Origin of the sequence: Variovorax frigidus (assembly GCF_051216515.1) — a bacterium.
Taxonomy (GTDB): Bacteria; Pseudomonadota; Gammaproteobacteria; order Burkholderiales; family Burkholderiaceae_C; genus Variovorax.
In genome coordinates this window covers 1-115,343 of the sequence record NZ_JBPJZF010000004.1, presented here as the reverse complement: position 1 = coordinate 115,343, position 115,343 = coordinate 1, and the positions used below count along the sequence as shown (strand labels likewise).

At 67.8% G+C, this 115,343-nt stretch carries 90 protein-coding genes and 1 pseudogene (1 of these 91 running past the window's edge); 57 read left to right on the top strand and 34 right to left on the bottom strand.

Annotated features, from left to right (window positions below; translation table 11 throughout):
- The 7 genes from ACSFBC_RS12890 to ACSFBC_RS12860 form a co-directional block, all read left to right on the top strand.
- Positions 1–4,675 carry the end of a filamentous haemagglutinin family protein gene (locus tag ACSFBC_RS12890; RefSeq protein ID WP_435510732.1) on the top strand. 7,766 nt of this gene lie to the left of the window's left edge, so the window shows 4,675 of its 12,441 coding nt (coding positions 7,767–12,441); its start codon lies off the left edge, out of view; it ends in the stop codon at positions 4,673–4,675.
- A 201-nt stretch (positions 4,676–4,876) separates the two neighbouring features.
- The gene (locus ACSFBC_RS12885) at positions 4,877–5,548 is read left to right on the top strand and encodes an RNA polymerase sigma factor (RefSeq protein WP_435510731.1); all 672 of its coding nucleotides are present in this window, start codon (positions 4,877–4,879) and stop codon (positions 5,546–5,548) included.
- Between the two features lie 391 nt (positions 5,549–5,939).
- Positions 5,940–6,689 (top strand): TonB family protein, encoded by a 750-nt coding sequence (locus ACSFBC_RS12880; RefSeq protein WP_435510730.1) that lies wholly within the window; start codon positions 5,940–5,942, stop codon positions 6,687–6,689.
- Positions 6,682–7,194, top strand: a complete 513-nt coding sequence (locus ACSFBC_RS12875; protein ID WP_435510729.1) for an RNA polymerase sigma factor — start codon at positions 6,682–6,684, stop codon at positions 7,192–7,194. Before ACSFBC_RS12880 ends, ACSFBC_RS12875 begins: the two co-directional genes overlap by 8 nt.
- Before the next feature lie 114 nt (positions 7,195–7,308).
- A complete protein-coding gene (locus ACSFBC_RS12870) occupies positions 7,309–8,313 on the top strand; it encodes a FecR family protein (RefSeq protein ID WP_435510728.1) in 1,005 nt (334 codons plus the stop codon).
- Positions 8,314–9,007: 694 nt separating this feature from the next.
- Positions 9,008–23,143 carry a filamentous haemagglutinin family protein gene (locus tag ACSFBC_RS12865; RefSeq protein ID WP_435510727.1) on the top strand — a complete coding sequence of 4,712 codons (14,136 nt, stop codon included), beginning with the start codon at positions 9,008–9,010 and terminating at the stop codon, positions 23,141–23,143.
- Between the two features lie 124 nt (positions 23,144–23,267).
- Positions 23,268–23,987 carry an RNA polymerase sigma factor gene (locus ACSFBC_RS12860; RefSeq protein WP_435510726.1) on the top strand — a complete coding sequence of 240 codons (720 nt, stop codon included), beginning with the start codon at positions 23,268–23,270 and terminating at the stop codon, positions 23,985–23,987.
- A gap of 258 nt (positions 23,988–24,245) precedes the next feature.
- Here the strand turns inward: ACSFBC_RS12860 and ACSFBC_RS12855 are convergent, their stop codons facing one another.
- On the bottom strand, positions 24,246–26,405 hold the full coding sequence (locus tag ACSFBC_RS12855; protein ID WP_435510725.1) for a sensor histidine kinase: 2,160 nt from the start codon (positions 26,403–26,405) through the stop codon (positions 24,246–24,248).
- Here ACSFBC_RS12855 and ACSFBC_RS12850 point away from each other — a divergent pair.
- The 4 genes from ACSFBC_RS12850 (at position 26,404) to ACSFBC_RS12835 (ending at position 32,106) form a co-directional block, all read left to right on the top strand.
- Positions 26,404–26,664, top strand: a complete 261-nt coding sequence (locus ACSFBC_RS12850; RefSeq protein ID WP_435510724.1) for a response regulator — start codon at positions 26,404–26,406, stop codon at positions 26,662–26,664. The two genes, ACSFBC_RS12855 and ACSFBC_RS12850, sit on opposite strands and share 2 nt — an antisense overlap.
- A 361-nt stretch (positions 26,665–27,025) precedes the next feature.
- Complete coding sequence (locus ACSFBC_RS12845; RefSeq protein WP_435510723.1) at positions 27,026–29,923, top strand: ESPR-type extended signal peptide-containing protein; 2,898 nt, start codon at positions 27,026–27,028, stop codon at positions 29,921–29,923.
- A 19-nt stretch (positions 29,924–29,942) separates the two neighbouring features.
- Positions 29,943–30,821 carry an OmpA family protein gene (locus ACSFBC_RS12840; protein WP_435510722.1) on the top strand — a complete coding sequence of 293 codons (879 nt, stop codon included), beginning with the start codon at positions 29,943–29,945 and terminating at the stop codon, positions 30,819–30,821.
- A 646-nt stretch (positions 30,822–31,467) separates the two neighbouring features.
- Complete coding sequence (locus tag ACSFBC_RS12835; protein ID WP_435510721.1) at positions 31,468–32,106, top strand: DUF6806 family protein; 639 nt, start codon at positions 31,468–31,470, stop codon at positions 32,104–32,106.
- Positions 32,107–32,195: 89 nt separating this feature from the next.
- On the opposite strand, the gene ACSFBC_RS12830 is transcribed toward ACSFBC_RS12835, so the two are convergent.
- From ACSFBC_RS12830 to ACSFBC_RS12815, 4 genes are all read right to left on the bottom strand, one after another.
- Entirely contained in the window at positions 32,196–34,409 is a 2,214-nt protein-coding gene (locus ACSFBC_RS12830; protein WP_435510720.1) for an Ig-like domain-containing domain, read from the bottom strand.
- Positions 34,410–34,519: 110 nt separating this feature from the next.
- Positions 34,520–35,296: a PA3715 family protein gene (locus ACSFBC_RS12825; RefSeq protein WP_435510719.1), complete on the bottom strand. Its 777-nt coding sequence runs from the start codon at positions 35,294–35,296 to the stop codon at positions 34,520–34,522.
- Between the two features lie 7 nt (positions 35,297–35,303).
- A complete protein-coding gene (gene murI, locus ACSFBC_RS12820) occupies positions 35,304–36,095 on the bottom strand; it encodes a glutamate racemase (RefSeq protein WP_435511168.1) in 792 nt (263 codons plus the stop codon).
- A 2-nt stretch (positions 36,096–36,097) separates the two neighbouring features.
- Positions 36,098–37,651 (bottom strand): fumarate hydratase, encoded by a 1,554-nt coding sequence (locus tag ACSFBC_RS12815; RefSeq protein WP_435510718.1) that lies wholly within the window; start codon positions 37,649–37,651, stop codon positions 36,098–36,100.
- Positions 37,652–37,980: 329 nt separating this feature from the next.
- Between ACSFBC_RS12815 and ACSFBC_RS12810 the strand changes: the two genes are divergently transcribed.
- A complete protein-coding gene (locus tag ACSFBC_RS12810; protein WP_435510717.1) occupies positions 37,981–38,340 on the top strand; it encodes a hypothetical protein in 360 nt (119 codons plus the stop codon).
- A 6-nt stretch (positions 38,341–38,346) separates the two neighbouring features.
- Here ACSFBC_RS12810 and proX read toward each other — a convergent pair whose 3' ends face one another.
- From proX to proV, 3 genes are read right to left on the bottom strand one after another with little or no spacing between them, the layout of a single operon-like run.
- A complete protein-coding gene (proX, locus tag ACSFBC_RS12805; protein ID WP_435510716.1) occupies positions 38,347–39,360 on the bottom strand; it encodes a glycine betaine/L-proline ABC transporter substrate-binding protein ProX in 1,014 nt (337 codons plus the stop codon).
- A gap of 23 nt (positions 39,361–39,383) precedes the next feature.
- Complete coding sequence (proW, locus tag ACSFBC_RS12800; RefSeq protein ID WP_435510715.1) at positions 39,384–40,559, bottom strand: glycine betaine/L-proline ABC transporter permease ProW; 1,176 nt, start codon at positions 40,557–40,559, stop codon at positions 39,384–39,386.
- Positions 40,560–40,582: 23 nt separating this feature from the next.
- Positions 40,583–41,836: a glycine betaine/L-proline ABC transporter ATP-binding protein ProV gene (gene proV, locus ACSFBC_RS12795; protein WP_435510714.1), complete on the bottom strand. Its 1,254-nt coding sequence runs from the start codon at positions 41,834–41,836 to the stop codon at positions 40,583–40,585.
- Between the two features lie 546 nt (positions 41,837–42,382).
- On the opposite strand from proV, the gene fumC reads away from it, so the two are divergent.
- Entirely contained in the window at positions 42,383–43,780 is a 1,398-nt protein-coding gene (fumC, locus tag ACSFBC_RS12790) for a class II fumarate hydratase (RefSeq protein ID WP_435510713.1), read from the top strand.
- 192 nt (positions 43,781–43,972) lie between these two features.
- Here the strand turns inward: fumC and ACSFBC_RS12785 are convergent, their stop codons facing one another.
- Complete coding sequence (locus tag ACSFBC_RS12785; protein WP_435510712.1) at positions 43,973–44,590, bottom strand: NAD(P)-dependent oxidoreductase; 618 nt, start codon at positions 44,588–44,590, stop codon at positions 43,973–43,975.
- A gap of 104 nt (positions 44,591–44,694) precedes the next feature.
- Here ACSFBC_RS12785 and ACSFBC_RS12780 point away from each other — a divergent pair, with 104 nt between their 5' ends.
- Positions 44,695–45,612 carry a LysR family transcriptional regulator gene (locus ACSFBC_RS12780; protein WP_435510711.1) on the top strand — a complete coding sequence of 306 codons (918 nt, stop codon included), beginning with the start codon at positions 44,695–44,697 and terminating at the stop codon, positions 45,610–45,612.
- A gap of 24 nt (positions 45,613–45,636) precedes the next feature.
- On the opposite strand, the gene ACSFBC_RS12775 is transcribed toward ACSFBC_RS12780, so the two are convergent.
- Positions 45,637–46,263, bottom strand: coding sequence for a YqhA family protein (locus ACSFBC_RS12775; protein WP_435510710.1), 627 nt, complete (start codon positions 46,261–46,263; stop codon positions 45,637–45,639).
- A 152-nt stretch (positions 46,264–46,415) separates the two neighbouring features.
- Here ACSFBC_RS12775 and acs point away from each other — a divergent pair, with 152 nt between their 5' ends.
- Both acs and ACSFBC_RS12765 read left to right on the top strand, forming a co-directional pair.
- Complete coding sequence (gene acs, locus ACSFBC_RS12770) at positions 46,416–48,422, top strand: acetate--CoA ligase (RefSeq protein WP_435510709.1); 2,007 nt, start codon at positions 46,416–46,418, stop codon at positions 48,420–48,422.
- 98 nt (positions 48,423–48,520) lie between these two features.
- Positions 48,521–49,015, top strand: a complete 495-nt coding sequence (locus tag ACSFBC_RS12765; RefSeq protein WP_435510708.1) for a LapA family protein — start codon at positions 48,521–48,523, stop codon at positions 49,013–49,015.
- A 12-nt stretch (positions 49,016–49,027) separates the two neighbouring features.
- Here the strand turns inward: ACSFBC_RS12765 and ACSFBC_RS12760 are convergent, their stop codons facing one another.
- Positions 49,028–49,333: a c-type cytochrome gene (locus ACSFBC_RS12760; RefSeq protein WP_435510707.1), complete on the bottom strand. Its 306-nt coding sequence runs from the start codon at positions 49,331–49,333 to the stop codon at positions 49,028–49,030.
- 104 nt (positions 49,334–49,437) lie between these two features.
- On the opposite strand from ACSFBC_RS12760, the gene ACSFBC_RS12755 reads away from it, so the two are divergent.
- Positions 49,438–49,692 carry a TIGR04438 family Trp-rich protein gene (locus ACSFBC_RS12755; RefSeq protein ID WP_435510706.1) on the top strand — a complete coding sequence of 85 codons (255 nt, stop codon included), beginning with the start codon at positions 49,438–49,440 and terminating at the stop codon, positions 49,690–49,692.
- 9 nt (positions 49,693–49,701) lie between these two features.
- On the opposite strand, the gene ACSFBC_RS12750 is transcribed toward ACSFBC_RS12755, so the two are convergent.
- A complete protein-coding gene (locus ACSFBC_RS12750; RefSeq protein WP_435510705.1) occupies positions 49,702–50,478 on the bottom strand; it encodes a PP2C family protein-serine/threonine phosphatase in 777 nt (258 codons plus the stop codon).
- Between the two features lie 137 nt (positions 50,479–50,615).
- Between ACSFBC_RS12750 and ACSFBC_RS12745 the strand changes: the two genes are divergently transcribed.
- Together ACSFBC_RS12745 and ACSFBC_RS12740 are read left to right on the top strand one after the other, a co-directional pair.
- Positions 50,616–50,819: a DUF465 domain-containing protein gene (locus ACSFBC_RS12745; protein ID WP_435511167.1), complete on the top strand. Its 204-nt coding sequence runs from the start codon at positions 50,616–50,618 to the stop codon at positions 50,817–50,819.
- A 116-nt stretch (positions 50,820–50,935) separates the two neighbouring features.
- Entirely contained in the window at positions 50,936–52,933 is a 1,998-nt protein-coding gene (locus tag ACSFBC_RS12740; RefSeq protein ID WP_435511166.1) for a DNA repair helicase YoaA, read from the top strand.
- A gap of 34 nt (positions 52,934–52,967) precedes the next feature.
- Here the strand turns inward: ACSFBC_RS12740 and ACSFBC_RS12735 are convergent, their stop codons facing one another.
- Positions 52,968–53,777 (bottom strand): outer membrane protein assembly factor BamD, encoded by an 810-nt coding sequence (locus ACSFBC_RS12735; RefSeq protein ID WP_435510704.1) that lies wholly within the window; start codon positions 53,775–53,777, stop codon positions 52,968–52,970.
- Positions 53,778–53,800: 23 nt separating this feature from the next.
- Here ACSFBC_RS12735 and ACSFBC_RS12730 point away from each other — a divergent pair, with 23 nt between their 5' ends.
- The 20 genes from ACSFBC_RS12730 to ACSFBC_RS12635 all read left to right on the top strand — a co-directional run bounded on the left by ACSFBC_RS12730 (position 53,801) and on the right by ACSFBC_RS12635 (position 74,506).
- On the top strand, positions 53,801–54,826 hold the full coding sequence (locus tag ACSFBC_RS12730; protein WP_435511165.1) for an RluA family pseudouridine synthase: 1,026 nt from the start codon (positions 53,801–53,803) through the stop codon (positions 54,824–54,826).
- A 138-nt stretch (positions 54,827–54,964) separates the two neighbouring features.
- Positions 54,965–55,765, top strand: a complete 801-nt coding sequence (gene scpB / locus ACSFBC_RS12725) for an SMC-Scp complex subunit ScpB (RefSeq protein WP_435510703.1) — start codon at positions 54,965–54,967, stop codon at positions 55,763–55,765.
- A complete protein-coding gene (locus ACSFBC_RS12720) occupies positions 55,762–57,501 on the top strand; it encodes a pseudouridine synthase (RefSeq protein WP_435510702.1) in 1,740 nt (579 codons plus the stop codon). The genes scpB and ACSFBC_RS12720 overlap by 4 nt, the downstream gene beginning before the upstream one ends.
- 153 nt (positions 57,502–57,654) lie before the next feature.
- Positions 57,655–58,080, top strand: coding sequence for a nucleoside-diphosphate kinase (ndk, locus tag ACSFBC_RS12715; protein ID WP_435510701.1), 426 nt, complete (start codon positions 57,655–57,657; stop codon positions 58,078–58,080).
- A 127-nt stretch (positions 58,081–58,207) separates the two neighbouring features.
- Positions 58,208–59,371, top strand: a complete 1,164-nt coding sequence (gene rlmN / locus ACSFBC_RS12710) for a dual-specificity RNA methyltransferase RlmN (protein WP_435510700.1) — start codon at positions 58,208–58,210, stop codon at positions 59,369–59,371.
- A 4-nt stretch (positions 59,372–59,375) separates the two neighbouring features.
- Positions 59,376–60,227 carry a type IV pilus biogenesis/stability protein PilW gene (pilW, locus tag ACSFBC_RS12705; protein ID WP_435510699.1) on the top strand — a complete coding sequence of 284 codons (852 nt, stop codon included), beginning with the start codon at positions 59,376–59,378 and terminating at the stop codon, positions 60,225–60,227.
- Positions 60,220–61,122, top strand: a complete 903-nt coding sequence (locus ACSFBC_RS12700; protein ID WP_435510698.1) for a helix-turn-helix domain-containing protein — start codon at positions 60,220–60,222, stop codon at positions 61,120–61,122. Before pilW ends, ACSFBC_RS12700 begins: the two co-directional genes overlap by 8 nt.
- Complete coding sequence (gene ispG, locus ACSFBC_RS12695; RefSeq protein WP_435510697.1) at positions 61,119–62,432, top strand: flavodoxin-dependent (E)-4-hydroxy-3-methylbut-2-enyl-diphosphate synthase; 1,314 nt, start codon at positions 61,119–61,121, stop codon at positions 62,430–62,432. Before ACSFBC_RS12700 ends, ispG begins: the two co-directional genes overlap by 4 nt.
- A 17-nt stretch (positions 62,433–62,449) precedes the next feature.
- Positions 62,450–63,754 carry a histidine--tRNA ligase gene (gene hisS / locus ACSFBC_RS12690; protein WP_435510696.1) on the top strand — a complete coding sequence of 435 codons (1,305 nt, stop codon included), beginning with the start codon at positions 62,450–62,452 and terminating at the stop codon, positions 63,752–63,754.
- Positions 63,755–63,845: 91 nt separating this feature from the next.
- Complete coding sequence (locus ACSFBC_RS12685; protein ID WP_435510695.1) at positions 63,846–64,532, top strand: YfgM family protein; 687 nt, start codon at positions 63,846–63,848, stop codon at positions 64,530–64,532.
- A 10-nt stretch (positions 64,533–64,542) separates the two neighbouring features.
- The gene (bamB, locus tag ACSFBC_RS12680; protein ID WP_435510694.1) at positions 64,543–65,685 is read left to right on the top strand and encodes an outer membrane protein assembly factor BamB; all 1,143 of its coding nucleotides are present in this window, start codon (positions 64,543–64,545) and stop codon (positions 65,683–65,685) included.
- Positions 65,686–65,704: 19 nt separating this feature from the next.
- Positions 65,705–67,045 (top strand): ribosome biogenesis GTPase Der, encoded by a 1,341-nt coding sequence (gene der / locus ACSFBC_RS12675; RefSeq protein WP_435510693.1) that lies wholly within the window; start codon positions 65,705–65,707, stop codon positions 67,043–67,045.
- Between the two features lie 176 nt (positions 67,046–67,221).
- Complete coding sequence (gene hfq / locus ACSFBC_RS12670; RefSeq protein WP_412556346.1) at positions 67,222–67,467, top strand: RNA chaperone Hfq; 246 nt, start codon at positions 67,222–67,224, stop codon at positions 67,465–67,467.
- A 61-nt stretch (positions 67,468–67,528) separates the two neighbouring features.
- Complete coding sequence (gene hflX, locus ACSFBC_RS12665; protein WP_435510692.1) at positions 67,529–68,698, top strand: GTPase HflX; 1,170 nt, start codon at positions 67,529–67,531, stop codon at positions 68,696–68,698.
- Between the two features lie 74 nt (positions 68,699–68,772).
- A complete protein-coding gene (gene hflK / locus ACSFBC_RS12660; protein WP_435511164.1) occupies positions 68,773–70,110 on the top strand; it encodes an FtsH protease activity modulator HflK in 1,338 nt (445 codons plus the stop codon).
- Between the two features lie 16 nt (positions 70,111–70,126).
- Positions 70,127–71,020, top strand: a complete 894-nt coding sequence (gene hflC / locus ACSFBC_RS12655) for a protease modulator HflC (RefSeq protein ID WP_435510691.1) — start codon at positions 70,127–70,129, stop codon at positions 71,018–71,020.
- Positions 71,021–71,031: 11 nt separating this feature from the next.
- Positions 71,032–71,220, top strand: a complete 189-nt coding sequence (locus ACSFBC_RS12650) for a DUF2065 domain-containing protein (RefSeq protein WP_435510690.1) — start codon at positions 71,032–71,034, stop codon at positions 71,218–71,220.
- Positions 71,221–71,315: 95 nt separating this feature from the next.
- Entirely contained in the window at positions 71,316–72,467 is a 1,152-nt protein-coding gene (locus tag ACSFBC_RS12645; protein WP_435510689.1) for an ATP phosphoribosyltransferase regulatory subunit, read from the top strand.
- A gap of 20 nt (positions 72,468–72,487) precedes the next feature.
- Positions 72,488–73,819, top strand: coding sequence for an adenylosuccinate synthase (locus tag ACSFBC_RS12640; RefSeq protein ID WP_435510688.1), 1,332 nt, complete (start codon positions 72,488–72,490; stop codon positions 73,817–73,819).
- Positions 73,820–73,981: 162 nt separating this feature from the next.
- Positions 73,982–74,506, top strand: a complete 525-nt coding sequence (locus ACSFBC_RS12635; RefSeq protein WP_435510687.1) for a phosphoribosyltransferase — start codon at positions 73,982–73,984, stop codon at positions 74,504–74,506.
- A gap of 15 nt (positions 74,507–74,521) precedes the next feature.
- On the opposite strand, the gene ACSFBC_RS12630 is transcribed toward ACSFBC_RS12635, so the two are convergent.
- Together ACSFBC_RS12630 and ACSFBC_RS12625 are read right to left on the bottom strand one after the other, a co-directional pair.
- Complete coding sequence (locus tag ACSFBC_RS12630) at positions 74,522–74,977, bottom strand: VOC family protein (protein WP_435510686.1); 456 nt, start codon at positions 74,975–74,977, stop codon at positions 74,522–74,524.
- 60 nt (positions 74,978–75,037) lie between these two features.
- Complete coding sequence (locus tag ACSFBC_RS12625; RefSeq protein ID WP_435510685.1) at positions 75,038–75,889, bottom strand: helix-turn-helix domain-containing protein; 852 nt, start codon at positions 75,887–75,889, stop codon at positions 75,038–75,040.
- Positions 75,890–75,960: 71 nt separating this feature from the next.
- Between ACSFBC_RS12625 and ACSFBC_RS12620 the strand changes: the two genes are divergently transcribed.
- Entirely contained in the window at positions 75,961–77,154 is a 1,194-nt protein-coding gene (locus ACSFBC_RS12620) for a cystathionine beta-lyase (protein WP_435510684.1), read from the top strand.
- Between the two features lie 69 nt (positions 77,155–77,223).
- Positions 77,224–77,427 (top strand): hypothetical protein, encoded by a 204-nt coding sequence (locus ACSFBC_RS12615; RefSeq protein ID WP_435510683.1) that lies wholly within the window; start codon positions 77,224–77,226, stop codon positions 77,425–77,427.
- Between the two features lie 77 nt (positions 77,428–77,504).
- On the opposite strand, the gene ACSFBC_RS12610 is transcribed toward ACSFBC_RS12615, so the two are convergent.
- Complete coding sequence (locus ACSFBC_RS12610) at positions 77,505–78,125, bottom strand: arylesterase (RefSeq protein ID WP_435511163.1); 621 nt, start codon at positions 78,123–78,125, stop codon at positions 77,505–77,507.
- A gap of 46 nt (positions 78,126–78,171) precedes the next feature.
- Here ACSFBC_RS12610 and ACSFBC_RS12605 point away from each other — a divergent pair, with 46 nt between their 5' ends.
- The 3 genes from ACSFBC_RS12605 to rlmB are packed head-to-tail and all read left to right on the top strand — an operon-like array spanning position 78,172 to position 80,687.
- Positions 78,172–78,876 carry an ABC transporter ATP-binding protein gene (locus tag ACSFBC_RS12605; RefSeq protein ID WP_435510682.1) on the top strand — a complete coding sequence of 235 codons (705 nt, stop codon included), beginning with the start codon at positions 78,172–78,174 and terminating at the stop codon, positions 78,874–78,876.
- The gene (locus ACSFBC_RS12600; protein WP_435510681.1) at positions 78,873–79,889 is read left to right on the top strand and encodes a hypothetical protein; all 1,017 of its coding nucleotides are present in this window, start codon (positions 78,873–78,875) and stop codon (positions 79,887–79,889) included. The genes ACSFBC_RS12605 and ACSFBC_RS12600 overlap by 4 nt, the downstream gene beginning before the upstream one ends.
- Positions 79,890–79,934: 45 nt before the next feature.
- Positions 79,935–80,687 (top strand): 23S rRNA (guanosine(2251)-2'-O)-methyltransferase RlmB, encoded by a 753-nt coding sequence (rlmB, locus tag ACSFBC_RS12595; protein ID WP_435510680.1) that lies wholly within the window; start codon positions 79,935–79,937, stop codon positions 80,685–80,687.
- 30 nt (positions 80,688–80,717) lie between these two features.
- On the opposite strand, the gene ACSFBC_RS12590 is transcribed toward rlmB, so the two are convergent.
- The 7 genes from ACSFBC_RS12590 to ACSFBC_RS12560 form a co-directional block, all read right to left on the bottom strand.
- Positions 80,718–81,494 carry an MBL fold metallo-hydrolase gene (locus tag ACSFBC_RS12590; protein ID WP_435510679.1) on the bottom strand — a complete coding sequence of 259 codons (777 nt, stop codon included), beginning with the start codon at positions 81,492–81,494 and terminating at the stop codon, positions 80,718–80,720.
- 113 nt (positions 81,495–81,607) lie between these two features.
- Positions 81,608–82,696: an outer membrane protein assembly factor BamC gene (gene bamC, locus ACSFBC_RS12585; protein ID WP_435510678.1), complete on the bottom strand. Its 1,089-nt coding sequence runs from the start codon at positions 82,694–82,696 to the stop codon at positions 81,608–81,610.
- 101 nt (positions 82,697–82,797) lie between these two features.
- Positions 82,798–83,724, bottom strand: a complete 927-nt coding sequence (gene dapA, locus ACSFBC_RS12580; protein WP_435511162.1) for a 4-hydroxy-tetrahydrodipicolinate synthase — start codon at positions 83,722–83,724, stop codon at positions 82,798–82,800.
- Position 83,725: 1 nt separating this feature from the next.
- Entirely contained in the window at positions 83,726–84,226 is a 501-nt protein-coding gene (locus ACSFBC_RS12575; protein ID WP_435510677.1) for a class I SAM-dependent methyltransferase, read from the bottom strand.
- 56 nt (positions 84,227–84,282) lie between these two features.
- Positions 84,283–84,423, bottom strand: coding sequence for a hypothetical protein (locus ACSFBC_RS12570; protein WP_435510676.1), 141 nt, complete (start codon positions 84,421–84,423; stop codon positions 84,283–84,285).
- A gap of 5 nt (positions 84,424–84,428) precedes the next feature.
- Positions 84,429–85,652: an MFS transporter gene (locus ACSFBC_RS12565; protein WP_435510675.1), complete on the bottom strand. Its 1,224-nt coding sequence runs from the start codon at positions 85,650–85,652 to the stop codon at positions 84,429–84,431.
- Positions 85,653–85,745: 93 nt separating this feature from the next.
- A complete protein-coding gene (locus ACSFBC_RS12560) occupies positions 85,746–86,927 on the bottom strand; it encodes an MFS transporter (protein ID WP_435510674.1) in 1,182 nt (393 codons plus the stop codon).
- A 93-nt stretch (positions 86,928–87,020) separates the two neighbouring features.
- Here ACSFBC_RS12560 and ACSFBC_RS12555 point away from each other — a divergent pair, with 93 nt between their 5' ends.
- From ACSFBC_RS12555 to ACSFBC_RS12525, 7 genes are all read left to right on the top strand, one after another.
- On the top strand, positions 87,021–87,926 hold the full coding sequence (locus ACSFBC_RS12555) for a LysR family transcriptional regulator (protein ID WP_435510673.1): 906 nt from the start codon (positions 87,021–87,023) through the stop codon (positions 87,924–87,926).
- A 41-nt stretch (positions 87,927–87,967) separates the two neighbouring features.
- A complete protein-coding gene (locus ACSFBC_RS12550; protein ID WP_435510672.1) occupies positions 87,968–89,944 on the top strand; it encodes a DNA topoisomerase IV subunit B in 1,977 nt (658 codons plus the stop codon).
- 58 nt (positions 89,945–90,002) lie between these two features.
- Positions 90,003–90,896 carry a lytic transglycosylase domain-containing protein gene (locus ACSFBC_RS12545; protein ID WP_435510671.1) on the top strand — a complete coding sequence of 298 codons (894 nt, stop codon included), beginning with the start codon at positions 90,003–90,005 and terminating at the stop codon, positions 90,894–90,896.
- A 39-nt stretch (positions 90,897–90,935) separates the two neighbouring features.
- On the top strand, positions 90,936–93,320 hold the full coding sequence (parC, locus tag ACSFBC_RS12540) for a DNA topoisomerase IV subunit A (RefSeq protein WP_435510670.1): 2,385 nt from the start codon (positions 90,936–90,938) through the stop codon (positions 93,318–93,320).
- A gap of 2 nt (positions 93,321–93,322) precedes the next feature.
- Positions 93,323–93,511, top strand: a complete 189-nt coding sequence (locus tag ACSFBC_RS12535) for a hypothetical protein (RefSeq protein ID WP_435510669.1) — start codon at positions 93,323–93,325, stop codon at positions 93,509–93,511.
- A gap of 111 nt (positions 93,512–93,622) precedes the next feature.
- Positions 93,623–93,940 carry a hypothetical protein gene (locus ACSFBC_RS12530; protein ID WP_435510668.1) on the top strand — a complete coding sequence of 106 codons (318 nt, stop codon included), beginning with the start codon at positions 93,623–93,625 and terminating at the stop codon, positions 93,938–93,940.
- Positions 93,941–94,544: 604 nt separating this feature from the next.
- Positions 94,545–95,660 carry an acyltransferase family protein gene (locus tag ACSFBC_RS12525; protein ID WP_435510667.1) on the top strand — a complete coding sequence of 372 codons (1,116 nt, stop codon included), beginning with the start codon at positions 94,545–94,547 and terminating at the stop codon, positions 95,658–95,660.
- A 31-nt stretch (positions 95,661–95,691) separates the two neighbouring features.
- Here the strand turns inward: ACSFBC_RS12525 and ACSFBC_RS12520 are convergent, their stop codons facing one another.
- Complete coding sequence (locus tag ACSFBC_RS12520) at positions 95,692–96,789, bottom strand: MBL fold metallo-hydrolase (RefSeq protein ID WP_435510666.1); 1,098 nt, start codon at positions 96,787–96,789, stop codon at positions 95,692–95,694.
- A 200-nt stretch (positions 96,790–96,989) separates the two neighbouring features.
- Here ACSFBC_RS12520 and imuA point away from each other — a divergent pair, with 200 nt between their 5' ends.
- The 4 genes from imuA to ACSFBC_RS12500 are packed head-to-tail and all read left to right on the top strand — an operon-like array spanning position 96,990 to position 103,016.
- Positions 96,990–97,781, top strand: coding sequence for a translesion DNA synthesis-associated protein ImuA (imuA, locus tag ACSFBC_RS12515; RefSeq protein WP_435510665.1), 792 nt, complete (start codon positions 96,990–96,992; stop codon positions 97,779–97,781).
- Positions 97,750–99,111 (top strand): DNA polymerase Y subunit UmuC family protein, encoded by a 1,362-nt coding sequence (locus ACSFBC_RS12510; RefSeq protein ID WP_435510664.1) that lies wholly within the window; start codon positions 97,750–97,752, stop codon positions 99,109–99,111. The genes imuA and ACSFBC_RS12510 overlap by 32 nt, the downstream gene beginning before the upstream one ends.
- Entirely contained in the window at positions 99,104–102,469 is a 3,366-nt protein-coding gene (locus tag ACSFBC_RS12505) for an error-prone DNA polymerase (protein ID WP_435510663.1), read from the top strand. The genes ACSFBC_RS12510 and ACSFBC_RS12505 overlap by 8 nt, the downstream gene beginning before the upstream one ends.
- A gap of 10 nt (positions 102,470–102,479) precedes the next feature.
- Entirely contained in the window at positions 102,480–103,016 is a 537-nt protein-coding gene (locus tag ACSFBC_RS12500; protein WP_435510662.1) for a 2'-5' RNA ligase family protein, read from the top strand.
- Here ACSFBC_RS12500 and ACSFBC_RS12495 read toward each other — a convergent pair.
- The 9 genes and pseudogenes from ACSFBC_RS12495 to ACSFBC_RS12455 all read right to left on the bottom strand — a co-directional run.
- Complete coding sequence (locus ACSFBC_RS12495; protein WP_435510661.1) at positions 102,998–103,363, bottom strand: RidA family protein; 366 nt, start codon at positions 103,361–103,363, stop codon at positions 102,998–103,000. The genes ACSFBC_RS12500 and ACSFBC_RS12495 overlap by 19 nt on opposite strands.
- Entirely contained in the window at positions 103,360–104,823 is a 1,464-nt protein-coding gene (locus ACSFBC_RS12490; RefSeq protein ID WP_435510660.1) for an N-acyl-D-amino-acid deacylase family protein, read from the bottom strand. The genes ACSFBC_RS12495 and ACSFBC_RS12490 overlap by 4 nt, the downstream gene beginning before the upstream one ends.
- Positions 104,824–104,845: 22 nt before the next feature.
- On the bottom strand, positions 104,846–105,841 hold the full coding sequence (locus tag ACSFBC_RS12485; protein WP_435510659.1) for an ABC transporter ATP-binding protein: 996 nt from the start codon (positions 105,839–105,841) through the stop codon (positions 104,846–104,848).
- Entirely contained in the window at positions 105,838–106,869 is a 1,032-nt protein-coding gene (locus ACSFBC_RS12480) for an ABC transporter ATP-binding protein (protein ID WP_435511161.1), read from the bottom strand. The genes ACSFBC_RS12485 and ACSFBC_RS12480 overlap by 4 nt, the downstream gene beginning before the upstream one ends.
- Positions 106,870–106,894: 25 nt before the next feature.
- On the bottom strand, positions 106,895–107,785 hold the full coding sequence (locus ACSFBC_RS12475) for an ABC transporter permease (RefSeq protein WP_435510658.1): 891 nt from the start codon (positions 107,783–107,785) through the stop codon (positions 106,895–106,897).
- Positions 107,786–107,787: 2 nt separating this feature from the next.
- Positions 107,788–108,723 carry an ABC transporter permease gene (locus ACSFBC_RS12470; RefSeq protein ID WP_435510657.1) on the bottom strand — a complete coding sequence of 312 codons (936 nt, stop codon included), beginning with the start codon at positions 108,721–108,723 and terminating at the stop codon, positions 107,788–107,790.
- Between the two features lie 24 nt (positions 108,724–108,747).
- Positions 108,748–110,325 (bottom strand): ABC transporter substrate-binding protein, encoded by a 1,578-nt coding sequence (locus ACSFBC_RS12465; protein WP_435510656.1) that lies wholly within the window; start codon positions 110,323–110,325, stop codon positions 108,748–108,750.
- Between the two features lie 35 nt (positions 110,326–110,360).
- On the bottom strand, positions 110,361–111,824 hold the full coding sequence (locus ACSFBC_RS12460) for a M81 family metallopeptidase (RefSeq protein ID WP_435510655.1): 1,464 nt from the start codon (positions 111,822–111,824) through the stop codon (positions 110,361–110,363).
- Positions 111,825–111,846: 22 nt separating this feature from the next.
- A pseudogene (locus tag ACSFBC_RS12455) lies at positions 111,847–112,098 on the bottom strand (FAD-dependent oxidoreductase); the annotation flags it as partial.
- A gap of 360 nt (positions 112,099–112,458) precedes the next feature.
- Here ACSFBC_RS12455 and ACSFBC_RS12450 point away from each other — a divergent pair.
- Positions 112,459–113,397 (top strand): hypothetical protein, encoded by a 939-nt coding sequence (locus ACSFBC_RS12450; protein WP_435510654.1) that lies wholly within the window; start codon positions 112,459–112,461, stop codon positions 113,395–113,397.
- Between the two features lie 110 nt (positions 113,398–113,507).
- A complete protein-coding gene (locus ACSFBC_RS12445) occupies positions 113,508–113,870 on the top strand; it encodes a hypothetical protein (protein ID WP_435510653.1) in 363 nt (120 codons plus the stop codon).
- A gap of 24 nt (positions 113,871–113,894) precedes the next feature.
- Here the strand turns inward: ACSFBC_RS12445 and ACSFBC_RS12440 are convergent, their stop codons facing one another.
- Positions 113,895–114,824, bottom strand: coding sequence for an alpha/beta fold hydrolase (locus tag ACSFBC_RS12440; RefSeq protein WP_435510652.1), 930 nt, complete (start codon positions 114,822–114,824; stop codon positions 113,895–113,897).
- Positions 114,825–115,343 lie beyond the last annotated feature (519 nt).

Genomic DNA, 115,343 nt, shown 5'->3' with positions numbered 1-115,343 from the left:
CGGCTTCCGTCGCTACCTCGATGCGCCGCTGGCCACCGAGGACGACGTGCAGGGCAACCGCCCTACGCAGGTCACCCAAGGCTGGCTGGACACCGTGGTGGACCCGGACAACCGCGCCTGGTTCGATGCGGCGCTGGGCAATGCCGGCCTGCAGCAGCGCGCGGCTGCGCTGGGAACCTACCGCCTGCGGCCCGGCGTGGAGATCGTCGCCACTGCCGGCGCGGCCAATACCCGTGGCGACCTGGTGGTCTCCGGTGACATTGATCTCTCCGGCTACCGTTACGGTCCGCAGGCAGACCGGCTGGATCCGGCGCGACGCGGCTTCGGCGAGTCGGCGGCGCTGGTGCTGCGTGCCGAGGGTGACATCCGCCTGTACGGCAGCATCAACGATGGCTTCGCACCGCCACCGGCAAACCCGGATGAAGCGGGCTGGACCTTGCTGCCGAGCAACAGTGGTGACGCGCGCACGCCCTACGGTGCCGACATCATCGTGCCGATCGGCGGCATACAACTGCAGGCCGGCACGCGCTTCGTCGCCGGCACGACGCTGAACTACCCGATCCCGTTCCGTGCCATGACCTTGCCGGCCGGCACCGAAGTGCCGATGGACACGCGCATTGCCGGTGCCCTGCTGCTGACCGCCGGCACGGTATTGCGTGCGCCGGTGACCACCGCCGAGGGCCAGCTGCTGGCGGCCGGTACTGTGTTGTCCGCAGCGCTCGAGCTGGGGACTGGCGCGGTGCTCGGCGCCGGCTTCCGCCTGGACACCGCGCTGGCGGTGCAGGCGCAGGTCTGGCCGGCGGGCGTTGCGTTGCCGGCTGCGATGCGACTGAACGCTGCGGTGGAGCTGAAGGCCGGCTCGCTGATTCCGTCCATGACCGAGGTGCAGCTGGCTGGCAACCAACCGGTCAACCTGCGGCCGGCGGATGCCAGCGGCAGCCAGGGGCGCAATTGGGCGCTGGCGCCGATGCTGCCCGAAGGCACCACGTCATGGGACCTCACTGCCGTGGCCGGTGCCGATACCAGCGCGGCCGACATGCGCGCGCGCCGTTTTGGCGCCAGCGGTGACCTGGTGCTGGCGGATACGCACTATTCGACCCTCCGTACCGTACAGACCACCAACGTGTTCGTCGGCGAACGCGTCATCACCCTGCAGGGTTCGCTGGATACATGGGGCGATGAAAGCTTTGCCGGCAAGCCGGTCAAGGAACTGGCCGATATCTTCGCCATGTCCGAGGACAACTTCTGCTTGGCCTTCGCGGGCGCCTGTGCCAATGCACCGCGCCTGGTCACCCGCGAGGGTTCACTGGCGTGGGTAGGCGATGAGAGCTTCACCGGGAAACCGGCCAGCGAACTGGCCGCATGGTTTGGCTGGTCCGAAGAGGAGTTCTGCGCGCAAGGCGCGGAGGTGTGCTACGGCGGCGGCGAGTGGGTCAACGAAACCCACTACCCCAGCCGGGTTGGCAGCCCAGCATGGAGCGTGCTGCGCACCGGTGCAGGCGATATCAACCTGCTGGCCGCAGGGGATGTGGCGATGCGCTCGGGCTTCGGCGTCTACACAGCGGGCACGCCCAGCTGGCTCGGAGAAGGGCGCGACGCGGCCTTCAATCCGGCCCGCGCAGCCGCGCCCTTGGCAGGACAGAGCCCGCTGCTGGGGCCGGTGCAGGCCGGCGGTGCCTATGACGCGGCACTGAGCGCTCACCAGGCGTGGTACCCGGACGCGGGCGGCAATCTGCGCGTTGCTGCCGGCGGCAACATCGGGGGCGACGTGTGGGCTGAAACCGCCATGCCGGGCGGGGCAGCGGGCGCCAATCCGGCAGACAGTGCCAGCAGTGCGATCGGTAACTGGCTGTGGCGCCAGGGCAGCGGCAGCACCGACGGTGTGGTGCCGACCGCGACCAGCTGGTGGATCAACTTCGGCACCTACGCCAACGTGCGCAACCGCGGCGGCGCCACCCCGCGCATGATCGGCTTCACCGGCTTCGGCACGTTGGGCGGCGGAAACCTGAGCCTGGAGGCGGGCGGACACGCCGGTGTCGTGCAGGGCCAGGGCAGCGCGCTCACGCCCGCGTCCGGCGCGGAGCACGCCACGGCGATCGTCGCCGCTGTGGGCTCCACCGGCAGGGTGGTGGACGGCGAGATGATGCTCACCGGGGGCGGCGACCTGTCCGTGCGCAGTGCAGGTGCCCTCAATCCCAACCTGGAGGCCACCTCGCAAGTGCCCAATGGCAATGTTCAGAGCCTTGAGTTGAATGGCACGCTGGTCAACCTGCGCGGGGCGCTGACGCTGCAGGCATCGCGGATAGGTGGTGTCGCCACCAATGCGTTCAGTTACCGGACGCTGGACAGTTCGCTCGCGGTGTCTGACCCGTCCGTTGCACTGCGCGGTGACGCGCTGGGGGGGCCGGTGCTGGTGCTGGGCGACGCCAGCGCGTTGCTGCAGGCGCGCGGTGATGCGGTGCTGGGTGCGGTGACCGATGCCGGACGTTCGGCGGTCCTCAACTACAACGCGGTGACCCTGGCTGACGGCAAGACGGCGGCGGGCACCAGCTGGTTCTCGCTGTGGACCGACCGCACCACGCTTGATGTGGTGTCTGCCGGAGGGGACCTGGCGCCGAGCCTGGTCGGTAATCGGCATACGATGGGCCGCGATGTGGCGGGCGAAATCTTCGGCTCCTCTCTGCGTTACTGGACGCTGCCCTCGGCGGTCCGCCTGCTTGCCGCCAGCGGCAACATCAAGCTGGACCAGGCGTCGGGCGGGGGCAATGACATCCTGTTGACGCGACCCTCGTCGAGCGGGGTGCTTGAGGTACTGGCCAGCGGTTCCATCCTGGCGACCGCGGGCTCGGTGGGGATCAGCGGCGGCGGCGCCGACACCCGGTTGCCGACGCCCTTCGATCCGGCGTTCGTGGCCAGCCAGGGTCTTGCCCGCGTCGCCAGCAACCTGTCGCTGGACGCGCCGGCCGTGGAGCCGCAGCTCGGGCTCCCGCTGTATGCCTTCGGCGCACCCACCCTGCAGTTCAACGACCTGCGCGATGGTGGCAGCACCCCGAACCGCTTCTACGCGGTGCAGGGCGACATCATCGGGCTGCGCACCGGTCAGCAGTGGCAATTGCCCCCCGACGCCAACGATGGCCGAACGGTGTTCACCTTCAACGACGTCGCCGCGCCGGTCAACGTCCGCGCCGGTCGCGACATCCTGCTCAGTGACATCGGCGGGCTCAACAACACCGCAACCGACATCAGCATCGTTGAAGCCGGCCGCGATATTGTCCATACCCAGATACGCGTCGCCGGCCCGGGTAACCTGGAGGTCAGCGCTGGCCGCCAGATCCGCCAGGAAGACAAGGCCAGCATCACCACCACCGGGGGACTGGTCCAAGGCGACACCCGCCCGGGTGCCAGCATTGCGGTAACGGCCGGCAACCAGCAGCTGGACTACACCGCGCTGCGTGCCCGCTACCTGGATTGGGCAAACCTTGCCGACCCGGACCTGACCCTGGCCGAGCAGCCGGGCAAGGCAGTCACGCTGTACGCCACCGAGCTGGAAACGTGGCTGCAGGAACGCTTCGGCGTGCCGGCCAAGGGCGATGCGGCACTGGCGCTGTTCGATACGCTGCCCGCCGCGCAGCAGCGCATCTTCCTGCGCCAGGTCTACCACGCCGAACTGCGCGCCGGCGGCCGCGAGTACAACGATCCGGACAGCCCGCGCTTCGGCTCCTACCTGCGCGGCCGCGAGGCGATCGCCACGCTGCTGCCGGAGAAGGATGCCGCAGGCAAGGCGATAGACCGCAGCGGCGACATCGTCATGTTCGGTGGCTCCGGTATACGCACCCAGGCCGGTGGCGACATCGACCTGATGGCACCGGGCGGACAGATCGTGGTCGGCGTGCAGGGTGAGGTACCGCCGGCCTCGGCGGGTCTGGTCACGCAAGGGCAGGGCGATATCCGCGTGTTCAGTGACGGCAGCCTGCTGTTGGGCCTCTCGCGGGTGATGACCACCTTCGGTGGCGACATTCAGGCGTGGTCGGCACGGGGCGACATCAACGCCGGCCGCGGCGCGAAGACCTCGGTGCAGTACACCCCGGCACTGCGCGTCTACGACCAGTGGGGCAACGTGGACCTTTCGCCGCAGGCGCCGGCCACCGGCGCGGGTATCGCCACGCTGGCGCCGATCGCCGAAGTGCCGGCCGGTGACGTCGACCTGATCGCGCCGCTGGGTACCATCGATGCGGGCGAAGCGGGTATCCGCGTGTCGGGCAACGTCAACCTGGCCGCGTTGCAGGTGGTGAACGCGGCGAACATCCAGGTGAAGGGCGAGTCCAAGGGGATCCCATTGATCGCCGCGGTCAATGTCGGAGCGTTGACCAATGCCAGTGCGGCGGCTTCGCAGGCCACTGCTGCGGCGCAGGACGTGTTGCAGCGCGAGCGTGCATCGGCCCGGCAGAACCTGCCCTCGGTCTTCACAGTGCGGGTGCTCGGTTTTGGCAGTGAGCGGCTCGAACCAGTGGAATCGGAAAAGCCGTCGTCACCCCCGTCGGGGTTGCAATCCAGAGTGGTTCCCTACGACCCGATCAACTTCGTGCAACTCATTGGTAACGGACAGAACATCCAACCCGGGATGCTGTCTCGCCTGACCGAGGCCGAGCGGCGGCAGTTGCAACAAAGCCGCTAGACCCAGGCCCGGAGTCGTGTTTCTCACCTGTTCCCTGCACTGGCGGGGAACAGGCTGGGGAACCTTTGCCCAGGATCCGCCATGACTTCACTTCAACCTGTTTCCACACCTGGTGGCATCGCACCGCGCTTGCGGCCGCGTCGATCTCGCGCTGCCGCGCCGGCCGGACGTGCCGCACACAGTCACCGAGGTCACTGCGCCATGGACGTCGGTGTTTGGCATATCCGAGATTCGCTCGAGTCGATCGACGCCCGCGTCGTGGTTGACGACGAATGCGCCGAGAAGAACAGCGGCATCGCACTGCGCGAGGTCCTGGCGTCGAACTACCAACGGCTGCACCAACGCCTGCTGCGCCATCTGGGCTGCGCCGACCGGGCCAGCGACTGTCTGCACGATGCCTGGCTTCGTCTGGGTGAGATGCACGTATCCGAGCCCGTGCAAAGCCCCGAGGCCTACGTCTACCGCGTGGCCTGCAACCTGGCGATGGACCGCCTGCGCAGCAACCGCCCCATGCAGTACGCGAGCGGCGTGGAATCCGAGCTGGACGCACTGGCCGACCATTCGCCCGGCCCCGACGTCATTGCCGAAGCCCGCTCCGAGCTGGAAGCGGTGGAGCGCGCGCTGCAGCGCCTGCCGCGTCGCCACCGTTCGGTGCTGGTCGCACTTCGCCTGGAAGACAAGACCCGCCAGGAGGTCGCAGCCTGGCTTCGCATCTCCCTGCGCAGCGTGGACACCGCGCTGCGCCAGGCCCTGGACCACTGCGCCGAAGCCTCCGGCCAGACGGTGATGGTGGGCGTCGGCTCACCTCGACGCGACCTGTCCCCACGCTGGCGGACCCCGTCCGCCGCAGAAGGCGCCGCGAACCCTGTGTGAGTCGTCAAGACGAAGACATCGAATGCGGACGGAACCGAGACACATGAAGGCCTGCGGAGAACTTGAATCGCAGTCGACTTCAGTCGGGTGCCGTGGAAGCCTGTCCGTCCGAGCCCTTCGAATCTGACCGGTTCAGGGACGGCGCTCAATGCGAGACCGATCCAACCGATGGGCGTCTTGCGCATGGCAGCAGCGGCAACCACGTAACTCCTTCGCGGACGCGATGAATCACGGGTTTTAACGAATTCGTCACAAGGCGCTCTCACCATGTCGGGTTCCAGAATCAGGGCCATCCCTTGCCGCCTCAAGAAATTTTCTTCCTTTTCCACTCGCTTTCGTGCCGTGGGCGGGCTGTCGATCGCGGTAACGGCGGCCTCAAGTAGCAGCCAGCATGCGTCTGCGCGTCTACCATTTGAAGCGGTGCGCCATTGGTGTCGGAGTGCTGGGGGCGTGCTCGCTGGCAGCGGTCCATGCCGCAGAGAGTGCGGCGACAGCAATGCGGGCAATTGCCGCGAGTGGCGCGAGCCCCGGCGTGCAACGCGAGGAATTGCAGTTCGATATCCCGGCGCAGCCATTGGCCGACGCTCTAAGCCGATACGCCGTGGCATCCCGCCGGACAACCCTGTTTCCGAGCGTCTCCGTGGCCGGGCGGACTTCGTCTGCGTTACGCGGTCTTTATTCTCCTGAGATGGCGCTACGCAAGCTCCTGGAAGGTACCGGCCTCGTTGCCGAAAAAACGCCGGGAGGTCCCAGTGACGCATTTGTATTGAGAGCGGTAGGCCCGTCGGCATCGATGACTGACACCGTGCCTCTGGCTGCAGTGGACGATGACGATGGATACGACGGTCTGGTTCAGACCCGCATATGGCGAGCGCTTTGCGCAAATCCAAGGACCGCGCCTGGCGGCTACCGATCGATTCTTCGGTTCGAGGTGAACGCTGAGGGCGCCGTGCATCGAGTCCGCCTCCTTCGTACGACAGGCGACCCGCGCCGCGACGCGCTGTTGCTGGACATCGTGCAACGCGTGCGGATCGACGCTCCACCTCCCGCTGGCATGGCCCAGCCGTTGACGATGGTCGTACTGCCTCGCTCCGCGAAAGCTGCGCCTTACTGTGGCAGCGGGAGCTCCGAGCATGGCTGATGAGGCGCAGCCGGCGCTGCTGGACCATCTGGTCAAGCGCTATCGCAATCTCAAGCTGCGGCTGACCCGGGTGTTGCGCAACGGCGACTTGGCAAGCGATGCGCTTCAAGACACCTGGCTACGGGTGCAAAGCCAGCAGGATCACGGGCCGATCGGCAGCCCGACCGCGTATTTGATGCGCATGGCGGTCAATATCGCCATCGATATCCAACGCAAGCAAGGTCCGCGACTGCCCACCGATGATGTAGACGCGTTGCTGGAATTGTCGGATCCTGCACCCGGCCCGGCCCAGACGGCGGAAGCTCGTTCGGAACTGGAGGCGCTTTTGCGGATCATGCGTGGCCTTCCCCAGCGACGCAGAGAAATACTGATCCTGGTTCGGTGGGAAGGCATGCCGCAGCAAGAGGTGGCTGAGCTGCTTGGCGTCTCGCTGCGCGTTGTCGAGCATGAACTCAAGCGTGCGCACGACTACTGTGAAGCTCGCATGCGAAATGCGGAAAATTAATTGGGGGATTTGCTGCTTGTCAAACGTCATAGCGTGTGAAGAACACCATCACCCCGACCGCGAGCGAGAGAGCACAGCTGCCTCGTGGCAAGCTTGCGCGTGTGGCATGACACCATGAAGACACCTGCGGAAGACATCGTTCCAATTTCGGATGAGCTGCAATTGCAAGCGGCGGCATGGTTGCGCCGGCTCACCTCCGGAGACGTACGCCCGCGTGACGCCCAAGCTTTCCAGCAGTGGAAACGGATCAGTCCTGCGCATCAGGCCGCATTCGAAGAAGTGAAACGAAGATGGCAAGTCATGAAGCCGGCGCTTGGCGAGTTGCTGCGCACCGATCCTTCATCCGCGGCGCTTCATCGGCGCACACTCGCGAGAGCGGGAATGAATGCAGGCGCGGGGCGTCGGGCTTTCGTCGGCGCGGCAGTCGGCGCAGCCGCGGTGGCAGGCGTTGCCGTGATGCGTCCCCCCTTGGGGCTTTGGCCGTCAGCAGGCGAATGGGCGGCAGACTATCGCACGGCCACCGGAGAGCAACAGACGCTCGCTTTCACTGAGCATGTCAGCGTGATGCTGAATACGCGAACGAGCATTCGGCGCGAGCTGAAGGAGCACAGAACCACTGGCCTGCAACTTGTCGCCGGGGAAGTGGCAATCGACCTGCAGAACAGCGACCTGGCATTTGTGGTTGCGGCCGGCGCAGGCCGCAGTACCTTCGGATCCGGTCGCCTGGAAGTGCGTGATATCGAGGGCAATGTATGCGTGACATGCATCGACGGCGTGGTTCGTGTCGAACATCCCTCGGGAACGCGTGCACTCCACTCGGGGCAGCAGGTCATCTATGACGCGGCCGGAATAGGCCGCGTCACGCAGACCGATCCGGACAACGTTTCTGCATGGCGCAAGGGCGAGCTGGTTTTCAAGGATGTTCCCCTGGGGCGTGTGATCGACGAGATCAACCGCTACAGAAGCGGGCGCGTCATGCTGGCAAATTCGTCGGCGGGCAAGAGCGCGGTGAGCGGGCGCTTCTATGTCGAATCTCTCGACACTGCGCTCTCGCAACTTCAACACTCCTTCAATCTCAAGGCCAGATGGTTGCCTGCGGGCGTTGTCATCCTGAGCTGACCCCTTGACGGTGGCGCCCTGAGGCTTGCAAGTGACGCACCGATGACGAGCTGCGTCGGATACAGCTGCGTCTGCACCGCTCCAGCGGAGGTCACTTCCCGAAAGACCTCAGAACAAAAATACTTGGGGGATTTGGCGGATATCGCACGTCATAGCGCATCGAGGTCGTTCTTGATGCGGGCGCGAGCTTGGCAAGTTTGACCTTCGCAATGCGGCTGGCCGATCGGTTCGGCCGGTCGAATGATGGCTCACTAATCGGCGGATATCCATGAACCCACGCGCACGTTTCACGAATCGGAACTCGGCAAACAACGACGACGCAGTATTCCGGCTCGCGCCTCTGGCCAGTGTCATCGCGATCACGATCGCCTCAGGCAGTTTTGGTTTCGCTGGATCCGCTCACGCGCAACGCGCATTCAGCGGCAGTTGGTTCGCAAACAAGGGCGCTGTGCAAAGCACCGCTGCTGCAACCGGCATGCTCCCGAATGGAACACCGGCATCGCTGCTCACCAACCCGATTGCACAGCAGCAAAAGGCAAATGCGCAACTTCAGAAATCCATCGGAAATTTGAATCTCGCAGCGCAGGCGATTGCAGCGCAGCAGTCGGCGCAAGCCGCTGCAAGAGCGGCTGCACTCGCCGCCGGATCTGCGATTCCCGACGGTCTTTCCGAGGGAGGTCTCAAGGTCGATTCGTTGACGGCGAGCTGGCTCAATGCGAATCCTGCGACGCAGGTGGTTGCCAACGGCAGAACCACCGTCAACATCCAGCAGACTGCCGACAAGGCGATTCTCAACTGGGAAACTTTCAACGTCGGCAAGAACACGACGGTGAGTTTTCAGCAGCTGAAGAACTGGTCTGTGCTCAATCGTGTCACCGATCCGCTGGCGAGGCCCAGCCAGATCGCCGGGCAAATCCAAGCGCCAGGCAGCGTCTATATCCTCAATCGCAACGGCATCCTGTTCCACGGTAGCAGCCAGGTCAACGTCGGCAGCCTGGTGGCGAGCGCGGTCAACATCACAAACGACAAGTTCAAGACCAACTTTCTCTCGACAGCGTGGGACGCCACCGGACCCACGTTCGCGGCCGAGCTGGGGCTTGGAGCCGCCGGGTTGGTGGCAGTCGAGGCCGGCGCAAGACTGCAGTCGGCGTCAGGCGGCCGGCTTGCGCTGTTCGGCGGCGATGTTCGCAACGAAGGCACGCTGAGCGCACCCGACGGCCAGGTGCTGCTGGCCGCCGGCCAGCAGATCTACCTGCGTGCCAGCGACGACAACGGCATGCGCGGCTTGCACGTCCGACTGGGTGAAGGTGGGCTGGCCTATACGGCCGGCCTGATCGACACGCCGCGCGGCAACGTGACGTTGACCGGCGCCGAAGTCGTGGTGGACGCTCTGGCTGGCCAAGCCGACAAGCCCGCATCCGCCGTGCTCGCCGCCTCCACCAGCCTCATTGCCAACGGCTCCATCACGCTGGCCGCCGCGGACCGCGCGCAGGCTGCCACGGTCAGCAGCGAGGACGGCACTTTCAAGAGCTGGGAAGCGAGTTCGCTCGGCAGCGTCACAGTCGCCCCTGGCGCGGTGCTGCAGATCCTGCCCGAGTTGTCCGACACGACGCGGGCGGCCTCGGACAAGCTCGATGACCCGTCGGCCATCAGCCTTCGCGGCAGCCGGGTCGGCATCGGCGCGCGAGCCTTGCTGCAGGCCTCCGGCGGGCGCATCAGCATCGATTCCGAAGCGGTCCCCGGCCGCAGCACCCAGGGCGTGGCCGACCAGAGCCTGGTGCGCATCGACAGCGGCGCGGTGCTCGACGTCTCGGGAACGCTGGGTGTGCGCAAGTCCGTGCTGGACAACTTCGTGACCGTCGAACTGCGCGGCGCCGAGTTGGCAGACAGTCCGCAGTACCACGGCGCCTTCTACGGCAAGAAACTCTGGGTCGACATCCGGGACAGCGGGCGCTTCGAAGATCCGCTGCTGCAAGGCGTCGAATGGATCACTGGCAAGCCCGGGCAGTGGCAGGGTACTTCGCTGTTCAACGCCAGTGGGTACATCGGGGCCATCCAGCGCGGTATCGGCGAACTCACCAGCCGGGGCGGCAGCATCGACATTCGCGGAAGCGGCAGCCTGGTGCTGCGCGAAGGCTCGGTGCTGGACGTGAGCGGTGGAAGCCTGAATTTCAGCGGTGCCGACGTGCCTGTTTCCTACGTGATCGATGAGGGGGGCCGCTACGTGCCGGTAGGCAGGGCAGCGTTCGGAAACCTCTATCGCGGACTGGGCGGGCAGTTCACCAGCAGCCATCCTCGCTGGGGCGTCAGCGAGACCTTCGCCAGCATGGTGTTGGGGCGCACCTGGCGCCGGGAGGCGGGCTATACCGAAGGCCAGGCTGCCGGAACCATCACGCTCATAGCGCCGCGCATGGCCGTCGAAGGCGACCTGCTCGCCATCAACCAAGGCACCACCCGCCGGGTCGAGCAGTCGCCCGTGGGCGGCAAGCTGGTCATTGGTGACGCGGCGGCACCTGAGCGTACCAAGGTGACGATGCGCGACTACGGCGTCAACGAAGTGGCTGTGAGCGGCGCCAAGTCCGCCCTCTCTGACGACGCCTATCTGCCAGATGGCCTGCTGCCCGAAAACCATGTGACCGTTCTCTCGGCCGATTCGCTGCAGGCTGGCGGCGTCGGCAAGCTCGAGATCTACGCGAACGACACCATTTCCGTGCGTGAAGATGCCCGTGTGCAACTGGGCGATGGCGGTTCTGCACTGCTACGCGCGGCCGATATCCACGTGGATGGGGCGATTCGCGCCCCGGGCGGCCGCATCGTGCTCGAGTCCATGCACGACACTTACATTGCCGGTACCGAGCGCGGCGTGCACCTGGGCGGTACGGCGGTGCTGGACGTGGCCGGCCGCTGGACCAATTGGCTGGCCGACGGGACGCCTCCCGCGCCGGTGCATGGCGGCAGCATCCGCGTGGGCGGTGCCGGCCGTTCGGCAGATTCGCTGGCGGCTGTTGACGGTGAAATCCGTTTCCATGGCAACAAGGCGACCATCGTCATCGACGATGGTGCCTTGCTCGATGTCTCGGGCGGTGCGCGCGTGGGCCTCAACGGCAAGATCTCCGCCCTGGGTGATGCGGGCAGTATCGAAGTCGCCGGGCTCGACCTGCAGATCGGGAAGGGCGCACAACTGCGCGGTTACGCCCTGGCCACCTCTGGCAAAGCAGGACGGGCCGGCCGGTTGAGCATCAGCGGTGGTCGCGACAACATCGCCATCGGGGCTGCATTGGGCGAACTCGAAGCGCTCGTGGACGGTGTGCTCGAAGCCGGCACTCCCGCTCCCAAGGAAATCCGGCTGATCGCTCCCTTGGTCGTACCGGCAGGCGAGCCGCTGCCGATCGACGGCGGCGTGGTTGCCAAACACGTGCCGCCGGACACGCCGGTTGCCAAGGCCAGCAGCTTCAATTTCTACAACGCAGCGAGTCCTGTCACGCTGCAGGCCGACTGGAAGTTGCCCGACGGCATGTATGCCTACAACACGAGCGGTGGCTACCTCGGAGGCGGCACGTCCATTCCGGCCGGCACCGTCATCCGCCAGATCGGAGGCACTCTGCAAGCCGGCGACAAGTTACCCCGCGCGGTATTCCCTGACGGCATCACCAACAACAACGACATTGCCTTGCTGGTGCCCGCCGGTGCCGTGCTGGCCACTGATTTCACCATTCCCGTCGGCACCGTGTTCGCCGCCGGTACCGTGCTGCGGCAAAACGTCGAAGTCAAACCTGCGCAGATGTTCTCGCCCGAGTTCTTCCAGCAGGGCGGCTTCGGGTCCTATGCCCTCACCGTCGGCGGCGACATCAATGTCGTGCCCGGTACCCAGATCGCGCTGCGACCTCAGCACCGACAACTGCCGGGCGTCGTGGCCGGCATCCGCACCGACACGGCGCTCGCCGATCTTGGTCCTGTGACGGTGCTCGACCCGGCCTTGCGCGGTACGGCCAGCCTGCGGTTGCAAAGCAGCTACGCCGCCTGGAAGTACGACACCTTGGGCAATCCCACCATCGACTACACCACCGGCAGCCTGCATCTGGGTACCGGCTCGGTGATCGACGTAGGCGTTGGCGGCAGCATCGCGCTTCAGGCGGCCCGCTCGCTCTATGCGGACGGCACGCTCAACGCCCCCGGCGGCAGCATCGCGTTGCTCGGGCGCTCGGGGTTCTGGATCGGCAGCAATGCGCGCCTGCTCGTTCCCGGCGCCCTGCTGCCCAGCTACAGCGCCCGGCGGCTGACGACCGGGACCTTGCTGCCTGGCGGCACGGTCACGCTGGAAACCGGCTCGGGCGGCCTGCACGGGATCGGGGTCGGTCTCGGCGGGCCCGCCCAGATCGTGACCGAGGCGGGGTCGCTGATCGATGTCTCCGGTGCCCTGGCGACGCTGGACTTGCCCAGTGCGCTGTCGGGCAGCGGCTTCCTTCACCGCTTGGGTACCGCGCCGGGCGCCATGCGGGGCACCTCGACCGAGGTCTGGAGCGATGGCGGCTCCGTCCTCATCCGTGCTGACGAAGGCGCCTGGCTCGACGGCAGTTACGCCGCCGGCGTGCAGCATTCGAAGGCGCGCGCGGGCAGTTTCCTCCTGGACATTGGCGCGTGGCTGCCGGCGTCCGTCAACATGAACGGGAGCTGGGGCGCGGCCCTGGAGCCCTTCAACGACCGATCCATCGTCCTGCGCCAGGCCGGCAAGGCCTTGCCGGCGGGCTTCACCACGGCCAGCATCGCCCGGACCGGCTCCAGCAAACGTGCGTTGCTCGCCGCCGATGCCTTGCACGATGCCGGTTTCGCCGACATCGATCTGATCGCCAAGACCCACATCCTGTTCGACGGGGATGTGGACCTGCACGCTGGCAGCACGCTGCGCTTGGATGCCGCCGTGCTCGGTACGCTCGACCCGGCCCAGGCCAGCAGGGTCCGGGTGGCAGCCCCCTACCTCGCGCTGGGCGATACCCAGAACCGCTTCAGTACCTACAAGGCCCAGGCCTGGACCCGCTTCGTCACTCCGCAGCTGGGTGCCGGCACGCTGAGCGCGGTGGGCGGGCAACTGCTGGGCCTCAACGGCGACGCTGTGCTGCGTGGCTTCGGCAGCAGCAGCCTGGCGAGCGAGGGCGATCTCGTGCTTGGCGGCATCTGGGGCGATGACGTCGGCAAGCTCGGCGCCTACCGCGGCCGTGCGGCGAACGGCCAAACCGTCCCGAACGGCGGCTCGCTGGCCGCTGCCGGCGAGCTGGCGCTGCGCGGCGCGCAGATCTATCCCGTCACTGCCACCACCTTTGCCGTTTCAGCCGCCGCCGGCCTGGACGCGGCGGGCAACGCCGTGGCCGGCCGTCTCACGCTGCTGCCCGGCGATGCCCGTGTCGCACCGCCGCTGGAAGTCCACGGCAGTGCGATCTTCCAGGCCGACGAGATCGTCCAGGGCGGCGTGGTGCGTGCCCCGCTCGGGCAGATCACCTTCGATGCCGGCGCCAACGGCAGCGTCACGTTCGCGCCCGGCAGCGTCACGGACGTGTCGCTGCACGGCCGGCTGCTGCCCTACGGCACGCTCATCAACGGCATCTGGTATCTGGCCGGCGGCACCGAGTACCAACCTTTGGGCGCCGAGACCGGCATGCCCGCGCCCATGACGCTGGTCGACACGCCTCCGGCAAAATACGTGACGGTCCAGGGCCGCAGCGTGGACATCCAGGCCGGCGCGCAGATCGATTTGTCCGGCGGCGGTGATTTGGTCAGCGCCGAATTTCTCCCGGGAACGGGCGGGTCGCGCAACATCTTGCTGGGCAGCAACGTGTGGGCCGTGGTTCCCGGGGCGCAACCCGCAGCCGCACCGGCGGCCACCAGCGAAAGCCGCGGGCCCGGCGTGGGCAGCCGCGTCTGGCTCGATGCGGTGCCAGGTCTCGCGGCCGGCTGGTACACCCTGCGGCCTGCAGACCATGCGCTGCTGTCGGGCGCCTTCCGCGTGCAATTGTCCGAGGCGGCGAGCGACCGAAGCGGTGCCGCCGGCCAGCGCGCCGACGGTACCTGGGCCGTGAGCGGCCGCTTCGGCTCCAGCTTCGACGGGGGCGAAGAGGCTCGTGCCTCCACCTTCCTGGTCATGTCCGGCGAGACCGTGCGTCGCTACAGCGAGTTCAAGGAAGCCACCATCAGCGCGACCTTCGCCGCCAAGGCCGCCGCTGCCGGTACTGTCGTGCCTCCGTTGCCCGCCGACGCTGGCCAGCTCGCACTCACGGCCCATCAGGCCCTGCGTCTGGACGGCAGCTTCGACCTTCGCGCGGGCCCCGGCGGCCGCGGCGGCATCGCCGACATCGCATCGCAATCGATCGCTGTTGTCGCCGACGGCTCCGCTGCGGTGGCTGGCTACGCTCTGACCATTGGCGCGGGCGCTCTCAATCGGATCGGGGCCGAAAGCCTGCTGCTAGGGGGCACGCGTGGCGCGCAAGTGGACGCCGACCGGGACGGCACAGCCGACAGCACCGCGCTGACCGGCATTGCCGAGCGCATCCTGATCGCCAACGACGCCGACTCCGCCTTGGTCGGCCCCGAAATCCTGCTGCTCACCGGCTCGGGCCAAACCACTGGCACGGCTGACATCACCGTGACCGAAGGGGCGGTGATCCGGGCCGAAGGCCGCCACAGCGGCGCGGCGCAGCCTTGGGCGATCGGCGTCATGCCCGCCAACGCCACCGAAGCGCCCAAAAATCTGGGCACCGGTCAGGGCGCGCTGCTCGTGCTGAGCAACGCTGCAGGCGAACTGGGCGTACGCCGTTTCGATCTCGCCAACGCGGCCGGCACCTTCGCCGGCATGATCGACGTGGCAACCGGTGCGCAACTGCGGGCGGAAAACAGCATCCTTTTCGATGCCGCTGCCGGCTCGCGCATCGCCGCGGGAGCCGATCTGGCTGCCCGTTCGCTCGAACTCGCATCCAGCACCATTCACTTGGGCGCCGCACCGGCCGGGTCGGCCGGGTTCGTCGCCAACGACCAGACGCTGGCCGCTCTCGCGCGTGCCGAGCGCCTCGTCCTGCGCAGCTACGGCACCGTCGACGTGCACCAGAACGCAGCGTTCACTGCGCCGGCGGCCACGCTGGTGCTCGATGCCGCCGCACTGCGCCAACAGGGCACTGGCGATGCACGCATCGAAGCCGGCACGCTGGTGTTGCGCAATACCAGCGCTACCCTGGCCACCGGCGCAGAACCTACCGATGCCGAGGGTACCTTGGTGCTGAACGCAGGGCAGTTGGTTCTCGCGCGGGGCGATAGCCGCCTGCTGGGCTTCGGCCGCGCACAGCTCACCGCCGCTGAGACCCGGTTCGAGGATGCAGGCAGCCTCACCGCCGGCGGCCAGCAGCCGGCGCAGGCGACCGACGTGGTGCTCGCCACTCCCTTTGTCACTGCAGCGGCGGGTGCCGACGGTACGCTGGCCGTCACGGGCGCTTTGAGCGTCGTGCGCGGCGACCGCGTGGCGTTGGCAGACCGCGAGGCCCGCGTCGGCACCGGGGGACTGGTCGCCCTCAGCGGCCGGTCGGTGGATTTCGCCACCGAAGTGCGCTTGCCTGCCGGCGGCCTCACGCTCGAGGCTGTGGGTGATCTCACCGTGGGCGCCGACGGTGACCTCAATGTGAGCGGCCGGGAACAACACTTCTTCGACCAGACCCGCGTCGTGCCGGGTGGTGACATCGCCCTTGTATCCCAGACCGGTAACGTGCGCGTGCAGTCCGGTGCGCGCCTCAATCTGCAAGACCCTCGGGGCGGCGGCAAGCTCAGCGTCACCGTGCCCGCGGGCAGTTTCAGCATCGAGGGGCAGGCCACCGGCGGCAGCTTCGTGCTGGACGCCGGCAGCCTACCGGGCTTCGGCGCCATGCAACAGGTACTTAATGCGGGCGGATTCGCTACCGCCCGCCAGCTTCGGCTGCGTTCGGGCGACGCGCTGCTGGACGGCGTGACAAAGACTCGCGACTTCCGCCTTGTCGTGGACAAGGGCGGCATCTCGGTCACCGGCACCATCGACGCCTCCGGGGCCACCGGGGGCAACATCCAGCTCGAAGCCGCCAACGACGTGGTGCTGCGCCCGGGTGCAAGGCTCACGGTGGCCGGCCAGAACTTCGACGGCTCCGGCCAAGGGGGTAGCGTGCTGCTGGCAGCCGGCGCCCACCGCGTGGTCGACGGCGTCGACGTGACCCAGAAGGATGCGGTCGTGGATATCCAGACGGGCTCGCTGATCGACCTGGGCGTGGCCAACGCCGCGGCGGCAGCCAAGGTGCTTTCGCTGGATGCCGTGGGCAGCAGCGTGGCGCTGGCCGCGCCCGGCGTCCTGGGTTTCCCGCAGGGCACGCCGGGCTCGCAGATTGTCGCCACGGCGGCCTCCACCATCACCTACGCCGATGGCCGCAGCGCGGAGCTGCCGGCCGGCACGCCGGTGGAGCTGCCCTCGGGCAGCACGCTGACGCTCAGAGCCGGCGGTGAAGTCAAGGTGGCGGGAGGCAGCGGAAAAGTCGCCGTGGTGCTGCCCACCCGCGGCGCCTTCGGTACCCAGGGCGCGACCACCCTGACTTCGGTGCCGGTGACGCTGAATGCGCCGGGCAGCTCGATCCACCTGGCCGGCGGCACCCCGGTGGTACTGCCCAACGGCACGCCGGGCAACGACGTCATCAGCACGGACGTGGACAACGTCAGCGTCACCACAGTCACCGGCGGCAGCCGCGTCACCGTGACGGCGGGCAAGAGCACACTGAACCTGAGCGCCGGGGCCGCGATGACGGTCAACAGCGCCACCGGCGCCTGGTCGCTGCCGGTCGAGTCGGCCGTGCTCAACCAGATCGATTCGTATGCCTGGGACGGCAAGAGTGCCCAGGTCACGCTGACCCGCACGGGCAGCAGCGTCGCCGGGCCCCAGATCATTCTCCTGAACAAGAGCCTGCCCACAGCCACGCGGCTGTCCTTCAGCGGTGATACCCGCGCGCTTCAGGACGTCGTCGTGCCCGCGCGCGGGTCGCTTGGGGTGGAGTTCGCGGTCGAAAACTTCAGCCCCAACAACACCTACGAGTGGCGCGTCTTCTACGGCGACGGCATCGGCCCCAAGAACCAGTACAGCTTCCATTTCCCCGAGGGCACGCCGGCCGGCGTCCAACTCGTCACGGGTACCTATGGTGCCGCCTACGACATCACCTACCCCGACGGCCGCACTCGCACCACGGTCCAGGGTGAACGGCTGTCGTTGCCACCGGGCGCTTCGTTGCGGTTGAATTCGGCCAGCGGCAACGACATTGCCGTGGCACCCGGCTCCACCGGCGTGCTCAAGATGGAACTGCGCAACGAGTCCGCCGGCTCGCTCAATGGCGCGATCTTCTTCGGCCGCAACATTTCGGTCACGCAGGCCAGTGCGGGCACGAATCTCAAGCCGATGGCGGGCGGCTACGGTTACGGCACGAACCACCTCGCGACCTACTACGGCAGCCAGCCAATCGACCTGCAGCTGCGCACCGAATATGCAGCGCCGCTGGTTCTCACCAGCGCGGTCATCGGCAGCCTCTCCGCTGGCGCCGAACTGTCCCTTCCCAAGGGCGGACGGTTCGTGCCCCAGGGCAGCGGCGACATCAACCTGTCGCTCAATGGCGGCGGTCGCTTCGACATCGACGGCGTGAGCCTCCGCAGCCTGGCCGCGGGCAGTGTGCTCACCCTGGCGCGCAGCGGGCGGCTGGACTTCGTCTCCGGTTCGAGCGGCGCCATTCCGCTGCTGCTGTCGTCCCAGACCGTGGTGGCGGGCCTCTCCGGTGCCAGTCTGCTGGACCTTGGTGGCGGTCAGGCCGGCACGCTGCACCTGCGTGCGCCGCAGAAGGCCGACGGCAGCGACCTTGGAATCCGCCCCATCGGCGGGACCGTGCTGGGCGCGGCGCGCATCGTTGCCGAAGGCTGGCGAGCCTACGACCTGGCTGACAGCGGCGGCCTGATCGACGACGCAGTGAAGGCGCAGGTGCAGGCCGACGGCGCCCGCTTCGCCGACCACACGGCGGCCATCAAGGGCCGGTTGCTGGCCACCAACCCGGGGCTGGCGGATGTGCTGGCCGTCACCCCAGGCTTCGACCTGGTCAACAGCAACGCAGGCGCCCCCGCTTCCGTGCCAGGCGCGCTGAATCCTGGCGGCAAACTCGGCCTGCCCTCGGGCAGCCTGATCACCCTGATCGATGGCCTGACCGGGGGGCGGATCGTGACTTCTTCGGAAGCCAGTTCGAAGGCCAGCTACCTGGAGCTGAACGCGCCCACCGGGGGGCTGCGCCTGAACTTCAATCTCGGCAACTGGGCGGTGTCCGTGCCGGCGGGCACCGAACTGTTCCTGCCCCATGGCAGCGAAGGGCGCCTGGTGTCGGTCGATGGCACCGCTTATCTGGCCGATGGCAGCATGCGGCCCTTGACCAGTGCGTACTACGACGCCGTCGAACTGCCGCCCGGTACGCGGGTGGTGACCCATCGATCCACCAGCTTTTCGGTGCAAAGCGAGACCGCCACTGGCGCAGCGGCGCTCAGCGCGGTGGAAGTCGTGTTCCCGGCCGGCAGCTACACGTTGAACACCGGCGGCTTCGACCTGCTGGCCCTGCCCGCGGGCAGCACCCTGCGGGCCACAGGCGCCACCGCCAGCCTGATGCTCACGCCCGGCAGCGCCGCGCCGCTGGCGCTCTCCCTTTCCACGGGCGGCACCTACGCCGTCAACGGCGGCCAGTTCGAAGCACTCCCCGGCCAGGGCAGTGCGCTGATACTCAACCGGCCTGGCAGCGATGCGGTGAACGTCAGTCCCGGCGCGCGGTTGACCTGGGGCGCGACGGGCCAGGTACGCGCCAGCACCGCAGGCAAGCTGTACGACGCGGCGGGCCGTGTGCTCCGCACGTTCGCGGCGGGCGACTTGGTCCCGGTGCTGAAGGGCCAATACCTGCAGCTCGACGCGGCCGGCACCGTCACCACCCAGACCGCCGCGCTGGGCGTGCGCGTGAGCAATGGCCGCTACGGCGTCACCGGGCCCAGCTTCGATCAGCTCGTCATGACCAACGGGCCCGGTTGGTGGAATTACACCCCGGCCGCGCTCAACCTGAACGCGGCGGCCGAAGTCAAGCTGCTGGGCAGTGAGCCGCGCCACTTCTCCAGCAATATCTGGGGCGTGCAGGTGGTGGATGCCGCGGGCAACGTGGTAGAGACGACGGCCCCCTCCGAGTGGGCGCCCGAAAGCCCGCCCGAGAACGCAACGTTCGAGGTTCAACCCGGCTGGAAGGTCGTCATGCCGAGGGAGGGCCGCCTGCTGGGCAGCGGCGGCGGTGAGACCAAGTTCATCGTGTCGCTGGCCCATGTCAACAAGCCGATGGCGGATGTGCTGGGTTACGGCGCGGCCGTGGAGCACGTGGTGGAGACCACGGCCAGGTTCACGCCGCCGACCGCGGACGTGATCCTGGACAGGGAGTGGGACCTGTCGAACCTGCGCTTCGGAGCCGACAGGACGCCCGGCATCCTGTCGCTGCGCGCGGCCGGCAACGTCCGCATCCATGCCTCGCTCTCCGACGGCTTCACGGGGGGCGACACCATCGCCAGCAGCAACCGGCTGATCGACGGTCCTTCCTGGTCCTATCGATTCGTCGGAGGCGCCGATTTCGCGGGCGCTGGCGTGCTGGGCGTGCAGCCACAGTTCCAGGTGCCCGAGGGCCGGGGCGACGTGGTGCTGCGCGCGCCAGATGCTGGCGCGGGCGGCACGACCGCCGCGCATGTGCTCGTACGCACCGGTACCGGCAGCATCGATCTGGCAGCGGCCCGCGACATCCGGCTCGATTCGCTGCGCACGGTGGGCATGGTCTACAGCACGAGCAGCCTGGGCAGCCTGTTCAGCTACAGCGCGCTCTACACCGCGGGCCGGCCGGCGGACATCCAGCCGGCGGCCAGCGGTGGCTTCGACTTGCTGCCCGATGGCCGCCGCACCTACGCGGGCGACTTCGTACTGGCGCTGGGCGGCGGTGACATCACACTGGCCGCGCAGCGCGACGTGCTGGGCGCACCGCGCGACAACACCCACTTCCAGTCGGGCGTGGTGGCGCAGTATCCGGAGGAATGGCTGCGCGCGCAGGGCAACTACAACGAGGTGGGCGGCATCTACAGCCAGCAGGTGGCCTGGGGGCCGCAGTTCCACAAGTTCCGCGAGGGCGTTGCCACGCTCGGCGGCGGCAACCTGAGCGTGACGGCCGGACGCGACGTGACCACGCTCAATGCCGCGACCTCGGACGCCGGTGTCTACCAGGGCACCACGCCCGCCGATCGCGACCTGCTGGCCGTCGGCGGCGGGGATCTGCTGCTGGACGCGGGCCGCGACATCAATGCGGTGCGGGCGTACGTGGCACGCGGCAGTGGCCGCATCGACGCAGGCCGCCACCTGGGCACGGCCACGGCACGGGTCTACTCGGTGCAGACCACCGGCCATGACGGGGTCGAAACGGAATCCTCGCTCTTTGGCATCGGCGCCGCGGCGCTCGACATCGCGGTGCGCGGCAACGTGAGCATCGACGCGATCTACAACCCCTTGCTGTTGAACAATTACAAGGGCGACTACGGCACGGCCAACACCTACTTCTCGAACTACGACGAACACAGCGCGCTTCGCCTGAGCACGCTGAGCGGCGACATCGTGCTGCAGCCGAAGTCCAGGAGCTACGCAGGGGAGGGCGTGCAGATCCCGAACGGGCCGAAGATCGATTTCCTGAACGCCCTGCTGCCGGGGTCCACCGAGGTCGTCGCCTACAGCGGCGACGTGAGCCTGGGCAACTTCTTCCTGGCGCCGCGTCCGAACGGGGACCTGAACCTGCTGTCCGCGGGCTCGGTGAAGCTGACCGGCGGCCTGGTGGTGTCGGACGCCGACCCCGGGCTGTTCGCCATCCCGCGCCAGGCCGATCCCAACACGACGATCACCTCGCCCTACGTCGGCTTGGCTTCGGCCCTGGCCGAAATGATCCCGGGCTACTGGCCGGGTCTTGACCGTTCGAAGACACATGCTGCGAACCTCTATCGTGCCGGCGACGTCAATCCCGTTCGCCTGTACGCGGTGGGGGGCGACGTGCAGGGTCCGGGCTATGCGCTCGGGCAGGGCACCGTCTGGCTACCGCTGGCCGTGCCCAAGCCTGCCGAAATCCGCGCGGGACGCGACATCGTGGGCTTGAGCCTGGTCGGCCAGAACCTGCGCGAGGACCAGAGCACGGTGCTTTCCGCCGGGCGCGACATCGTGCTCAGCAGCACGCGCGATTTTCTGGGGCAGACACCGCTGGAGACTGGTGTGTGGATCGGCGGCCCGGGACGATTGGAAATGCTGGCCGGCCGAAACGTCAATCTGGGAATTGGCGCCGGCGTGCAAAGCGTGGGCAACCAGCTCAACGCCAATCTGGCGGCAGGCGCGAGCGCCGACGTGCTGCTGGCGGTGGGCATGGGCGCCCACGGCCCCGACTATGCACGCTTCGCCAGCGCCTATCTCGACCCGGGCTCCACCAGCGGCCGGCCCAGCTACGCCACGGCGCTGCGCGACTTCATGCGCGGACAGACCGGCAATGACGCCCTGGGCGAAGCGTCGGCCTGGGAGGGTTTCCAGGCACTGCCGCAAGGTCAGCGCAACGCGTTCATCCGCAAGATCTACTCCACGGAACTCAAGCGCTCCGGCCGTGCGGCGGTGGACAGCAAGGACTACAACGACGGCTACTACGCCACCGCCACCTTGTTCCCGACCGATCCTGCCCTGTTCCCTGCCGACCGGGCCCTGACGGAAGGCGAGGAGAAGAGCTTCAGCGCCCGCTGGGAGCAATACCGCGGGCTGCTGCCGCAGTACTACGGTGGCAATCTGTCGCTGCGCTACAGCCAGGTGCGCTCGCTGTATGACGGCAGCATCGAAATGCTCGTGCCTTACGGGGCGATCGATGGCGGGCTGGCGCGCGTGGGCCCGGACGTGAATACCACCGGCCAGTACAGCGTGACCAGTTATCCGACCAATCCCGTGTACCGGGACTTCCGCAAGAGCTCCTCGCAGTTGGGCGTCGTGGCACTGCGCGGCGGGGATGTGGACATCATGGCCTACGACGACGTGATCGTGAACCAGAGCCGCATCTTCGCCATCGGTGGGGGTGATCTGCTGATCTGGTCGTCCGAAGGCGATATCAATGCGGGCAAAGGCGCGAAGACGGCCGTGTTGGCACCTCCACCGCGGCTGGTGTTCGACCCGGCCAGCGGGGGCTTTTCCCTGGAACTGACTGGCGCGGCAACGGGCTCGGGCATCGCTACGCTGATCACCGAACCCGGGCAGCAGCCCGGCGACGTGTACCTGATCGCGCCGCACGGCACGGTGGATGCGGGCGATGCCGGCATCCGGGTATCGGGCAATCTGATCCTGGCGGCGCAGCAGGTGCGCGGGGCCGACAACATCGAAGTCGAGGGCTTTTCGTACGGGCTGCCGCAAAACGTCGTGAACGTTGGAGCGCTGACCAATGCAAGTGCGGCGGCGTCGCAGGCCGCCACGGCGGCGCAGGACGTGATTCAGCGCGAGCGAGTGGCGGCGCGGCAGGCCTTGCCCTCGGTCTTCACGGTCCGCGTGCTCGGCTTCGGCCACGAGCCCACGGAGCGAGGGGAACCCGCGCCTGGCCGGCCGCTGCCCGCAGGCAGTCAGTCCAAGGTGCGCTACGACCCGGCAAGCCTGGTGCAGCTCGTCGGACGGGGCCAGGCGTTCCGCGGCGAGCGCATGACAGACCTGACTGACGACGAGCGTCGCCTGCTGGCACGGGATCGTTAGTACCACCGAAGGGGCACCGACCCGATCCCGGCATCACGCCGGGATCAGGTCGGATTTCGCCTGCCAGCAGCCTTCGCGCGCTCACGCGTCAACTCAACCTCATTTGATAGAAAGAGGGCCTCACATGGGCGCAAATCTTCAGCAGCAAGTGAATGTCTCAGAGACGCACGATCGGGACCTGGGCATCGAAAACTCAGCCGCGGCCAGTACGGAAGAGAACGTCGACCAGAGCGTGGTGCTGCGCGAAGTGCTGGTCTCTCACTACGACAGCCTTTGCCGCAAGCTTGCCCGCCGCCTGGGCTGCCCGGACCTCGCGACCGAGTGCCTGCACGATGCCTGGCTTCGCCTGGGCAATGCGACCATTTGCGTGGACGTCAATTGCCCCGATGCATACGTGTATCGCGTCGCACACAACGTGGCAACAGACCGACTACGCGATGATCGCCCATGGTGCTACGCATCGGCTGCCGAGATCGCGTTGGAAGGCTTGGTCGATCACACCCCCGGGCCCGAATCGATTGCCCAGTCCCGCTCGGCGTTGAAGGCACTGGAGCACGCCTTCCAGCGTCTTCCTCGGCGGCACAAGTCCGTGTTGATGGAAATCCGGGTGGAAGAGCGCTCACGGCAGGACGTTGCCCAACATTTGGGAATCTCTCTGCGCACGGTCGATTCTGTATTGCGTCAGGCGCTCGAGTTTTGCTCCGAAAGAACGGGCCATCAGGTCCTCGCGGGGGTCACGTCGTCTCGACGAAAGCTGACTCCGCGCAACAGTCAGCCCTCCAGGGGGACAGGGGTGCGTGGAAATGATCTGACCAACGAAATGGCAACTTTCAGCAAGCAGTAGGGGCTCTCGTCAGGCCTCTTTCAGTCGCGGAGGTGCCGGCTCTCAGGGCGGGTTCAAAAAATTAGTCGCTCTTGTGCAGCGACAAAAGCGTGCTGACGTCACATCTGCGTCGTTGTTCTCGAGCCTTTGCGCGAAGTAACGCTCCCGTGTCGTCCATAGGGTTGAACAGGGGGTTCGCGGACAGGACGCCATGCAGCGCGAGCAGTCGGCACGCGCCTGAACAGGGGCTTCGACGTCAGAATTTTCTGCTTGTTCGGTCTACAGGTTCGCATGTTCCTGATCGCCCCCTGCGCCGAGCAGCCGTGGATCGCTTTTGTCAAGCGGGCGCACAGGGAGAACCAACCGGAATGTGGAACCCGCGACGCCTGTGGCAACCAGCGTGGCGTCGCCACCATGTCGACGGGCGATCTCGCGCGAGAGGTGAAGGCCTAAGCCCGAACCGGGAATGGTTGTCGCCGTTTCCGAACGAAAGTACTTCTCGAAAATGCGCTCTGCATCCTCGGGCCGGACACCGGACCCTCGGTCGACCACGTCGATCTGCACACCCTCGCCGACCCGCCGCAGGGAGACGCGCACGGTGCTCTCGGACGGGGAGTATTTCAGCGCGTTGTGCATGAGGTTCTGCAGCGCGATTTCGAGCAACGATCGGTCACCGCGGATTTCAGCGAGGGGCAGATGCGCCTCGAGTTGCAAGCGCGCAGGCTCTGGAAGGTTGAAGGTCTCGCACAATCCGCGCGCGAGATCGATCAGGTTCACCGGCTCCAGCTTCAGTGCCCGCTGTTCGATCTGAAAACGGTCGGCCGTCAGCACGTTCTCGATCAGCATCGCCAGCCGCTGCACCGAACGGCGGATTCGCCCGGTGCGCAGCTTTACCACCGGATCGGCTCCGAACTTCAAGATGTCGATCGACTGGGCCGCGGCATCGATGACGGCCAGCGGCGTGCGGAACTCGTGCGACACCATCGAGACGAACTCGTTCTGCTGCTCGACGGCCTTGCGCTGGCCGTCCAGCGAGTCGAGAAGTTGCGCTTCCAGTCGACTGCGCTGGGCAATCTCGTCGCGCAGTGCGCTGTTGGTCTGGGCCAGTTCGGCTGTACGCCGCGCCACCGTGGATTCCAATGCCTGCTCGGCCTCGATCCGGACCGACATCACACGCTCCCGCTCGACGCGCAAATTGCGTTCCGCACGACGCGTTCTGTCGGCCACGGCGATGTTCAAGAGAATCAGGTGTGTCAAGCTGCCGATCATGTAGATCCGATCGGGTCGCGCGCCAGGCACAAGATCGCCGAGCCACAGCTTCAGCAGGCCGTAGAGGCCCAGGATCGTGCCGACCGAGAATGCCGATGCCGGTAGCAGATACTGGAATTGACGCCGGACGATCAGCAGGTAGCAGACGAAGAGAGCGCCGAAGAGCGTGGATGCGGCGCTGCCAGCACTGACCCAGCGCGGAATCGCGGTGTGATAGTCGGTCAGCGCCACCAGCAGCGCGGCAATGTTGAAGACGACGACAAGGTTGAAGAAGCGCGCGGCCGGCACCCAGTGATGGCGGAAGCCGAAGATGCGCGCCATGAATGCCGTGGCGACGACATTGGAGAAGCAGTTCACGGCCAGGACGGCCTGCGCGACCCGCGCGGGATGGGCGTCCAGAATCCACTCTGCCATGTAGCCCTGCCGGGCCATCGTCATCACAGCGCTGCACAGGACATAGAGCGCATAGTGGCCATAGAGCCCGTCTTTCAGCCACACCATGAAGATCAGGTTCATGCAGATCGACAGCACGGCCGTGCCGAGCAGAAGGCCGACCACGGTGTAGTCTTTCATTTGCTGGCGCTCGAAGCCCGCGGGCTGCCAGAGGTCGAGTTCGGCGCGCAGGGGAGGCCCGTCGTTGTGCACCCGCAGAAAGTACTCGCCGGCGATCGGGGGCACGTCGATGGGAAAGACGAAGTTGTGGTCCGGTATTTCCCGCTCCGCGAACGCACGTCGGTCGCCAAGCGCGGTCTGGACGAAGCCGCCTTGCCCGTCCGGCGCATACAGAGTGACCTCGTTCAACGTGGAAGGTCGAACCCGCAACAGCCAACGTGCAGGTGCGTCGGGGGCGCGCGAAAGCGAAAAACGCAGCCACACCGGGTCGCGGCTGAAGCCTTCCTGCAGCGTCCCCTCCAGTCGCTCGAAATCGCCCCGCAGTGTGTCGGAGGCCACATCCGCGATGCGCCATCGGCCCTGCGGATCCCGAAGCATTTCAAGCGTGCCGGACAACGTGATGGGATCGCTGAGTCCGTGGGAAGGCATCAGCACGAGAGCCTCGGCCGGTGTGCCGAGGCCCATCGCGAGCAGGCACGCGCATGCGACCAGGCAGCGCCTCAGCGCGGCAAGGAAAGGAGTGATGTGGGGAAAGAGAGAGGATTTGAAAAGAGGCATGACTCGCTCTTTGCCACGGGCAACGGCAAGGCATGGGACTTTACAGTCTCTTCAAGATGCGACCGACGCGTTCAGCGCCGCCCCCGCGTTCTCCAGAGCCTTCGCATTTGACATCGCCTTGCGAGGCGAGAGCGGGCTGTCGATCGTCTCCGATCTGCAGGGGGCCGCGCGCGTCGGCATGGTGCTCGTCACGGCCCGCGACAGAAGCTCGACATCTCCCTGCCGCTGCATTCTGCGCGCGCACCTGCTGATGCGCTGACCGCTCCAGCGACAGGAAGGCGACCAAGGTCGCCGTCGATGGTCGTTCCCCGCTGACGATAGAGCCGTGACGCAATTCACGAATCTGTGCATCGATTTCACGCATTTTCTTATTTGCCTCCCGTCGCTCCAGACGGCAGAAAAGCCGCGTTCTCGCAGGGAGAAGCCATGCAAATGCATCTTGCATCCAGGCAGAAATCGTGAGGATCCGTGAGGGAGCCGCATGAACGTAACAGGACATGTCTGCACGATGCCGCTCGTCGCATGACCTTTGGTGGAAACCAGAACGCGCAAGCGTGACGGGTCGTCGGCGCACCGCCGCCTCGCGGCTTTTCATCGATCTGAGGGGATTGGACAGTCACATGAATAAAGCATATCGGTCAATCTGGAACGAAGCATTGGGCGCCTGGGTTGCGGGCTCTGAAATCAGCCGTGGCCGCCGCAAGGGAACACAGCGTGTCGCTGCGGGCGCCGCGCTCATGCTGCTGGCGCTGGGCACTGCGCAGGCCCAGGTGAAATTCGGCGACAACCCGACCCTCATCAACCCAGGTTCGATGGTCGAGGTCGAGAGCACCGATCGGGGCGTTCTGATGCCGCGCGTGGCATTGACGGACCGGACCACCTGGACCCTCAACGGCAACCAGCCGGTCGAGGGGATGCTGGTCTTCAACACGGCGGCGACCGGCGGGGCGAATGGCCTCCAGGCCGGCGTCGCCGTCTGGAAGGGCGGCCAGTGGATCAGCGTCGACGAAACGCCCTACCTGCATGTCAATTCGACGGCGGTGGGCAATTCGACCCTCTCGAACTCGGGCGCCACCGGTGCGGGTAGCACCGCGATCGGTGGGGATGCGACCGCCACCGGCTTCAACGCGATCGCGCTGGGCACTAAGGCAGCTGCGGGCATCAACGGAGCGGGCGGGGGCGGTATTGCCATCGGTGCCGAGGCGCAGGCGCTGTCTGCTGGCGCTGGAAGCACCATCGCGATCGGCGCCCGGTCCTTGGCGTCGAGCCCCACAGGGCTTGGCGATTCGATGGCGATCGGCACCGATTCACGGGCCACCGGCCAGGATTCGCTCGCCGTGGGCGGGCAGACCGTCGCCAGCGGCAGGTACTCCGTGGCGGTCGGACCCGACTCAACGCGGGCTTCCGGCGACTTGAGCTCCGCGTTCGGCGTCGGCGCCTTGGCGACCGCCTCCAAGACCACCGCACTTGGCGGCGACTCCGTGGCCACGCAGGCGGGGGACGTGGCACTGGGCTACGGATCCCAGACTGCAGCAGTCGTCAACACGACAGGCACGACGATCCGGGGCACGGCCTACACCTTTGCAGGCACGGACGCGAGCAGCACAGTGAGCGTGGGTTCGGGCGCGGCGGTCGATGGCGTGCGCACCGTCACCAACGTGGCCGCCGGACGCATCAGCGCGATCAGCACCGACGCGATCAATGGCTCGCAGCTGCATGCCACGAACTCGGCTATCGAGGACCTCTCGATCACGGTGGCAGGGAACAAGACCAAGTACTACAGCGTCAACTCCACGGGCGGCGGCAACGAGGACAACCTCGGTGCCACCGGCACCGACGCGATCGCTTCGGGCAAGGATGCATCGGCAACCGGCGCTGACAGCATCGCAATGGGCCGTGGCGCGAGCGTGACCGCAACTGCGGGCGTCAACAACGAAGGCACGGGCGGCGTCGCTATCGGCCAGGGTGCGACGGTGATGGGAGGCAACCATCTGTATCCGTCCACGGCCGTTGGTTACGACGCCAAGGCCACCGGAATTTCGGCCACTGCCTATGGTGGCCATGCAAGGGCAACGGCAACGGATGCGACCGCGATCGGTGTCGAAGCCAAGGCATTGGGCGACCAATCAACGGCGCTGGGCCATTCCGCCAGTGCCGTGGGGCAGGCCACTGCCCTGGGGCGCGGGGCCACGGCAGGCGGTGGGAGTTCGGTCGCCATCGGGTTGTACGCCGCTGCGTCGGCAAACCGCGCGATGGCTCTCGGACGTGATTCGACGGCGTCGGTCTTCTCTTCCGTGGCACTTGGTTTCGGCTCGGTCTCCGACCGTGCGGTTGCAGGAACAGAAGGCGACATTCCCGCAGGGAGTTCGATGATCCACTACAACACCACTGACCGCACCTTGTTGGGTGCGGTCTCGGTTGGGAGTTCGACGACTTACCGCCAGATTACGAACGTGGCCGACGGTACGGGACAGCAGGACGCCGTCACGGTGCGCCAACTCGCCGGCGCGCTGCAGTCCTTTGCCGTCACGCCGACCAAGTACTTCCACGCCAACTCCAGCGCCGCGGATTCCTTGGCTTTCGGCGCGGAGTCGGTGGCCGTGGGCCCCCAGACCGTGGTCAACGGCAACAGCGGCGTCGGCATCGGTAACGGTGCCGTGGTGCAGCAGAGCGCGCCAGGCGGCATTGCCATCGGCCAGGCCGCCACTTCACAAATGGCGGATTCCATTGCGCTGGGCACGCGGTCGTCGGCCGCGGCCGTCCAGGGCGTGGCTATCGGCGCAGCGAGCAGCGTCACCCAGGCCGGTGGTGTGGCGCTCGGCGCGGGCTCGGTCGCATCCACCGCCGCTGGCGTGGCCGGCTACATGCCGCCGACCGCAACCGGTTCGCAGCGCATCGCGATCGGGGCCACCACCAGCACACTGGCGGCGGTGTCGGTGGGGGATGCGGCAAGTGGCCAATTCCGCCAGATCACAGGCGTCGCTGCTGGCACGGCCGACAGCGATGCCGTGAACGTCTCGCAGCTCAAGGGCGTGCAGGGCCAGGTGGCGGTGATCGACCAGTCGACCGTCAAGTACGACACCAACGTGGACGGCAGCGTCAACTACAACAGCGTGACCATGGGCGGCAGCAATGCGACCGGACCGGTCACGGTGCACAACGTGGCACCTGGCGTAGCGGGCACCGATGCAGTCAATGTGAACCAACTGAACAGCGGCATCGCTGGCGCCAATGCTTACACCGATGCTCGCGTCAATGCGCTTGGCGGCGAGATCCGCGACGTTGCCAAGAACGCCTATGCCGGCGTGGCCGCTGCCATGGCGGTGCAGATGCCGGGCAGTTATGTGCCGGGGAAAACGGTGATGCGCGTCGGAAGTGCTGTCTTCAAGGGCGAAAGCGCGGTCGGTGTGAGCTTCCGTCGCACATCGGACAACAACGCGTGGAGCGTGACAGGCGGGGTGGGCCTTAGCCGAGCAGGGGCTGCCGCCACGGTAGGGGTGGAGTGGGTATTCAACTGATCAATCGAGCGAGTCCATCATGAAAATTCAAATGACCCCCTTCTATGCACGAGCCCTGTCGCTCGCAATGGCTGCATGCCTGACGTTCGCGCTTGGCGGTTGCGCCACCAGCTACAGCATTTCCCCTGAAGCGCAGGCCAATGCAGCAGCGGAGAATCCAGCCCCTCCCAGGGAGGATGAATTCCCGGCGCTGAACTCGGCCAAATGGTCGCAGGGCAGTTTTCCAGGCATCGAAGCGCTCCGCGCGATGCGCACCGGCATGGGAAAAGACCAGGTCCGCGAGCTTTTGGGTTGGCCCCACTTCAGTGAAGGGTTGGCGGGTGTGCGGGAGTGGAACTACATCTTCCATTTCCGAAGGGGTGTGGGTCCGGACTACATCACCTGCCAGTACATGGTCCGATTCAACAAGGACGTGCTGACCATCGGGATGTATTGGAAAGGCCCCGACTGTGCGGCGTTGCTCAATCCGGCGCGTGTCGCAGTTCCTGCTGCCGTGCCATCGCCACTTCCTGCTCCGATGGCGAAGATGGCCCTGGGTGCCGATGGCCTCTTTCGCTTCGACCGCAGCGCGGAAGGCGACCTGTTGCCGGAAGGGCGCGATCGCATTGCGAAGCTGGCCGCGGATCTGCGCGGACTACCCTTCGATCGCGTGCTGGTGACCGGCCATACGGATCGACTGGGCAACGATGCCTACAACGATGCCCTGTCGCTGATGCGGGCCCGGACGGTTCGGGCGCTGCTGATTCAAAACGGCGTCGACGCAACCAAGGTGCGCGCTGAGGGCAGAGGCAAGAGAGAACCTGTGGCGAACTGCGCTGGCAAACAGGCCGCGACTGAAATGGTCGCATGCCTGCAGCCGGACCGTCGTGTGGAAATCGAGGTTGTCTATCCTCGGTAGCGCGCTTCGTGCAGGCTTGCTGGATTACCGATCCATAGCGCGGTCCCGCGTGCAGGCGAAGGGGGGCGGGGCGATGTGCTGATGCTGCAGCGGTTCGATCGCGACTCCGCCGACAAGGCCTACCTGCGTTTCGGTCTCGTCAGTGGCCTGAGCGCACTCGACTGCGGCGACAGCCCCCTGGACCCGGGACCTTTTTCGAGGTACTTCGGAACGTGCCGGCAGGGATTGGCGCCATCGGGCCGGTAGCCCCACGGTTCGGCGAGCTTGAACATCTTGCGAATGCAGCCGATTGCTTGCACAGGAAGCCGGAACCGGGTGTCACGCAGTGCCACGTCTGTGGATCGAGGCTGCGCCGCATCGACCGCCGTTTTCGCCAGTTTGATCCTGGCCATGATTGCTCCTTGGAGTTGCCCGATTTCCAGGAGCCAGGCGGGGGCCAAGCGAAAGGGAGTCGGGTCGATTTGCATCAAGCACCCGGGTATCATCAAGACAAGATGCCCCTATGAAAACCTGCCTCGGGGGGATTGATCCAAGCCCGGAGTGCCTCGGTGCAGTGCCGATGCTCCGGCTTAAAATCCGCCGCCTTTAGACGGGCATACGGCTTCGATTCCCGTTCCGGGCACCATCAACTACAAGGGAGCTAGACATGCCTCGCTACAACGCTCCGTTCGAAATCCATGTGCATGGCGATGTGCCGCTGCGCGCCGACGTGACCTTCGCGCAGATCCAGGAGGCGCTCAAGCCCCTGTGGAAGTACGCCGGCGCCCGTTCGCTGGCCGACGGCGCCACCAGCGCCTACGAGGAAGAAATCGGCATCCGCTTCGAGCAGAAGGAGCACATGCTCCAGATGTGCTGGACCGTGCCGGGCGACGAAGACTTCCGCCAGGAACTCGACGAGATGTGCATGGCGCTCAACGAGCTCGCGGAGCAGGGCGCGGCCATCGAGATCACCTTCTACGACACCGATTTCGACGAGGAAGAGGGCGATCCGGAAGAAGAGTCGCGCGACGACTTCCTGATGCTCTTCGTGGGCCCCAACCCGGCCGCGATCATGCAGGTCCAGCGCGACTTGCTGGTCGAGGACGTGGTGCACCTGATGGAGCGCCATTTCGACGGCGCCGAGCTGGGCGGCGTGGTGGCCGAGATCGACAAGCTCTTCGGCGACCGCTTCGATGCGCTGGTGAATTCGCTCGAGCTGGGCAAGCGCCCCCGCGGCAGCGGTGGCCCGGGCGGCCCGGGTACCGGCGGGCACGGCGGCGGACGCCGCCCGCGCCACCTGCACTGATCACCGGGCCCTGATCGCCACCGCCTTTCTGCGAGGCGGTGGTCGGTGACGGCATGGCACCATCACCGTTTCCCTCCCTGCCTGCCCGCTCAGGGCAGGCGCTGCTCGCCGAACAGGCTGTCGTTCGCCAGCAGCGGGTAGCCCAGCGCCGGCTTGTAGCGCCGATTCCAGTTGTCCGCGAACTTCACCCTTGCCGCGAACCTCGCGATGTCCGTGCGGTCCATCGAGCCCGTGTAGATCGCGCTGGTCTGGTTGGTGGGCGAGACCACGAAGCTGAACGCGGTGCCGGCCTGCGTCAGCACGTCGGGAATCGTGTTGTCCTTGGTGCCACCCAGCGTGATGCTTGCGAGGTAGGGGCCGACGGCGCTGATCTCCCCGGCCACGCCTTCGCCCAGCCCCTTGATGGTGCCGCCGGTGAAGGCGTAGATGGTCTCCTCCTTGCCCAGCCCGCCAGGTGCGCCGATCGTGAAGCCGAGGTCCGCGATCGGGCTGCCCACGACGTCGGTCTGGACCGTCACGATGCTGCCGGCCGGCAGGTTGCGGTCGGCGGTCCAGACGAAGGCCGTTTCCTTGGTGAGGCCGCTGAACTCATCCACGCCGGACTTGCGGTCACGGTCGGTGAAGGTGATCTTCGTGCCGCCGTTCACTGCCTTGAGCAGCACGAAGGCGAAGGCATCCGGTGCTTCGGCATTGGCGCCGACGAAGAGCATGTCGCCGATCGCGAGCGGCGTCGGCTGGCCGGCCGACCGGAAGTTCAGCGTGGTCGCGTCGTTGAAGCCCGCGAAGGCATGGCCGGCCGTGTCGGTGATGGCATTGCCTTCGACCGTCAGGTGGTAATCGGTGTCGGCCTCGAGCGCTTGCGAAGGCACCAAGGTCAGCACATTGAAGTTGCGCTGCACGCGCGCGGCCGGGCTGGCGGCGCTGAAGGTCTCGACCACGCTGCCGTCGGCCTTGCGCAGCGCCAGGCTGCCGCTGCCCAGACGCACGGCCTGGTTGAAGCTCAGCACGATGGAGGCGTCGCGGTTGACGCCGATGCGGTCGTCGGCCGGCGTGGTGCGCCGCAGTTGCGGGCCGGCGGTGTCGACGCGCGGCGCGCCCAGGCGCACCACGAAGCCGCCGAACTTCTGCTCGGTCGCGGGCAGGTCCTTGGAAACGACGCCCGTGGCCGGGTCCCAGACGGTGTCGCCGTTGTCCATCAGCAGCTGGACCTCGGTGCCCGCCGCCACAGGGCCGGGCACGTCGACGATGGTTTCGAAGCTGCCACCCGTGGCCTTGCGCAGCGCCTCGAGGTCGTTCGACAGCTCGACGGGCGCGCTGTTCGCGTTGCCGTCCCAGGCGAACAGCGCGAAGTTGCGGTCGACCAGCGCGCTGCTCGCACCGGGCGGGCCGGCGACGATCAGGTAGCGGCCGTCGGTGCCCTTGTCGATCGAGCGGATGCCGCGTCCGCCGAGCTCGAGTTCGATCGGCGCGCCGAAGCTGGCCTGCGCGGCCGTGCCTGCGAGCAGCGCCGGGGCGTTCTGCACCGGCACGATCAGCGCCTTGGTGCGCGAGCCCTTGTCGGTCAGCGGCGCGCGGAAGCCGAGCCACAGTGCGCTGTCGCCGGGCGCACTGGTCATGCCTTCGATCGAGAAGCCGTCGACGCGCTCCGGCACGATGCCGGCGGCGGCCGAGACCGCGAAGCCGAAGTGGTTGGCGCCGCGGCCGTGGGTGTTGTTGACATCCCAGGCGACCAGCTGTGTCTCGAGCGCGCTGAACTGGCCGACATAGTCGAAGGTCGTCGATGCGCCGGTGCCCTTGATCTTCACCGCGAAAAGGTGCGAGCGCTCGGCCATCGCATCGTCGCCATCCTTCTTGTTGCTGTTGGAGCCGGTGAAGTAGTAGGTGTCGCCGATGCGCGTGGCGGCCTCGAGGTCGAGCTCCTTGCCGAGCGTGGGGCCGTAGAGCGCATAGCTCCATTCGAGCACCGCCGCGCCGCCTGCGCGCGGGTACACGCGCAGCACGTTGGCCTCGTCGTCGGCCACGAGCATGAAGCCGTCGGGCAGCGCGAAGGCCGTCGAAGCATCCGAGGAGCCGGCCGTGGCCTTCGCCGGCGCGGTGAAGGTCTGCGAGGACACCAGTTCGGGCAGCGCGGGGGCCACTGGGTCGACCACGGGCGGCGTCACCGGCTGCACCACGGGCGGCGGGGTGGCTGCGGAAGACGAATCGCTGCCGCCGCCGCATGCAGCGAGCGTCAGTGCGAGGGCGCTGGCGATCAGCAGGCGTTGGAAAGGTGGGGTGGCGGCAGTGCGCGGCAGGGTGGTCATCGGTGCGGACTTCGTGGACGAAACCGCGGATGCTGTCCACCGGATGTGACAGTACCGTGAATGGGCTTGCGGCGACGCCGGTGATGCCGGCTTGTGAGCCGGCTCGGCGCCTAAGGGGCGAGCACGCTCTTCGGCACCTTGAAGCGCTCGCCGTCGTAGCGCAGCACCACGGTCCCGTACTGCGGGGGCTGCGCCTTCTCCGCGCAGCTGCCGTCGTCCTGCACCTGCGCGCGGCTCTGGGTCCGCGTGCGCGAAAGCACGAGGTCGGCGAAGGCGCTGTTGCGGTTCGGCCGGGTCGACAGCATGGTGCGCAGCTGGCGGAAGCGGCCGGTGCAGTCGGCATTCCATTCGCCGCTGTCGCTGTCGAGTTCGATCTCCTGCAGCACCTCCCGCAGCTTGCTGCCCTGTGCCACGTAGAGGCGCAGCGTCTCGCTGGTGAAGGCATCGGCGCGGGTGGTGCCGCGGTAGCGCACGCGCAGCCCGAAGGCACGTGCGTCGGCCGCCAGCACGTAGCGCGCGGTGTCGACCCTGATCTCCTGGATCGCGACGCCGTCTTCGTCCATGGCCTCGGCCTGGAACAGGCGGCTGACCAGCGTGTCGCGTTCGGTGTTGCCGTTGTCGGGCCGTTGCACCAGCAGCACTTCGAGGTCGTAGACCTTGGTGGCCGTCGGGTCGCTCGCGGGGCGCGGCATGGGCAGCACGATCACGATGCGGCCCGGGAAGGCCGGCCATGGCTTGCAGGCGGCCAGCCGTTCGTCGAGCGCGCGGTCCGGATACAGCCGTGCGTGGATGCGCTCGGCCAGGCCGCTTTCGCAGGCCGCGTGTGCGAACGGAACGAAAGCCAGCAGGCCGATCGAGAAGAGGGCGGGGCGCAGCAGGCGTCGCATGGTGGCTTCAGCCCTGATGAAGGCCGCTCGGGCCGAGCCAGCGCATCGCCGCGGCCTGCAAGGGCTCCAGCGGGCCGCTCGATGCAAGTGTCACGCCGCCTATGGCGCCCGGGTCCGCGAGCCGGCCCGCGGCCTGCAGCAGCCGTTGGGTCTGCTGCGCGACGGGCGCGCCGGTGTCGATCAGGCGCACGTCGGCACCCGTGTGCCGGCGCAGCGCTTCGATGGCGAAGGGGTAGTGGGTGCAGCCGAGCACCAGGGTGTCGATCTGTCCGTCGGCGCTGCCGAAGCGGCCGGCCTGATGCACGTAGCGCTCGCACAGCGCCGCGACCTGCGCTTGGTCATCCATCTCGATCGCGCGCGCGAGCCCGTCGCAGGGCACGAGCGTGAAGTGGGCCTGCGCCGCCAGCGCCGCATGCAGCGCCGCGAACTTGGCGCTGGCCAGCGTGCCGCGCGTGGCCAGCACCGCGATGCGGCGTGTGCGGCTCACGGCCACCGCGGGCTTGAGCGCCGGCTCCACGCCCACCAGCGGCAGCGTGGGATGCGCGGCGCGCAGCAGGTGGATGGCGGCGGCGGTCGCGGTGTTGCAGGCCACCACCAGCGCCTTGATGCCGTGCCGCGCGATCAGTTCGCTGGTGACGCTGCGCGTGCGCTCGACCACGTAGGCATCGCCGCGCTCGCCGTAGGGCGCATAGGGCGTGTCGGCGAAATAGACGAAGCGCTCGTGCGGCAGCTCGGCCCGCAGCGCGGCCAGCACGCTGAGGCCGCCGACCCCGCTGTCGAAAACGCCGATCGCGGCCAGGGTCAAACCGCTTCCAGGGTGATGGTCTTGAGCTGGCCCGACGCGATGCGCTTCTGCCACTCGGCCGGGCCGGTGATGTGCACGCTGGTGCCGCCCGCATCGACGGCCACGGTCACGGGCATGTCGACCACGTCGAACTCGTAGATGGCTTCCATGCCGAGGTCCGCGAAGCCGACCACCTTGGCGGTCTTGATCGCCTTGCTCACCAGGTAGGCGGCACCGCCCACGGCCATCAGGTAGGCGCTCCGGTGCTTCTTGATCGCCTCGATGGCCACCGGGCCGCGCTCGGCCTTGCCGATCATCGCGATCAGGCCGGTCTGGGCCAGCATCATCTCGGTGAAGCCGTCCATGCGCGTGGCGGTGGTCGGGCCGGCCGGGCCCACGGCTTCGCCTTCGACCGGGTCGACCGGGCCGACGTAGTAGATGACGCGGTTGGTGAAGTCCACTGGCAGCTTCTCGCCCTTGGCCAGCATGTCGGCGATGCGCTTGTGGGCGGCATCGCGGCCGGTCAGCATCTTGCCGTTGAGCAGCAGCGTGTCGCCCGGCTTCCAGCTCGCCACTTCGGCGGGTGTGAGCGTGTCGAGGTCGACCTTTTTGCTCTTGTTGTAGTCGGGCGTCCAGTCGACGTCGGGCCAGAGGTCGAGCGATGGCGGGTCGAGGTAGACCGCGCCGCTGCCGTCCATCACGAAGTGCGCATGGCGGGTGGCCGCGCAGTTGGGGATCATCGCCACGGGCTTGCTGGCCGCGTGCGTAGGGTACATCTTGATCTTGATGTCGAGCACGGTGGCCAGGCCGCCCAGGCCCTGCGCGCCGATGCCCAGCGCATTGACCTTCTCGTACAGCTCGATGCGCAGCGCCTCGACCTTGCTCAGCTCGGCGCCCGAGGCCTTCTTGGCCTGCAGCTCGTGCATGTCGAGGTCGTCCATCAGGCTTTCCTTGGCCATCAGCGCGGCCTTCTCGGCCGTGCCGCCGATGCCGATGCCCAGCATGCCCGGCGGGCACCAGCCGGCGCCCATGGTGGGCACGGTCTTGAGCACCCAGTCGACGATGTTGTCGCCGGGGTTGAGCATGGCCAGCTTGCTCTTGTTCTCGCTGCCGCCGCCCTTGGCCGCCACCGTGACTTCGAGCGTGTTGCCCGGCACGATCTCGGTGAAGATCACCGCGGGCGTGTTGTCCTTGGTGTTCTTGCGGTCGAACTGCGGATCAGCCACGACCGAGGCGCGCAGCGTGTTGTCGGGGTGGTTGTAGCCGCGGCGCACGCCTTCGTTGATGGCGTCGTCGAGGCTGCCGGTGAAGCCGCCCCAGCGTACGTCCATGCCCACCTTGAGGAACACGTTGACGATGCCGGTGTCCTGGCAGATCGGGCGGTGGCCGGTGGCGCTCATCTTGCTGTTGGTCAGGATCTGCGCAATGGCGTCCTTGGCGGCCGGGCTCTGCTCGCGTTCGTAGGCCTTGGCCAGGTGGGCGATGTAGTCGGCGGGGTGGTAGTAGCTGATGTACTGCAGCGCGGCGCTGATCGATTCGATCAGGTCGGCCTGCTGGATCGTGGTCGTCATGTGGGGAAATCGTTGTAATCGGGGGTCTCGCATTATCCCCTGCACCCCCGCCGGGGATGCACCCCTTGATTCAATGCGAACCGATCAGCGTCCGCCCTTGTACGCGAACACCTGCACCACGCCTCGGCCGGGCGCATGGATGTAGCCATCGTCGACGCTGTTGTGGGTGCGCCAGCGGTACGGGCACCGTGGCCAGTCGGATTGGCTTGGTGGCGCATCCCGATCACACGGGCGCTGCATTGGACGGCCTCTGTCTGGCCGGACCGCGCTGCTATGCTGGGTCGCGCCCTGTCGGGCGTTTACGCACTCAATCTCCGGAGACAAAAACGATGAAGAAGAATCCCGTGTTCCTGCTCGCCCTTGGCGCGATCCTGCTGATCGCAGGCGCGTTTCTGAGTTTCGGCGCCTCGGCGCCGCAGGCCGATGCAGCGACGGTGGCGAAATGCCAGGAGCGCATGAAGGACCAGGGCGCGGAGATGCTGGGGCGATGCAAGGAGTCGGCCTTCGCGACCGCCATGACGGCCACGGATGCCAACGCTGCCGCGCGCGCCATCAGCGCGAGCAACAACAGCGAGGTGGGCGGCAACGCACTGGGCATGTTCCTGCTGGGCCTGGGCCTCGTGCTGGTGGTGACCGGTGGGCTGGCCTGGCGCCAGCGCGCGGCCCTCGGCAGCGTCACCAGGCCCTGACCAAGGCTAACGCGCGGCCGCCCGTGCCTCGGCGATCCAGCCGTCGAACAACTGCTGGTGGACCTTGATCCAGCCGTCGGTGTGCCGCTCGACGTCCTGCTGTGTGCTGGCGCCCTGGCTCATGCGCAGGTTCTGGGCGTTGATGTCGCCGATCGGCAGCTTCATCACCTCGAACAGCTTCGCGGCCGCCGGGTTCTTCTCGGCGAAGGCGCGGTTGGCAACGATCTGCTCCTGGTTGGCCTGGAAGCCGTAGTTTCTGCCATTCGGCAACTGCGTGTCGACGCGGCCTTCCTGCGACGAGGAGAAGGGCACTTGCAGCCACACCACGTCGGTGCCCGGGCGCAGCACGGCGCTCACCCAGTAGGGCGTCCAGGTGTAGTACAGCACCGGCTTGTCCTGCTTGAAACGCGCGATCGTGTCGGCCATCAGTGCGGCATAGCTGCCCTGCTTGTGGGTCACGGTGTCGCGCAGGCCGTAGGCCGCCAGGTGGTTCTCGATCGCCAACTCGCAGCCCCAGCCGGGGTTGCAGCCGGTGAGGTCGGCCTTGCCGTCGCCGTCGGCATCGAACAGCATCGCGATGGCCGGGTCCTTGAGCTGGTCGATGTGGGTGATGCCGTACTGCTCGGCCGTCTTGCGGTCGATCAGGTAGCCCTGCACCGCGCCGTCGGCGTACACGCCCTTGCGCCAGAGCTTGGCGTCGCCGCCGCTGTTCTTGTAGAAATCGGCGTGCAGCAGGCTCCAGTGGTTGGTCATGAAGGTGGCATCGCCATTGGCGATCGCCAGGTGCTCGGTGGCGGGTTCGAGATCCTTCATGGGTTCGACGGTGTAGCCGAGCTGCTCGAGCCCGCGCATCACCAGCAGGGTCTGGAAGGCTTCCTCGGCCAGCGAGCTCTTGAGCGGCTGCACGGTCACGCCCTTGCCGGGCAGGTCGCTGGCCGCATGGGCCATCTGGGTGGCCAGGGCGAAGGCGACGAAGCCGAGGGCCACGAGGCCGCGTGCGATGACATGGATCTTCTTCATGCGTGGGGTTTCTCCAGGGCGACTCATCGGGCTTGGGTGGACAGTGCGGGAGCGGGCGCGCCTGCTTCTCGCGAAGACGGCTTCACCAGCCGCTGCAGCAGATTCAGCGTGAAGCCGGCCGGCCCGGTGTGCCACCAGCGGCGTCCGGCGCTGCGGCGCGACTGGCCCATGGCCTGCGTCAGGCGGTCGAGCGTGATGGCGAGCAGCACGATGCCCAGGCCGCCGACGGTGGCCAGGCCCATGTCGAGCCGGCCGATGCCGCGCAACACCATCTGGCCCAGGCCGCCCACGGCGATCATCGAGGCGATCACCACCATCGAGAGCGACAGCATCAGCGCCTGGTTGATGCCCGCCATGATCGACGGCATGGCCAGCGGGAGTTGCACCTTCACCAGCATCTGCCAGGGCGAGGCACCGTAGGCGCGCGCAGCCTCGATCAGGTCGGGCCGCACCTGGCGCAGGCCGAGGTTGGTCAGGCGCACCAGCGGTGCCAGCGCGAAGATGATGGTCACGATCACACCGGGCACGTTGCCGATGCCGAACAGCATGACCACCGGCACCAGGTAGACGAAGGCCGGCGTGGTCTGCATCGCGTCGAGCATCGGCCGTGTGATGCGCTGGGCGCGGTCGCTGCTCGCGAGCAGCACGCCCAGCGGCAGGCCGACACCCAAGCAGAACACCAGCGAGGTCAGCACCAGCGACAGCGTGACCATGGCCTCGGGCCAGATGCCCAGCATCGCCACGAGCAGCAACGCCACGGCGGTGCCGATCGCGAGCGCGCGGCCCGCGAACTGCCAGGCCAAGAGGCCGATCAGCGCGATCATGGCCAGCGTGGGCAGGCCGGTGAGCAGGCTCTGCACCCCGTTCAGCGTGCTGTCGATGGGCAGGCGCACGGTCTGGAAGAAGGGGCGGCAATGCTCGACCACCCAGCCCAGGCCCTGGTTGATCCAGGCCTCGACCGGCAGCGAGCCGTCCCACAGGCGGTGCAGCGCGAAGCCGCCGGTGCTGGCGTCGGCCGCGCCCGCGAGTGGATGGGCCGCGTTGGCCGGCGCGTCGAGCCAGGCGCTCGTGGCGGCGATGTCGGGCGCGGCGGAAATCGCTTCCCACGGATCGACGGAAGCGGGAGCGGCGGGTGTGTTCAAGGCCGGCGTCGCCAGGTCGGGCGTGTTCAGCTCGGAGGTCAGTGTGCTGTCGTTCATCGTTCAGGTCCTTCTTCGGAAACTCAGTGCGGCTCGGCGGCCAGTGCGGGGGCGGCGTGGGCGGCGACGATTTCGATCGGTGGCGTGTCGCGATCGAGGAACTTGAGCAGCGTGGTCTTGCTGATCGCACCGCAGAAGCGGCCGTCGCTGGCCACCACCGGCAAGGCACAGGGCGCCTGCGCCAGCTGGCCGATCAGGCCGGCCACGGGCGCCTCGGCGTCGATCTGCGGCAGTTCGGCGATGAAGGCGCGCTGCAGACCCAGCGGGCCCGAGTGGCCGTCGAGCGCGCCGCGCAAGGTGTCGGCCGACACCACGCCCAGGAAGCGCTTGGTCGGGCTGGTCACGTAGGCGAAATCGCGGTCCTGATCCTCGAGCAGCTTCAACGCCGCGCGCGCGCCGCGCTCCGGGTGCTCGCACACCACGGTGAGCGACTTGCGCGCGATGTCCGCGGCCTTGAACACCGCCGCCGCATCCACGCCGCGCACGAAGCTGCGCACGTAGTCGTCGGCCGGACTGCGCAGGATCTCGTCGGGCGTGCCGACCTGGATCACGTGGCCGTCCTTCATGATCGCGATGCGGTCGCCGATGCGCATGGCCTCGTCGAGGTCGTGCGAGATGAAGACGATGGTGCGGCGCTGCTCCTGCTGCAGCCGCAGCAGCTCCGACTGCATCTCGGTGCGGATGATCGGGTCGAGCGCGGAGAAGGCCTCGTCCATCAGCAGGATCGACGGATCGGAGGCCAGCGCGCGTGCCAGGCCCACGCGCTGCTGCATGCCGCCCGAGAGCTCGTCGGGATAGCTGTCGCCCCAGCCGGCCAGCCCCACCTGCGCGAGCGCCAGGTCGGCCTGCGCCAGGCGCTCCTTCTTGCCCGCGCCCGAAAGCTCGAGGCCGAAGGCGGTGTTCTCGCGCACCGTCATGTGCGGCATCAGCGCGAAGGACTGGAACACCATGCTGATGTCCTTGCGGCGCAGCGCGCGCAGCTTGGCGTCGGAGTGCTCGTTGATGTCGGCGCCGTCGATCACGATGCGGCCGGCGGTCGGCTCGATCAGCCGATTCAAGAGCCGAACCAGCGTCGACTTGCCCGAACCCGAGAGCCCCATGATGACGAAGATCTCGCCGGCCTGGATCTCGAAGGTGGCGTCGAACACGCCGATCGACTGGCCGGTGCGCGCCAGGATGTCCTTCTTGGAAAAGCCTTGCCGGACCAGTTCCAGGGCCTGTTCCGGCTGGTCGCCGAAGACCTTGAAGACGTGGTCGATGAGAATTCCTTTGGCCATAACGCGGGGCTCCTTGTGTGAGGGTTGAACACGGCACCGCCCCGGGAGGCGGCAACGGCCACGCCATCAACCCATGGAACTGCCGAACAAAGCGCGTGCGATGACCCGGCGAGCCCTATGGGCTGCCGACAGGCACTGAAGACGACATGGCGACGAAACCAGTGCCCGCCGGATGCTTCATTCGCTGAGCGACGGGCCTGGTCGAGGGGCGCCGCCTGGAAGAGCGTGACGTGGCAATGGGGCCGGAAAACATCCGGCCGGTTTGCCGGGCGGGGCCCGGCGAGGACAACCTGGCACCGCGACGGGATTCGAGATCCGCGAGTAGTGCAGGCGGGACCTGGAGCGTCATCAACATGACTTCTAGGTCCGCGAAAGCCTTCGATCATAACTTTTTGACATGATGGATGTCAAGTCGAGGGGTGTACGGTGCTGTAGCCGCGCGGTCAATGGCCGTGTCAGATGAGAGCCATTCTTATCGGGGCGATACTGCGTGCCGCACCCGGCGAGCGGGCGCATTTTTTCTAAGATTGCGGAGCTTTTCTCACCATGACGACTTCCCTCAAGACCCGTGCCGAGCGCGACACCTTCGGTCCGATCGACGTGCCGGCCGACAAGCTGTGGGGCGCGCAAACGCAGCGCTCGCTGCAGAACTTCGATATCTCCGGCGAGCAGCAGCCGCGCGAGATCATCAAGGCGCTGGCCCAGGTCAAGCGCGCGTCGGCCGTGGTGAACCATGCGCTGGGCCTGCAGGACGAGAAGAAGACCCAGGCCATCGTGGCGGCCGCCGATGAGGTCATCGCCGGCAAGCACCCGGGCGAGTTCCCGCTGGTGGTGTGGCAGACGGGCTCGGGCACGCAGACCAACATGAACGTCAACGAGGTGCTGGCCAACCGCGCCAGCGAGATCCTCGGCGGAGAGCGCGGGGAAGGGCGCCTGGTGCACCCGAACGACGACGTCAACCGCAGCCAGTCGAGCAACGACGTGTTCCCGACCGCCATGCACGTGGCCGCCGTCGAAGCCATCACGCACAAGCTGCTGCCCGCCATCGCCAAGCTGCGCGGCACGCTGGACCAGAAGGCCAAGGACTTCGCCGACATCGTGAAGATCGGCCGCACCCACCTGCAGGACGCCACGCCCCTCACGCTGGGCCAGGAGTTCTCGGGCTACGTGGCGCAGCTCGCGCATGGCGAGGCCCACGTACGCGCCGCGCTGCCGCACCTGAGCGAACTGGCGCTGGGCGGCACGGCGGTCGGCACCGGGCTCAATGCGCCCAAGGGCTATGCGGAGCAGGTCGCCGCCGAACTGGCGAAGATCACCGGCCTGCCGTTCGTCACCGCCCCCAACAAGTTCGAAGCCATGGCCAGCGTCGATGCGCTGGTGCATGCCCATGGCGCGCTCAAGACGCTCGCCGCGAGCATGAACAAGATCGCCAACGACGTGCGCTGGCTCGCCAGCGGCCCGCGCAGCGGCATCGGCGAACTGAGCATTCCCGAGAACGAACCCGGTTCGTCGATCATGCCGGGCAAGGTCAACCCGACCCAGAGCGAGGCCGTCACGATGCTGGCCGCGCAGGTGTTCGGCAACGACGTGGCGATCAACATGGGCGGTGCCTCGGGCAACTTCGAACTCAACGTGTTCCGTCCGATGGTGGCGCACAACTTCCTGCAGAGCGTGCGCCTGCTGGCCGACGGCATGGTGAGCTTCAACGACCACTGCGCCGTGGGCATCGAGCCGAACCGCGAACGCATCACGGAACTGGTGCAGCGCTCGCTGATGCTGGTGACCGCGCTGAACACGCACATCGGCTACGACAAGTCGGCCTACATCGCCAAGAAGGCGCACAAGGAAGGCACGAGCCTGCGCGAAGCGGCGATTGCGTCGGGGCACCTGACGGCCGAGCAGTTCGACCAGTGGGTGGTGCCGGAGAACATGACCGGGCGTTGAGCGCGACCCGGCTTCTGCCAGCACACCCCGGCCCCCAGCCTCCCAGCTCCGTTCGCCCTGAGCTTGTCGAAGGGCTGGGCAGGGCGTGCAAGGCTTCGACAAGCTCAGCCCGAACGGATGGGATGGGATGGGATCGGATCGGATCGGATCGGATCGGATGGGATGGGATGGGACGGACCGGCCCGGGTAGTTCTAGTACCCGATCGTGTAGCGCTGGCGCGAATGCGCTGGCTTTTCGAGCTCGTCGATGAACGCGATCGCATAGTCCTCGAAAGTGATCCAGCTGCGGCCTTCGGCGCTCACCAGCAGGTCGTCCTGGCCCAGGCGGAACTTGCCGGTGCGTTCGCCTTCCACGAACTCGGCGGAGGGCGAGAGGAAGGTCCAATCGAGTTCCTTCTCGTTGCGCAGCGCGTCGAGGAACACGCCGCCGGCCGAGGCTTCGGCCTTGTAGGCTTCGGGGAAGTTCGGCGTTTCGATGACCTTGAGGCCGGGCGCCGCGAACAGGCTGCCCGCGCCACCGACCACCAGCAGGCGCTTCACGCCCGCGCGCTTGACCGGCTCGATGAGGGCCGCGGGCGGCACGGTGGCGAAGTGCGCGGCGCTGAACACGGCGTCGTGGCCGGCCAGTGCCTTTTCGAGCGCCGCGGCATCCAGCACGTCGAGGTCGACGGCCTTCACGTTGGCGCGGCCGGCCAGCTTGGCGCTGGCCTGGCGGGCGATGGCGGTCACGGTGTGGCCGCGGCGCAGCGCTTCTTCGAGGAGGCGGCCGCCGGCGCGTCCGGTGGCGCCGATGATGGCAATGTGGCTCATGGAAATCTCCAGCAGAAAGGGGATGGGATGCAGCGCATCTTAGGTTTCTGCTTTCGAAAGAAATACCTCGAAATTCGCGCTTGTTTATTCCTAAAATCGTTCGAATGGACCGATTGAATGCGATGCGGGTGTTCGTGAACGTGGTGGATGCCGGCAGCCTTTCGGCCGCAGCCGACAAGCTCGACATGTCCCGCCCGGTTGTCACACGCTACGTGGCCGAGCTCGAGCAATGGACCGGTGCGCGGCTGCTCCACCGAACCACGCGCCGCCTGAGCCTCACGGCCGCGGGCGAAGAACTGCTGCCGCGTTGCCGCCAGGTGCTGGAGCTCACCGGCGACATGCAGGCCGCGGTGCGCAATCCGGCCGAGGCGCCGCGCGGCCAGTTGCGCATCACCACCGGCACCGCGTTCGCGCAGGCGCAATTGGCCGACGCGATCGCGGACTACGTCCAGCTTTATCCAGGCGTGACGGTCGACCTGGTGCTGCTGGACCGCACGGTCAACCTGGTCGACGAGCGCATCGATCTCGCGGTGCGCACCGCGGCCGAGATCGACCCCAACCTGATCGCGCGCCGCCTCACCGTGTGCCGTTCGGTGGTGTGCGCGTCACCGGCGTATCTGGCCGCGCACGGCCGGCCGCTGCGGGTGGAGGAATTGGCCGAGCGCAACTGCCTCACGCATTCCTACTTCAGCCGCAGCCTCTGGAACTTCACGCGCAAGGACGACGGCACGCCGGTGTCGGTGGCCGTGGGCGGCAACGTGTCGGCCAACGACGCGGTGAGCCTGATGCAGCTGGCGCGGGCCGGTGCGGGCATCACGATGCTGCCGACCTACCTCACGCCGGCGCAGCTGCAGTCGGGCGCGCTGGTGCCGCTGTTTCCCGACCACGAGCCGCAGGTGATCGGCCTGCACGCGGTGTATGCCTCCAGAAAGCACATGCCGGCCACGCTGCGGACCATGCTCGACTTTCTGGCCGAACGCTTCACCGAGGTGCCGGCATGGGACCGGCCGCTGGCCGGGTAGGGCCGCAGGTGGCGTCGGGCGGGTTCAGTGCCGCCCGCTGTCGTGCGTCGTCATCAGCTTGTCGGTATAGGCGATGGCGATGGCCGACAGCAGGAAGGTGATGTGGATCACGGTTTGCGCGATCAGCACGCGGTCGGTGTAGTTGTCCGCGTTGATGAAGGTCTTGAGCAGGTGGATCGAGCTGATGCCGATGATGGCCGTGGCCAGCTTGACCTTGAGCACCGAAGCGTTCACGTGGCTCAGCCATTCGGGCTGGTCGCGGTGGCCTTCGAGCTCCATGCGGCTCACGAAGGTCTCGTAGCCGCCCACGATCACCATGATCAGCAGGTTGGAGATCATCACCACGTCGATCAGCGCCAGCACCACCAGCATGATCACCGTCTCGTTGAGCGAGGTGACCGGTGCGCTGGTCTTGTAGCCGATGCTGTTGATCAGCGCCTGCAGCGCGGTCTGGCTGCCGAAGGCGGCTTCCACCAGATGCAGCAACTCGACCAGGAAGTGCACCACGTACACCGCCTGCGCAATGATCAGGCCCAGGTACAGCGGCAGCTGCAGCCATCGGCTCGCGAAGATGAGCTTGGGCAGCGGGCGCAGCGGGGAGCGGCGCGCGACGGGTGGGTTCAGAGGGTCGTTACGGTCGGGAGCGGACATCGCGGAGTGGGGAAGCGGAGGACGCGCGATTCTAGGGGGGCGCCATGTCGCAGGAAGGGAAGCCCTTACCGGCGCTACCATGTCCCGTCAGTCGTCCGTAAGTGCCAACGCCGACATTACGCCCGCATTCCATCCCCCGGCAGGAGACAACAATGAGCCAAACATCGAACATCGAATCCGTCCTGGTCGAGAACCGCGTGTTCCCGCCCGATGCACGGGCCCAGCAGGGCGCCCGCATCAGCGGCATGGCCGCCTACGACGCGCTGTGCACCGAGGCCGCGCAGAATCCAGACGCCTTCTGGTCGCGCCTGGCGCGCGAGAACCTGGACTGGACCAAGCCCTTCACCCGCACGCTCGACGAATCGAACGCGCCCTTCTACCAATGGTTCGGCGACGGCGAGCTCAACGCCTCGGCCAACTGCCTCGACAGGCACATGGGCACACCGGTCGAGCACAAGACCGCGATCGTGTTCGAGGCCGACGACGGCAGCGTCACGAAGATCAGCTACCGCGACCTGCTGACCCGGGTGTGCCAGTTCGCGAACGCGCTCAAGGCCGAGGGCATCCAGAAGGGCGACCGCGTCATCATCTACATGCCGATGACGGTCGAGGGCGTGATCGCGATGCAGGCCTGCGCGCGCATCGGCGCCACCCACAGCGTGGTGTTCGGCGGCTTCTCCGCCAAGGCGCTGCAGGAACGCATCATCGATGCCGGCGCGGTCGCGGTCATCACCGCCAACTACCAGTTGCGCGGCGGCAAGGAACTGCCGCTCAAGGCCATCGTCGACGACGGCATCGCGCTGGGCGGCTGCGAATCGATCAAGAGCGTGCTGGTCTACGAGCGCACGCTCAGCGACTGGAAGCGCGTCGAAGGCCGCGACAAGACCTTCGACGAAGCGATCTCGGCGCTCGAAGGCCAGAGCCACGAGTGCCCGCCCGAACCGGTGGGCGCCGAGCACCCGCTGTTCATCCTCTACACCTCGGGCTCGACCGGCAAGCCCAAGGGCGTGCAGCACGCCACCGGCGGCTATCTGCTGTGGGCCAAGCTCACGATGGACTGGACCTTCGACCTGCGGCCCGACGACGTGTTCTGGTGCACCGCCGACATCGGCTGGATCACGGGCCACACCTACGTCGCCTACGGCCCGCTGGCCGCGGGCGCCACGCAGGTGGTGTTCGAGGGTGTCCCGACCTTCCCGCACGCCGGCCGCTTCTGGCAGATGATCGAGAAGCACAAGGTGTCGATCTTCTACACCGCGCCCACGGCCATCCGCTCGCTGATCAAGGCCGCCGAATCCGACGAGAAGGTGCATCCGAAGAACTGGGACCTGTCCAGCCTGCGCATCCTCGGCTCGGTCGGCGAGCCGATCAATCCCGAAGCCTGGATGTGGTACCACCGGAACATCGGCCGCGAGAAATGTCCGATCGTCGACACCTTCTGGCAGACGGAAACGGGTGGCCACGTGATCACGCCGCTGCCGGGCGCCACGCCGCTGGTGCCGGGCTCGTGCACGCTGCCGCTGCCGGGCATCGCCGCGGCCATCGTCGACGAGACCGGCAAGGACCTGCCCAACGGCGCGGGTGGCATGCTGGTGATCAAGCGGCCCTGGCCCTCGATGATCCGCACCATCTGGAACGACCCCGAGCGTTTCAAGAAGAGCTACTTTCCCGAGGAGATGGGCGGCACGATCTACCTGGCGGGCGACGGCGCGGTGCGCAGCGAAGACCGCGGCTACTTCCGCATCACGGGCCGCATCGACGACGTGCTCAACGTGTCGGGCCACCGCCTGGGCACGATGGAGATCGAATCGGCGCTGGTCGCCAAGACCGACCTGGTGGCCGAGGCCGCCGTGGTGGGCCGGCCCGACGACGTGACCGGCGAGGCGGTCTGCGCCTTCGTGGTGCTCAAGCGCGGCCGTCCGACCAGCGACGAGGAGGCGAAGAAGCTCGCCACCGAGCTGCGCAACTGGGTGGCCAAGGAGATCGGCCCGATCGCCAAGCCCAAGGACATCCGCTTCGGCGAGAACCTGCCCAAGACGCGCAGCGGCAAGATCATGCGGCGCCTGCTGCGCTCGCTGGCCAAGGGCGAGGCGATCACGCAGGACACTTCGACGCTGGAGAACCCCGCCATCCTCGAGCAGCTGGGCAAGGCCTACTGACGTGAGCACGGCGGCCCATGCGCCGCTGTCCCACATGGGCCTGGAGGCCCATGCGTTAAAACCCCGTCTTCATTGTCTTTGGTGAAAGGGAGGACCGCATGGGTCTGAGAACAGGTATTTTGTTGTTGGTGGTGCTGGTGATCGCGGCGCTGGCCGCGCTCAATTGGGGCTGGATCGCCAGTCCCGTGCTCATGTCGCTGGGCTTCATGCAGGTCACGGCGCCGCTCGGGCTGATCATGCTGGGCCTGACGGTGCTGCTGGGCATCCTCTTCGTGGCCTATGTGGTCTATCTGCAGAGTTCGGTGCTGCTCGAGACGCGCCGCCACACGCGCGAGATGCAGGCCCAGCGCGACCTGGCCGACAAGGCCGAGGCCTCGCGCTTCACCGAGCTGCGCAATTTCCTCGAGGCCCAGGAGAATACCCACATGAGCCGCAACGCCGAACGGCACGCGGCGCTGCTGGCGCGGGTCGAGCAACTCGAAGCCTCGCTGCGCCAGCGCGGCGACCAGACCGACAACACCATGGCGGCCCACATGGGCCAGCTGGAAGACCGGCTGGAACGCCGGGCGGGCGGGCCCGAGCCGCGCTTCTGAACCGCGACCGCCTTACTTGGTCGAGAGGATCCAGCCCGCCAGCTTCTTGGCGTCGGCCTCGCTGACCTGGTTGTTGGCCGGCATCGGCACCGGCCCCCAGACGCCGGCGCCGCCCTTGCGAATCTTGCTGGCCAGGGTGTCGACCGCGCCCTTGTCTTCCTTGTACTTCGCGGCCACGTCCTTGAAGGACGGGCCGAGCACCTTGCGTTCCACCGCATGGCAGCTCATGCAGTTCTTCGAGCTGGCCAAGGCCAGATCGGCAAAGGCCGGCGCCGCCAGACCGAGGCTCAGGAGGGCGACCGACAGGACTTTTTTCATGGGAAGGTTCTTCGCGGGGGCTGGGTTACATTGGGTGCCAGGCGATTGTAGGGAGCCATGCAAAGGCTCCCTTCGCGTGCCGACAAACCCTGAAGGGATTCGCGATGTGGTTTCTGTTGTTGGGCCTGTTGGGCATCGGCCTCAAGTACTTCGAGGTGGGCGCGGTGGCCGGCTGGAGCTGGTGGATCGTGCTGTCGCCCTTTGCGCTGGCGCTGGCCTGGTGGGCCTGGGCCGACTCTTCGGGCTACACCAAGCGCAAGGTGATGGAGCGCGAAGAGAAACGCAAGCAGGTGCGCATCGATCGCCAGCGCGTCAACATGGGTCTGTCGACCCGCGACGGCCCGCGCTCGCGGCGTTGAGCGGCGAAGCTAGTGCGCCGGCTCTTCAGGCAGCGCTTCGATCTTGAGCACGGCCAGCGAGATGTTGTCGCCGCCCCCTCGCGCGCGGCGCCGCGCTTCGTCCACCAACAGTTCGGCAGCCGTGCGCGGTGGCTGTTCGGCCAGCACCGCACCCATTTCCTCGTTGTCGAAGTAGTGCCACAAACCGTCGCTGCAGGCCAGCAGCAGATCGCCCGGCTCCAGCTGGGGAATGAAGTGGAGCGCCACTGGCGGCGGTGTGCTGGTCATGCCGAGGCAGCCCAGCAGGATGTTGCCCTGCGGATGCACGTTGGCCTGCATTTCGGTGATCTCGCCGCGGTCGATCAGCGTCTGGACGTAGGAGTGGTCGCGGGTGCGCTGCACGAGCCGGCCGTGGCGGAAATGGTAGATGCGTGAATCGCCGGCGTGGATCCAGGTGCAATCGCCCTTGGGATTCACCAGGAAGGCGGCCAGCGTGCTGTGCGGTTCCTGCTCGCTCGACAGCGCCGTGAGCTTGATGACGGTGTGCGCTTCGTCCAGCAACTGGCGCAGCAGCGCGGAGGCATCGTCGTGCGTGGGCCGATAGCGCGCGAACAGCTGCTGCGCGGTCATGAGCACCTGGTCGGATGCCTTGCGGCCGCCGCTGCGGCCACCCATGCCGTCGGCGATCACGCCCAGCACGCAGCCGACGACGCGGGGGTGGCTGAGCACGGCGACCTGGTCCTGCTGATAGGGCCGGTCGCCCTTGTGCAGGGCGGTGGCGGCGGAGAGTCGAAAACCTCGTGTCATGACGCTGATGCGCCGATGGCGCGCTGGTAGGGGCGGGCATCGCGGGGGGCGATGCGAGGACGTATTATCGAGTGAAGCTGCGCCGTCGCCGACCGCGCCAGGCCCGGCCCACGCCGATGCCCGACTTATTGCGCTCCTTGGACTCCAATCTTCATTTCCCTTCCCGCCAACTGATCGCACTGCGCATGGAGCATGCCGATCTCGACGCCACGGTCGATCGGCTGGACGGCCTGATGCCGCAGGACGAACTGCTGTTGCGTCGTCTCAAGAAGCGGCGCCTGGCGCTGCGCGATCAGATCGCGCGTCTCGAGCGCACGATGGATCCGAAAGAGCCTGCCTGATGGTGTCCGACACCGATGCCGGCTCGGCGTGGGACGACGATGAAGACGATGCCGCACTGATGGGCGGCGCGCCGACACGCGACCGGCCACGCGCTGCCGCGGGCGGGTTGTCCGAGATGGTGGCCGAGGTCTTCGCGGAAGGGGGGGCGCTCTCGCATGCGGCCGACGAGTTCCGCGAACGCCACGGCCAGACCCAGATGGCGCTGGCCGTGGCGCGCACCATCGACGAGGGCGGTGTGCTGGTGGTCGAGGCCGGGACCGGCGTCGGCAAGACGTTCTCCTATCTGGTGCCGGCGCTGCTGAGCGGCGAACGTGTGCTGCTCTCGACCGCGACCAAGACCTTGCAGGACCAGCTTTTCGGCCGCGACCTGCCGCGGCTGGTCGATGCGCTCAAGCTGCCGGTGCGCATGGCGCTGCTCAAGGGGCGCGGCAGCTATCTGTGCCAGCATCGATTGGGGCAGGCGCGGCACGATGCCTCGCTGCCCGAGCGCGGCAGCCTGCGCACGCTGGCCAAGATCGAGCAGTGGGCGACCGCCACCCGCACCGGCGACCTGGCCGAACTGCCGGGCCTGGACGAGCGCTCGCCGCTGCTGCCCCTGATCACCTCGACGCGCGAGAACTGCCTGGGCGCCCAGTGCCCGCAGTTCAAGCCCTGCCACGTCAATGCGGCGCGGCGCGAGGCGCTGGCGGCCGATGTGGTCGTGATCAACCATCACCTTTTCTTTGCCGACCTCGCGGTGCGCGAGTCGGGCATGGCCGAACTGCTGCCCTCGGTGCGCGTCGTCGTGTTCGACGAGGCGCACCAGCTCAACGAGACCGGCGTGCAGTTCCTCGGCGTGCAGATGGGCAGTGGCCAGGCGCTGGACTTCGCGCGCGACGTGCTGGCAGCCGGGCTGCAGCACGCACGCGGACTGGTCGATTGGACCCAACGCGTGGCGGCGGTCGAACGCGCCGCGCGCGAATTGAGGCTTTCGGTCGGCCAGCAATGGCCGGGTGCCAAGCTGCGCTGGGCCGGTCCGGCCCCCGAGGGCGTGGCGCAGGCGCCGTGGCAGGGCGCGCTCGACGAACTGCAGCAGGCCTTCGAGGACGCCGCCGAAGGGCTGGCGACCGTGAGCGAGATCTCGCCGGATTTCGTGCGCCTGCATGAGCGCGCGCAGCAGCTGGCCGAACGGGTCGACCGCTTCGCGCAGCCGTGCGCCCTGGGGTCCGTGCGCTGGGTCGACGTGGGCTCGCAGCTGCGGCTGGTCGAGTCGCCGCTGGACATCGCGGAGGCGGTGCGCAACCGCGTGCTGAAAAAGGGCTCGGACGATGCCGAGGACCGCGGGCGCGCCTGGGTCTTCACCTCGGCCACGCTGGGCGACGATCCGCAGTTGCGCTGGTTCACCGAGCCGTGTGGCCTGACCGATGCCGAGGTGCTGCGGGTCCAGAGCCCGTTCGACTACGCGCGCCAGGCCGCGCTCTACGTGCCGCGGGACTTTCCCAAGCCCAACGATCCGGCGCACGGCGCGCGCGTGGCGGCGCTGGCCGCACGCGGTGCCGCGGTGCTGGGCGGGCGCACGCTGGTCCTCACGACCACCTTGCGCGCACTGCGGACCATCGGCGACGAGATGCGGCGCCGGCTCGAGGGCGTGTCACCCGATCGGCGGCCCGAGGTGCTGGTGCAGGGTGAACTGCCCAAACGCGTACTGATGGACCGTTTCCGCGAAGGTGCGAGCGGCGGTCGTGCGGGCTGCGTGCTGGTGGCATCGGCCTCGTTCTGGGAAGGCTTCGATGCGCCTGGCGACGCGTTGCAGCTGGTGGTGATCGACAAGTTGCCGTTTCCGCCACCCAACGATCCGCTGGTGGAGGCGCGCTCGCAGCGCCTGGAAGCGCAGGGGCGCAATGCCTTCGGCGACTACTCGCTGCCCGAGGCGGCGGTGGCGCTCAAGCAGGGCGCCGGGCGCCTGATCCGGCGCGAGTCGGACCGCGGGGTGCTGGCCATCTGCGACACCCGCCTGGCCGTGATGGGCTACGGCCGCCGGTTGGTGGCCGCCTTGCCGCCCATGCGTCGGCTCGAAGGCGAGGCGGATTTCGATGCGGCCGTGGCCGAGCTCAGGGCCGGCGACCTGGCCTGAGCGCGTCCGAGAACGCCTCAGGTGGAAGTGGTGATTACCAGAGCTTCCACCACGGATCGTCCTTCGTGCGGAAGCCGCGCGAAAGGTACTCGCTCTTGGGGTAATTGGTCGTCAGCACGCGCTTGGCGTCGTCGCGCAGGTCGTCCAGGCCCAGTGCGGCGTACGACTGCACCATGATGTAGAGGGCTTCCTCGAGGGCCGGCACCTCGCGGTAGTCGGCCAGCGCCAGTTGCGAGCGGTTGATGGCCGCCAGGTAGGCGCCGCGCTGGTAGTAGTAGCGCGCCACGTGCACTTCGTACTGGGCCAGCGAATTGACCACGTAGTTCATGCGCTGGCGGGCATCGGGCGTGTAGCGCGATTCGGGGAAGCGCGTGACCAATTCCTTGAAGGCCTGGAACGATTCCTTGGCCGCCTTCTGGTCGCGTTCCGACAGATCCTGGCGCGTCATGAACGCGAACATGCCGAGATCGTCGTTGAAGTTGATCACGCCCTTGAGGTACAGCGCATAGTCGAGCGCCGGGCTGGCCGGATGCAGCTTCATGAAGCGGTCGAGCGTCGCGACGGCTGCGGGCTTCTCGCCGGCCTTGAACTGGGCGTAGGCCTTGTCGAGCTGCGCCTGCTGGGCGAGCGGCGTGCCGGCCGCGCGGCCTTCGAGCTTCTCGTACAGCGGGATCGCCTTGTCGAAGGCGCCCGAGCCGGCCTCGTCCTTGGCCTCGGCGTAAATCTTGTTGGGGCTCCAGTTCGCAGTCTGGTCTACCTTGGCTGTCGAGCAGCCGGCCACCAGCCATGCCGCGGCGCAAAGCGCCATCCAGCTCGGGACCACCGATAATTTGACGCGAAACATCACATGAAGCTTTCTTGAAACAACTGCCCTCGATTATATCGACCGCCCCTTCGGGCGGCGCTTTCCCCCCGACCGACGCGACCGAAGTCGAAGAAGGGGCTGACCCGGGTGAGGCCAGCGAGCTGCGCGCCTTCGCCATCGGCGTGGCGCAGCACGGCCAACGTTTGGACCGTGCATTGGCCGCGCTGGTTCCCGAGTTTTCCCGCAACTACCTGCAGCAGCTGATCGATGCGGGTGCCGTGCTGCTCAAGGGGCGCGTGGTCACCAAGCCCTCGGCCACGGTGCACGTCGGTGAGGCCGGGCAGATCGAACTGCGCCCCACGCCGCAGAGCCAGGCCTTCAAGGCCGAGCCGATGGAGATCCGCGTGGTGCACGAAGACGCCCACCTGCGCGTGATCGACAAGCCCGCCGGGCTGGTGGTGCATCCGGCGCCCGGCCACTGGAGCGGCACGCTGCTCAACGGCCTGCTGGCACTCGACCCGCAGGCGGCACTGCTGCCACGCGCGGGCATCGTGCACCGGCTCGACCGCGACACCAGCGGGCTGATGGTGGTCGCGCGCACGCGCGCCACGATGGATGCGCTGGTGCAGTTGATCGCCGCGCGCGACGTCTCGCGCCAGTACCTCGCCCTGGCGCACAAGCCGTGGCAGGGCGCCGCCGCGCGCCAGGTCGACGCGCCGATCGGGCGCGATCCGCGCAACCGGCTGCGCATGGCGGTGGTCGACCTCGAGCGCCATCCGGGCAAGACCGCACGCACGCTGATCGAGCGGCTCGACGGCACGAACGACGGTTGCGCCGTGCGCTGCACGCTGGAAACCGGGCGCACGCACCAGATCCGCGTGCACATGGCGTCGATCGGCCATCCGCTCGTCGGCGATGCGCTCTACGGTGGCGTCCCGGCGGCCGGCCTGAGCCGTCAGGGACTGCATGCGTTCCGCCTGGCCTTCGTGCATCCGCAGACGAAGCAGCCGATGACCTTTCTGGCGCCGCCGCCCGCCGATCTGCGAGAAGCCTTCCAGACCTGGGGGCTGGATTACAATCGCGCCTGACGGCCCGAGTGCCGCGCCGGCCTTCAGTGCCGGGCTTGCGTTCTGCCCGCCGCGTGCCGGCAACGCCGCTTCTCCATCCCGAGACTTCCATCCACCTGAACGTGCGCCCCTGGCACCTTTTCCCGGATAACGCGAACCATGAATACGGCGGATGCCAAGCGCATTCTTGAAACCGCCTTGATCTGTTCGACGCAGCCCCTGCCAGTGCGCGAGCTGCGTGTGCTGTTCGATGACGAACTGGGCGCGGACACCATCAAGTCGTTGTTGATCGAGCTGCAGGAAGACTGGGCTCAGCGCGGCCTCGAACTCGTGAGCGTCGGCAGTGGCTGGCGCTTCCAGAGCCGGCCGGAGATGCGCGACCATCTCGACCGCCTGCACCCCGAAAAGCCGCCGCGCTACACCCGCGCCGCGCTGGAAACCCTGGCGATCATTGCCTACCGCCAGCCGGTCACGCGGGGCGACATGGAGGACATCCGGGGTGTCACGATCAATTCGCTGATCATCAAGCAGCTCGAGGACCGCAACTGGGTCGAGGTCATCGGTCACCGCGAGACGGTCGGCCGACCGGCGCTGTTCGCCACCACCCGGCAGTTCCTCGACGACCTGGGCCTGGCCTCGCTCGACCAGCTGCCCGTCATCGACAGCCCGGCCCAGCACAATGCCCTGATCGACGCGCTGACCGACGCTTCGGGCCCCGAGCAGGCCGCGCTGCCGATGGATGCGCTGGAAGAGGACGACGCCGTCGTGCTGTCGGCCGAGCCGTCCGCCGATACGTCCGCTTTGCCCGCTTTGCCGGCCGCTGACGCCCCCCCCGTACCCGCCAGCGACCTGTTCGCTGAAGGCGAGCCCCTCGCCGAATCCCCGGTCGTTCCCGACCCTGACGTTGCCGCCACAGACGGCCCCGACGCACCCCCGGTGCCTTCCGGAAAAAATCCATGAGCTCCTCCGAACCCGATGACACGGTGCTGCCACCGGCCCACCTCCCCGCCGAAGAAAAGACCGTGCCTGCAGCGCTGAGCACGCCGGAAGGCGAGGGCGCGAGCGTGGAGGCTCCGGCCGCGGACGCCGCACCCGTGCGCAAGCCCCGCAAGCCGCGCACGCGCAAGCCGGCGGCCGAGGCGTCGGCGACGCCTGAAGAAGCCGTCGAAGCGGCCCCTGGCGAAGTCCCGGTCGAGGCCACGCCGGCCCCTGTTGCCGCGCCCGCTGCAGCGCCGCAGCCGGTGCCCGCCGCAGCGCCCCAGCCGGCGCGTGCCGAGCCGGTGCAGGCCGACGACACGCAGGACGATCAGGACGAAGAGGACGAGTCGGACGAGGAAGAGGACGAACTCGACCGCGCCCGCCGCATCGCCGACCGCGAGCGCCGCAATGCGCCGCCGACCGAGCCGATCCGCTTCGCCGACGTCATCTCGGGCCAGTTCGATGCCGACGAGGAGAGCGCCGAGGTGCCGCCGCTCAAGCGCGTGCTGCTGCCCGAGGCCGATTCGCCCAAGCTGCACAAGGTGCTGGCCCAGGCCGGCCTGGGCTCGCGCCTGGAGATGGAGGCGCTGATCCTGCAAGGCCGGATCTCGGTCAACAGCGAGCCGGCGCACATCGGCCAGCGCATCCAGTACGGCGACCAGGTCAAGATCAACGGCAAGCCGATCCGCTTCCGGATCGAGCCCCCGCCGGCGCGCGTCATCGCCTACCACAAGCCGGTCGGCGAGGTCGTCACACACGACGATCCGCAGAACCGTCCGACCGTGTTCCGCAAGCTGCCGCGGCTGCAGCAGGGCAAGTGGCAATCGGTGGGGCGGCTCGACCTGAACACCGAAGGCCTGCTGCTGTTCACCAGCTCGGGTGAGCTGGCGAATCAGCTGATGCATCCGCGCTTCGGCCTGGAGCGTGAGTACGCGGTGCGCGTGCTGGGCGCCGTCAATGCCGAAGAAAAGAAGAAGCTGCTCGAAGGCGTGCGCCTAGACGACGGCATGGCCCAGTTCGGCAGCATCGAGGAGGGCGGCGGCGAAGGCGCCAACCACTGGTACCGCGTCACCATCTCCGAAGGCCGCAACCGCGAAGTGCGCCGGCTGTTCGAATCGGTCGGCCACGCGGTCAGCCGGCTGATCCGCATCCGCTACGGCGCGATGCTGCTGCCGCGCGGGCTCAAGCGCGGCGCCTGGATGGAGCTCGACGAGCGCGACATCCGGTCGCTGTTCCAGGCCGCTGGCGGCGGTGCGGCACGCTCGCCGGCCGGTCCGCGCGAGCAGGGCGCCGAGGGCGGCGGACGCAACAACAACAACGGACGCGGCGACAACAAGAAGCGCCGCGGCGGCCGCAACGCCGGCGGACCGCCGGTGCCGGGCGGCAACGGCCCCCAGGGCGCACGCGGCGATCGCGGGCGCGGTGGCAACGCGGGCGGGCCGCAGCAGAAACGTCGCGGCAATGGACCCGGTAACGGTGGCAATGGCGGCAATGGCGGCAATGGCGGCAATGGCGGTAACAGCGGAAGTGGCCGCGCCCCCGGCGAAGATCGCGCACCCGGCGGCGCGCAGCCCGATCCGATGAAGACCTCGGTGGGCTACATCGGCGCCGACAGTTTCTCGCGCCAGCGCAAGGAGCAACGCCAGAACGCGCCACGGCGTGGCGGTGGCGGTGGCTTCGGCGGTCCGGCCGGTTCGCGCCGGCGCAGCGGGCGCTGATCACAGGCCCGGCCTGCGGTTTTTCAGCGCGCCGAGGCCGGCCCGGGATGGCCGGCCGGTTAAAATCAGAGGCTTTTTCAAGTCCGCGGGCCGTGCATTCGGCGCCGCGGACCGTTCTTTTTCAAAATCAACTGCTCAGGAAGCAACTTCTCCATGGCCATCGAACGCACCCTCTCCATCATCAAGCCCGACGCTGTCGCCAAGAACGTCATCGGCAAGATCGTCTCCCGCTTTGAAGCCGCCGGCCTCAAGATCGCCGCCGCCAAGCTGGTGCAGCTGTCGCGCGCCGAAGCCGAGCAGTTCTACGCCGTGCACAGCGCACGTCCCTTCTTCAAGGACCTGGTCGAGTTCATGATCTCCGGCCCGGTGTTCGTGCAAGTGCTCGAAGGCGAGAACGCCATCGCCAAGAACCGCGACCTGATGGGCGCAACGGACCCCAAGAAGGCCGACGCCGGCACCATCCGCGCCGACTTCGCCGACAGCATCGATGCCAACGCCGTGCACGGCTCGGACGCACCGGAAACCGCTGCCAACGAAATCGCCTTCTTCTTCGCCGGCCTCAACGTCTACGCACGCTGAACATGATCCACCCCCGATGCGCCTGCTGCGTCTCCCCCTTGAGGGGGCGTACCCAGCGGCCCGGCGAAGCCGGTTCCGCGGGTGCCTGCGCATGCGCTTCGCCTTGCCCAGGCACGGGGGTGATCGCATGACCGCGGTCAACCTGCTCGAGTTCGATCTGGAGGGGTTGGCTGCGTTCTGCGAAAAACTGGGCGAAAAACGTTTTCGCGCGACGCAGCTGTTCCGCTGGATCCACCAGCGGGGCGCGAGCGATTTCGCGCAGATGACCGACCTGGCCAAGTCCTTGCGCGAGAAGCTCGCGACGACGGCCCGCGTCGAGGCGCTGCCGGTCATCACACAGCATGAATCCACCGACGGCACGATCAAGTGGCTGTTCGACGTGGGTGACGGCAATGCCGTCGAAGCTGTCTTCATTCCAGAGGGCGACCGCGGCACCTTGTGCGTGTCGTCCCAGGCCGGGTGTGCCGTCGGCTGTCGTTTCTGCTCGACCGGCCACCAGGGCTTCAGCCGCAATCTGCGGACTGGCGAAATCACGGCGCAGCTCTGGTTTGCCGAACATTTCCTGCGCAAGCACCTGAAACGCGATGATCGGGTGATCTCGAACGTCGTGATGATGGGCATGGGCGAGCCGCTGCAGAACTACACGGCGCTGGTGCCCTCGCTGCGCACCATGCTCGACGACAACGCCTACGGCCTGTCGCGCCGTCGCGTCACGGTCTCGACCTCGGGCGTGGTCCCGATGATCGACCGGCTCGGTGCCGATTGCCCGGTGGCGCTGGCGGTGTCGCTGCATGCCCCGAACGATCCGCTGCGCGACGACCTGGTGCCGCTCAACCGCAAGTACCCGATCGCCGAACTGCTCGAGGCCTGCCAGCGCTACCTCGCGCATGCGCCGCGCGACTTCATCACCTTCGAGTACTGCATGCTCGACGGCGTGAACGACCAGCCCGAGCACGCGAAGCAGCTGGTGGAACTGGTGCGCAGCACCGGCATCTCCTGCAAGTTCAACCTGATTCCCTTCAACCCATTTCCAGCGTCCGGGCTGCTGCGTTCGCCGCAGCCGCGCGTGCTGGCCTTCGCCAAGGCGCTGAGCGAAGCGGGCATCGTGACCACCGTGCGCAAGACGCGCGGCGACGACATCGACGCGGCGTGCGGCCAATTGGCCGGCGACGTCAAGGACCGCACGCATGCGGCCGAACGCATGGCGCAACGGCGCACGGTCATGCTGCACCCGGTCCACGCGACGGCCTCCAATGTTTCGCCGGCCCCGCCGGTTTCACAAGGGCACTGAACCCATGCGCATGGCCTTCCCGATTTCGCCATGGCACGTCATGCAGAGCGCCTTCGGCGCGGTGCTGGCCGTGCTGCTCGCCGGCTGTGTCGGCACCGGCAAGGGAGGGGCGGGGTCCGTCGCCAACACGGCGAGTACCGCCGGCAACGGCGCCGATATCGTGACCGCTTCCGACGAACCCAACGGCCGTCGGCGGGCGCGTTTGCGGCTCGAACTGGCCATCGGCTACTTCGAGGCCGGCCAGACCACTGTCGCGCTCGACGAGATCAAGCAATCGCTGTCGGCCGACCCGAGCTTCGCCGATGCCTACAACCTGCGCGGCCTGGTCTACATGCGGCTCGAAGACGCGGGGTTGGCCGAGGACAGCTTCCGTCGCGCCATCGCGCTCAATCCGCGCGAGCCGAACACCCTGCACAACTATGGCTGGCTGCTGTGCCAGCAGAACCGCTTCGGCGATGCGACGCGGCAGTTCAGTGCGGCGCTGGCCGTGCCGACATACACCGAGCGCGCCAAGACGCTGATGACGCAGGGCCTCTGCCAGATGCGCGCGGGCCAGCCCGCCGAAGCCGAGCGTTCGCTGTCGCAGGCTTACGAGATCGACGCCGGCAATCCCATGATCGGCTTCAACCTCGCGTCCTTGCTGGCGCAGCGCCAGGACTGGTCGCGTGCGCAGTTCTATGTGCGCCGTGTCAACAACGGTCCATCGGCCAATGCGGAGACACTGTGGCTGGGCGTCAAGATCGAGCGCCGCCTTGGCAACCGCGAGGCCATGGCGCAACTCGGCGGGCAGCTGCAACGACGCTTCCCCCAGTCGCGGGAGGCGGTTGCGTACGAACGTGGGAATTTCGATGATTGAACGGGCGAGCGAATTCGGTACCACCCAGACCCCACCGCTGATCCCCGGCGACAGCACGAACAAGACCGCCGGCGATCTGCTGCGCGAGGCACGCGAGGCACACAACCTGCACCTCGACGTGGTGGCCGCGGCGCTCAAGGTGTCGTCGCAGAAGCTGCAGGCCCTGGAAAACGACGACATCGCCGCCTTGCCCGACCCGGTGTTCGCGCGTGCGCTGGCCGCCAGCGTCTGCCGTGCGCTGCACATCGATCCGGCACCGGTGCTCGCCAAGCTGCCGGGCGCTGTGCGCCCGGGCCTGGCCGAAGCCGATCGCAGCATCAACACCAGTTTCCGATCGAGTGCGTCGCGCAGCCGCTCCCGCGCCATCGGCGGCCTGCCTTCGCGCGCCGGATTGGTGGTCGTCGGGCTGCTCCTGGCCGGTGCCGCGGCTCTGTTCTGGCTGCCTTCCGGCGCTTTCGAGCGCCTGGGCCAATGGGTCTCGGGCTTCACCGCGGGCCAGCGCGCCGCATCGGGCGAGATCGCACCGGGCGGCACCGTGCTCGAGCCGCCGGTCGCCCCGCCGCTGGCTGCGGTCGAGCCGACCGCGCCCGCCGCGTCGCCCGCGATCGAGCCTGCGCTGCCTGTGGCTGCGCCCGCATCCGCGTCGGCCGGGAATGACGTGGTGGTTTTCATCGTCCGCGAAGAGTCGTGGATCACCGTGAACGACGCCACCGGCAAGCCGGTGTTGCGCCGGACCGTGCGCGCAGGTGAGACCGTCGGTGCGAGCGGCACACTGCCCCTGTCGGTGGTGGTGGGCCGGGCCGGCGGTGTCGAAGTCCAGGTGCGCGGCAAGCCGTTCGATCTGACAACCCTGGCGCGCACGGGCGGCGTCGCACGATTCGAGGTCAAGCCATGAACGAGATGCCATCGACTTTCGACAAGGACGCTTTCGGCAGCCAGCCGGTGGCACCGGCGGCGCCTGCGGCACGCCGATCGCGCCAGGCCAGCGTGGTCTGGGGCGCGCGCACCGTCACCGTGGGCGGCGACGCCCCGGTGCGCGTGCAGTCGATGACCAACACCGACACGGTCGACGCGATCGGCACCGCGATCCAGGTCAAGGAGCTGGCGATCGCCGGCTCCGAAATGGTCCGCATCACGGTGAACACGCCCGAGGCCGCGGCGCAGGTGCCCTACATCCGCGAGCAGCTCGACCGCATGGGCATCGACGTGCCGCTGATCGGCGATTTCCACTACAACGGCCACCGGCTGCTGACCGACTATCCGGCCTGCGCCGAAGCGCTGTCCAAGTACCGCATCAACCCCGGCAACGTGGGCAAGGGCGACAAGAAGGACAAGCAGTTCGGCCAGATGATCGAAGCCGCGATGCGCTGGAACAAGCCGGTGCGCATCGGCGTGAACTGGGGCAGCCTCGACCAGGAACTGCTGGCCCATCTGATGGACATCAACAGCCAGCGTGCCGCGCCCTGGGAAGCCAAGTCGGTGATGTACGAGGCGCTGATCACCTCGGCCATCGATTCGGCCAGGCTGGCCGAATCGATGGGCATGAACGGCGACCAGATCATCCTGAGCTGCAAGGTGAGCGGCGTGCAGGACCTGATCTCGGTCTACCGCGAACTGGCCCAGCGCTGCAGCTACCCGCTGCACCTGGGCCTGACCGAGGCCGGCATGGGCACCAAGGGCACGGTGGCCTCGGCCACGGCGCTGTCGATCCTGCTGCAGGAGGGCATCGGCGACACCATCCGTGTGTCGCTCACGCCGCAGCCGGGCGAGGCGCGCACGCAGGAAGTGGTGATCGCCAACGAGATCCTGCAGGCGCTGGGCCTGCGCATCTTCGTGCCCAGCGTCACGGCCTGCCCGGGCTGCGGCCGCACCACCAGCACCACCTTCCAGGAGCTGGCCAAGCAGATCGACGACTACCTGCGGCTGCAGATGCCGGTGTGGCGCAAGAAGTACCCGGGCGTCGAGACGCTCAAGGTGGCGGTGATGGGCTGCATCGTCAACGGTCCGGGCGAGAGCAAGCATGCCGACATCGGCATCAGCCTGCCGGGCACCGGTGAAGCGCCGGCCGCGCCGGTCTTCATCGACGGCGAAAAGGCGCTCACGCTGCGCGGCGACAATATCGCCAACGAATTCCATCAGCTCGTCGAAACCTACATCGACAAGCGCTTCGGCAGCAGCAGCGAACGCGCCGCCGAAACCGTCTGAATCTCCTTTCCTGATCCATGGCCGAAAAATTGAATGCCGTCAAAGGCATGAACGACATATTGCCGCCCGAGTCGGCGCGCTGGGAGTGGCTCGAAGCCACCGTGCGCGAGCTGATGGGGCGCTTTGCCTACCGCAACGTGCGCACCCCGATCCTCGAGCACACGGCGCTGTTCGTGCGCGGCATCGGCGAGGTCACGGACATCGTCGAGAAGGAGATGTACGCCTTCGAGGACCGCTCCGACAAGCACGGTCAGGCCGAGCATCTGGCGATGCGGCCCGAGAACACGGCCGGCCTGGTGCGCGCGGTGATCGAGCACAACATGCTCTACGACGGCCCCAAGCGCCTCTGGTACACCGGTCCGATGTTCCGGCGCGAGAAGCCGCAACGCGGTCGCTATCGGCAGTTCCACCAGATCGGCGCCGAGGCTCTCGGTTTCGCCGGTCCGGACGTCGATGCGGAGTTGATCCTGTTGGCCACCGCGCTCTGGAAGGCCATCGGCCTGAGCGACGTGCGCCTCGAACTCAACAGCCTGGGCCAGCCGGCCGAGCGCGCGCTGCACCGCGCCCAGCTGATCGCCCACTTCGAGCGGCATGCCGACAAGCTCGACGAGGACGGCAAGCGGCGTCTGCACAGCAACCCGCTGCGCATCCTGGACACCAAGAACCCCGCGATGAAGGAAGTGGTCGAAGCGGCACCGAAGCTGATCGATTTCCTCGGTGCCGAATCGCTCGCGCATTTCGAGGGCCTGCAGGCCATCCTCCGGGCCAACGACATCGCGTTCACGATCAATCCGCGCCTGGTGCGCGGTCTGGACTACTACAACCTCACGGTGTTCGAGTTCGTCACCGACCGGCTGGGTGCGCAGGGCACCGTGTGCGCCGGTGGCCGCTACGACGACCTGATCGGCCAGATCGGCGGCAAGGCCGCACCGGCCGTGGGCTGGGCGATGGGTGTCGAGCGCGTGCTGGACCTGCTCAAGGAGCAGGGCACCGAGGTGCCCGCCGTGGTACCCGATGCCTACGCCATCGTGCCCGATGCGGCTTCGATGCCGGTGGTGCTGCGCACGCTGCAGCAACTGCGCGAAGCGGGCGTGCGCGTGCAGATGCACGGCGCGACCGCCGAAGGGTTGGCAAGCTTCAAGTCGCAGATGAAGAAGGCCGACGCCAGCGGTGCCACCTACGCACTGATCTTCGGTGCCGATGAACTTGCACGCGAGGAAGTGACTCTCAAGGCCTTGCGCGACGCCAGCGTCGCGCAGAGCACCCGGCCATTGGCCGACGTGAGCGCCTGGGCCTCCACCCTACAATCCCCGGCTCCCTAGGAATCTTCAGGGCCGTTCCCAAGTTTCCCGGCCCCTTCTCGGGGCAGATTCGGCAAGCCGGGTCCCGGGTCCTTCAACTCACTGACAGCGCATGGCAACCCATCTCGATCTCGAAGAACAGGAACAGCTCGACCAGCTCAAGCATTTCTGGAACACCTACGGCACCCTGATCACCTGGATCGTGCTGCTCGTCGCCGGTGCGTTCGTGGCCTGGAACGGCTGGAACTATTTCCAGCGCAACAAGGCGGCGCAGGCCTCCGCGCTCTATGACGAAGTCGAACGCAGTGCGCAGGCGGGCGATGCCGACCGCATCGAGCGCGCCCTGGGCGAAATGAAGAGCCGTTTCGCCGGCACCGTCTATGCGCAACAGGCCGGCCTGCTGGCCGCCAAGACGCTCAACGAGAAGGCCAAGCCCGAGGCTTCGCGCGCCGCGCTGGCGTGGGTCGCGGACAACGCCGTCGATCCGGGGTACAAGGCCATCGCACGGCTGCGACTGGCCGCCGAGCTGCTCGAGAGCAAGGGCTACGACGAGGCGCTCAAGCAACTGGCTGCGCCCGTGCCCAAGGAATTCGAAGCGCTGGTGGCCGACCGCAGGGGCGATGTCTACCTCGCACAAGGCAAGCGCGACGAAGCCAAGGCCGAATACCAGAAGGCCTGGTCCGCGTTCGATGCGCGCAACGATTACCGCCGTCTGGTCGAGGTCAAGCTCAACGCCGTGGGCGTGGACACCAAGACCCTGACGGCCACGCCTGCCGCGTCCGGCAAAACCACTCAGTGACCATCGCACCATGACTCTCCATCGCCTTGTGTCCGCCACCCCCGTCCTGCGCGCCGTGGCCGCAACCGTGCTCTTCGCCGCGCTGGCCGCGTGCTCGGGCACCGGCAAGCCCAAGCCCGCCGAACTGAAGGCCAACCCGGCGCTGTTCGGCGTGCGTCAGGCCTGGACCGTGAAGGTTCCAAAGACCGACTTCGCGCTCCAGGTCGACGTCAGCGGCGACACCGTGACCCTCGCCGGTGCCGACGGCACGGTGGTGGCCATCGACGCGCGCTCGGGCCAGGAGGCCTGGCGCGCCAGTGTCGGCAAGGCCTTGATCGCCGGCGTCGGCAGCGACGGTGCCATCGCCGCCGTGATCACCCGGGACAACGAACTCGTCGCAATGCAGGCGGGCAAGGTGCTGTGGAAGCAGCGCCTGACCGCGCAGGCCTACACCGCGCCCCTGGTGGCCGGACGCCGGGTCTTCGTGCAGACCGCCGACCGCACCGTGAGCGCCTGGGATGGCGAGAGCGGTCGCCGCCTCTGGTCGCAGTCGCGCCCGGCCGAGAACCTCGTGCTGCGCAAGCCGGGCGTGCTGCTCGCCGTGGGCGACACGCTGGTGACCGGGGTGGGAGGGCGCCTCGCGGGCCTCAACCCCGCCAACGGTTCGTCACGCTGGGAATCGCCGATTGCGGCGCCGCGCGGCACCAACGACGTCGAGCGCCTGGTCGACCTGACCGGCAGCGTGAGCCGCGTGGGCGACACCGTCTGTGCGCGGGCCTACTACGCCAACGTCGGCTGCGTCGACGCCACGCGCGGCACGCTGCTCTGGACCAAGCCTGCTTCCGGCGCCGAGGGCGTCAGCGGTGACGAGCGCTTCGTCTACGGCACCGAAACCAACGGCAGCGTGGTGGCCTGGCGCCGCACCGACGGCGAGCGCGCCTGGTCCAGCGACCTGCTCAAGTACCGCACGCTGACGGCACCGCTCGCGGTCGGCCGTTCGCTGGTCATCGGCGACGACAGCGGCCTGCTGTTGCTGGTGTCGCGCGAAGATGGCTCCCTGCTCACCCGTCTCACGCCCGATGGCTCGCCCATCGTCGCTACCCCGGTCCTCGCCGGCAACACGGTCGTGGTCGTCACCCGCAATGGCGGTGTGTTCGGCTATCGCCCGGAATAAACCCATTGAAAGCTCGACCATGAAACCGGTCATCGCTCTGGTCGGGCGTCCCAACGTCGGCAAGTCCACCCTTTTCAACCGCCTCACGCAGACGCGTGACGCGATCGTGGCGGACTTCGCCGGCCTGACGCGCGACCGCCACTACGGCAACGGCCGCCAGGGGCGGCACGAGTTCATCGTGATCGACACCGGCGGCTTCGAGCCCGACGCGGGCAGCGGCATCTTCAAGGAGATGGCCAAGCAGACGCGTCAGGCCGTGGCCGAGGCCGATGTGGTGGTGTTCGTCGTGGACGCCCGCGAAGGCCTCTCGGCCCAGGACCACGAGATCGCCAAGGAATTGCGCCGGCTCGGCAAGCCGACCGTGCTGGTAGCCAACAAGGCCGAAGGCATGCACGACGGCACCAAGCTGGTCGAGTTCTACGAACTCGGCCTGGGCGACGTGCATGGCGTGTCCGCTGCGCACGGGCAGGGCATTCGTGACCTGGTCGACCTGGCGCTCGAGCCGCTGAACCTGCCGGAACCCGAAGACGAGGTGGACGACGGCGAGGCCAAGCCCATCAAGCTGGCCGTGGCGGGACGCCCGAACGTCGGCAAATCGACACTCATCAACACCTGGTTGGGCGAGGAGCGGCTGGTCGCCTTCGACATGCCGGGCACCACGCGCGACGCCATCAGCGTGCCGTTCGAGCGCAACGGCCAGCACTTCGAGCTGATCGACACGGCCGGCCTGCGCCGCAAGGGCAAGGTCTTCGAGGCGATCGAGAAATTCTCGGTGGTCAAGACGCTGCAGGCCATCGAGTCGGCCAACGTCGTGCTGCTGCTGCTCGACGCCACGCAGGGCGTGACCGACCAGGACGCGCACATCGCGGGCTACATCCTCGAAAGTGGACGTGCGGTGGTGATTGCGATCAACAAATGGGATGCGGTCGACAGCTACGAGCGCGAACAGATCCAGCGCCAGATCGAAACCCGTCTGCCTTTCCTGAAGTTCGCTTCGCTGCATTTCATCTCGGCGATCAAGCGGCAGGGGCTCGGTCCGGTCTGGCAAGCGATTGCACAGGCGCACAAGTCGGCCACCCGCAAGATGTCGACACCGGTGCTCACGCGCCTGCTGCTCGAGGCGGTGCAATTCCAGTCGCCGCAGCGCGCCGGCATGTTCCGGCCCAAGCTGCGCTATGCGCACCAGGGGGGCATGAACCCGCCGGTGATCGTGATCCACGGCAATTCGCTCGAGCACGTCACCGATTCGTACAAGCGCTTTCTCGAAGGCCGCTTCCGCAAGGAATTCGATCTGGTCGGAACGCCGATGCGCATCGAGTTCAAGACCTCGTCCAATCCTTACGCCGACAAGGACAAATGACACGGGAAGGCGAGGGCGCTTGCAAAAAAGCGTGCTTGCCGAGCCCTGGCTGCAGCCAAAGTTCCCGCTTTAAAGTGCCGTTATTTTCAGGTGGCTTTAGGCTTGGATGCTGCAGCGCAGAAACCCTGTGTTAAGGTTCTCTTTCCTATAACTCTTCCTTGAACACGGAGAATATCGTGAGCAACAAAGGGCAACTTTTGCAAGACCCGTTCCTGAACACTTTGCGTCGGGAGCACGTGCCGGTTTCCATTTATTTGGTCAACGGCATCAAGCTTCAGGGTCAGATCGAATCTTTCGATCAATATGTCGTGCTTCTGCGTAACACTGTGACGCAAATGGTCTACAAGCACGCCATCTCCACCATCGTGCCTGGCCGCGCGGTCAACTTCTCGGCTTCCGAGAACGACGACGCCGCTGCCTGACCAGCACTCCGCGCGGCGGGCTCCGTCCGCTGCGCTTTTTTTCGCAACGCCCCCACTCCGCTTGTCTGAAGACATACCCCGCCAGGATGGCGCCGTCGTTCTCGTCGGCGTTGACTTCGGACTGCCCCATTTCGACAGTGAACTCGAGGAACTCGGCCTGCTCGCGCAGACCGCGGGCCTGACCCCTGTCGAACGCCTCGTGTGCAAGCGCAAGGCGCCCGATGCTGCCCTTTTCGTGGGCAGCGGCAAGGCAGACGAGATCCGCGAGCTGGCCGAGATGCACCGCGCAAGCGAAGTCATCTTCGACCAATCCCTCAGTCCCGCCCAGCAACGCAATCTCGAGCGCGCGCTCGGGATCGCGGTGTACGACCGCACCTTCCTGATCCTGGAGATCTTCGCGCAACGCGCGAGGTCCCACGAGGGGAAGCTGCAGGTCGAACTGGCCCGGCTCCAATACCTGAGCACCCGCCTCGTGCGGCGCTGGTCCCACCTGGAACGCCAGACCGGCGGTGCCGGTGTGCGCGGCGGCCCGGGCGAGAAGCAGATCGAGCTCGACCGCCGCATGATCGACGAATCGATCAAGCGCACGCGCGAGCGGTTGGCCAAGGTGCAGAAGCAGCGCAACACGCAGCGGCGCCAACGCGAGCGGCGCGACACCTTCAACATCTCGCTGGTCGGCTACACCAACGCCGGCAAGTCCTCGATCTTCAATGCGATGGTCAAGGCGCGCGCCTACGCGGCCGACCAGCTGTTCGCCACGCTCGACACCACCACGCGCCACTTGTATCTGGGCGACGCGCGGCGTCAGGTGTCGATCTCCGACACCGTGGGCTTCATCCGCGACCTGCCGCACGGCCTGGTCGACGCCTTCAAGGCCACCCTGCAGGAGGCCGTGGATGCCGACCTGCTGCTGCATGTGGTCGATGCCTCCAACCCGCATCATCCCGAGCAGATGGCCGAGGTGCAGCGCGTGCTGCGCGAGATCGGCGCCGGCGACGTGCCGCAGCTGCTGGTCTTCAACAAGCTCGACGCTCTTGAAAGCGCGCAGCAGCCGCTCCATCTGCAGGACGAGATCGAAGTCGATGGCCTGCAGGTCCCCCGCGTCTTCGTCAGCGCGCACACCGGTGCCGGCTTGCCCGCGCTGCGCAGCGAACTGGCACGCCGCTCGGGATCGGTGGTCGACGGCATGCCCTTGGACGCCGGGGCTGAATTGCACGATGCACCCGGGTGATTGGGCACAATCCCCCCACTGACGAGAGAACGAATCGAATGAATGCAAAGCCAGTGTGGAGCCGTTTTCAGGGCATGTTCAACCTGAACGATGGTCGATGGGGACGAGGTGACGAACCGTCGTCGAACGGCGAGCGCCCGAGCGGCCAACGCCCCGACGCCGACCCGCCTCCGGGGAACAACAACCGCCCGCGAGGCCAGGGACCCAACCAGGGCCCCCCGGATCTCGATGAACTCTGGCGCGATTTCAACCGCAAGCTCGGCGGCCTGTTCGGCGGCAAGGGCGGCGGCAACAATGGCAACCGGCCGCCCGGCAACGGCGGCAACGGCAACGGCTTCAAGCCCGACATGAAGAATGCCGGCTACGGCATCGGCCTGATCGCCGGCGTGGCCGTGCTGATCTGGCTCGGCACCGGCTTCTTCATCGTGAACGAAGGCCAGCAAGGCGTGATCACCCAGTTCGGTCGCTACAAGACCACCGTGGGTGCCGGCTTCAACTGGCGTCTGCCGTACCCGATCCAGCGCCATGAAATCGTGGTGGTCACGCAGATCCGCTCAACCGACGTGGGCCGCGACAGCATCGTGCGCTCCACCGGCCTGCGCGAATCGGCCATGCTGACCGAAGACGAGAACATCGTCGAGATCAAGTTCGCCGTGCAGTACCGCCTGAGCGACGCGCGGGCCTACCTCTACGAGAGCAAGGCACCGGCCGACACCGTGGTGCAGGTCGCGGAGACCGCCGTGCGCGAAGTCGTCGGCAAGATGAAGATGGACGCCGCACTGGCCGAAGAGCGTGACCAGATCGCACCGCGCGTGCGCGCCCTGATGCAGACCATCCTCGACCGCTACAAGGTCGGCGTCGAAGTCGTGAACATCAACTTGCAGCAGGGCGGCGTGCGTCCGCCCGAGCAGGTGCAGGCGGCCTTCGACGACGTGCTCAAGGCCGGTCAGGAACGCGAGCGCGCCAAGAACGAAGCGCAGGCCTATGCCAACGACGTGGTGCCCCGCGCCACGGGTGCGGCATCGCGCCTGAAGGAAGAATCCGAAGCCTACAAGGCGCGCATCGTGGCCCAGGCCCAGGGTGATGCCGGCCGCTTCAGCGCGGTGCTGGCGGAGTACCAGAAGGCGCCGCAGGTCACCCGCGACCGGATGTACACCGACGCCATGCAGCAGATCTACACCAACACCACCAAGGTGCTGGTCGATTCCAAGTCGGGATCCAACCTCTTGTACCTGCCGCTGGACAAGCTGATGCAGATGACCGGCGCCAACGTCGCGGGCGCGCCCGTCGACGGCGCCAACCCGAACGTGGCCGGCACCGCGCCGACACAGTCTTCCGTGATTCCGGTGGCACCGGTCAACAACGACGCGCGTGTGCGCGACGGCCGCACGCGCGATCGCGACGGACGCTGAGCCGGAGAACAGAACAATGAACAGAATCGGATTCATCGCATCGACGATCCTGGTGGCGCTCGCGCTGCTGAGCTCGACGCTCTTCGTGGTCGACCAGCGCCAGTTCGGCGTGGTCTACCAGCTCGGCCAGATCAAGAACGTGATCACCGAGCCCGGCCTCAACTTCAAGATGCCGCCGCCGTTCCAGAACGTGTCGTACATCGACAAGCGCCTGCTGACCCTGTCCAGCCTCGAGGCCGAGCCCATGCTCACGGCCGAGAAGCAGCGCGTGGTGATCGACTGGTACGTGCGCTGGCGCGTCAGCAACCCCTCGGAATACATCCGCAACGTCGGCCTCGACGAAAACGCCGGTGCGGTGCAGCTCAACCGCGTGGTGCGCAACGCCTTCCAGGAAAACGTCAACAAGCGCACGGTGCGTGACCTGATCTCGGTGCGCCGCGAGCAGCTGATGGCCGACGTGCAGCGCGAGGTGCTGGCCGTCGTCAAGGGCGAGAAGCCCTGGGGCGTGGACATCATCGACGTACGAATCACCCGCGTCGACTACGTGGAAGCGATCACCGAATCGGTCTACCGCCGCATGGAAGCCGAGCGCAAGCGCGTGGCCAACGAGCTGCGTTCGACCGGCTTCGCCGAGGGCGAAAAGATCCGCGCCGACGCCGATCGCCAGCGTGAAGTGACCGTGGCCAACGCCTACCGCGATGCGCAGAAGATCAAGGGCGAGGGCGACGCCCAGGCCGCTTCCTCGTACAGCGAAGCCTTCGGCCGCGACCCGCAGTTCGCGCAGTTCTACCGCAGCCTCGATGCCTACAAGCAGAGCTTCAACAAGAAGAGCGACGTGCTGGTGGTCGACCCGGCGTCGTCCGACTTCTTCAAGGCCCTGCGCAGCCCCGGCACCGCCAACGCGCGCTGAAGCGCCTGCCCGTGAGCGCTGACGTCTTCTGGAGTGCGCTCGCGCTCGTGCTGGTGATCGAGGGGCTGATGCCCTTCCTGTCACCGGGCGGCTGGCGGCGCGGCTTCGGTCAGCTGATGCAGCTGCGCGACGGCCAGCTGCGTTTCTTCGGCCTTTGCAGCATCCTGCTCGGCCTGCTTCTCCTCTGGCTCCTGGCCTGAATTTGCGCCTTGCGCTCACTGCCGCGGCGATGCCTGCGGCCGAGGCGCTCGCGCGGGCCGGTAGAATCCCTGTTTAACCACGAGCCCGATCCCCCATGTCCGCTTGGGTCCTCCCGGATCACATTGCCGATGTGCTGCCCTCCGAGGCACGCCACATCGAAGAACTTCGACGCGAACTGCTCGACACCGCCCGTGGCTACGGCTACGAGCTGGTGATGCCGCCGTTGCTCGAGCACCTCGAATCCCTGCTGTCCGGCACGGGAGAGGCACTCGACCTCCAAACCTTCAAGCTGGTCGATCAGTTGTCGGGCCGCACCATGGGCCTGCGCGCGGACACCACGCCGCAGGTCGCACGCATCGACGCGCATCTGCTCAATCGGCAGAGCGTGACGCGCCTGTGCTACTGCGGCCCGGTGGTCCACACCCGCCCCGACCGGCCCCACGCCACCCGCGAACCGCTGCAGTTCGGCGCCGAGATCTACGGCCATGCCGGGCTCGAGGCCGACACCGAGGTGCTGCTGCTCGCGCTCGATTGCCTGCGTGCGTCGGGCCTGTCGCAGGGCGCAATCGTCGATCTGGCGGATGCACGCATCGTGCGCTCGCTGTTCGCCGGCGTGCCGGCCGATGCGGCCGTGCTGAGCCGTGTGCATGCGGCGCTGGTCGCCAAGGATGCAAGCGAGCTGCGGGCCCTCACGCGAGACTTTCCGCTGGCCGCCCGCGAAGGCCTGCTGGCCCTGGTGCAACTCTACGGCGACGCGGCCGTGCTCGACGAGGCGGCCCGCGTGCTGCCCGCGAGCCCCGAGGTGCGTGCCGCGCTGGCCGATCTCAAGCAGCTGGGCGGCCGCCTGGCGGGCGCGCAGATCAGCTTCGATCTGTCCGACCTGCGCGGCTATGCCTACTACAGCGGCATGCGCTTCGGCATCTACGTCGAAGGCGCGGCCGATGCGCTGGTGCGCGGCGGCCGCTACGACGAGGTCGGCGCGGTCTTCGGTCGCAACCGGCCCGCGGTCGGCTTCAGCCTCGACCTGCGCGAACTGGTCGGCGTGCTGCCGACGCGGCCGCTGCGTGCGGCCATCCGTGCACCGTGGAGCGATGCGGCCGGGCTGCGCGCAGCCATCGCAGCGCTGCGCGCCAAGGGCGAAACCGTGGTCTGCGTACTGCCGGGCCACGACAGCGAAATCGACGAATTCCAATGCGACCGCGAGCTCGTCGAGCACGCCGGCCAGTGGAATGTCCAAGCCATCTGAATCTTGAAAAGCGGAACATCATGAGCGTTACCACCGGAAGAAACGTGGTCGTCGTCGGCACCCAGTGGGGCGACGAAGGCAAGGGCAAGCTGGTCGACTGGCTGACGGAGAGCGCCCAGGGCGTGGTCCGTTTCCAGGGCGGCCACAACGCGGGCCACACGCTGGTCATCAACGGCGTGAAGACGGCGTTGCACCTGATCCCGAGCGGCATCATGCGCCCCGGCGTCAAGTGCTACATCGGCAACGGCGTGGTGCTGTCGGCGGCCAAGCTGTTCGAGGAAATCGAAGGCCTGGAGAAGGCGGGCGTCGAAGTGCGTTCGCGCCTGCGCATCAGCGAGGCCTGCCCGCTGATCCTGCCGTTCCATGCCGCGTTGGACATCGCGCGTGAGGCCTACCGCGAAAAGGGCGGCATCGAGAAGATCGGCACCACCGGTCGCGGCATCGGCCCGGCCTACGAAGACAAGATCGCGCGCCGTGCGCTGCGCGTGCAGGACCTGAAGCATCCCGAGCGTTTCGCTGCCAAGCTGCGCGTGCTGCTCGACCTGCACAACCATGTGCTGACGCAGGTGCTGAGCGCGCCGGCGATCGATTTCGACACCGTGTTCGACGAGGCCATGCGCCACGCCGAACTGCTCAAGCCGATGATGGCCGACGTGTCGCGCGAGCTCAACGACGCGCACAAGGCCGGCGCCAACCTGCTGTTCGAAGGCGCGCAGGGCACGCTGCTGGACGTCGACCACGGCACCTACCCGTACGTCACCTCCAGCAACTGCGTGGCCGGCAACGCCGCTGCCGGTGCGGGCGTGGGCCCGGGCATGCTGCACTACATCCTGGGCATCACCAAGGCCTACTGCACGCGCGTGGGCGGCGGTCCGTTCCCGACCGAACTCGACTGGGAAACGCCGGGCACGCCGGGCTATCACATGAGCACCATCGGTGCCGAGAAGGGCGTGACCACCGGCCGCAGCCGCCGTTGCGGCTGGTTCGATGCCGCGCTGCTCAAGCGCTCGGCGCAGGTCAACGGCCTGTCGGGCCTGTGCATCACCAAGCTCGACGTGCTGGACGGCCTGGAGCACCTCGAGCTGTGCACCGGTTACATCCTGGACGGCGAGCACACCGACATCCTGCCGATGGGCGCCGACGAGATCGAGCGCTGCACGCCCGTCTACGAGACGCTCGAGGGCTGGACCGAGAGCACCGTGGGCGTGACGCAATACGAGAAGCTGCCGGTCAACGCGCGGCTCTACCTGCAGCGCATCGAGCAGGTGACCGGCGTGCCGATCCACATGGTTTCCACGAGCCCCGACCGTGATCACACGATCATGATGCGCCACCCCTACCTCGCAGATTGAGCCCACCCCCGAAGCGGCGCACTGCGTGTCGCCGCCTCCCCCTCAAGGGGCGATACCAGCGGCCCGGCGAAGCCGGTTCCGCGGTATCCCTGGCATCGAGAGCGCCGGTTTGAAGCGATGGGTCCTTCATGGACAGCCCGAACACTAAAAGGAATAACGAACATGTTGACCGAAGACGGCAAGCATCTCTACGTCAGCTACGACGAGTACCACAACCTGATCGAGAAGCTCGCGATCAAGGTGCACCAGTCGGGCTGGGCGTTCGACACCATCCTGTGCCTCGCGCGCGGCGGCATGCGGCCCGGCGATGTGCTTTCGCGCATCTTCGACAAGCCGCTGGCGATCATGTCGACCAGCTCGTACCGCGCCGACGCCGGCACGGTGCAGGGCCACCTCGACATCGCGCGCTTCATCACCACGCCCAAGGGCGAGATCGCCGGCAAGGTGCTGCTGGTCGACGACCTGGCTGATTCGGGCCACACGCTGCATGCCGTGATGGACATGCTGCGCAACAACTACCCGCCCATCACCGAGCTGCGCAGCGCCGTGATCTGGACCAAGGCGCTGTCGACCTTCACGCCCGACTACCAGGTGGAATTCCTGGCCACCAACCCCTGGATCCATCAGCCCTTCGAGGGCTACGACTCCATGGGCGCCGAGAAGCTGATCGAGAAGTGGTCGGTCTGAGGCCGGCCTGAACGTCTAGGCTCCCGCGCCCGGAGTGAGCATCGCGGTGTAGCGCCGCTGCATCTCCTCGGGTGTCAGCTTCTCGATGCTGTGGCCCACGTTCCAGCGGTGGCCGAAAGGGTCGCGGAACACACCGGAACGCTCGCCGTAGAACTGGTCCTGCGGCGCCATGTCGAGCGTGGCGCCGGCCGTGACCGCGCGCGCCACCAGCGCATCGGCGTCGTCCACGTGCAGATGCAGCGTGACGGCGCTGCCGCCCAGCGTCTTCGGGCTGAAGATGCGGCACTCGGCGAACTCGTCCGAGAGCATCAAAACCGCGCCGTTGTGAAAGTCCAGCTCTGCATGGCCGATACGGCCACTGGGTTCGGTCAGGCGGAAGATCTCCTTCACCTCGAACACCTCGCAATAGAAGTCGATGGCCGCGCCGGCGTCGTGCACGCACAGGTACGGAAACAGTTCGTGGATGGCCATGGTGCTTTTTCCTTCCTGGTGAGGATGAGGTCGAAGCGCCGATTCTGCGGCGCTGCTTCGCTAGCGTCTTGAACGAATTTGACCTGTGGCCGGCACATGCCTGGGTGAGACGGCACCCGCTTGGCGCCAGGCCTGTGGAGAGAGTCCGGCCAGTGCAGTGAACTCACGACCCAGATGGGCTTGGTCGCTGTAGCCGGCGTCGAGCGCGATGTCGGTCCAGGAGCGCGCAGGGTCGGCCGCCAGCGCGAGCGTGCGATCGAAGCGCATCACGCGCGCGTACTCCTTGGGGCCGAGGCCGACTTCGGCGCGAAAGAGCGCGATGAAGCGGCGATGGCTGTAGCCACTGTGCGCGACCAGGTCGGCAATCGAGGCGTTGCCCAAGTGCAGCGGACCCAGTGTCCCGGCGACGGCCGGGTGCAGGCTTCGGGGCGACGAATCGGCTGCGATGCGCTGTGTCAGCAGGGCCTCGAACACCTGCAGTCGTTGCGCGGGTGCGCCGGCCTCGTGAAGCCTCGAGAGGGCCGCTTCGGTCTGTGATGCGCCCCACACCGCCGCGAGCGGCGTGTGCAGCCCGGCCAGGGCCTCTTCCGGCGCGCCGAACAGTGCGCGGGCCGCGCCCGGCCGCAGTTGCGCACCCACCGAACAGGTCGCTACCGACACATCCCGCAGATAGGACGCCGCGCGGGCGCCGCCGATGATCGCGTGACCGAAGGTCTGGCCGCTGGTGTCCCGGGCGTCGCCGAACAGTCTCAGCGGCGGCCCCGACAGCCGGAAGACCAGATGCATGCCGCCGGTGGGCAGTACATGCTCCCGGGCGCCGGGGCGCGCGGTCGAAGTGTCGTCGGGCGCAGAGGCCCACAGCAGCCTCAGGAAGGGCCGCAGATGCGGGGAGGGGAGGCGCGTCAGTTGCATGCCGCGGCATGCCCTGAAGACCGGCGATAGCGCATCGGCGCATTGTGCGACGGGCGCGCTAGCATCGGCACATGAGCAAGCCTTCCACGACCCTGATCCATCACCCCTACAGCCCGCCACGCAACTTTGCCGCGCCGCAGCCCGGCGTTTACAAGGCATCGACCGTGTTCTTCGCCGACGTGGCCGCCATGCGCGCGCGCGACTGGAAGACCAAGGCCGGCTACACCTACGGCCTGCACGGCACGCCCACCACCTTCACGCTCGAGGCCCGTCTGGCCACGCTCGAGGGCGGCACCGACTGCCTGCTGGTGCCGAGCGGCCTGGCGGCCATCGCGCTGGTCTCCTTCGCCTTCCTGAAGGCGGGCGACGAGGTGCTGATCCCCGACAATGCCTACGGTCCCAACAAGGCGCTGGCGACGGGCGAACTCGCCAACTTCGGCATCACGCACCGGCTCTACGACGCGATGAATCCGGCCGACCTCGCGGCCAAGCTGTCGGACCGTACGCGGTTGGTCTGGGTCGAGGCCGCGGGCTCGGTGACGATGGAGTTCCCGGACCTGCCCGCACTGGTCGACCTCTGCCGCGCGCGCGGCGTGATGACCGCGCTCGACAACACCTGGGGCGCCGGCCTGGCCTTCGCGCCCTTCGACTTCGATGGCACGGGGCAGGGCGTCGATATCTCGGTCCACGCGCTCACCAAGTACCCGAGCGGCGGCGGCGACGTGTTGATGGGCAGCGTGATCACAAATGACGCGCGCTTGCACCAGGCGCTCAAGCTCACGCACATGCGCATGGGTTGGGGTGTGGGCGTCGGCGATGTCGAGACGCTGCTGCGCGCGCTGCCCAGCATCGCGCTGCGCTACGAGGCGCACGACCGCTGCGCACGGACGCTGGCCCGCTGGATGCAGGACCGCGAGGAGATTGCCCAGGTGCTGCATCCGGCGCTGCCGGGTTCGCCGGGCCATGCGCACTGGCGGCGCCTGTGCGGCGAGACCGACCGCGCGGCCGGGCTGTTCTCGGTGGTGTTCGACGAGCGCTACGGCGCCGAGCAGGTCGACCGCTTCTGCGACAGCCTGGAGCTCTTCAGGCTCGGCTATTCATGGGGCGGCCCGGTCAGCCTGGTGGTGCCCTACGACATCGGACTGATGCGCGACGCCGGCGTGGCGCGTTGGCCCCATCGCGGAACGCTGGTGCGCTTCTCGATCGGTCTGGAGGCGGTGGAAGACCTGCAGGCCGATCTGGCCCAGGCACTCGCCGCGCTCTGAACGCGCGCCGATATCGCGTACATTCAGACTACACGCAGTCACCCGGACTGCCCGCCCCAAGGAGAAGCAGTGGCAACACCCAATTACGGCTACGAGAAGCGCCAGAAAGAACTGGCCAAGAAGAAGAAGAAGGAAGAGAAGCTGAGGGAAAAGAGCCAGCGCAAGCTGAGTCCCAGCAGCGAAGGGCTGGCCCCCGGCGATCCGGAGACCGACGTGGCATCGCTGGAACGCGATGCGCCCACGCCGCCGGACCTTCCGACCAAGAACGGTTGAAACCCACCGGTCGCAAAAAAGCCGCACTGCTCGAGAGCAGGGCGGCTTTTCTTTTTCCTCGCGCAGCGGCGTCGCGCCTACTTCGGCAGCAGCTTGCGCAGCTCGGGCCAGACGTTGTCGAGCATGCGGGGCTGGGCGCTCGCCACCGGATGGATGCGATCGGCCTGGAACAGCGACGCGGCGTCGGGCCCGTCGGCCACGCCACGCAGCAGGAAGGGCACGACCGCCGCCTGCGTGGCCTTGGCCACCTTCTCGAAGATCGCCTCGAAGCGGCGCAGGTAATCGCCGCCGTAGTTGGGCGGCACCTGGATGCCCACGATCAGCACCTTGGCGCCGGCAGCCTGCGAAGCCTTGGTCATCTGCATCAGGTTGTCCTCGGTGTTCTGGATCGGCAGGCCGCGCAACGCGTCGTTGCCGCCGAGTTCGAGCACCACGTGGGTCGGCTTGTGCTGCGCCAGCAGTGCGGCAAGGCGCGCCCGGCCGCCCGAGGTGGTGTCGCCGCTGATGCTGGCATTCACCACGGTCGCGGCGATCTTCTGCTCGGCCAGGCGCTTCTCGAGCAGGGGCACCCAGCCCTCGCCGCGCTTGAGTCCGTACTCGGCCGACAGCGAGTCGCCGACCACCAGGATCACCGCCTTGCCGCCTTTGGCGGACTGGGCAAACGCACCGGTCCAAGTCCCCGCGCCGCCGACGAGCATGCCCGTCACGATAAAGTCACGTCGATTCACCACGCAAAGCCTTTCAATGTCCCAAGCCCCCACCGAAGCAATTGTTGCCGTCGACCATGTTTTCAAGTCCGTCACGGATTCGACCGGCACGCTGGACATTCTGCAGGACATCCATTTCACCCTGGGCGCGCGGGAGACCGCAGCCATCGTCGGGGCTTCCGGCTCGGGCAAGAGCACGCTGCTGTCGATCATCGCGGGGCTCGACACGCCCACGCGCGGCACGGTGAAGCTGGCCGGCCAGGACATCTTCGCGGTCGATGAAGACGACCGTGCCGCGCTGCGTGCGCAGAAGGTCGGCTTCGTGTTCCAGAGCTTCCAGCTGCTGGCCAACCTCAGCGCGCTGGAAAACGTGATGCTGCCGCTGGAACTGGCCGATCGCAAGGATGCGCGCAAGGCCGCCACCGAGATGCTCGGCCGGGTCGGGCTGGGGCAGCGGCTCGGCCACTATCCGAAGGTGCTGTCGGGCGGCGAGCAGCAGCGCGTGGCGCTGGCCCGGGCCTTCGTCGTACAGCCGCAACTGCTGCTGGCCGACGAACCCACGGGCAGCCTGGACTTCGCGACCGGCGAGCAGGTCATGAAGCTGATGTTCGATCTCAACCGCGAACTCGGCACCACGCTGGTGCTCGTGACGCATGATCGCGGCATCGCGGCGCAGTGCGAACGGCGCATCACCATCGAAGCCGGTCGCATCGGCGCCGACGAGAAGACCTCCATTCGATGATCGTTCCCGCGCACTGGGCCGAAGGCCGCATCCAGACCGTGATCGACGGCCGACAGCTCACCGTGCGCCGCTTCGGCTGGTCCGACGAGAGCCCGCTGGCCGCCCAGGCCCATGCCGACGAGCGCACGCGCGAGGCGCTGGCCCGTATCCAGGCCGGTGAAGCCCTCCCTCGGCGCGAAGCCAAGACGGCCTACAACGGCGCCGACGGCATGCCCATCCGCGAGCAGATCGTGCGTCGTGAGGGCGAGACCCTGATCACCCGCAACGGCTACGGTGCGTTGTGCCTCAACACCCCGGACGTGCTGTTCGTCGACATCGACTTCGAGGACGCCGAAGAGGCGTCGCGTCGCCGCGGCAAAGGCCGGCCCTGGTCGCTCGCCCTGGTGATGGCGGTGCTGGCCGCGGTGGCTGCCGGCGGCATCACGCGTTCGCCCGTCGTGGCGGGGGGTGTCGGCGTGCTGGCCTTCGGCCTGCTCTGGTGGTGGCTGGGACGACTGCCGGGTCAGACGGCAGATGCGCCCGCGCAGGAGGAGCTGCCGGCCACGCCCGAGCAGCGCGCGCGCCAGCGCATCGAGCGCTTCATCTTCCAGCACCCCGACTGGCATCTGCGCCTCTACCGCACGCCGGCGGGGCTGCGTGCGCTGGCCATGCACCGGACCTTCTCGCCGGGCGAGACAGCGGTGGCCGACTGCTTCCACGAATTGGGCGCCGACACGGTCTATGCGCGCATGTGCCGCAACCAGAACTGCTTCCGTGCCCGCGTGAGTCCGAAGCCCTGGCGCATCGGCATCGACGATCACCTGCGGCCGCGTCCCGGTGTGTGGCCGGTGGCGCTGGAGCGCATGGACGAACGCGAAGCCTGGGTCGCGCGCTACGAGCGTGCGGCGTCGGGGTACGCGGCCTGCACCTTCATCCAGGCCGTGGGCGCGGCAGAGGTGCATCCCTCGGCCGAGGCCGTGCAGCGCCTGCACGACGCGCTCAGTGGCGCGCAAAGCGGCTTGCCGGCCGCTTGAGGCCTGCCTGCATCGCAGGGCAGGGCGCGCAGGGATAATCCCTGCATGTCTTCCCCCAAAGTGATCTTCGGCTTCCACGCCGTGGGCGTGCGTCTCAAGACCGCGCCGAAATCGGTGATCGAAGTGTTCTTCGACGCCAGCCGCCGCGACGCGCGCATGCAGCAATTCAAGGCCCGTGCGCAGGACGCCGGTGTGCGGCTGGTCGAGGCCGACGGCCTGCGCCTGGCCAAGCTCAGCGGCAGCCATGGCCACCAGGGCGTGGCGGCCCGTGTCGAGCCGATTCCGCAAACCCATTCGATCGACGAACTGCTCGAGGGCCTCGAGGCCGCGGGCACCGTGCCGCTGTTGCTGGTGCTCGACGGCGTGACCGATCCGCACAACCTCGGCGCCTGCCTGCGCGTGGCCGACGGTGCCGGCGCCCATGCGGTGATCGCGCCCAGGGACCATGCGGCCGGCATCAACGCCACCGTCGCCAAGGTGGCCAGCGGCGCGGCCGAGACCGTGCCCTATTTCATGGTGACCAACCTGGCGCGCACGCTGGGCGAACTCAAGGAGCGCGACATCTGGTGCGTCGGCGCCAGCGACGACGCGCCCGGCACGCTCTACCAGACCGACCTCAAGCGCCCGCTCGCGCTGGTGCTCGGTGCCGAAGGCACGGGCATGCGCCAGCTCACGCGCAAGAACTGCGACGAGCTGATCAGCATCCCGATGCTGGGCGCGGTCGAGAGTCTCAACGTGTCGGTGGCCAGCGGCGTGTGCCTCTACGAGGCGATGCGCCAGCGGATCAGCGTCGGCTGAACGCCGGGGTTCCCGGCTTGGGCCGGAGCCTCAGACGTCCAGCCAGGGCGAGCCCTCGGCCGCATTGGCCGTGAGCATCTCGTCCTCGCTGGCGCCCAGTGCATCGGCCAGCGCCCGGCGCACGAGTTCGGGCGTGTTGTTCTGTTCGCTCAGGTGGGCCGCCACCACGTGCCGCAGACCCGCGTGGTGCACCGCGCGCGCGATGTCCGCCGCGGCCGTGTTCGACAGGTGGCCGTAGTTGCCGCCCACGCGTTGCTTGAGAAAGCCCGGGTAGGCCGAGGCCGCCAGCATCTGGCTGTCGTGGTTGCATTCCAGCAGCAGGGCGTCCAGACCGGCCAGACGGGCCATCACGTGGGGCGTGGCATGGCCCAGATCGGTCAGCACGCCCAGGCTGCGGGCGCCGTCGGTACAGCGCAGCTGCAGCGGCTCGTGCGCGTCGTGCGGCACGGTGAAGGGTTGCACGGCGAGGTCGCCGACCTCGATGTCGCAGCCGTCGCGCGCCAGTTTCAGCCGTCCTTCGAAATCCCGCCCGCCGGTGGCGAGCCAGGTGCCTTCGCTCATCCACACGGGCAGACGTTCGCGGCGCGACAGCGCATGCGCGCAGCCGATGTGGTCGCCGTGCTCGTGGGTGATGAAGACCGCGTCGATGTCGCTGGCCGCGAGGCCGGCGCGCGCCAGCCGCGTGTCGAGGTGGCGCAGCGTGAAGCCGCAGTCGATCAGCAGGCGGGAGGTGCGGCCGCCGCTGGTCGCTTCGACCAGCGTGGCGTTGCCTGTGCTGCCGCTGCCCAGGCTTCTGAAACGCAGCATCTAGTGGACGTCTTTTTCAGGAACACCGCGGAACCGGCTTTGCCGGGCCGCTGGTGTTGCCCCCTGAAAGGGGGTTGGCGAAGCGACACGCAGTGCGCGAAGCCTGGGGGTGGTCACTTCAGGTCGTCGGCGATGACCTGGACGATGCGCTGTGCATTGGCCGTCGCGTCGGGGGCGCCGGCTTCGTTGAGCACTGACACCGTGCTGGTCTCGCCCTGGCTCTTGACCAGGATGCGGAACTTCAGCGGCGACTCGTCCTTGCTTGCGCTGCCCAGGCTCAGCAGCTTGCTGAACAGGCCCGGTTCCTTCTTGTCGGGGTTGGGCGTCACGTAGCGCACGAAGTAGGTGCCGGCGCTGCGGTCGCGGTCTTCCACGGTGAAGCCGGTGCGGTCGAGGGCCAGGCCGACACGGCGCCAGGCGCGGTCGAAGCCTTCGTTGATCTGCACGCCCGGACGGCCGTCGATCGTGGCCACGCGCGCGGCCGAGGGTGCCGCGGCGGTGCTGGCGGTCAGCGCCTTGGACTGCTCTTGCGAGACGCCCAGCTTGACCATCAGGCGGCGCAGGAATTCGGTCTCGAGTTCGGGGTCGCTCGGGCGCGGCTGCCAGACGGTCTGCTCCTTGCGGGCATCGCTGTAGACCTCGGCCATGCCGCGGTGGCTGACGTAGATCTCGGTGCCGGTGGGCGTGCGTTCCAGGCGGGTGCGGAAGCGGTCGAGTTCGCCGGTCGAATAGACCGAGTCGAGCAGCTTGCCGATGGTGCTGCGGATGATGTCCTGCGGCAGCTTGGCGCGGTTCTCGGCCCAGTCGGTTTCCATGATGCCGAGGTTGCGCTGGTCGGTGGTCAGCAGGAAGCCGCTTTCCTGCCAGAAGTCGCGCACCGGTTCCCAGAGCTGGTCGGCCGGACGGTTGACGACGATCCAGCGCTGGTTGCCCGCGCGCTCCATGCGCACGTCACCCAGCGTCGCGACCGCGGTCGGCACGCCCGGTGCGTCGATCTTGCCGGCCTGCAGGCTGTTGGCCGACACCGTGGTGCCGGGAACGGCGTAGCGGTTCTCGCGGGAGAGTTGGGTGAGATCGGGCGGCACTTCGAGCGACGGCGCCTTGCCGGCACTCTTGTAGTCGATCTTGTCGCTCTCGAAGACCGAGCAGGCGGCCAGGCTGGCAACGAGGGCCAGCAGTGCGAATCGCGATAAATTCTTCAACGTCGTCTTCCTTGGTGGAATGGTTCGATCAAATCGATGGCCGCAGCGGCCGCCCTGTGGGAGTCGGCCTCACGCAAAAGGTTGCGCCTGCGGTGAAAAGGTCAGTCCTTGAGCAGGCCGGTGGTGCGCAGCGCCGCCTCGACCGCGGGCCGGCAGGAGTCGCTCAGCGGGGTCAGCGGCAGCCGCATCGTGCCACCGCACAGGCCCATGCGGGCCATGGCCCACTTGAGCGGGATCGGGTTGGGTTCGATGAACAGGTTGCGATGCACGGGCATCAGTTCGAACTGGATGCGCATCGCGGTGGCGACGTCGCCGGCGATGGCCGCCACGCACAGCTCGTGCATCTTGCGTGGTGCGATGTTGGCGGTGACGCTGATGTTGCCCTTGCCGCCGCACAGCATGAGGGCGACCGCGGTCGGGTCGTCGCCGGAGTACACGGCGAAGCGCGCGGGCAGGTCGCGAATCAGCCACTGCGCGCGTTCGATGTTGCCGGTGGCTTCCTTGATGCCGATGATGCCCGGCACCTGGGCCAGGCGCAGCACGGTCTCGTGCGCCATATCGGCGACGGTGCGGCCGGGCACGTTGTAGAGCACCACGGGCAGGTCGCCCACGGCTTCGGCGATGGCCTTGAAATGCTGGTACTGGCCTTCTTGCGTCGGCTTGTTGTAGTAGGGCACCACCTGCAGCTGCGAATCGGCGCCCACGCCCTTGGCGAACTTGGCGAGCTCGATCGCTTCCTTGGTGGAATTGGCGCCGCAGCCGGCCATCACGGGCACGCGCCCACGGGCCTGCTCGACCGAGACGCGGATGATCTCGCAATGTTCCTCGACGTCGACCGTCGGCGATTCGCCGGTGGTCCCGACCACGCCGAGGCAGTCGGTGCCTTCGTCGATGTGCCAGTCGATCAGCCGGCGCAGGGCGGAATAGTCGACGCTACCGTCTTCATGCATCGGCGTGGCGAGAGCGACGATGCTGCCTGTGAGTTGCTCCAAGGGATTCTCTTTTGTCGGTTGGACGAAACCGGAGATTCTACCGACTGGCCGCGGCCCCCTCGAGCGGGCTCCGCTGCGGCGTTTCGGCCACGCGAACGGCGGCGATCCGCTGCACGAAACGCGCGGGTTCGTCGAGGAAACCGTCCTCGTAGGCCACGATACGCAGGCCGGCGCAGGCGGCGATCAGTTCGCCGGGCTGCAGCAGGAAGTCGGGCCGCGAGGGCTTGCCGACCGTCTCGTTGCCGGCCGCGAAGGTTTCGTAGAGCAGCACGCCGCCCGGTGCGACCGCGGCCACGATGTCGGGCAGGCGAGGGCGCCAGAGGTAATTCGTGACCACCACGCCGCCGAAGTGCCGCCCGGCATAGGGCCAGGGGCCGCCCTCGATGTCGGCCTGCAGCACCTCGCCGCAGGCCGTCGCGGCGCGTACCGCCTCGTCGGCGCGGTCGACGCCGGTGACCGGATGCCCGCGCCCGGCGAACCAGCGCATGTGGCGCCCGGCGCCGCAGGCCACGTCGAGCACGGGGGCACCGGCCGGCACCAGGTGCGACCAGCGGGCGACCCAGGACGAGGGGGCGGTGGGGGGCGCGGCGGGGTTCAGAAGCAGGCCCAGAGCTGGTCGATCATCGTGACCATGAAGGCCGGCTGCGTGTACATCAGGAAGACCCCGACCAGCGCCGCGGCGGCCACGGCGAAGGCGGCAAGCTGCAGCAGGCGGTGGCGTCGTGCGGAGCTCATGCTGCTCATGCCGGTTGCGGCAGCGGCCGCGCGATGGCGTTTTCCTTGACCGGCAGGTTGATCAGGGCCGCGAACACGCCGAGCGCGATCGAGATGTACCAGACCACGTCGTAGCTGCCCGTGCGGTCGTACAGGAAGCCGCCCAGCCAGACGCCCAGGAAAGAGCCGACCTGGTGGCCGAGGAACACGAAGCCGCTGAGCATGGAGAGATGCGCCACGCCGAAGATCTGCGCCACCAGCGCGTTGGTCGGCGGGATGGTCGACAGCCACAGCATGCCCATCACGCCCGCGAACACATAGACCGACACCGGCGACAGCGGCACGATCAGGAACAGCGTGATCGCGACGGCGCGCGCGAGGTAGATGAAGGCCAGGATCTTGCGCTTGGCCAGGCGCTGGCCCAGTGTGCCGGCGGCATAGGTGCCGATCACGTTGAACAGCCCGATCAGCGCCAACGCATAGCTCGCGACCTCGGGCGACAGGCCCTTGTCCTTGAGGTAGCTGGGCATGTGCACGCCGATGAACACCACCTGGAAGCCGCAGACGAAATAGCCGGCCATCAGCAGGCCGAAGCTGGGGTACTTGAAGGCCTCGATCACGGCCTGCACGATGGTCTGGTCGCGGTGGGCCCCGACGGTCGCCGCAGGGGCGCGACGCGGCTCGCGCAGGCCGATCGCCAGCGGCACGATCAGCAGCACCACCGCGGCCAGCGCCATCAGCGCCGTGTGCCAGCCCAAGCGGGCGATCAACTGGCCTTCGATCGGCACCATCAGGAACTGGCCGAAGGAGCCCGCCGCTGCGGCCACGCCCATGGCCCACGAGCGGCGCTCGGCCGGAATCTGGCGCCCGATCACGCCGTAGATCACGGCATAGGTCGTGCCCGCCTGGGCGGCGCCGATCAGCACGCCAGCCGTCAGCGCGAACAGCAGCGGGGTCGGCGACAAGGCCATGCCAGCCAGACCCAGTGCGTAGAGCAGCGCGCCGATCCACAGCACGCGGAAGGCACCCAGCTTGTCGGCCAGCATGCCCGCGAACACGCCCATCACGCCCCAGGACAGGTTCTGGATCGCGATGGCCAGCGAGAAGGTCTGGCGTGTCCAGCCCTGTTCCTGGGTGATCGGTTGCAGCCACAGGCCGAAGCCGTGGCGGATGCCCATGGAGAGCGTGACGATGAGCGCGCCGCAAAGCAGGACCTGCTTGGTCGACAGGGTTTGACCGGGAGAATGCATCCTCTGACTTTAGCCAAGTCCCGGTGATGCTGCCGGGGCCGTCATTGGTGATATTTCCGGCGCCTTTCGATGAGGGCATCGCATCGATGCCGTTCAGCGGGCCGGAAAGCCGTGCGGTGCCTGCCACGCCAGCCACAGTGCCGGCGCCAGCAGCGCGATCAGCGTCCACGGCAGAGCGCCCGCGCCGAAGCCCTGCAGCAACACGCCGCCGAACAGGCCGCCACCCGCGATGGCCAGGTTCCATGCCGTGACCACCATCGACTGCGCCACGTCGGCCGATGCGCCGGCCGCCTGTGCCGAGGCGGTCTGGAACAGCGTGCCCGCGCCGCCGAAGGCCAGGCCCCAGATCGCCACGCCGACGTACACCGCCGTCGCCGACCCGCCTGCCATGCCGAGGACCAGCGCCGTCAGCCCGAAGACGGCCGTGCTCGCCAGCACCAGTTCACGCAGCCAGCGGTCGATCAGCAGGCCCGTGATCCAGATGCCCGCCACCGAGGCCAGGCCGAAGACCAGCAGCACCAGATCGACCCGTGCACCGAGTCCAGCCTGCACCAGGAACGGCGCGATGTAGGTGTAGAGGATGTTGTGCGCCAGCACGAAGGCCAGCATCACCGCCAGCACCGGCCGAACGCCCGGCAGCAGGAAGACGCGCTTGACGCTGGGCCGCTGTCCGGCGTCCTGCCCCGGGAAATCGGGCACCTGCCAGCGCACCCAGCCGAGCAGCAGCAGCGACAGCGCCGACATCACGAGGAAGGCCGGACGCCAGCCCACGCCGGTGCCCAGCAGCGTGCCCGCCGGAATGCCCAGCGACAGCGCCAGCGGCGCGCCCAGCATCGCGACCGCGATCGCCCGGCCCTGCATCGAGGGCGGCACCATGCGGCCCGCGTGTCCGGCCACCAGCGCCCACAGCAGCCCGGCGAACACGCCGGCGAAGAAGCGCGCGACCAGCGTCAGCGGATAGCTGTGCGACAGCGCGGTGACCGTGTTGACCAGCGCGAAGCCGGCGATCGCGAGCATCAGCAGCGGACGCCGGCGCCAGCCGCGCGTGAACGCGACCAGCGGGATGGCCGCGAGCAACGAGCCGAGCGCGTACACCGTCACCATCTGGCCGACCAGCGCGGGCGTGATGGACAAGTCGGCGCCGATCTGCGGCAGCAGGCCGGCCGGCATGGCCTCGGTGAGGATGGTGACGAAGCTGGCAGCCGCCAGCGCGAGCAGGCCGGACAGCGGGAGCCGGGTCCGGGCAGGAATGGTTTGAAGGGGGATGGAGGACATGCGGCCAACGATAGGCAGAAGCCGACTCCGGAAAAAGGGGGATACAGTTCCACTCAATACGGACGATGAAGTCCGCAATGGAGCCTTTTCATCATGGACAGCCTCAGCGGCCTGGCCGTTTTCATCCAGGTGGCCGAAACCCGCAGTTTCGTGACCGCCGGCCGGGCGCTGGGCGTGTCGGCGTCCGCCATCGGCAAGCGCGTGGCGCGATTGGAGGAGCGGCTGGGCGTGCGCCTGTTCCACCGCAGCACCCGCAGCATCACGCTCACCGCCGAGGGAGCGCTGTTCCTGGCGCGCAGCCGGCGGGTGCTGGCCGAGGTCGAGGCGGCCGAACAGGAGCTGTCGCATTCGGTGGGCGCGCCGCGTGGCAAGCTGCGCGTGAGCCTGCCGCTGGTCAGTTCGCTGGTGCTGCCGTTGCTGGCCGACTTCATGCGCGAGCACCCGGCGATCGAACTCGACCTCGACTTCAGCGACCGGCTGGTCGACGTGATCGAGGAGGGTTTCGACGCCGTGGTGCGCACCGGCGAACTGAGCGATTCGCGGCTGTCGGTGCGCCGCCTGGGCGAGTTCTCGCAGTGGCTCGTGGCCTCGCCCGACTATCTGCAGCGTTGCGGCACGCCCGCCACGCCGGCGGATCTGGCGGCGCACGCCTGCCTCCACTACCGCTATCCGGCCACCGGCAAGGTGGAGGTCTGGCCGCTGCTGCCCGGGCCCGACGGTGCCGAAGCCCGGCCGCCGGTCTCCATGGTCTGCAACAACATGGAGACCCGGCTGTGTTTTGCGCTGCGCGGGCGGGGCATCGCCTTGCTGCCGGACTTCTGCGCGCGCGAGGCGCTGGCCGCGGGCCGCCTGCAGCGCGTGCTGTCCGGGTACGTGCGGCCGCACGCCATCGGGCTGGGCGTGCTGTGGCCTTCGGGGCGTCATCCGTCGCCCAAGCTGCGGGCTTTCGTCGATTTCCTGGGTGCCCACATGTTCGCTGAGGATTCCTCGGCTGTATGAACATCCAGTTGTTTCCACATCACTGACTACAATCCGCCCCCATGGCGACTCCCCCCAAGACCCCTCCCGCATATTCCGAAGGTTCGATCCGCGTCCTCAAGGGCCTCGAACCCGTCAAGCAGCGTCCGGGCATGTACACCCGGACCGACAACCCCCTGCACATCATTCAGGAAGTGCTGGACAACGCCGCCGACGAGGCGCTCGCCGGCTACGGCAAGAAGATCAAGGTCACGCTGCACACCGACGCGTCGGTGAGCATCGAGGACGACGGCCGGGGCATCCCCTTCGGCCTGCACCCCGAGGAAAAGGCCCCGGTGGTCGAACTGGTGTTCACCCGGCTGCACGCCGGCGGCAAGTTCGACAAGGGCTCGGGCGGCGCCTACAGCTTCTCGGGCGGCCTGCACGGCGTGGGCGTGAGCGTGACCAACGCACTGTCGACGCGGCTCGAGGTGCTCTCGTACCGCGAAGCCTCGGTGGCCCAACTGGCCTTCTCGGCCGGCGACGTGATCGAGGCGCTGGTGGTCCGTCCCCAGACCGGCGGCGACCGCAAGCAGGGCACCACGGTGCGGGCCTGGCCCGACCCCAAGTATTTCGAGGTCGCCACGCTGCCGATGCACGAGCTCACGCACCTGCTGCGCAGCAAGGCCGTGCTGATGCCCGGCGTGAGCGTCACACTGGTCAACGAGAAGACCAAGGACACGCAGACCTGGCTCTACAAGGGCGGCCTGCGCGACTACCTGATGCAGACGCTCAACGGCGAGCCGGTCATTCCGCTGTTCGAGGGCGCCGGCCATGCCGACAAGAACGCCGACAACTTCGCCGAAGGCGAGGGCGCCGACTGGTGCGTGGCCTTCACCGAAGACGGCCAGCCGGTGCGCGAGAGCTATGTCAACCTGATCCCCACCAGCGCCGGCGGCACGCACGAGAGCGGCCTGCGCGATGGCCTGTTCACGGCCGTCAAGGGCTTCATCGAGCTGCATTCGCTGCTGCCCAAGGGCGTGAAGCTGCTGCCCGAAGACGTGTTCGCACGCGCTTCCTACGTGTTGAGCGCCAAGGTGCTTGACCCGCAGTTCCAGGGCCAGATCAAGGAGCGCCTGAACTCGCGCGACGCGGTGCGGCTGGTCTCGAGCTTCGTGCGCCCCGCGCTCGAGCTGTGGCTCAACCAGCACGTCGACTACGGCAAGAAGCTGGCCGAGCTGGCCATCAAGGCCGCGCAGACGCGCCAGAAGGCCGGCCAGAAGGTCGAGAAGCGCAAGGGCTCGGGCGTGGCCGTGCTGCCGGGCAAGCTGACCGATTGCGAGAGCAAGGACATCAGCCACAACGAGGTCTTCCTGGTCGAGGGCGACTCGGCCGGCGGCAGCGCCAAGATGGGCCGCGACAAGGAGTCGCAGGCGGTGCTGCCGCTGCGCGGCAAGGTGCTCAACACCTGGGAAGTCGAGCGCGACCGGCTGTTCGCCAACACCGAAATCCACGACATCTCGGTGGCCATCGGCGTCGATCCGCACGGCCCCAACGACACGCCCGACATGAGCGGCCTGCGCTACGGCAAGGTCTGCATCCTGTCCGATGCCGACGTCGACGGTTCGCACATCCAGGTGCTGCTGCTCACGCTGTTCTTCCGCCACTTCCCCAAGCTGATCGAAACCGGTCATGTCTATGTTGCCAAGCCGCCGCTGTTCCGGGTCGATGCGCCCGCGCGCGGCAAGAAGCCGGCCTCCAAGGTCTATGCGCTGGACCAGGGCGAGCTGGTTGCCATCCTGGACAAACTGCGCAAGGATGGCGTGCGCGAAGGCGCCTGGAGCATCAGCCGCTTCAAGGGCCTGGGCGAAATGAGCGCGGAACAATTGTGGGAAACCACGCTCAATCCGGACACGCGCCGCCTGTTGCAGGTCGGCCTCGGCCGGCTGGCCTTCGGCGAGACCGAGGGCGAGATCACCAAGCTCATGGGCAAGGGCGAGGCCGCGGCGCGGCGCGAACTGATGGAAATCCGGGCCGACGACATCGAGGTGGATGTCTGAGGCGTCCCCTTCGCACCTCCTGCGCCCCCCGATTGGAAATCATCGATTGAATGCCGTGATGAAGCCTGCGACGCGTGTCCGAACCCTGCTGGCCGGCCTCGTGCTGCTCGCCGTGCAGCCGTTCGTGCATGCCGCGGACATCTACGGCTATGTCGACGAGCGCGGTGTGGCGCATTTCGCGTCCGAGAAGCTCGACGCGCGCTACCTGGTCTTCTTCAAGGGCGGGCAGGACTTCGACACCGCCCAGGGCATCGCGCGTGCGCCCAAGGATGTGCGCGGCGGCGCGGTGTCGCCCGCCGCGCAGACGCTGCTGGCGCTGTTCGAAGCCTCGCCCAGCCACAAGGCTGCCAAGGCCGCGCTGCGCGAAGCCGCGACCGCGCACGCGATCGATTACGAACTGTTGCAGGCGCTGGTCGCCACCGAGTCGGGCTTCGACGCGCAGGCCGTGTCGCCCAAGGGGGCGATGGGCCTGATGCAATTGATGCCCGGCACCGCCGAGCGCTACGGCGTGCGCGGCGACAAGCGCGCCACGCTCGAGAAGAAACTGTTCGATCCGCGCACCAACATCGCGGCCGGTTCGCGCTATCTGCGTGACCTGATCGCGATGTTCCAGGGCCAGATCGAACTCGCACTGGCGGCCTACAACGCAGGCGAGGGCGCGGTCCAGCGCGCCGGCAACAAGGTGCCGAACTACCGCGAGACGCAGAACTACGTGCGCACCGTGCTGCAGCTCTACGCCTACCTCAAGCCGGGCACGGGCATGGGCACCGGCCGCGGCGGCCAGGCGCCCGGGCGCGTGCGCATGGAAATGACCGTGCCCGAAGGCGGCGCCGCGGGCCGCGGCAACATGCCGCCCGCGCAGCCCTGGCGCATGCCGGCGCTCCCGGCCGCGCCCGCGACCTCCGCAAAGCCCGAGGCTGCAGCGGAAGCCGCGCCGGCCGCCACCGAATAAACAGACGACAGACAGAGTCACCGAGAAGCAAGAAAAGACATGGACGAACAACCCACGCTCGACCTCCAGAGCCCCGAAGATCCCAGCAAGCTGACGCTGGCCGACTACGCACAGACCGCCTACCTCGAGTACGCGCTGTCGGTGGTCAAGGGCCGCGCGCTGCCCGACGTGAGTGACGGCCAGAAGCCGGTGCAGCGCCGCATCCTGTATTCGATGTCGCGCATGGGCCTGGGCTTCGGCGGCAGCAACGGCACGGTCGGCGCCAAGCCGGTGAAGTGCGCACGGGTGGTCGGCGACGTGCTCGGCCGCTTCCACCCGCACAGCGACCAGGCCGCCTACGACGCGCTGGTGCGCATGGCGCAGGACTTCTCGCAGCGCTACCCGCTGGTCGACGGCCAGGGCAACTTCGGCAGCCGCGACGGCGACGGCGCCGCGGCCATGCGCTACACCGAAGCACGCCTGGCGCGCATCACCAGCCTGCTGCTCGATGAGATCGACGAGGGCACGGTCGACTTCATCCCCAACTACGACGGCAGCACCGAGGAGCCGCGCCTGCTGCCCGCGCGGCTGCCCTTCGTGCTGCTCAACGGCGCCAGCGGCATCGCGGTCGGCCTGGCCACCGAGATCCCGAGCCACAACCTGCGCGAGATCGCCGACGCCTGCGTGGCGCTGATCAAGTCGAACGGCACACTCAGCGACGACGAGCTGCTGCAGATCGTGCCCGGCCCCGACTACCCGGGCGGCGCGCAGATCATCAGCGCGGCCTCCGACATCGCCGAGGCCTACCGCACCGGCCGCGGTTCGCTCAAGGTGCGCGCGCGCTGGAAGATCGAGGACCTGGCGCGCGGCCAGTGGCAACTGGTCGTCAACGAGCTGCCGCCGGGTGTCAGCACGCAGAAGGTGCTGGAGGAGATCGAGGAGATCACCAACCCGAAGGTGAAGGCCGGCAAGAAGGCGCTCACGACCGATCAGACCAATCTCAAGGCCGCGCTGCTGTCGGTGCTCGACGTGGTGCGCGACGAGTCGAGCAAGGACGCGGCCGTGCGGCTGGTGTTCGAGCCCAAGACCTCGCGCATCAGCCAGGAAGAATTCATCACCACGCTGCTTGCGCAGACCTCGCTGGAAAGCTCGTCGTCGATCAACCTCACGATGGTCGGCATCGACGGCAAGCCGGTGCAGAAGTCGCTGCGGCAGATGCTCAACGAGTGGATCGCCTTCCGCGAGATCACGGTCGAGAAGCGCTCCAAGCACCGCCTGGGCAAGGTGCTCGATCGCGTCCACATCCTCGAGGGCCGGCAGCTGGTGCTGCTCAACATCGACGAGGTGATCGCGATCATCCGTGCGGCCGAGGACCCGAAGGCCGCGCTGATCGCGCGCTTCGACCTCAGCGATCGGCAGGCCGAGGACATCCTCGAGATCCGGCTGCGCCAGCTCGCTCGGCTCGAAGCCATCAAGATCGAGCAGGAACTCAAGGGCCTGCGCGAAGAGCAGAAGAAGCTCGAGGACATCCTCGGCAGCTCGACCGCACTGCGCCGCCTGCTGATCAAGGAGATCGAGGCCGACGCCAAGAGCTTCGAGGACGCACGGCGCACGCTGATCCAGGCCGAGAAGCGCGCCGTGGCCGAGGTCAAGGTGGTCGACGAGCCGGTCACGGTCATCGTCTCGCAGAAGGGCTGGGTCCGCACGCAGAAGGGCTGGGCCAGCGAGAAGGCCGCGGGCGGCGCACCGGTCGAGTACAGCTTCAAGTCGGGCGACACGCTCTACGGCGCCTTCGAGTGCCGCTCGGTCGACACGCTGCTGGTCTTCGGCACCGCCAAGGACAAGGGCGTGCGCGTCTACACCGTGCCGGTGGCCTCGCTGCCCGGTGGGCGCGGTGACGGGCAACCCGTGACCACGCTGATCGAGCTCGACAGCGGCACCCACGTCGCGCATTACTTCGCAGGCCCCGTGGGCGCACAGTTGCTGCTGTCGAACACCGGCGGCTACGGCTTCATCGCCTCGGTCGAGAACATGGTGTCGCGCCAGCGCGGCGGCAAGGCCTTCATCGACGTGGGCGAGGGCGAGCAGCTGTGCCGGCCTTCGCTGGTGGGCGGTGCCAGCGGCGCCGAGCCGCAGCCGGCGGCGACGCACGTGGCGTGCGCATCGACCGGCGGCCGCATCCTGACCTTCGAGATCACCGAGCTCAAGGCGCTGCCCAAGGGCGGCCGCGGGCTCACGCTGATCGACCTGGAAGCCAAGGACACACTTGCCGGTGCCGCGGCCTACACGCGCAGCGTGAAGGTCGAGGGCCTGGGGCGCGGCGGCAAGGAGCGCGACGAAACGCTGGAGATCCGTTCGCTCAACAACGCCAAGACCACGCGCGGCCGCAAGGGCAAAGCGGCCGATCTGGGCTTCAAGCCGATGTCCATCGTGCGGGTGCAGTGACCATGGGTGGCTTGGATCTCAGCGCGCTGGGCATGGTGGTGGCCGTGGTCACGGGCCTCGGCAGTTATTTCCTGGGGCGGCATTGGCGCAAGGGCCGCGTGGCGAAGAAGCAGGCGCGCGAACGCGCCGCGCTCGAAGCCACGCAGTCGCGCCAGGTCCGGCGCGCGCGCGAGCGCAGCCAGCGCCGGTGAGCTGTCCGGTCCTCGCAGGCGTCATGAAACGGATCGCAGGTGTGGCATCTTTCTGACGTCCGCCTGTCAATGCCCATGGCAATAATGGGTGCAGGCAGAAGGAGCACACACATGGAAAAGAACGACGGCAACGTCGATGTCACGGCCAAGCTGGCGTTCGACCTGAACCTGGCGCTGTACCTGGATCTGGTGGCCGTCCTCGAGAAGTCGGGCGTGGTCACCTACCGGCAGATGGCCGCGCGCATCCTGAGCATCAGCATGGACGCACAGGACGATGGCGATGCGCCTCTGTCGAAGGCACTGGAGGGCATCGCCAAGGGTTTCGCAGGCCAGGGCGACGGCCTGTCGATCGGCCTGATGAAGGCCGCGCACGAGGTGCGCAACGACGAGGCCATGGGCGACATCCCCATGCGGCCCGACGAAGGCTGAGAACCGGGGCACGGACCGCTTGCGGTCCTCCCATCGCGTGTTCTGACGCGCATCGCGTGTCTGACCGACCCGGGCCCGCCGGGCGGTGGCCGATCCTTCATTGCAACGACGGCTCGAAGGCCTGGCCTTCGCTGCATGGAAGCGATCGCGCCTGACCAGGGCCTGTTCACACCATTCGTGCCATTCCACCCCCGGTCCGTGAAAACCCGTCATGACAGGTCTGGTAGGTCTGTAAGTAAAAAGTGTGAACAAGGTCCTCGCCCAAGTTTGGCACTCCCCTTAGCATCGACCTTATTTTTCACATTCTCGAAGCAGTCGTGCAAGGCTGGAAATGTCTGTTGCGACGGCCTTTGGCACTCTGCATGCATCGTGGCGCCCGTACCGTGGCGCTGATGCGAAGGAAGGATCCTGGTCTCTCTCCGCACCTCCGTGCGAGAAACCTTTCCTCTGTTCGAGGTCGACCAGTTTTCCGAAATCTCAATCCTTTGGGACGCGCATTCGCTGCGCGGCGAGAAATGGCGATCGCAAGAAGATCCTGTGAGCGCCCCGGGTGGCAGTTGCTCGCACGATCACCAGAAAACAGCATTCAGCGTGAAGGCGATAAATGAGATTTAAAGAGCTGGATGGCCTCCGGGGCATCGCGGTGCTGGCTGTCATGGCGCAGCATTACCTGTCCTGGCTGCCGGCAACCGGCGCGCGGCACGGATGGCTTGGCGTGGATCTCTTCTTTGTATTGTCCGGTTTCCTGATCACCAGCATCCTGATAAGGATGCGGGGCCAGGATAATTATTTCCTGGTTTTCTATGGGCGGCGAGCGCTGAGAATATTCCCCGTCTATTTTCTGATGCTCGCTATTTACCTGGCCGTTTCCATTCTTTCGGGTAAGCCTGGAACGCTCGCGCTGTGGGGACAGTACGCATTTTTTTATACCAGCCTTTTCGTGGGTCAGCCCCCTGAGCTGAAGTTCGCCGTCATCGCGCCGGTCCATTTGGGACTCGCGGTGCTGTGGTCCCTTTCGGTAGAGGAGCTGTACTACAGCTTCTGGGCCCCCATCGTGCGCTACGCGACGCCAAGGGTATTCGCCTTGATCCTGCTGGCGATGATCGTCGCCGCGCCGCTCTTTCGGTTTTGGCTGCATACGCCGGACTATCCGGAGTTCTACACCTTCTACTGTCGAATGGATGCCTTGGCGTATGGCTCGGTCGTGGCATTGCTGATGCACGCCCGGCAACAGGACATTGACAAGTGGAAGCGTTTCGATCGGACCTTCGATGCGCTTGCAATCGTCGTGGCGGTGGCGGCCCTGGCACTTTGGATCCCGCTGAAAGGCGCCCCGTCCAACCGGATGATCGCCACGGTCGGTCTCGTGTTGGCCGATGTCGGGTTGGCATTGCTGGTGTTTTCGGTGTTGCGAAAATCCGGCCAATCATCGTGGTGGTTGAGCGCGCTCCGCATCCAATGGCTGCGGTCCGTGGGCATGGTGAGTTTCAGCCTGTACCTGATCCACTACCCGGTGTTGTATATCGCGACCCGGTGGGTCGGCGCATGGGAATTGTCACGGCGCAGTGAAGCGGTGGTCCAGACATTGGTCGCCGCGGTGCTGAGCTTCTGCATTGCTTACGCCTTGTGGTACGCCATGGAATCCAGGATCCTGAATTGGAAGGATCGGCACGTGCCTTCGAATCCCGCGGAGCCTGTCTTCATTTCCGCTCGGCGTTGAGCCGCGAGCGTCCGGGGCCTGTCGACTGCGCTTAACGCAGGTTCTTCCACCACAGCACGTTGGTGCGCGGTTTTCCCAGCGTCAGCACCTCGCCGATCTCGGGCGTGGCCAGCGCGATGCCGCTCTGCTGCGCGAGGGTGGCGGCGCGGTCGAGCGGGTCGCGCCAGGTGTGGAAGGCCAGGTCGAAGGTGCTGTTGTGCACCAGGTAGAGCAGCTTGCCGCGCAGGTCGCGAAAGGCCTGCACCGTCTGCTCGGGCGTCATGTGCACCGCCGGCCAGTAGTTGTCGTAGGCGCCGTTTTCCATCAGCGCGAGGTCGAAGCCGCCGAAGCGTTCACCGATCTGTGCGAAGCCCGGGAAATAGCCCGAGTCGCCGCTGTAGAAGATGCGCTCGCCGCCGCTCTCGATCACCCACGAGGCCCAGAGCGTGCTGTCGCGGTCCCAGAGCGTGCGCCCCGAGAAATGCTGCGAGGGCGTGGCGGTGATCTGCACCGCGCCATGGCGGCTCGCCTGCCACCAGTCGAACTCCTCGATGCGCTCGCGCCCCACGCCTGCATCGCGCAGCCGGGCGCCCACGCCCAGCGGCACGAAGTAGCGCTGCACGCGCTCGCGCAATGCATCGATGGCGGCCAGGTCGAGGTGGTCGTAGTGGTCGTGGGAGAGGATCAGCCCCTCGATCGGCGGCAGGTCGGCCAACGTGAGCGGCGGCGCATGAAAGCGCTTGGGCCCGAACCACTGGACCGGCGAGGCGCGCTCGCTGAACACCGGGTCGATCAGCCAGTACTTGCCGTGCAGCTTGAGCAGATGCGACGAATGGCCCAGGCGCACCACGTGGTTGGCCGCGGGGTCGAGCGCATCGAGCGCGGCACGGTCGAGCCGGCGCACCGGGATCGGGTCGACCGGCACGGTGCCTTCCTTGGTCGCGGTGATGAAGCGCGACCAGATCTTCCAGCCGCTTTCCGAGGGCAAGGCCTGCGGATTGGGCATGTTGCGGAAGCGGCATTCGCCGCCGCTCTGGGGCGATGCGGCATGGCGCGGATCGCATTCGTTCCCGGTGGCGCAGCCGGTCGCGAGCAGGCCCAGGACGGCAGTGAAGAAGCAGGCGGCCAGACGCCGAGGCAGGAAATGCATGGAAAGGGCGCGTGATGCGCAGAAAGAAAGAGAACGCCGTTGCGGCAACGCGCGCGAGCTTAGCGCCGCGCGCCTGACCTGACGAAGTGCGGGGCGAAAGGTCAATCCGGTGGCCTCGACCCGCCCGCGGATCCTGATAGCCACAAAACATGGCGCCCGACGAAATACTGTATAAAAATACAGTTAACTGTTGATTCACCATGGGCCTGCCTTCCATCTCCTCGTCCTTCGTTTCCGCCCGGCACAACGTCTGGCGCGGCGACGAGCTGGGCGTGGCCGACCTGCCGGTGCTGGGCACGGGCCATGCGGCGCTCGATGCCGAACTGCCCGGTGGCGGCTGGCCCGTGGGCGCCATGACCGAGTTGCTGCAGGCCCGGCCCGAGGCGCATGTGTGGTCGCTGCTGCTGCCCGCGCTGGCGCGCGCGGTGACGCAGCGGGGCGGACCGGTCATGCTGATCGGCGCGCCCTACGAGCCTTTCGGGCCGGCGCTGGCGGCGGGCGGCTTGCCGAGTGCGGCGCTGATGTGGGTTCGGGGCCAGACCTCGGCCGAGTGCACCTGGGCCTGCGAGCAGGCGCTGCGCTGTGCCGACGTGGCCGCCGTGCTGGCCTGGCTGCCGCAGGCGCGCGCCAGCGAACTGCGCCGGCTGCAGCTCGCGGCCGCCCAGCACGAAGGCCTGCTGTTCGTGATGCGGCCCGAGTCCGTGGCGCCATCGGCCTCGCCGGCGCGGTTGCGGCTGCAGCTGGTGTCGGCGGAAGACGGGCGAATGGACGTGCACCTGCTCAAGCGCCGCGGCCCGCCGCTCGCGCAGCCCTTGAGTCTGCCGGCACGCAGCACGCGCATGACGGCCTTGCTGGCCGCCAGCCAGCGCCGCCGTCAGGGGGCGGTGGCGCCCCTTCCCGCAACGCAAGGCGCGACCGTGGTCCGTCTCGACCTGCGCCGCCGCAGAGAGGAGGGCGCCCATGCAGTGGATCGCCTTGCGCTGGTGGGCTGAGGCCAAGGAGGCGGCTCAAGACGCCGCACCGACCCCGGCCGCCTTGCCGATGTCCCTCGAAACCCTGGGCTGGTGGGCGCTGCAGTTCACACCGCGCGTGGCCTGGCTCGACGAGGCGCTGGTGCTCGAGGTTTCGGCCTGCGAGCGGCTCTGGGGCGGGCAGCAGCCTTTGATGCGCCTCATGACCACCTGGAACCCCGTGCCCGACAGCCGACTGCAGAAAGTGCAGGGCGCCAACGCGCTGGTCGCGCTGGCCCGGTTGCGGTTGTTCGCGCTGGGCCAGCAGCCGCCGGCCGACATCCCGGCCGCCTTGCCGCTGCACACGCTCACGGTCGCCCGCCCGCACCTCGACGTGCTGGCGCGCATGGGCTGCCGCACCTGGGGCGACGTGGCGGCGCTGCCGCGCGGCGGGCTGTCTCGGCGCTTCGGCGCGGCACTGCGCGAGGCGCTCGATTGCGCCTGGGGCCTGCACCCCGAGCGTCACACCTGGCTCACGCTGCCCGACGTGTTCGAGCAGAAACTCGAGCTGCCCGCGCTGGCCGAGAACGCACACGAACTCATGTGGTCGGCCAACCGGCTGCTGGCGGCGCTGCAGATCTGGCTGCGCGCGCGACAGCGCGGCGCACTGGCGCTCGAACTCGAATGGACGCTGGACCTCAAGCGCTACGACGGCGTCGACCTGCCGCCGTACCAGAACATCACGGTGCGCACGGCCGAACCCACCCAGGACATGGCGCACCTGCGCCGCCTGATGAGCGAGCGGCTGGCGCTCACCAAGCTGGCCGCGCCCGCGAGCTGGCTGCGCCTGCGTTCGCTCGACACCCAGCCCTGGGCCGGCGCCAGCACCAGCTTCCTGCCCGAGGACAACCGCAAGGGCGACAAGCTGCACGAGATGGTCGAGCGGCTCAGCGCACGGCTCGGTCCACGGGCGGTGCAGGTGCCCGTACCGCAGGCCGACCACCGGCCCGAAGCCATGCAGGACTGGCGCCCGGCCTTGCAGAAGGTGGTTCCGCCCGCGAAGAAGGCCCATGCCCGCCAGCAGCCCGACAGCCTGCTGCCGCCCTGGCTGCTGCGCGAGCCGCTGCCGCTTGAAATGCGCGACGGCCACCCTTGGTACCAGGGCCGGCTGCAGCAGCTGATCGGCCCGCAGCGGCTCGAAGCCGGCTGGTGGGGCGATGGCGTGCAGGACGAGGGCGGGCACCCGGCGCTGCGCGACTACTACGTGGCCCAGAGCCCCGAGGCCGGCCTGGTGTGGGTGTTCCGCCAACGTCCGTCGCGCCGTGGCGAAGCCGACGGTGTGCGCTGGTTCCTGCAGGGGATCTATGCCTGAACTCACCGACAAGCAGATGCAGGCGCGGCAACCCGCGCGGCTGCACGCGCGCCCCCTGAAGCCGGCGCAGCCGCTGCAGGGCCTGCCCGGCTATGCCGAACTGCACTGCCTGACGAATTTCAGCTTCCAGCGCGGCGCCTCGAAGCCCGACGAACTCGTGGCCCAGGCCTACCACCTGGGCTACCAGGCGCTGGCCATCACCGACGAATGCTCGGTCGCGGGCATCGTGCGCGCGCACGTCGCGTTGCGTGAACTCCCCGCCGTGCTGGACGAGTGGGAGGCCAAGCACCCCGACGAGCCGCCGATTCCGCGCAACCCCGACTTCCGGCTGCTGTTCGGCAGCGAGTTCCGCTTCGAGCGTTTCAAGCTGGTGGCCATTGCGCACGACCTCGAAGGCTGGGGCCACCTCTGCGAATTCATCACGGCCGCGCGCAGCACCGAAGCACCCAAGGGCGAGTACCAGGTGCATTGGGAGGATGGCACGGCCGGCGCGTTGCAGCACTGCGAGATCCTGTGGGTGCCGCAGCGCGCGCCGGGCGGTGCGATGGACGTCGCGTCGATGTGCACCGACGTGGCCGCGGCCAAGGCGTTCTACGGCGATCACCTGTGGATCGCGGTCGAGCTGCTCAACGAACTCGACGACGACCTCTGGCTCGCAACGCTCGAGGCAGTGGGCGAGGCCACCGGCGTGCGCCTGGTCGCGGCCGGCGACGTGCACATGCACAAGCACGCACGCAAGCCGCTGCAGGACGTGATCACCGCGATCCGCGAGGGCAGGCCGGTCGCCGAATGCGGCTTCGCGCTGCAGGGCAATGCCGAGCGGCACCTTCGTTCGCGCATCCGTCTGGCGAACTTGTATCCGGCCGAACTGCTGGCCAACACCCTGGTGGTGATGGGGCGCTGCCGATTCGATCCCGACGCCATCAAGGCCCACTACCAGTACCCACTGGAACTGCTGGGCAACGGCGAGACGCCGGCGCAGACGCTGGTGCGTAAGACCTGGGAGGGGGCGCGCACCCGCTATCCACACGGCGTTCCGGACAAGGTGCGCGTGCAGGTCCAGCACGAACTCGACCTGATCATCGAGAAGCACTACGAGATGTTCTTCCTGACCGTGGAGGACATCGTTCGTTTCGCGCAGGACCAGAAAATCCTCTGTCAGGGCCGCGGCTCTTCCGCCAACTCGGCGGTCTGCTATTGCCTGGGCATCACGGCCATCGACCCGGACACGGGCCATCTGCTGTTCGAGCGCTTCCTGAGCCGCGAGCGCAACGAGCCGCCCGACATCGACGTCGACTTCGAGCACCAGCGGCGCGAAGACGTCATCCAGTACATCTACAAGAAGTATGGCCGCGACCGCGCCGCCATCGCGGCGGTGGTCATCTGCTATCGCTCGCGCAGCGCGCTGCGCGACGTGGGCAAGGCCATGGGCGTCGACGAGCGCCTGATCGACGAGTTCGCCAAGGACCACTACTGGTTCGACACCAGCGTGCTGACCCAGCACCTCGAGGAGGCGATGACCCGCGCCGGCGTGCGCGAGCACCCTCGCAAGCTCGACCTGTGGCTCGAGCTCACGCACGCGCTCAAGGGCTTCCCGCGCCACCTGAGCCAGCACGTGGGCGGCTTCGTGCTCACGCAGACCAAGCTCACGCGGCTGGTGCCGGTCGAGAAGGCGTCGATGGCCGCACGCTCCGTGATCCAGTGGGAGAAGGACGACCTCGAGGCCATGGGCATGCTCAAGGTCGACGTGCTGGCGCTGGGCATGCTGAGCGCGATCCGCCGCGGCCTCGACTTCATGAACCGCTGGCGCGGCACGGCGGCCGAGATGCGCCAGATCCCCAATGACGACCCCCAGGTCTACGACATGATCTGCGCGGCCGACACCATCGGCGTGTTCCAGATCGAGAGCCGCGCACAGATGTCGATGCTGCCGCGCCTGCAGCCGCGCACCTACTACGACCTGGTGGTCGAGGTGGCCATCGTGCGGCCCGGGCCGATCCAGGGCGGCATGGTGCATCCGTACCTGAAGAACCGCGAGAAGCTGCGGCGCGGAGAGACCATCGAATACCGCTACCCCGCGCTCGCGAAGGCGCTGGGCCGCACGCTGGGCGTGCCGATCTTCCAGGAGCAGGTGATGGAGATCGCGATGATCGCGGCGAAGTTCACCTCCGACGAAGCCGACGGCCTGCGCCGCGCGATGGCCGCGTGGAAGCACACCGGCCACATCGAGAAGTACCAGGACAAGCTGATCGAAGGCATGGTTCACAACGGCTACGACCGGCCTTTCGCCGAAGCCATCTTCGAACAGGTCAAGGGCTTCGGCGACTACGGCTTTCCCGAGAGCCATGCGGCCAGCTTCGCGCTGCTGGTGATCGTGAGCAGCTGGCTCAAGCACCACGAGCCGGCCTGCTTCCTCGCGGCCATGCTCGATTCGCAGCCCATGGGCTTCTATTCGGCCTCGCAGCTGGTGCAGGACGCGCGGCGCCATGGCGTGGAGGTGCGGCCGGTCGACGTCACGGTCAGCGAACTGGACAGCACGCTCGAGCCCCGCGCGCCCGATGCCCCGCGCATGCCGCCCGGCACCGATGCGCAGTACGCCGCGCACCTCGGGCGGCCCGGCCAGCCGGCCGTGCGTCTGGGGCTGCGGCTCATCGTGGCATTGAGCGAGGCCGGTGCCCAGCGACTGCTCGCCGCCCGCGCCTTCGCCCCCTTCGCCAGCACCGAGGACCTGGCCCTGCGCGCCGACCTCGACACCCGCGACATGGCCGCGCTCGCGGCCGCCGATGCGCTGAGGGGCCTGTCGGGCCACCGCCGCCAGCAGGTCTGGGATGCCACGGCCACGCGCGGCGGTGCGAGCCGCGCGCCGGCGCTGCTCAAGGGCGTGCCGATCCATGAGACGCCGCTGCTGCTGCCCGAAGCCCCGGAGGGCGAGGAGATCGTCGGCGACTACGCCTCGCTCAACCTCACGCTGCGCCGCCACCCGCTGGCGCTGCTGCGCCCGCGCATGGCGCGCTTCAGGCTGTTGAGCGCGCAGGAACTGAACGCAGTGCCGCACGGCCGCGTGGTGCGCGCCTGCGGCATCGTCACCATGCGCCAGCGCCCCCAGACCGCCAAGGGCACGATCTTCGTGTCGCTCGAGGACGAGACCGGCATCGTCAACGTGATCGTCTGGAACGACCTGGTGGAAGAACAGCGCGAGCCGCTGCTCAAGTCCAAGCTGCTCGCGGTGCAGGGCGTGTGGCAGCGCGACACCGCCAGCGGTGGCCAGGTGCGGCACCTGCTGGCGCAGCGCTTCAAGGACCTCACGCCCTGGCTGGGCCGGCTCGCCGAAGGGCGGCGCAGCCGGGATTTTCATTGAAGGAGATGCCATGCGACACGCACCCCTGCCCGAAACGGCCCTGCGGCTTTTCATCGGCCTGCGGCCGGAGGGCGAGGCGCGGACCGCCCTCCAGGCACATCAGCGGCTGTGGCGATGGCCGGCGGGCGTGCGCCTGCTCGAGGCCGAGCACCTCCACCTGACGCTTCATTTTCTGGGCCTGGTCCATTCGGCGCGCGTGGACGCGTTGCAGCACGCCCTGGCCGAGATTCCGATGACGCCCATTCCGCTGCTGCTTCGCACGCCGGCACTGTGGTCGGTGGCGGTGCTGCTGGCGGAAGAGAACGCCGCCTTGCGCGATCTGCGCCAGCGCCTGATGGTGCCGCTGCTTCGCCTGGGCTTGCCGGTCGACGGCCACTGGACGCCGCATGTCACGCTGGCACGCCATGCCAAGGGCGCCGTTCCGCCGCCGTGCCCGCCGCCCGTGCATTGGACCGCGGGCCACTTCTCTCTCGTGCTATCGACGCTCTCGCCATGCCCGCCGTACGCGCGGCACGACATGCTGCGCCGCTATCCCACCCAGGCCTGAACCTCGATCTCCACACGCGCGCCCTGGTAGAGCTTGGCCTCCACCGTCGAGCGCGAGGGCAGGGCGCCCGCGAAGTGTTTCGCGTACTCCTCGTTGAAGGCGGCGAAATCCTCCAGGTCGGCCAGCCAGATGGTGGCGCGCACCACGTCGCCCATCGTGGCGCCGCATTCGCCGAGCACCTGCGCGATGCGCTCCAGCACGACCCGGGTCTGGACCTGGATGCCGCCCTCGACGATGCGGGCCTGCGCGTCCATCGCCAGCACGCCCGACAGAAACAGGAAGCCGCCCGCGCGCACGGCCTTCGAGAAGGGGACAGGCAGGGGCGTGGGGAAGCGTTCGATGGTCATGCGGTCTCCTTGTCCTGGCGCGTGATGACCTGCCCGTTGCGTGCGCCGCTGTGCGCACCGTGCTGCCAGGTGACGACGCCGTTCACGATCACCGCATCGATGCCTTCGGCCGGTTGCGTCGGCGTTTCGTAATTTGCCGCGTCGCGCACGGTGGCGGCGTCGAAGATCACGATGTCGGCGTGGTAGCCGGGCTTCAGCGCGCCGCGCTCGTGCAGGCCGAAGTTGCGCGCCGTCAGGCCCGTCATCTTCCACACCGCCGTCTCCAGCGGGAACAGGCCGACGTCGCGGCTGTAGTGGCCCAGCACGCGCGGGAAGGTGCCCCACAGCCGCGGATGCGGCTTGTCGCCGACCGGAATGCCGTCGGAGCCGATCATGGTGTCGTCGAAGGCCAGAACGCGCTGCACGTCGTCCTCGTCCATCATGAAATAGATCGCGCTGCCCGGCTGCAGCCGTTGTGCCGCCTCTTCGCCCGACACGCCCCATTCGGCCGCGATGTCCTTCAGGTCGCGCCCCGCGCACTCGGGGTGCGGCACGCTCGATGCGATCAGCACGCGGCCCTCCATCATTCCCCGGTCGGTGCGGATCATGGTCGAGCCGGCGGTATAGGGGTAGCAGTCGAGCCCGATGCACTGATGCTTCATCGCCTCCTTGATGAAGGGCAGCGTGACCTTGGTCTTGCCGAAGTTCTGCGTGTTCTGCACCTTGTGGTGCGATACCACCACCGGGATGTCGAGCGCGCGGCCGATCTGGAAGGTTTCTTCCAGCGACTCCATCACGCGGTCGCCTTCGTCGCGCATGTGCGTCACGTAGAGCGCCTTGCGCGAAGTGAGCGGGCGGCCGACCTCGATGATTTCCTCGGTCGTCGCCTTCACGGCCGGTGGATAGAAGGTGCCGGTCGACAGGCCGATCGCGCCGGCCTGCATGGCTTCTTCGACCAGCGCCTGCATGGCGGCGATTTCGCTGTCGGTCGCAGGCCGGTCGAGGTCGGACATCACCACCGCGCGCAAGGTCGAGTGGCCCACCATCGCGGCCACGTTCACCGACGAAGGCGTGGCGCGCAGCGCATCGAGGTACGCCGCGAAAGTCGTGAAGCGGCCTTCCGCCGGCGTTTCGAGCAGGCTCAGCGGCATCGGCAGGTCCATGTCCACGCGCAGCGGCGCGGCGCTGATGCCACAGTTGCCTGCCACCACCGTGGTCACGCCCTGCGAGAGCTTGAAAGGCATGCCGGGCTGCGACAGCACGGCCTGATCGTCGTGCGTGTGCGAGTCGATGAAGCCGGGCGCGACGATGCGGCCGGTGGCGTCGAGGATGCGGTCGGCCGTGTGGCCGGCGAGCTTGCCGATGGCGGCGATGCGCCCCGCGATCACGCCGATGTCGGCGTCGAAGCGCGGTGCCTTGCTGCCATCGATCACGGTGCCGCCGCGGATCATCAGGTCGTAGTGGGTGGGAGTGCGGGACATGGTGTTTCCTTCGAGCGTGGAGTCAGCGGAAATGACAGGCGACCTGGTGGCCGCCGGCCGATTCGGAGGGCCGGTCCGCCAGCGGTGGCGCCTGCGTCTTGCAGAGGTCCTGCGCCAGCGGGCAGCGCGTGTGAAAACGACAGCCGCTCGGCGGATTCGCGGGGCTCGGCGGGTCGCCCTGCAGCAGCATCCGCCGGGCCGGTGTGCGCGGGTTGGGCACCGGCACCGCCGACAGCAGGATCTCGGTGTACGGATGGCGCGGCGCCGAGAACAGCGTGTCGCGGTCGGCCACCTCGACGATATGGCCGAGGTACATCACGGCCACCCGATGGCTGATGTGGCGCACCACAGCCAGATCGTGCGCGACGAAGAGGTAGGCGATGCCGAGTTCGGCCTGCAGGTCCATCAGCAGATTGACGACCTGCGCCTGCACCGAGACATCGAGCGCCGACACCGGTTCGTCGCAGACGATGAGCTTGGGATTGAGCGCCAACGCACGCGCGATGCCCAGGCGCTGCCGCTGCCCGCCGGAGAACTCGTGCGGGTATTTCCTTGCGGCCTCGGGGCGCAGGCCGACCTTGCTGAACAGCCACTGCACGCGCTCGCGCCGCTCGGAGGCCGATTTCATGCCGAAGTTCTTCAGCGGCTCGGCCACGATCTCGCCGGCCAGCAGGCGCGGGCTCAGCGAGGCGTACGGGTCCTGGAAGATGATCTGCACGTCGCGGCGACGCAGCCGCATCTGCTCGGCACCGAGCGTCAGCAGCTCCTCGCCGTCGAGTTCCACCGAACCCGAGGTGGGTTCGATCAAGCGCATCACCGACTTGGCGGTGGTGGTTTTTCCGCAGCCCGATTCGCCGACCAGCGACAGCGTTTCGCCGCGCGCAACGGTGAAGGACACGCCGTCCACCGCCTGGATCGGCGGCTTCTGGGGTGCCAGCCAGCGCTTCGGCGTGACGTAATGCTTCTTGAGCTGTGTGACCTTGAGGAGTGGCGCAGCGGCCGGATGGGAAGCGCTCATGCGGTGGTGACCTCTGCCGATGCGATACGGCCTTCCTCGACCGCGAAGCAGGCCACCACGTGGTCGTCTCCCTGGGCCGTGAGTTGCGGAACATGACTGTGGCAGCGTGCATCGGCGTGCGAGCAGCGTGCCGCGAACGCGCAACCCTTGCGCGCGGCCTGGGGCGATGGCACCAGCCCGGGGATCTCGGTCAGTCGCGCGCTGTGCGTGTTCATCGAGGGCATCGAAGCCATGAGCGCGCGGGTGTAGGGGTGCAGCGGGCGGTCGAACAGATCGATCACGTCGGCTTCCTCGACCTTGCGTCCGGCATACATCACCACCACGCGGTCGCAGCTCTCAGCCACCACGCCCAGGTCGTGGGTGATCATGACCACGCCCATGCCGAGCTCCTTCTGCAGCCGACGGATCAGCTCGAGAATCTGTGCCTGGATCGTCACGTCGAGCGCCGTGGTGGGTTCGTCGGCGATCAGCACCTCCGGGTTGCAGGCCAATGCCAGCGCGATCATCACGCGCTGCCGCATGCCGCCGGAGAGCTGGTGCGGATACTCGTTGACGCGCCGCTCGGGCTCGGGGATCTGCACCACGCGCAGCATCTCGACCGCGCGCTTCAGGGCTTCGCTGCGGCTCGCGCCCTGGTGCACCTGGACCGTCTCGGCGATCTGCCGGCCGATGGTGAGCACCGGATTGAGCGAAGTCATTGGCTCCTGGAAGATCATCGAGATGCGGTTGCCGCGGATCTTGCGCATCTCGCGTTCGCCCAGTTGCAGCAGGTCGGTGCCGCGCAGCCGCACCGCACCGCTGATGCGTGCGGGGGGCGTGGGCAGCAGGCGCAGGATCGAGAGCGCCGTCACGCTCTTGCCGCAGCCGGATTCGCCGACCACGCCGAGCGTCTGGCCGGCGCGCACGGTGTAGGAAACGCCGTCGACCGAACGCGCGGGGCCGGTGAGGGTGTCGAAGTGGGTGCGCAGGTCGTCGACCTCGAGCAGCGGCTCGCCGACGGCCAGTGCAACGCGGGACATCGTGTTCATCGTTGTCATCGTGGGACTCCTGGCGTCAGAGCTGTCGGGCGAGGCGCGGGTCGAGCGCATCGCGCAGGCCGTCGCCCAGCAGGTTGATGGCCAGCACCGTCAGTGCCAGCAGGATGCCGGGGTACAGGATGATGTGGAAGGCCACGGCCACGAAGTTGCGGCCCTCGGCCATCATGTTGCCCCAGCTCGGTGTCTGCGCCGGAACGCCCACGCCGAGAAAGGACAACGCGGCCTCGGTCAGCACCGCAGCGGCTGCGACGAAGGTGGCCTGCACGATCAGCGGCGCCACCATGTTGGGCAGCACGTGACGCGCCAGGATGGTCGGCAACCGGGTGCCGACCGCATGCGCCGCTTCCACGTAGAGCTGCTCGCGCAGCGTGAGGGCGAGCGAGCGCACCAGCCGCACCACGCGCGGGATCTCGGGCACGGTGATGGCGGCGATCACGGTCGTCAGACTGGCCTGTGTCACCGCCATCAGCGCGATGGCCAGCAGGATGCCGGGGATCGCCATCAGGCCGTCCATCACCCGCATGATGAAGGCGTCGGCCCAGCGCACGAAGCCGGCCACGAGGCCGAGCAGCACGCCGAGCACGGTGGCCAGCACGCCGACCGACAGGCCGACGATCATCGACACGCGGCCGCCCCAGACGGCGCGGCTGAACACGTCGCGGCCCAGCGCGTCGGTGCCGAACCAGTGCTCGGCCGAGGGTGGCTGCATGCGTGCGAGCACGTCCATGTCCTGCGGATCGTGCGTAGCGATCCAGGGCGCGGCGATCGACAGCGCCGCCACGGCCAGCAGCAGCAGTGCCCCGAGGATCAACGTGGGGTATTTGCGCGCCCACCGGAAGCGTGGGAGCACGAAGGGGGCGTCGTCCGGCGCTGCGGCCGCCGGTGGAGTGGTGGGCAAGGCGGACATGGTCAGTACTGGATGCGAGGGTCGAACAGTCGGTAGCTCAGGTCGATCAGCAGATTGATCAGCACGTACACGCCGGCCGAGATCAGCAACACGCTCTGGATGACGGGATAGTCGTGACGCTGCACCGAGTCGATCACCAGCCGGCCGACGCCGGGGATCGCGAACACGGTCTCGGTCACGACCACGCCGCCGATCAGCAGTGCGATGCCCACGCCGATGGTGGTGGCGATCGGAATCGCCGCATTGCGCAGCGCGTGGCCCAGCACAGGCAGTACGCCCAGGCCCTTGGCGCGCGCGGTGCGGATGTAGTCCTCGTGCAGCACTTCGAGCACGGTGGCGCGCGTCATGCGCGTCACCAGTGCGATGTAGACCAGCGCCAGGTTGACGCAGGGCAGCACCAGGCCGCGCAGCCATTCCCCGGGTCCGTCGGCAAAGCGCGAATAGCCTTGCACCGGAAACCAGGGCAACTGGATCGCGAAGGCGTAGACCAGCAGGTACCCCACCAGAAACACCGGCAGCGAGAAGGCCAGCACCGCGAACAGCATCACCAGCCGGTCGATCCAGCTGCCGGCGCGGTAGGCCGCCAGCGTGCCCAGCGGCACGGCCACCAGCAGCGTGAGCAGCATGGTCAGCGCGGCGATCGAGGCCGTCGGCTCCAGCCGCTGTGCCAGCAGTTGCGAGACCGGCACCTGCGTGAAGATCGAGGTGCCCAGGTCGCCGGTCGCGAGGCGGCCCAGCCACAGCATGAACTGCTGCCACAGCGGCTTGTCGAGGCCGAGCGCGGCGCGCAGCTTGTCGATGTCCTCGCCGGTGGCGAGGTCGCCCGCGATCAGCGCCGCCGGGTCGCCGGGCGAGAGGTGGATCAGCAGGAAGACCACGACGGCCACCACCGCCATCACGGGAAGTGTTGCCGCCAGTCGTCGCAGGAAGTAGCCCATGTCGTTGCGTGCCTCTGCCGATGTCTACTTGTCGAGCACCCAGACCATGGGCATGCCGGCCCACAGGCGGTCGATGCCCTTCAGGTTGGCGCGCGCCGCGAAGGCGGCCGAGTACTGGCCGGCGTTCACGTAGGGCACCGCTTCGTAAGCGCGCGTCTGGAACGCGTCGAGCAGTTCCTTGCGCCGGGCCGGCACGGTTTCCTTGATCCAGGCGGTGCGCAGCTCGTCGAGCGGCTTGTCGCACGGCCAGCCGGGCAGGCTGCCGCCGCAGGCCGCGCCCAGGTAGGCGTTGGCGATCGGGGAGTTCACGTCGAACTCCCCGGCCACCGTGACGTACATGCTCCAGCCGCCGGCCTCCGGCGCATCGCGCTTGGCGCGGCGCGCGCCGATGGAGGCCCAGTCCATGTTCTGCAGGTCGACGTTCATGCCGATGCTGCGCATCGTCTGCGCGGCCATCAATGCCTCGGCGTTGAGGTAGGTCACGTCGCTCGGCACCAGCAGCACCACCTTCTCGCCCTTGTAGCCGGACTCGGCCAGCAGCTGCTTGGCCTTGGCGATGTCGGGCTTGCGGAAGGGCTCGGCACCGGCCGAGGTCTCGTTCGGGCTGCCGCAGATGAAGAAGGTGGCGCAGTAGGTCACCCGCATGTCGAGCGGGTAGCCCATGGCGGCGGTGAACTTGTCCTGGCTGGTCGCCATCTGCATCGCCTGGCGCGCCTTCGGGTTGTTGAAGGGCGGGTGCAGCTGGTTCATCACCAGGAAGCCCTGGTAGGTGCCGAAGGCACCGACTTTCAGGTTGCTGTCGGCGCGCAGCGGCGCGATGTAGTCCGGCGGCAGCTGTTCGATGAAGTCGACCTCGCCGCGCTTGAGTGCCGAGATCGCACTGTTAGCGTCGGGCAGGTAGAGCCACTCGACGCGTTCGAAGCTGCTCTTCTTGCTGCCCGCCAGGCCGCTGGCCGGTTCGGTGCGTGCCACGTAGTTGGGGTTGCGCACGAACACCGCCTTGCTGCCGGGCACCCATTCGTCGCGCTTGAAGATGAAGGGGCCGGAGCCGAGCACCTCGGGCAGCGGCGAGGTCGCCGACATCTTGGCGAGCCGCTCCGGCAGCACCACCGGCGGAAAGCCCGAGGGCTTGGCCAGCGCGTCGAGCACCATGCCGAAGGGCTCGTTGAGCGTCAGCGTGAAGTTGCGCGCATCGACCACCTTCCACTCGGCGCCGACGTTGCCCATGGCGCGGCCCAGGCTGTCGCGCGCCCCCCAGCGCTGCAGCGAAGCGACCGCGTCGGCCGAGGTGACGGCATTGCCGTCGGAGAACTTGAGGCCCGGCCGCAGCGTGAAGCTCCACTGCTTGCCGTCCTTGGACGTCGTGTACTTCTCGACCATCTGCGGCTGCGGCTTGCCGGTCGCATCCTGCGCGAACAAGGTGTCGTAGACCATGTAGCCGAAGTTGCGCGAGATGTAGGCGGTGGTGAAGGTCGGGTCCAGGATCTTCAGGTCGGCATGGGCCACGACCTTGAGCGTCTTGGTCTGCGCCAGCACGGGGAGGCTGGCGCTCGCGATGGCGAGGGTGCCCAGGGCGAGGGCGGCGAGCATGCGTCGTTTCATCTGAGGTTCTCCGGAGGGTGGCGAAAGGTGAGGGGTCAGGCTGCCTTGCCCGCAGCGGCATCCAGCGGCCACTTGGGCCGGCGTGCCTTGCGGTAAGGCAGGGTCGTGAGGTCGAGCGTCACGGCGCCGGGCGCACCGGCGTAGATCACATGCCGGGCGACTTTCGAGAAGGAGGCGTAGAAGTGCTGGGAGGACTTCACCACGACGATCTTCTTGGCTGCGAGTTCGCAGCCGAGCTGCGTGAACACATCGCTGCCCATGGCCTGGTTGCGCAGCGTGATCAGCACGATCTCGATGCCTTCGGCCTCCAGCAGTGCGCAGTCGCCCAGGGCCATCGGCGTATTGGCCAGCCCGGTCATGACCATGGCGGCGTGCAGCGCCTTGACGGTGCACAACAGGTCGATCGGCTCGCCCGAGCGCGGGCCGATCTTGCCTCCGATGCGCATCGCGAGCTGCGCGCCTTCGCCGGCATCGAACGCGATGCGCACCGCGATCGGGTCCCACAGGGGGCCGATGGCCGCGTTGCGAATGCCGCGTTCGACCATGCGTCGCAGGATGAAGGTGCTGTCGCCGGCCGCGCCGCCGCCAGGGTTGTCGGCACCGTCGGCGAGCACCACCGGGCCGCCGTCGAAGGCCAATGCCGCGTCGAGCGACGCGTCGATGTCGGGATAGTGCACCGTGAGCGCATCGCGCATGCCGATCAGTTCATCGGCCAACCGACGCGCCAGTGCTTCGGCCTTGGCGGCGTCGCCGTCGGTGTAGACCAGCAGCTTGGTGCCCATCTCGGACACGTCGCCCCACGAGAAGCCGTGCGCGACCGAGATCGACAGCACGCCGTCGCGGCCTTCGAGCGCTTGCAGCCGGTCGACGAATCCCCGCGCCGGTTCGCGCGAGGTGTGGATGGTGACAATCATCTCGCAGTCGACCACCGCAGCGACCGGCCGGATCTTCTTCGCCACCATCGCGGCGCACAGGTCGACCAGCTCGATGCCCCGTTCCAGCACGTCGGTGTGCGGGTATTCCTTGAACGCGATCAGCAGGTCGGCCTCTGCGACCATCTGCGGCGTGAGGTGGCAGTGCGGGTCGAGCTCGGCGCCCACCACGACGTCGGGGCCGACGATGGCACGCACGCTCTGCAGCAGGTCGCCTTCGCAATCGTCGTAGCCGTCGGCCACCATCGCGCCGTGCAGGCCGAGCACCACCATGTCGACCGGCAATGCGGCGCGCAGGTCGGCCAGCAGTTCGTCGCGCAGTGTCTCGTAGGCATGGCGCGTGGTCGTGCCGCTGGGCTGTGCGCCCGCCACCATGCCTTCGAGCAGGGTCCAGCCCTGGGCCTTGCCGCGCAGCCGCGCGGCCCACAGCGGACCGGCGAAATAGCTCATCTTCTCCGGGTGCTGGCCGGCCGGGTAGTAGCCGCGGTCGCGAAAGGAGGCGAGGCTGGTCGGCATCGGGCCGAAGGTGTTGGTTTCGGTGGCGAGGGATCCGCTGAAGACACGCATGGTCGTACTTGGTGGGGGGACGTCAGGGGGAAGGTGCGGCGCCACGCAGGCGCGCCGGCGACGGCTTGTCGGCGGTGAGGCCGAAGCGCGCCGCATGCGCCGGTACCGGCAGGCCGCGGGCCAGCGCTGCACAGGTCTCGCCCATCGCGGCGGAGGTCTGGATGCCGTAGCCGCCCTGGGCCGCGACCCAGAAAAAACCGGGCAGCTTGTCGTCGAAGCCGCCCACGAGGTCGCCGTCGACCACGACGTGGGGCGCGGTCCTCATCGGGGAGCGTGATCCGGAGAGATGCTGTGCTTCATGGCGGGCGTACCGTGTCATCGAGGTGCGGCGAAGTTTAGTGAGGAATTTGCGGATACGAAAATTAATTGAGGCCCATGTCGGGTAAACACCAGCATGGTGCAGCGCAGGGATTTGCATTTACGCAAATTGCACTGACGCAAATTACGGGCCAGGTCGCGGTCGATTCGAAGGGCCGTCGACGGGCGTGCCGCAGACAGCGTCCCTTGCGGCCAAGCGCGTCGCGGCAGGTTGCCGATCCGGCAGTGCCGGTGCATGCGAAGTGGACAGGGCGTGGTGCGTCGGCGGCCGGTCCGAGGGCTTGATGGCCCTGGCGCTTGGGGCTAACCTTGTTCCATGTCCATGACCCCCCTGCGCCGCCAGAGCACCGACGTGCCCGTCGACCCGGTACCGCCCCTCGACGTGCCGCCGCCCGGCGGACCGCCGCAAAGACCACCCGAAGGCGATCCGCCGCCCACGGCCCCTCCGGCGACCGACCCCGGCCGCGCCCCGCCCGTGATCGAGCCGCCGCCGGGTGACATCGTGCTCGGCCGCACGCACGCGCGGCGCCTGCGCGAGGTCTACCGCTCCGCCGGCTGGCCCTGCTGCGACGCCATCGAGGTCGACCTGCTCGCGGCCGGCCTGCTGGAGCGCCAGCGCTCGGCGCTGGGCCACGAAACCCTGCGTGTCACCGACCGCGGCATCGCGCTGATCGCCGACAGCCTGGTGGTCAACCGCGCCGCCTTGTCGGCGCACGAGGCGCTGGTCGAGCAGGTGGCACGCGAAATGACGCGCAACGGCCGCATCGCCTGGCGCGGCCTGAGCCTGCGCGCCCGCGTGCCGGGCGCCACCGAGGGCGAAGCGGCGCGCTGGTGCATCGCGCGGCCCGACGTCTTCTCGATCCGCAACACCAGCGTCGAGGCCTATGCGCAGCCGATCGTCCACGAGATCAAGGTGCGCCGCGCCGACCTGATGGCCGACCTGCGCAAGCCCGACAAGCGCGCCGCCTACCTCGACCTGGGCGGCGAGTGCTGGTACGTGCTGGGCCGCGATGCGCGCGATCGCCCCATCGCCACGCCCGACGAGATCCCCGCCGAATGCGGCGTGCTGATGCTCGAACAGGGCCGGCTGGTGGTGGCCCGTCCCGCCGTGCATCGCGTGCTGCCGCGCATGCCTTTCGCCGTCTGGATGGCGCTCGCCAAGGCCCAACCCATGCGCGGTTTCGACGACGAGGCACAACAGCTGCTGTCCGGCCTGCACACGGAGGACGGCGAGCCGGAGCCGCTGCGGGGATGAGGCGATAGCGTCGACGATCTCGCAAAGCCGTTGCAATGGGCGTTGCGGGCGGTAGACTCCAGCCCCCGCCGACGCCGCCTTGCCGCGTCGCTCCGTCAGGAGAGTTGCCCATGCAGCCTGTTCTCGAGTTCGTCCAGCGCAACGAGCGCTCCTACAGCTACAGCATCCGCGCGCCACGACACGGCGGGCCTGTCCCCGTCGCCTGCTACGTGGACCGAGGCCTGAGTTCCCTGTCGGCCTGCGTGTTCGATGCAGCAGAGGCCTTGAGCGTCAACTTTCCCAAGGTCTACATCCGCTACCAGGGACTCTGCATGGGCGAGATGGAGGTGGCCCGGCTGGCCGCCTGCGCAGATATCGTCGCCGCCCAGCTGATGGCCGAATACCAGCGGCGCCACGTCCCGGAAAGCGCAGTGCTCGATGCGGCGGTGGTGCGCCTGCGTGAACGCTTGAACGTGCTCGCCTTGACGGTCTGAGCCGGCCGTCCAAGCAGGCGGCCGCTAGCGCCAGCCCATCCCGTCGACGAGCCGCAGCACCTCGGCTTCGCGTTCGATGAAGAAACCCACATGCGTGGCGGGCTGGAACAGCGCGCGCTGGCTGCCGGTCGGCAAGGCCGCGAACAGGCGGTCGGCATCGGGTGCGCGGACGCGGTTGAACAGCCGGACCGACGCGTTCGCGGCTTCCTTCGTCTGCACGTCGCCATCGGTGGCCAGCCATGGGCACAGGTCGCGCCAGTCTCCGGGCAGGGCCGTCAGCACCAGGGCAGGGACGCGCACCGTCTTGTAGTCCGGAGAGAACTGCCGGCCCGCCATGTACATCGCGGCCGCCACTTCGTCGGGCGTGTTGAAGCCGATGCTGCCGTCGGCTTTCACCTCGAGCTTGTCGACCAGATCGGCTTCCATCGGTGCCGACCAGTTGCGGTTGAGCCGCTTGCTGAACGCGATCATCGCGGGCACCGATGCGGTGTCGGCCTCGGTGGGCGAGGGCTCGGCCAGAGCGGGGTCGTCGGTGTCGTCGGGCGAGACGGTGGTGTAGTCGAAGTTGGTGTCGAGGTAGATCAGGCCGCGCACGCGTTCCGGGTAGCGCCCCGCGAACAGCGTGACCTGGTTGCCCGCCATCGAGTGGCCGCCGAGCACGATGCGATCGACACCGAACGCTTGCAGCACTGCATGCACATCGTCGACCAGGGTGCCGGTGTCGTAGCGATGGCTGTCGTCGGGCAGTGGCTTGTCCGACCGGCCGAAGCCTCGGCAACTGATGGCGATCGCCCGGCCGCGCTGCGCGAGCGCGGGCGCCAGGCTGTTGAAGTGCGCCGCCGAGGCACCGAAGCCCGGCAGCAGCACGAAGGTGGGTCCGGCGAGGCGGCCCGACTGCCAGTCGCGCACATGGAGCGACACGCCGGGCGCCACGGGCACGCGGCGGTCCGTCACCCTGATGGAGGAGGGCGGCGCGAGCGCGTCTGGCTGATCGCTGCCACCGCCGCCGCAAGCGGTGAGAAGAAGGGCGGCGGGCACTGCGGTGGCTGCGCGCAGGAGGTGCCTGCGTTGTTTGAACTGAGAAGGAAGACTGGTTGACAGCAAGAGGGGCTCCGTCGGTGGGAATTGGGGGCTGCGCACCGCGGTGGATGCGTGCTTCCAAGGTATCGACGGGAGCTGTGGAGGGGCTGAAGGCCGGCTGAAGGGTTGCTGAAGATGCGCGGCGGGAGGCGTGTACTTCTTGGCGATCTGCGAAGGGCTCGAGACGCAAAAGCGCGATGGCGCGCACGGCATAATGTGCACCCGGCCGTTCATCTGGAATGCGCGGCCCGTCTTCCTGGTCGCATGCCGACCCATGCGGGTGTAGCTCAATGGCAGAGCTGTTGCTTCCCAACGCATGCCTTCGGGCCGACGATTCGACTCGTCATCACATGCTCCGCATGTGAACTCATCTCACCGTCGAAACCTCCCTCA

What these genes read in the sequence shown, in the direction of transcription:
- ACSFBC_RS12885 (WP_435510731.1), top strand. Translation starts at nt 4,877, where the DNA reads ATGGACGTCGGTGTTTGGCATATCCGAGATTCGCTCGAGTCGATCGAC.
- ACSFBC_RS12880 (WP_435510730.1), top strand. Translation starts at nt 5,940, where the DNA reads ATGCGTCTGCGCGTCTACCATTTGAAGCGGTGCGCCATTGGTGTCGGA.
- ACSFBC_RS12875 (WP_435510729.1), top strand. Translation starts at nt 6,682, where the DNA reads ATGGCTGATGAGGCGCAGCCGGCGCTGCTGGACCATCTGGTCAAGCGC.
- ACSFBC_RS12870 (WP_435510728.1), top strand. Translation starts at nt 7,309, where the DNA reads ATGAAGACACCTGCGGAAGACATCGTTCCAATTTCGGATGAGCTGCAA.
- ACSFBC_RS12860 (WP_435510726.1), top strand. Translation starts at nt 23,268, where the DNA reads ATGGGCGCAAATCTTCAGCAGCAAGTGAATGTCTCAGAGACGCACGAT.
- ACSFBC_RS12850 (WP_435510724.1), top strand. Translation starts at nt 26,404, where the DNA reads ATGACTCGCTCTTTGCCACGGGCAACGGCAAGGCATGGGACTTTACAG.
- ACSFBC_RS12855 (WP_435510725.1), bottom strand. Translation starts at nt 26,405, where the DNA reads ATGCCTCTTTTCAAATCCTCTCTCTTTCCCCACATCACTCCTTTCCTT.
- ACSFBC_RS12845 (WP_435510723.1), top strand. Translation starts at nt 27,026, where the DNA reads ATGAATAAAGCATATCGGTCAATCTGGAACGAAGCATTGGGCGCCTGG.
- ACSFBC_RS12840 (WP_435510722.1), top strand. Translation starts at nt 29,943, where the DNA reads ATGAAAATTCAAATGACCCCCTTCTATGCACGAGCCCTGTCGCTCGCA.
- ACSFBC_RS12835 (WP_435510721.1), top strand. Translation starts at nt 31,468, where the DNA reads ATGCCTCGCTACAACGCTCCGTTCGAAATCCATGTGCATGGCGATGTG.
- ACSFBC_RS12830 (WP_435510720.1), bottom strand. Translation starts at nt 34,409, where the DNA reads ATGACCACCCTGCCGCGCACTGCCGCCACCCCACCTTTCCAACGCCTG.
- ACSFBC_RS12825 (WP_435510719.1), bottom strand. Translation starts at nt 35,296, where the DNA reads ATGCGACGCCTGCTGCGCCCCGCCCTCTTCTCGATCGGCCTGCTGGCT.
- ACSFBC_RS12815 (WP_435510718.1), bottom strand. Translation starts at nt 37,651, where the DNA reads ATGACGACCACGATCCAGCAGGCCGACCTGATCGAATCGATCAGCGCC.
- ACSFBC_RS12810 (WP_435510717.1), top strand. Translation starts at nt 37,981, where the DNA reads ATGAAGAAGAATCCCGTGTTCCTGCTCGCCCTTGGCGCGATCCTGCTG.
- proX (WP_435510716.1), bottom strand. Translation starts at nt 39,360, where the DNA reads ATGAAGAAGATCCATGTCATCGCACGCGGCCTCGTGGCCCTCGGCTTC.
- proW (WP_435510715.1), bottom strand. Translation starts at nt 40,559, where the DNA reads ATGAACGACAGCACACTGACCTCCGAGCTGAACACGCCCGACCTGGCG.
- proV (WP_435510714.1), bottom strand. Translation starts at nt 41,836, where the DNA reads ATGGCCAAAGGAATTCTCATCGACCACGTCTTCAAGGTCTTCGGCGAC.
- fumC (WP_435510713.1), top strand. Translation starts at nt 42,383, where the DNA reads ATGACGACTTCCCTCAAGACCCGTGCCGAGCGCGACACCTTCGGTCCG.
- ACSFBC_RS12785 (WP_435510712.1), bottom strand. Translation starts at nt 44,590, where the DNA reads ATGAGCCACATTGCCATCATCGGCGCCACCGGACGCGCCGGCGGCCGC.
- ACSFBC_RS12780 (WP_435510711.1), top strand. Translation starts at nt 44,695, where the DNA reads ATGGACCGATTGAATGCGATGCGGGTGTTCGTGAACGTGGTGGATGCC.
- ACSFBC_RS12775 (WP_435510710.1), bottom strand. Translation starts at nt 46,263, where the DNA reads ATGTCCGCTCCCGACCGTAACGACCCTCTGAACCCACCCGTCGCGCGC.
- acs (WP_435510709.1), top strand. Translation starts at nt 46,416, where the DNA reads ATGAGCCAAACATCGAACATCGAATCCGTCCTGGTCGAGAACCGCGTG.
- ACSFBC_RS12765 (WP_435510708.1), top strand. Translation starts at nt 48,521, where the DNA reads ATGGGTCTGAGAACAGGTATTTTGTTGTTGGTGGTGCTGGTGATCGCG.
- ACSFBC_RS12760 (WP_435510707.1), bottom strand. Translation starts at nt 49,333, where the DNA reads ATGAAAAAAGTCCTGTCGGTCGCCCTCCTGAGCCTCGGTCTGGCGGCG.
- ACSFBC_RS12755 (WP_435510706.1), top strand. Translation starts at nt 49,438, where the DNA reads ATGTGGTTTCTGTTGTTGGGCCTGTTGGGCATCGGCCTCAAGTACTTC.
- ACSFBC_RS12750 (WP_435510705.1), bottom strand. Translation starts at nt 50,478, where the DNA reads ATGACACGAGGTTTTCGACTCTCCGCCGCCACCGCCCTGCACAAGGGC.
- ACSFBC_RS12740 (WP_435511166.1), top strand. Translation starts at nt 50,936, where the DNA reads ATGGTGGCCGAGGTCTTCGCGGAAGGGGGGGCGCTCTCGCATGCGGCC.
- ACSFBC_RS12735 (WP_435510704.1), bottom strand. Translation starts at nt 53,777, where the DNA reads ATGTTTCGCGTCAAATTATCGGTGGTCCCGAGCTGGATGGCGCTTTGC.
- scpB (WP_435510703.1), top strand. Translation starts at nt 54,965, where the DNA reads ATGAATACGGCGGATGCCAAGCGCATTCTTGAAACCGCCTTGATCTGT.
- ACSFBC_RS12720 (WP_435510702.1), top strand. Translation starts at nt 55,762, where the DNA reads ATGAGCTCCTCCGAACCCGATGACACGGTGCTGCCACCGGCCCACCTC.
- ndk (WP_435510701.1), top strand. Translation starts at nt 57,655, where the DNA reads ATGGCCATCGAACGCACCCTCTCCATCATCAAGCCCGACGCTGTCGCC.
- rlmN (WP_435510700.1), top strand. Translation starts at nt 58,208, where the DNA reads ATGACCGCGGTCAACCTGCTCGAGTTCGATCTGGAGGGGTTGGCTGCG.
- pilW (WP_435510699.1), top strand. Translation starts at nt 59,376, where the DNA reads ATGCGCATGGCCTTCCCGATTTCGCCATGGCACGTCATGCAGAGCGCC.
- ACSFBC_RS12700 (WP_435510698.1), top strand. Translation starts at nt 60,220, where the DNA reads ATGATTGAACGGGCGAGCGAATTCGGTACCACCCAGACCCCACCGCTG.
- ispG (WP_435510697.1), top strand. Translation starts at nt 61,119, where the DNA reads ATGAACGAGATGCCATCGACTTTCGACAAGGACGCTTTCGGCAGCCAG.
- hisS (WP_435510696.1), top strand. Translation starts at nt 62,450, where the DNA reads ATGGCCGAAAAATTGAATGCCGTCAAAGGCATGAACGACATATTGCCG.
- ACSFBC_RS12685 (WP_435510695.1), top strand. Translation starts at nt 63,846, where the DNA reads ATGGCAACCCATCTCGATCTCGAAGAACAGGAACAGCTCGACCAGCTC.
- bamB (WP_435510694.1), top strand. Translation starts at nt 64,543, where the DNA reads ATGACTCTCCATCGCCTTGTGTCCGCCACCCCCGTCCTGCGCGCCGTG.
- der (WP_435510693.1), top strand. Translation starts at nt 65,705, where the DNA reads ATGAAACCGGTCATCGCTCTGGTCGGGCGTCCCAACGTCGGCAAGTCC.
- hflK (WP_435511164.1), top strand. Translation starts at nt 68,773, where the DNA reads ATGTTCAACCTGAACGATGGTCGATGGGGACGAGGTGACGAACCGTCG.
- hflC (WP_435510691.1), top strand. Translation starts at nt 70,127, where the DNA reads ATGAACAGAATCGGATTCATCGCATCGACGATCCTGGTGGCGCTCGCG.
- ACSFBC_RS12645 (WP_435510689.1), top strand. Translation starts at nt 71,316, where the DNA reads ATGTCCGCTTGGGTCCTCCCGGATCACATTGCCGATGTGCTGCCCTCC.
- ACSFBC_RS12640 (WP_435510688.1), top strand. Translation starts at nt 72,488, where the DNA reads ATGAGCGTTACCACCGGAAGAAACGTGGTCGTCGTCGGCACCCAGTGG.
- ACSFBC_RS12635 (WP_435510687.1), top strand. Translation starts at nt 73,982, where the DNA reads ATGTTGACCGAAGACGGCAAGCATCTCTACGTCAGCTACGACGAGTAC.
- ACSFBC_RS12630 (WP_435510686.1), bottom strand. Translation starts at nt 74,977, where the DNA reads ATGGCCATCCACGAACTGTTTCCGTACCTGTGCGTGCACGACGCCGGC.
- ACSFBC_RS12625 (WP_435510685.1), bottom strand. Translation starts at nt 75,889, where the DNA reads ATGCAACTGACGCGCCTCCCCTCCCCGCATCTGCGGCCCTTCCTGAGG.
- ACSFBC_RS12620 (WP_435510684.1), top strand. Translation starts at nt 75,961, where the DNA reads ATGAGCAAGCCTTCCACGACCCTGATCCATCACCCCTACAGCCCGCCA.
- ACSFBC_RS12610 (WP_435511163.1), bottom strand. Translation starts at nt 78,125, where the DNA reads ATGCTCGTCGGCGGCGCGGGGACTTGGACCGGTGCGTTTGCCCAGTCC.
- ACSFBC_RS12605 (WP_435510682.1), top strand. Translation starts at nt 78,172, where the DNA reads ATGTCCCAAGCCCCCACCGAAGCAATTGTTGCCGTCGACCATGTTTTC.
- ACSFBC_RS12600 (WP_435510681.1), top strand. Translation starts at nt 78,873, where the DNA reads ATGATCGTTCCCGCGCACTGGGCCGAAGGCCGCATCCAGACCGTGATC.
- rlmB (WP_435510680.1), top strand. Translation starts at nt 79,935, where the DNA reads ATGTCTTCCCCCAAAGTGATCTTCGGCTTCCACGCCGTGGGCGTGCGT.
- ACSFBC_RS12590 (WP_435510679.1), bottom strand. Translation starts at nt 81,494, where the DNA reads ATGCTGCGTTTCAGAAGCCTGGGCAGCGGCAGCACAGGCAACGCCACG.
- ACSFBC_RS12570 (WP_435510676.1), bottom strand. Translation starts at nt 84,423, where the DNA reads ATGAGCTCCGCACGACGCCACCGCCTGCTGCAGCTTGCCGCCTTCGCC.
- ACSFBC_RS12565 (WP_435510675.1), bottom strand. Translation starts at nt 85,652, where the DNA reads ATGCATTCTCCCGGTCAAACCCTGTCGACCAAGCAGGTCCTGCTTTGC.
- ACSFBC_RS12560 (WP_435510674.1), bottom strand. Translation starts at nt 86,927, where the DNA reads ATGTCCTCCATCCCCCTTCAAACCATTCCTGCCCGGACCCGGCTCCCG.
- ACSFBC_RS12555 (WP_435510673.1), top strand. Translation starts at nt 87,021, where the DNA reads ATGGACAGCCTCAGCGGCCTGGCCGTTTTCATCCAGGTGGCCGAAACC.
- ACSFBC_RS12550 (WP_435510672.1), top strand. Translation starts at nt 87,968, where the DNA reads ATGGCGACTCCCCCCAAGACCCCTCCCGCATATTCCGAAGGTTCGATC.
- ACSFBC_RS12545 (WP_435510671.1), top strand. Translation starts at nt 90,003, where the DNA reads ATGAAGCCTGCGACGCGTGTCCGAACCCTGCTGGCCGGCCTCGTGCTG.
- parC (WP_435510670.1), top strand. Translation starts at nt 90,936, where the DNA reads ATGGACGAACAACCCACGCTCGACCTCCAGAGCCCCGAAGATCCCAGC.
- ACSFBC_RS12535 (WP_435510669.1), top strand. Translation starts at nt 93,323, where the DNA reads ATGGGTGGCTTGGATCTCAGCGCGCTGGGCATGGTGGTGGCCGTGGTC.
- ACSFBC_RS12530 (WP_435510668.1), top strand. Translation starts at nt 93,623, where the DNA reads ATGGAAAAGAACGACGGCAACGTCGATGTCACGGCCAAGCTGGCGTTC.
- ACSFBC_RS12525 (WP_435510667.1), top strand. Translation starts at nt 94,545, where the DNA reads ATGAGATTTAAAGAGCTGGATGGCCTCCGGGGCATCGCGGTGCTGGCT.
- ACSFBC_RS12520 (WP_435510666.1), bottom strand. Translation starts at nt 96,789, where the DNA reads ATGCATTTCCTGCCTCGGCGTCTGGCCGCCTGCTTCTTCACTGCCGTC.
- imuA (WP_435510665.1), top strand. Translation starts at nt 96,990, where the DNA reads ATGGGCCTGCCTTCCATCTCCTCGTCCTTCGTTTCCGCCCGGCACAAC.
- ACSFBC_RS12510 (WP_435510664.1), top strand. Translation starts at nt 97,750, where the DNA reads ATGCAGTGGATCGCCTTGCGCTGGTGGGCTGAGGCCAAGGAGGCGGCT.
- ACSFBC_RS12505 (WP_435510663.1), top strand. Translation starts at nt 99,104, where the DNA reads ATGCCTGAACTCACCGACAAGCAGATGCAGGCGCGGCAACCCGCGCGG.
- ACSFBC_RS12500 (WP_435510662.1), top strand. Translation starts at nt 102,480, where the DNA reads ATGCGACACGCACCCCTGCCCGAAACGGCCCTGCGGCTTTTCATCGGC.
- ACSFBC_RS12495 (WP_435510661.1), bottom strand. Translation starts at nt 103,363, where the DNA reads ATGACCATCGAACGCTTCCCCACGCCCCTGCCTGTCCCCTTCTCGAAG.
- ACSFBC_RS12490 (WP_435510660.1), bottom strand. Translation starts at nt 104,823, where the DNA reads ATGTCCCGCACTCCCACCCACTACGACCTGATGATCCGCGGCGGCACC.
- ACSFBC_RS12485 (WP_435510659.1), bottom strand. Translation starts at nt 105,841, where the DNA reads ATGAGCGCTTCCCATCCGGCCGCTGCGCCACTCCTCAAGGTCACACAG.
- ACSFBC_RS12480 (WP_435511161.1), bottom strand. Translation starts at nt 106,869, where the DNA reads ATGAACACGATGTCCCGCGTTGCACTGGCCGTCGGCGAGCCGCTGCTC.
- ACSFBC_RS12475 (WP_435510658.1), bottom strand. Translation starts at nt 107,785, where the DNA reads ATGTCCGCCTTGCCCACCACTCCACCGGCGGCCGCAGCGCCGGACGAC.
- ACSFBC_RS12470 (WP_435510657.1), bottom strand. Translation starts at nt 108,723, where the DNA reads ATGGGCTACTTCCTGCGACGACTGGCGGCAACACTTCCCGTGATGGCG.
- ACSFBC_RS12465 (WP_435510656.1), bottom strand. Translation starts at nt 110,325, where the DNA reads ATGAAACGACGCATGCTCGCCGCCCTCGCCCTGGGCACCCTCGCCATC.
- ACSFBC_RS12460 (WP_435510655.1), bottom strand. Translation starts at nt 111,824, where the DNA reads ATGCGTGTCTTCAGCGGATCCCTCGCCACCGAAACCAACACCTTCGGC.
- ACSFBC_RS12450 (WP_435510654.1), top strand. Translation starts at nt 112,459, where the DNA reads ATGTCCATGACCCCCCTGCGCCGCCAGAGCACCGACGTGCCCGTCGAC.
- ACSFBC_RS12445 (WP_435510653.1), top strand. Translation starts at nt 113,508, where the DNA reads ATGCAGCCTGTTCTCGAGTTCGTCCAGCGCAACGAGCGCTCCTACAGC.